Origin of the sequence: Paralcaligenes ureilyticus, from assembly GCF_004346225.1 — a bacterium.
GTDB lineage: Bacteria > Pseudomonadota > Gammaproteobacteria > Burkholderiales > Burkholderiaceae_B > Paralcaligenes > Paralcaligenes ureilyticus.
The window spans coordinates 1-108,222 of sequence record NZ_SMAJ01000015.1; the positions used below are offsets into that span (position 1 = coordinate 1).

The 108,222-nt window shown below is 57.8% G+C and carries 86 protein-coding genes; 41 read left to right on the forward strand and 45 right to left on the reverse strand.

Translation table 11 applies throughout. The annotated features are described in order from the left end of the window. Nucleotides 1-4,136, reverse strand: a 4,136-nt coding sequence (locus EDC26_RS15850; protein WP_132584405.1) for a beta strand repeat-containing protein, incomplete at its 3' end; no start/stop codon positions are given. A 336-nt stretch (nt 4,137-4,472) separates the two neighbouring features. On the opposite strand from EDC26_RS15850, the gene EDC26_RS15855 reads away from it, so the two are divergent. Continuing rightward, the gene (locus EDC26_RS15855) at nt 4,473-5,414 is read left to right on the forward strand and encodes a 3-hydroxyacyl-CoA dehydrogenase NAD-binding domain-containing protein (RefSeq protein WP_132584407.1); all 942 of its coding nucleotides are present in this window, start codon (nt 4,473-4,475) and stop codon (nt 5,412-5,414) included. Nucleotides 5,415-5,588: 174 nt separating this feature from the next. On the opposite strand, the gene phaR is transcribed toward EDC26_RS15855, so the two are convergent. The 5 genes from phaR to EDC26_RS15880 form a co-directional block, all read right to left on the reverse strand. Then, entirely contained in the window at nt 5,589-6,155 is a 567-nt protein-coding gene (phaR, locus tag EDC26_RS15860) for a polyhydroxyalkanoate synthesis repressor PhaR (protein WP_132584409.1), read from the reverse strand. 87 nt (nt 6,156-6,242) lie between these two features. After that, the gene (gene phbB / locus EDC26_RS15865; protein WP_132584411.1) at nt 6,243-6,980 is read right to left on the reverse strand and encodes an acetoacetyl-CoA reductase; all 738 of its coding nucleotides are present in this window, start codon (nt 6,978-6,980) and stop codon (nt 6,243-6,245) included. A 90-nt stretch (nt 6,981-7,070) separates the two neighbouring features. Further along, on the reverse strand, nt 7,071-8,705 hold the full coding sequence (gene phaC / locus EDC26_RS15870; RefSeq protein ID WP_132584413.1) for a class I poly(R)-hydroxyalkanoic acid synthase: 1,635 nt from the start codon (nt 8,703-8,705) through the stop codon (nt 7,071-7,073). 115 nt (nt 8,706-8,820) lie between these two features. After that, nucleotides 8,821-9,582 (reverse strand): peptidoglycan editing factor PgeF, encoded by a 762-nt coding sequence (gene pgeF, locus EDC26_RS15875; RefSeq protein ID WP_132584415.1) that lies wholly within the window; start codon nt 9,580-9,582, stop codon nt 8,821-8,823. Further along, nucleotides 9,570-10,532 (reverse strand): RluA family pseudouridine synthase, encoded by a 963-nt coding sequence (locus tag EDC26_RS15880; protein WP_132584417.1) that lies wholly within the window; start codon nt 10,530-10,532, stop codon nt 9,570-9,572. The genes pgeF and EDC26_RS15880 overlap by 13 nt, the downstream gene beginning before the upstream one ends. Nucleotides 10,533-10,630: 98 nt before the next feature. Between EDC26_RS15880 and EDC26_RS15885 the strand changes: the two genes are divergently transcribed. Then, nucleotides 10,631-11,428, forward strand: a complete 798-nt coding sequence (locus tag EDC26_RS15885; protein ID WP_132584565.1) for an outer membrane protein assembly factor BamD — start codon at nt 10,631-10,633, stop codon at nt 11,426-11,428. Between the two features lie 122 nt (nt 11,429-11,550). Here EDC26_RS15885 and yoaA read toward each other — a convergent pair whose 3' ends face one another. Continuing rightward, nucleotides 11,551-13,617, reverse strand: coding sequence for a DNA repair helicase YoaA (gene yoaA, locus EDC26_RS15890; RefSeq protein WP_132584419.1), 2,067 nt, complete (start codon nt 13,615-13,617; stop codon nt 11,551-11,553). A 112-nt stretch (nt 13,618-13,729) separates the two neighbouring features. Between yoaA and EDC26_RS15895 the strand changes: the two genes are divergently transcribed. Beyond that, nucleotides 13,730-16,099 carry a Tex family protein gene (locus EDC26_RS15895; RefSeq protein ID WP_132584421.1) on the forward strand — a complete coding sequence of 790 codons (2,370 nt, stop codon included), beginning with the start codon at nt 13,730-13,732 and terminating at the stop codon, nt 16,097-16,099. 21 nt (nt 16,100-16,120) lie between these two features. Here the strand turns inward: EDC26_RS15895 and EDC26_RS15900 are convergent, their stop codons facing one another. The 9 genes from EDC26_RS15900 to EDC26_RS15940 all read right to left on the reverse strand — a co-directional run bounded on the left by EDC26_RS15900 (nt 16,121) and on the right by EDC26_RS15940 (nt 26,064). Further along, complete coding sequence (locus EDC26_RS15900; RefSeq protein WP_132584423.1) at nt 16,121-17,623, reverse strand: aldehyde dehydrogenase; 1,503 nt, start codon at nt 17,621-17,623, stop codon at nt 16,121-16,123. Nucleotides 17,624-17,653: 30 nt separating this feature from the next. After that, complete coding sequence (locus EDC26_RS15905; protein ID WP_132584425.1) at nt 17,654-18,889, reverse strand: Zn-dependent hydrolase; 1,236 nt, start codon at nt 18,887-18,889, stop codon at nt 17,654-17,656. A 15-nt stretch (nt 18,890-18,904) separates the two neighbouring features. Then, the gene (locus EDC26_RS15910) at nt 18,905-20,623 is read right to left on the reverse strand and encodes a thiamine pyrophosphate-binding protein (RefSeq protein WP_132584427.1); all 1,719 of its coding nucleotides are present in this window, start codon (nt 20,621-20,623) and stop codon (nt 18,905-18,907) included. Between the two features lie 27 nt (nt 20,624-20,650). Continuing rightward, complete coding sequence (locus EDC26_RS15915; RefSeq protein WP_243700943.1) at nt 20,651-21,553, reverse strand: HpcH/HpaI aldolase/citrate lyase family protein; 903 nt, start codon at nt 21,551-21,553, stop codon at nt 20,651-20,653. Between the two features lie 101 nt (nt 21,554-21,654). Continuing rightward, nucleotides 21,655-22,938 carry a TRAP transporter large permease gene (locus tag EDC26_RS15920; protein WP_132584429.1) on the reverse strand — a complete coding sequence of 428 codons (1,284 nt, stop codon included), beginning with the start codon at nt 22,936-22,938 and terminating at the stop codon, nt 21,655-21,657. Beyond that, the gene (locus EDC26_RS15925) at nt 22,935-23,405 is read right to left on the reverse strand and encodes a TRAP transporter small permease (RefSeq protein ID WP_207915176.1); all 471 of its coding nucleotides are present in this window, start codon (nt 23,403-23,405) and stop codon (nt 22,935-22,937) included. The genes EDC26_RS15920 and EDC26_RS15925 overlap by 4 nt, the downstream gene beginning before the upstream one ends. A 6-nt stretch (nt 23,406-23,411) precedes the next feature. Further along, nucleotides 23,412-24,395, reverse strand: a complete 984-nt coding sequence (locus tag EDC26_RS15930) for a TRAP transporter substrate-binding protein (RefSeq protein WP_132584431.1) — start codon at nt 24,393-24,395, stop codon at nt 23,412-23,414. A 60-nt stretch (nt 24,396-24,455) separates the two neighbouring features. Continuing rightward, on the reverse strand, nt 24,456-25,244 hold the full coding sequence (locus EDC26_RS15935) for a cupin domain-containing protein (protein ID WP_132584433.1): 789 nt from the start codon (nt 25,242-25,244) through the stop codon (nt 24,456-24,458). Nucleotides 25,245-25,338: 94 nt separating this feature from the next. Beyond that, nucleotides 25,339-26,064 (reverse strand): FadR/GntR family transcriptional regulator, encoded by a 726-nt coding sequence (locus EDC26_RS15940; RefSeq protein WP_132584435.1) that lies wholly within the window; start codon nt 26,062-26,064, stop codon nt 25,339-25,341. A gap of 263 nt (nt 26,065-26,327) precedes the next feature. On the opposite strand from EDC26_RS15940, the gene EDC26_RS15945 reads away from it, so the two are divergent. The 9 genes from EDC26_RS15945 (at nt 26,328) to EDC26_RS15985 (ending at nt 34,593) form a co-directional block, all read left to right on the forward strand. Next, nucleotides 26,328-27,845: an ABC transporter substrate-binding protein gene (locus EDC26_RS15945; RefSeq protein ID WP_132584437.1), complete on the forward strand. Its 1,518-nt coding sequence runs from the start codon at nt 26,328-26,330 to the stop codon at nt 27,843-27,845. 4 nt (nt 27,846-27,849) lie between these two features. Then, nucleotides 27,850-28,767, forward strand: a complete 918-nt coding sequence (locus EDC26_RS15950; protein ID WP_132584439.1) for an ABC transporter permease — start codon at nt 27,850-27,852, stop codon at nt 28,765-28,767. 5 nt (nt 28,768-28,772) lie between these two features. Further along, the gene (locus tag EDC26_RS15955) at nt 28,773-29,624 is read left to right on the forward strand and encodes an ABC transporter permease (RefSeq protein WP_243700944.1); all 852 of its coding nucleotides are present in this window, start codon (nt 28,773-28,775) and stop codon (nt 29,622-29,624) included. A gap of 2 nt (nt 29,625-29,626) precedes the next feature. Continuing rightward, nucleotides 29,627-30,628, forward strand: a complete 1,002-nt coding sequence (locus EDC26_RS15960) for an ABC transporter ATP-binding protein (RefSeq protein ID WP_132584443.1) — start codon at nt 29,627-29,629, stop codon at nt 30,626-30,628. Then, nucleotides 30,625-31,410 (forward strand): ATP-binding cassette domain-containing protein, encoded by a 786-nt coding sequence (locus EDC26_RS15965; RefSeq protein WP_132584445.1) that lies wholly within the window; start codon nt 30,625-30,627, stop codon nt 31,408-31,410. The genes EDC26_RS15960 and EDC26_RS15965 overlap by 4 nt, the downstream gene beginning before the upstream one ends. Before the next feature lie 57 nt (nt 31,411-31,467). Then, the gene (locus EDC26_RS15970) at nt 31,468-32,448 is read left to right on the forward strand and encodes a dipeptidase (protein ID WP_132584447.1); all 981 of its coding nucleotides are present in this window, start codon (nt 31,468-31,470) and stop codon (nt 32,446-32,448) included. A 75-nt stretch (nt 32,449-32,523) separates the two neighbouring features. Continuing rightward, on the forward strand, nt 32,524-33,192 hold the full coding sequence (locus EDC26_RS15975) for an RraA family protein (RefSeq protein ID WP_132584449.1): 669 nt from the start codon (nt 32,524-32,526) through the stop codon (nt 33,190-33,192). A 78-nt stretch (nt 33,193-33,270) separates the two neighbouring features. Further along, on the forward strand, nt 33,271-33,555 hold the full coding sequence (locus tag EDC26_RS15980) for a cupin domain-containing protein (RefSeq protein ID WP_132584451.1): 285 nt from the start codon (nt 33,271-33,273) through the stop codon (nt 33,553-33,555). A 21-nt stretch (nt 33,556-33,576) separates the two neighbouring features. Further along, the gene (locus EDC26_RS15985) at nt 33,577-34,593 is read left to right on the forward strand and encodes a histone deacetylase family protein (RefSeq protein WP_132584453.1); all 1,017 of its coding nucleotides are present in this window, start codon (nt 33,577-33,579) and stop codon (nt 34,591-34,593) included. 26 nt (nt 34,594-34,619) lie between these two features. Here the strand turns inward: EDC26_RS15985 and pdxR are convergent, their stop codons facing one another. Next, complete coding sequence (gene pdxR / locus EDC26_RS15990) at nt 34,620-36,146, reverse strand: MocR-like pyridoxine biosynthesis transcription factor PdxR (RefSeq protein ID WP_132584455.1); 1,527 nt, start codon at nt 36,144-36,146, stop codon at nt 34,620-34,622. Between the two features lie 102 nt (nt 36,147-36,248). Between pdxR and gabT the strand changes: the two genes are divergently transcribed. From gabT to EDC26_RS16015, 5 genes are all read left to right on the forward strand, one after another. Continuing rightward, nucleotides 36,249-37,520: a 4-aminobutyrate--2-oxoglutarate transaminase gene (gene gabT / locus EDC26_RS15995; protein WP_132584457.1), complete on the forward strand. Its 1,272-nt coding sequence runs from the start codon at nt 36,249-36,251 to the stop codon at nt 37,518-37,520. Nucleotides 37,521-37,713: 193 nt separating this feature from the next. Then, nucleotides 37,714-38,817, forward strand: a complete 1,104-nt coding sequence (locus EDC26_RS16000) for an ABC transporter ATP-binding protein (RefSeq protein ID WP_132584459.1) — start codon at nt 37,714-37,716, stop codon at nt 38,815-38,817. A gap of 36 nt (nt 38,818-38,853) precedes the next feature. Continuing rightward, complete coding sequence (locus EDC26_RS16005) at nt 38,854-39,894, forward strand: ABC transporter substrate-binding protein (protein WP_132584461.1); 1,041 nt, start codon at nt 38,854-38,856, stop codon at nt 39,892-39,894. A gap of 106 nt (nt 39,895-40,000) precedes the next feature. Then, nucleotides 40,001-41,257 carry an ABC transporter permease gene (locus EDC26_RS16010; protein WP_132584463.1) on the forward strand — a complete coding sequence of 419 codons (1,257 nt, stop codon included), beginning with the start codon at nt 40,001-40,003 and terminating at the stop codon, nt 41,255-41,257. A 1-nt stretch (nt 41,258) separates the two neighbouring features. Beyond that, nucleotides 41,259-42,101, forward strand: a complete 843-nt coding sequence (locus EDC26_RS16015; protein WP_132584465.1) for an ABC transporter permease — start codon at nt 41,259-41,261, stop codon at nt 42,099-42,101. Nucleotides 42,102-42,420: 319 nt separating this feature from the next. Here EDC26_RS16015 and EDC26_RS16020 read toward each other — a convergent pair whose 3' ends face one another. From EDC26_RS16020 to EDC26_RS16055, 8 genes are all read right to left on the reverse strand, one after another. Further along, a complete protein-coding gene (locus EDC26_RS16020; protein WP_132584467.1) occupies nt 42,421-43,551 on the reverse strand; it encodes an ABC transporter ATP-binding protein in 1,131 nt (376 codons plus the stop codon). Further along, complete coding sequence (locus EDC26_RS16025; protein WP_132584469.1) at nt 43,541-45,112, reverse strand: ABC transporter permease; 1,572 nt, start codon at nt 45,110-45,112, stop codon at nt 43,541-43,543. Before EDC26_RS16025 ends, EDC26_RS16020 begins: the two co-directional genes overlap by 11 nt. Nucleotides 45,113-45,115: 3 nt before the next feature. Beyond that, complete coding sequence (locus EDC26_RS16030; protein WP_132584471.1) at nt 45,116-46,126, reverse strand: iron ABC transporter substrate-binding protein; 1,011 nt, start codon at nt 46,124-46,126, stop codon at nt 45,116-45,118. A gap of 457 nt (nt 46,127-46,583) precedes the next feature. Continuing rightward, nucleotides 46,584-47,930 (reverse strand): tryptophan--tRNA ligase, encoded by a 1,347-nt coding sequence (locus EDC26_RS16035; protein ID WP_132584473.1) that lies wholly within the window; start codon nt 47,928-47,930, stop codon nt 46,584-46,586. Nucleotides 47,931-48,000: 70 nt separating this feature from the next. Beyond that, nucleotides 48,001-49,092: a cell division protein ZapE gene (zapE, locus tag EDC26_RS16040; protein WP_132584475.1), complete on the reverse strand. Its 1,092-nt coding sequence runs from the start codon at nt 49,090-49,092 to the stop codon at nt 48,001-48,003. 54 nt (nt 49,093-49,146) lie between these two features. Beyond that, on the reverse strand, nt 49,147-50,574 hold the full coding sequence (lpdA, locus tag EDC26_RS16045) for a dihydrolipoyl dehydrogenase (RefSeq protein WP_132584477.1): 1,428 nt from the start codon (nt 50,572-50,574) through the stop codon (nt 49,147-49,149). Between the two features lie 192 nt (nt 50,575-50,766). After that, nucleotides 50,767-51,975 (reverse strand): 2-oxoglutarate dehydrogenase complex dihydrolipoyllysine-residue succinyltransferase, encoded by a 1,209-nt coding sequence (gene odhB, locus EDC26_RS16050; RefSeq protein ID WP_132584479.1) that lies wholly within the window; start codon nt 51,973-51,975, stop codon nt 50,767-50,769. Between the two features lie 31 nt (nt 51,976-52,006). After that, entirely contained in the window at nt 52,007-54,877 is a 2,871-nt protein-coding gene (locus tag EDC26_RS16055) for a 2-oxoglutarate dehydrogenase E1 component (protein WP_132584481.1), read from the reverse strand. A 339-nt stretch (nt 54,878-55,216) separates the two neighbouring features. On the opposite strand from EDC26_RS16055, the gene EDC26_RS16060 reads away from it, so the two are divergent. Beyond that, a complete protein-coding gene (locus EDC26_RS16060) occupies nt 55,217-57,514 on the forward strand; it encodes an NADP-dependent malic enzyme (RefSeq protein WP_132584483.1) in 2,298 nt (765 codons plus the stop codon). A gap of 159 nt (nt 57,515-57,673) precedes the next feature. Here EDC26_RS16060 and gltA read toward each other — a convergent pair whose 3' ends face one another. The 7 genes from gltA to EDC26_RS16095 all read right to left on the reverse strand — a co-directional run bounded on the left by gltA (nt 57,674) and on the right by EDC26_RS16095 (nt 63,447). Beyond that, nucleotides 57,674-58,978, reverse strand: coding sequence for a citrate synthase (gene gltA / locus EDC26_RS16065; RefSeq protein ID WP_132584485.1), 1,305 nt, complete (start codon nt 58,976-58,978; stop codon nt 57,674-57,676). A gap of 19 nt (nt 58,979-58,997) precedes the next feature. Continuing rightward, nucleotides 58,998-59,258 (reverse strand): FAD assembly factor SdhE, encoded by a 261-nt coding sequence (locus EDC26_RS16070; protein ID WP_132584487.1) that lies wholly within the window; start codon nt 59,256-59,258, stop codon nt 58,998-59,000. Between the two features lie 13 nt (nt 59,259-59,271). After that, the gene (locus EDC26_RS16075) at nt 59,272-59,988 is read right to left on the reverse strand and encodes a succinate dehydrogenase iron-sulfur subunit (protein WP_132584489.1); all 717 of its coding nucleotides are present in this window, start codon (nt 59,986-59,988) and stop codon (nt 59,272-59,274) included. A 13-nt stretch (nt 59,989-60,001) separates the two neighbouring features. Next, on the reverse strand, nt 60,002-61,780 hold the full coding sequence (gene sdhA, locus EDC26_RS16080; protein ID WP_132584491.1) for a succinate dehydrogenase flavoprotein subunit: 1,779 nt from the start codon (nt 61,778-61,780) through the stop codon (nt 60,002-60,004). A gap of 3 nt (nt 61,781-61,783) precedes the next feature. After that, entirely contained in the window at nt 61,784-62,167 is a 384-nt protein-coding gene (sdhD, locus tag EDC26_RS16085) for a succinate dehydrogenase, hydrophobic membrane anchor protein (protein WP_132584493.1), read from the reverse strand. Beyond that, nucleotides 62,167-62,580, reverse strand: coding sequence for a succinate dehydrogenase, cytochrome b556 subunit (gene sdhC, locus EDC26_RS16090; RefSeq protein ID WP_132584495.1), 414 nt, complete (start codon nt 62,578-62,580; stop codon nt 62,167-62,169). The genes sdhD and sdhC overlap by 1 nt, the downstream gene beginning before the upstream one ends. Before the next feature lie 96 nt (nt 62,581-62,676). Further along, nucleotides 62,677-63,447, reverse strand: coding sequence for a GntR family transcriptional regulator (locus EDC26_RS16095; RefSeq protein ID WP_132584497.1), 771 nt, complete (start codon nt 63,445-63,447; stop codon nt 62,677-62,679). Nucleotides 63,448-63,654: 207 nt separating this feature from the next. On the opposite strand from EDC26_RS16095, the gene EDC26_RS16100 reads away from it, so the two are divergent. The 5 genes from EDC26_RS16100 (at nt 63,655) to EDC26_RS16120 (ending at nt 68,746) form a co-directional block, all read left to right on the forward strand. Beyond that, nucleotides 63,655-64,644 carry a malate dehydrogenase gene (locus EDC26_RS16100; RefSeq protein ID WP_132584499.1) on the forward strand — a complete coding sequence of 330 codons (990 nt, stop codon included), beginning with the start codon at nt 63,655-63,657 and terminating at the stop codon, nt 64,642-64,644. 86 nt (nt 64,645-64,730) lie between these two features. After that, complete coding sequence (gene prpB, locus EDC26_RS16105; RefSeq protein ID WP_132584501.1) at nt 64,731-65,624, forward strand: methylisocitrate lyase; 894 nt, start codon at nt 64,731-64,733, stop codon at nt 65,622-65,624. A gap of 17 nt (nt 65,625-65,641) precedes the next feature. Continuing rightward, nucleotides 65,642-66,805, forward strand: coding sequence for a bifunctional 2-methylcitrate synthase/citrate synthase (prpC, locus tag EDC26_RS16110; protein ID WP_132584503.1), 1,164 nt, complete (start codon nt 65,642-65,644; stop codon nt 66,803-66,805). A 23-nt stretch (nt 66,806-66,828) separates the two neighbouring features. Beyond that, nucleotides 66,829-68,280: a bifunctional 2-methylcitrate dehydratase/aconitate hydratase gene (locus EDC26_RS16115; RefSeq protein ID WP_132584505.1), complete on the forward strand. Its 1,452-nt coding sequence runs from the start codon at nt 66,829-66,831 to the stop codon at nt 68,278-68,280. Nucleotides 68,281-68,470: 190 nt separating this feature from the next. Continuing rightward, on the forward strand, nt 68,471-68,746 hold the full coding sequence (locus EDC26_RS16120; RefSeq protein WP_132584507.1) for a GNAT family N-acetyltransferase: 276 nt from the start codon (nt 68,471-68,473) through the stop codon (nt 68,744-68,746). A gap of 56 nt (nt 68,747-68,802) precedes the next feature. Here EDC26_RS16120 and EDC26_RS16125 read toward each other — a convergent pair whose 3' ends face one another. Then, nucleotides 68,803-69,831 (reverse strand): Bug family tripartite tricarboxylate transporter substrate binding protein, encoded by a 1,029-nt coding sequence (locus tag EDC26_RS16125; protein ID WP_132584509.1) that lies wholly within the window; start codon nt 69,829-69,831, stop codon nt 68,803-68,805. Nucleotides 69,832-70,047: 216 nt separating this feature from the next. Here EDC26_RS16125 and EDC26_RS16130 point away from each other — a divergent pair, with 216 nt between their 5' ends. The 7 genes from EDC26_RS16130 (at nt 70,048) to efp (ending at nt 81,775) form a co-directional block, all read left to right on the forward strand. Further along, on the forward strand, nt 70,048-70,935 hold the full coding sequence (locus EDC26_RS16130; RefSeq protein WP_132584511.1) for a LysR family transcriptional regulator: 888 nt from the start codon (nt 70,048-70,050) through the stop codon (nt 70,933-70,935). A 74-nt stretch (nt 70,936-71,009) separates the two neighbouring features. Beyond that, a complete protein-coding gene (locus tag EDC26_RS16135) occupies nt 71,010-73,013 on the forward strand; it encodes an aconitase family protein (RefSeq protein ID WP_132584513.1) in 2,004 nt (667 codons plus the stop codon). Between the two features lie 95 nt (nt 73,014-73,108). Beyond that, entirely contained in the window at nt 73,109-75,694 is a 2,586-nt protein-coding gene (gene acnB / locus EDC26_RS16140) for a bifunctional aconitate hydratase 2/2-methylisocitrate dehydratase (protein WP_132584515.1), read from the forward strand. A 310-nt stretch (nt 75,695-76,004) separates the two neighbouring features. Next, complete coding sequence (acnA, locus tag EDC26_RS16145) at nt 76,005-78,710, forward strand: aconitate hydratase AcnA (protein ID WP_132584517.1); 2,706 nt, start codon at nt 76,005-76,007, stop codon at nt 78,708-78,710. Nucleotides 78,711-78,718: 8 nt separating this feature from the next. Next, nucleotides 78,719-79,930 (forward strand): DUF2863 family protein, encoded by a 1,212-nt coding sequence (locus EDC26_RS16150; RefSeq protein ID WP_132584519.1) that lies wholly within the window; start codon nt 78,719-78,721, stop codon nt 79,928-79,930. Between the two features lie 36 nt (nt 79,931-79,966). Further along, entirely contained in the window at nt 79,967-81,133 is a 1,167-nt protein-coding gene (earP, locus tag EDC26_RS16155; protein ID WP_243700945.1) for an elongation factor P maturation arginine rhamnosyltransferase EarP, read from the forward strand. Between the two features lie 84 nt (nt 81,134-81,217). Then, nucleotides 81,218-81,775: an elongation factor P gene (gene efp, locus EDC26_RS16160; protein ID WP_132584521.1), complete on the forward strand. Its 558-nt coding sequence runs from the start codon at nt 81,218-81,220 to the stop codon at nt 81,773-81,775. A gap of 8 nt (nt 81,776-81,783) precedes the next feature. Here efp and EDC26_RS16165 read toward each other — a convergent pair whose 3' ends face one another. Continuing rightward, nucleotides 81,784-82,251, reverse strand: a complete 468-nt coding sequence (locus tag EDC26_RS16165; RefSeq protein ID WP_132584523.1) for a DUF1178 family protein — start codon at nt 82,249-82,251, stop codon at nt 81,784-81,786. A 531-nt stretch (nt 82,252-82,782) separates the two neighbouring features. Here EDC26_RS16165 and EDC26_RS16170 point away from each other — a divergent pair. From EDC26_RS16170 to EDC26_RS16205, 8 genes are all read left to right on the forward strand, one after another. Beyond that, nucleotides 82,783-83,769: a Bug family tripartite tricarboxylate transporter substrate binding protein gene (locus EDC26_RS16170; RefSeq protein WP_132584525.1), complete on the forward strand. Its 987-nt coding sequence runs from the start codon at nt 82,783-82,785 to the stop codon at nt 83,767-83,769. 25 nt (nt 83,770-83,794) lie between these two features. Continuing rightward, the gene (locus EDC26_RS16175) at nt 83,795-84,481 is read left to right on the forward strand and encodes an RraA family protein (RefSeq protein WP_132584527.1); all 687 of its coding nucleotides are present in this window, start codon (nt 83,795-83,797) and stop codon (nt 84,479-84,481) included. Then, nucleotides 84,478-85,398 carry a hydroxyacid dehydrogenase gene (locus EDC26_RS16180; protein ID WP_207915178.1) on the forward strand — a complete coding sequence of 307 codons (921 nt, stop codon included), beginning with the start codon at nt 84,478-84,480 and terminating at the stop codon, nt 85,396-85,398. Before EDC26_RS16175 ends, EDC26_RS16180 begins: the two co-directional genes overlap by 4 nt. A 26-nt stretch (nt 85,399-85,424) precedes the next feature. Next, a complete protein-coding gene (locus tag EDC26_RS16185) occupies nt 85,425-86,339 on the forward strand; it encodes an SMP-30/gluconolactonase/LRE family protein (RefSeq protein ID WP_425012796.1) in 915 nt (304 codons plus the stop codon). A 67-nt stretch (nt 86,340-86,406) separates the two neighbouring features. Beyond that, nucleotides 86,407-87,192: an amidohydrolase family protein gene (locus EDC26_RS16190; protein WP_207915179.1), complete on the forward strand. Its 786-nt coding sequence runs from the start codon at nt 86,407-86,409 to the stop codon at nt 87,190-87,192. 24 nt (nt 87,193-87,216) lie between these two features. Continuing rightward, nucleotides 87,217-88,206, forward strand: a complete 990-nt coding sequence (locus EDC26_RS16195; RefSeq protein WP_132584531.1) for a Bug family tripartite tricarboxylate transporter substrate binding protein — start codon at nt 87,217-87,219, stop codon at nt 88,204-88,206. 75 nt (nt 88,207-88,281) lie between these two features. Further along, the gene (locus EDC26_RS16200) at nt 88,282-89,244 is read left to right on the forward strand and encodes a Bug family tripartite tricarboxylate transporter substrate binding protein (protein ID WP_132584533.1); all 963 of its coding nucleotides are present in this window, start codon (nt 88,282-88,284) and stop codon (nt 89,242-89,244) included. A gap of 56 nt (nt 89,245-89,300) precedes the next feature. Continuing rightward, complete coding sequence (locus EDC26_RS16205; RefSeq protein ID WP_132584535.1) at nt 89,301-90,347, forward strand: amidohydrolase family protein; 1,047 nt, start codon at nt 89,301-89,303, stop codon at nt 90,345-90,347. An 81-nt stretch (nt 90,348-90,428) separates the two neighbouring features. Here the strand turns inward: EDC26_RS16205 and EDC26_RS16210 are convergent, their stop codons facing one another. Beyond that, nucleotides 90,429-91,397 (reverse strand): Bug family tripartite tricarboxylate transporter substrate binding protein, encoded by a 969-nt coding sequence (locus EDC26_RS16210; RefSeq protein WP_132584537.1) that lies wholly within the window; start codon nt 91,395-91,397, stop codon nt 90,429-90,431. Nucleotides 91,398-91,517: 120 nt separating this feature from the next. Here EDC26_RS16210 and EDC26_RS16215 point away from each other — a divergent pair, with 120 nt between their 5' ends. Further along, a complete protein-coding gene (locus tag EDC26_RS16215; RefSeq protein ID WP_132584539.1) occupies nt 91,518-92,306 on the forward strand; it encodes an IclR family transcriptional regulator in 789 nt (262 codons plus the stop codon). 467 nt (nt 92,307-92,773) lie between these two features. Here the strand turns inward: EDC26_RS16215 and EDC26_RS16220 are convergent, their stop codons facing one another. From EDC26_RS16220 to EDC26_RS16250, 7 genes are read right to left on the reverse strand one after another with little or no spacing between them, the layout of a single operon-like run. Continuing rightward, nucleotides 92,774-94,495 carry an ABC transporter ATP-binding protein gene (locus EDC26_RS16220; protein ID WP_132584541.1) on the reverse strand — a complete coding sequence of 574 codons (1,722 nt, stop codon included), beginning with the start codon at nt 94,493-94,495 and terminating at the stop codon, nt 92,774-92,776. Continuing rightward, nucleotides 94,492-95,961, reverse strand: a complete 1,470-nt coding sequence (locus EDC26_RS16225; protein WP_132584543.1) for an ABC transporter permease — start codon at nt 95,959-95,961, stop codon at nt 94,492-94,494. Before EDC26_RS16225 ends, EDC26_RS16220 begins: the two co-directional genes overlap by 4 nt. A 3-nt stretch (nt 95,962-95,964) precedes the next feature. Continuing rightward, nucleotides 95,965-96,942, reverse strand: a complete 978-nt coding sequence (locus EDC26_RS16230) for an ABC transporter permease (RefSeq protein ID WP_132584545.1) — start codon at nt 96,940-96,942, stop codon at nt 95,965-95,967. Next, complete coding sequence (locus tag EDC26_RS16235) at nt 96,939-99,194, reverse strand: ABC transporter substrate-binding protein (protein ID WP_132584547.1); 2,256 nt, start codon at nt 99,192-99,194, stop codon at nt 96,939-96,941. Before EDC26_RS16235 ends, EDC26_RS16230 begins: the two co-directional genes overlap by 4 nt. Beyond that, nucleotides 99,170-99,805 carry a thermonuclease family protein gene (locus EDC26_RS16240; protein WP_132584549.1) on the reverse strand — a complete coding sequence of 212 codons (636 nt, stop codon included), beginning with the start codon at nt 99,803-99,805 and terminating at the stop codon, nt 99,170-99,172. The genes EDC26_RS16235 and EDC26_RS16240 overlap by 25 nt, the downstream gene beginning before the upstream one ends. A 13-nt stretch (nt 99,806-99,818) precedes the next feature. Then, nucleotides 99,819-101,459 carry an isovaleryl-CoA dehydrogenase gene (locus EDC26_RS16245; protein ID WP_132584551.1) on the reverse strand — a complete coding sequence of 547 codons (1,641 nt, stop codon included), beginning with the start codon at nt 101,457-101,459 and terminating at the stop codon, nt 99,819-99,821. Between the two features lie 29 nt (nt 101,460-101,488). Continuing rightward, nucleotides 101,489-102,490 carry a magnesium and cobalt transport protein CorA gene (locus EDC26_RS16250; RefSeq protein ID WP_425012801.1) on the reverse strand — a complete coding sequence of 334 codons (1,002 nt, stop codon included), beginning with the start codon at nt 102,488-102,490 and terminating at the stop codon, nt 101,489-101,491. A 340-nt stretch (nt 102,491-102,830) separates the two neighbouring features. Between EDC26_RS16250 and EDC26_RS16255 the strand changes: the two genes are divergently transcribed. After that, nucleotides 102,831-103,205, forward strand: coding sequence for a DUF423 domain-containing protein (locus tag EDC26_RS16255; RefSeq protein WP_132584555.1), 375 nt, complete (start codon nt 102,831-102,833; stop codon nt 103,203-103,205). 12 nt (nt 103,206-103,217) lie between these two features. Here the strand turns inward: EDC26_RS16255 and EDC26_RS16260 are convergent, their stop codons facing one another. The 3 genes from EDC26_RS16260 to EDC26_RS16270 all read right to left on the reverse strand — a co-directional run bounded on the left by EDC26_RS16260 (nt 103,218) and on the right by EDC26_RS16270 (nt 107,096). Continuing rightward, entirely contained in the window at nt 103,218-104,354 is a 1,137-nt protein-coding gene (locus EDC26_RS16260; protein ID WP_132584557.1) for a CaiB/BaiF CoA transferase family protein, read from the reverse strand. A gap of 5 nt (nt 104,355-104,359) precedes the next feature. Continuing rightward, nucleotides 104,360-105,340, reverse strand: coding sequence for a Bug family tripartite tricarboxylate transporter substrate binding protein (locus EDC26_RS16265; RefSeq protein WP_132584559.1), 981 nt, complete (start codon nt 105,338-105,340; stop codon nt 104,360-104,362). Between the two features lie 61 nt (nt 105,341-105,401). Next, nucleotides 105,402-107,096 (reverse strand): acyl-CoA dehydrogenase family protein, encoded by a 1,695-nt coding sequence (locus tag EDC26_RS16270; protein WP_132584561.1) that lies wholly within the window; start codon nt 107,094-107,096, stop codon nt 105,402-105,404. A gap of 109 nt (nt 107,097-107,205) precedes the next feature. On the opposite strand from EDC26_RS16270, the gene EDC26_RS16275 reads away from it, so the two are divergent. Further along, nucleotides 107,206-108,093 (forward strand): LysR family transcriptional regulator, encoded by an 888-nt coding sequence (locus EDC26_RS16275; protein WP_132584563.1) that lies wholly within the window; start codon nt 107,206-107,208, stop codon nt 108,091-108,093. Nucleotides 108,094-108,222 lie beyond the last annotated feature (129 nt).

The window sequence follows — 108,222 nt, forward strand, 5'->3', positions numbered from 1 at the left end:
TTGGTGAGCGTCAACGCACCCGTACCGGCATTGAAGCTGGTCGCACCCGCTCCCGCTGCCTGCGTGATCGCACCCGTTTGCGTAATCCCTGTGCCACTCACCGTGAGGGTGCCGCTACCCACCGAAGACGTGCCCAGCAACAGCGCGTTGGCGCCATTCGATAGCGCAACGTCGTTGGCCCCACTATTGCTCAGACTCACCGCCCCGGTAAAGGTATTGCCCGCGTTGGTCAGCGTAATGGCGCCAGCTCCCGCGGTGATGCTGCTCGTGCCCGTTACCGTTAGCGCACCTGCCTGCGTGATGGCATTGTTATTGCTCGTGGCGGTCAAGACGCCACCTACCGTGCCACCGCCCAGATTCAACGCACCCGTGCTGGTCGCGGTCAACGCCCCCGTGGACAACGTGCCTAGTGTGAGCGCATTCGCATCCGTGATCTGCGTCGTGCCACCCGTCAGACTCACGGCGCCTCTGAAATCGTTGCCCGTATTGGTGAGCGTCAACGCACCCGTACTGGCATTGAAGCTGGCCGCACCCGTTCCCGCCGTCTGTGTGATTGCACCCGTTTGCGTAATCCCTGTGCCGCTCACCGTGAGGGTGCCGCTACCCACCGAAGACGTGCCCAGCAACAGCGCGTTGGCGCCGTTAGACAAGGCCACCGCATTGGCCCCACTATTGCTCAGGCTCACCGCGCCGGTAAAGGTATTGCCCGCGTTGGTCAGTGTAATGGCGCCAGCTCCCGCGGTGAAACTGCTCGTGCCCGTTACCGTTAGCGCGCCCGCCTGCGTGATGGCATTGTTATTGCTCGTGGCGGTCAAGACGCCACCTACCGTGCCACCGCCCAGATTCAACGCACCCGTGCTGGTTGCGGTCAATGCTCCCGTAGCCAGCGTGCCTAGCGTGAGCGCATTCGCATCCGTGATCTGCGTCGTGCCACCCGTCAGACTCACGGCGCCTCTGAAATCGTTGCCCGTATTGGTGAGCGTCAACGCACCCGTACTGGCATTGAAGCTGGCCGCACCCGCTCCCGCTGCCTGCGTGATCGCACCCGTTTGCGTAATCCCTGTGCCACTCACCGTGAGGGCGCCACTACCCACCGAGGACGTGCCCAGCGACAGCGCGTTGGCGCCATTCGATAGCGCAACGTCGTTGGCCCCACTATTGCTCAGACTCACCACGCCGGTAAAGGTATTGCCCACGTTGGTCAGCGTAATGGCGCCAGCTCCCGCGGTGAAACTGGCCGCACCGGCTCCCGCTGCCTGCGTGATCGCACCCGTTTGCGTAATCCCTTTGCCGCTCACCGCGAGGGTGCCGCTACCCACCGAAGACGTGCCCAGCAACAAGGCGTTGCCACCATTAGCCAGGCCTACATTGTTAGCCCCACTATTGGTCAGACTCACCGCGCCGGTAAAAGTATTGCCCGTGCTGGTCAGCGTAATGGCGCCAGCTCCCGCGGTGATGCTGCTCGTGCCCGTTACCGTTAGCGCGCCTGCCTGCGTGATGGCATTGTTATTGCTCGTCGCGACAAGGTTGCCTGTCACCGCTCCCTTGCCCAGATTCAACGCACCCGTGCTGGTCGCGGTCAACGCTCCCGTAGCCAGCGTGCCTAGCGTGAGCGCATTCGCATCCGTGATCTGCGTCGTGCCACCCGTCAGACTCACGGCGCCTCCGAAATCGTTGCCCGTATTGGTGAGCGTCAACGCACCCGTACTGGCATTGAAGCTGGTCGCACCCGCTCCCGCTGCCTGCGTGATCGCACCCGTTTGCGTAATCCCTGTGCCACTCACCGTGAGGGTGCCGCTACCCACCGAAGACGTGCCCAGCAACAGCGCGTTGGCGCCGTTAGACAAGGCCACCGCATTGGCCCCGCTATTGCTCAGGCTCACCGCGCCGGTAAAGGTATTGCCCGCGTTGGTCAGTGTAATGGCGCCAGCTCCCGCGGTGATGCCGCTCGTGCCCGTTACCGTTAGCGCACCTGCCTGCGTGATGGCATTGTTATTGCTCGTCGCGACAAGGTTGCCTGTCACCGCTCCCTTGCCCAGATTCAACGCACCCGTGCTGGTTGCGGTCAACGCCCCCGTGGCCAGCGTGCCTAGCGTGAGCGCATTCGCATCGGTGATCTGCGTCGTGCCACCCGTCAGACTCACGGCGCCTCCGAAATCGTTGCCCGTATTGGTGAGCGTAATGGAGCCGGTTCCCGCTGTGATGCTGCTCGTACCCGTGCCCGTTACCGTCAATGCGCCCGCCTGCGTGATGGCATTGTTAGTGCTCGTGGCGGTCAAGACGCCACCTACCGTGCCACCGCCCAGATTCAACGCACCCGTGCTGGTCGCGGTCAACGCTCCCGTAGCCAGCGTGCCTAGCGTGAGCGCATTCGCATCGGTGATCTTCGTCACGCCGCCCGTGAGGTCAACTGTGCCGGTAAAGTCGTTACCCGCGTTGGTCAGCGTAACGGCGTTGCCGCCCGCATTGATACTGCCTGCGCCAGCCATAATGCTGCCCGCTGTCTGTTTGATCGCGCCGCCCGCGCCTGTCGCGGTCAAGGTCAAGCCACCGCCACCCAACGCTATATTATCGGCAAGATTAATCTGATTGCCGGCGATCAGCGTCAGATTCAACACGCCTGAGTTCGTGCCCGAAATCGCTTTATTTATATTGATATCACGAGCCGCGCTAAAGCTCAGGCTGCTCGTGCCGGTTTGAGTGTATGCAAGCGGTGTAAGCAGGCTGATGTCGCCGCTTTGAGTGCCGCCAGCGCCGGTGCTAAGCGTCACGTTGGCGCCGTTGGTAAGCGCGGTAGTGATCAGGTCCACCCCCAGGGACGCCGTATTGCCTGTTGCCGCAAAGGGGTTGGCGGTATTGATGTTGGTCGCGCCGTTGCCCGCCACAATGCTTATGTTGTAAGGATCGATCAGCCAAGTGCCGGCAGCGCCAGCCGCCGCGGCCACCGTGGGCGCCTGGTCGATCGTCAGGCCGCCGTGACTGGACGTTTCGACCCAGCCGCCTGCGCCGCCGGCCGCCCCCCCACGGGCGGAAAGGCCTCCTGCCACCACTGTATTGTCATCCGACCAGACCACCACCTTGCCGCCATCGCCACGTGAGGTCGCGTCGGCATTAACGGCAGCACCGGCGGCAATATACGTGCGCTCGGCGCGCTGCAAACCTTCGCCGCCGTGTTCACCGCCGCCAATGCGAACCTGACCTCCACCCTGGGCGCCCGAAGCGTCTATGCGGGCAAGCCCGGTCACCAGCACGTCGCGATCCGACAGCAGATGCACGCTGCCTCCATGCACACCCGACACGTCGATTGTGCCGCTGTGGGAGACATCGCCACCGCTAGCCACCAAACGGACCACACCACCTTCGGTACTGACACTATTGGCCTGAATCACTCCGCTGTTGTTCACCACACTGGCCAACAGGCTATCTTTGGCTGCGGCGTTCATCAGCACCTGGCCGTCCTGGGCCCGGATCAGTTGCCTGTTTTCAGCCAAGGCATCCACGGCGCTCTGATCAACCTGCATGGACAGCAAGCGGTTATCGTTAAAGGTCAGCGTCACGGCTTTGCCTGCACCCAACGCCACGCTGCCGGCTGGGGCGTTGATCGTCCCCTGGTTGGATACCTGGCGGCCCAGCAAGGCCACATACGCGCCGGGCGCCGCGGTAATCGTGCCCTTGTTGACAATGGCGCCCGCCGCATCGCCGCTAAAGTGTCGCGTGGCCTGTGCCAGGTCGGCGTCGCTGACATTTAGCGTCGAGGCCACCAGGCCACCCACATTAACCTGGGCGCCCGTGCCAAACACAATGCCGTTGGGATTAATTAAAAACACCTGGCCATTGGCGTCAAGGCGACCCAGTATCTGACTGGCGCTGGAATCCGCAATCCGGTTCACCGCGATGGCCGCCGTATTGGGCTGCACGAAATTGACGGTGTCGTGGGCGCCAACATTAAAGGTTTGCCAATTGACAGCCAAATTCTGGCTGGCCTGCCTGATCGTAGTGGTGCTGGCGGCTTGACTAATGACGCCTGAGCCCGCCGTGATCTGACCACCCGCAGGGCCGCCTGCCCATGCTGTTAGCGGCACCCACAACAAGGTGCCGACGCACGATAAACCATTTAGCCACGCCATTGAGGCCATTCTCAGCCTCCCGCATCAGGCTTTCATTCTACAAACCAAATGAATAGGGTCAAAAAACTGTCTTGTTCTTTCGATTAAAGGCCAAAATGCAATTTACAATCACTTTGTGCAATTTTTGAATCATAAAATTCTGTCGTCGCAAACTGCCGTGTGCTCGTCATCAATAACAATACCATTAACCTTACATTATGGTAACTATTATTTCAAATGGTTATTTATAGGGGTTTCCCCGCCAAATGTACTGTGCAATTCCACTGGTAAATCTGCTATGCACTTTATCAGCTACGCTTGCGTTATGGCACCCACAAGGGGTGCCGCTACACCGGACACATGGTCATGAATGAATCCGTAACAACTATTGCTGTCGTCGGTTGCGGCGTCATTGGGGCCAGTTGGGCCGCGTATTTTCTGGCCAAGGGGTTTTCGGTCGCCGCGACCGACCCGGGCGACCACGCCGAACACAATTTGCAAAAATGGGTGCGCGCCTTCTGGCCAACCCTGGAACAGCAAGGTTTGTCGGATGGCGCATCGCTCGACAATCTGAGCTTTCATCAAAACGTGGCCGACACAGTAAGGCACGCCCAGTTCATACAGGAAAACGGACCGGAACGGCTCGATATAAAACGCCGCCTGATCGCCGACATTGAAGCCGCCGCCCCATCCGGCACCCTCATCGCCAGCAGTTCATCGGGATTACTGATCAGCGACATACAAAGCGCCGCCCAATTCCCCGAACGAATCGTACTGGGGCACCCTTTTAACCCCCCGCATCTGATTCCCCTCGTCGAAGTATTGGGTGGGAAGCTCACCTCGCAAGATAATGTTCAACGCGCCATTGAGTTTTATCGTTCAATCGGCAAGAAACCCATCCACATCCGGCAGGAAATAAAAGGCCATGTTGCCAACCGCTTGCAGGCAGCGCTATGGAAGGAAGCGTTCTATCTTGTCAACAACGATGTGATTTCGGTAGCCGACCTGGATACGGCAATTTCTTTCGGACCCGGACTGCGTTGGGCATTGCTTGGCCCATTCCTGAACCTGCATCTTTCGGGCGGCGAAGGCGGCATTGAACATGCGCTGGAGCACCTGGGGCCACCGATCGAAGACTGGTGGGCCGACTTGGGGCAGGTAACGCTTTCGGCCGATACCAACAAGAAGATAATTGATGGCGTTAAACACGAACTGGCGCCCTACGACGAAATCAGAATGCGCCAGCAACGCGACGCCGTGCTGCTGACGCTGATGCAATTGAAGAAAGATTCCGATCAGCTGCCTTGATTGCATTTCTTGCATTGATGGCACCCACAAGGGGTGCCGCTACAAAAACGTATCCATCAGTAATGTAGTGGCAGCCCTTGTGGCTGCCATTTCGACGAACAAGACGCTCTTGCATAGATGACAGGCACAAGGCCTGTCGCTACATCGTGTTTACGGCAGTCGCAAAGCACGCAACTATTTCTTCTGATCGCTGCCTGTGTTGGGCTTGAACGGGAAGGCCGAAAACATGGATCGGGATTGATCCTGCATCTGGTCCTGCATTTGCGCAAACAGATTCTTGCTCTGGTCAATATAGCTGTTCATCATGTTTTGCAGCACCGGGGTCTGGACATTCATGAACTGAGCCCAGGCTTCGGGACCAAGCTGATTACTGTACAAACCTTTGGACTGCTCGGCCATGCGGTTTTGAATATCCATGAAGGTCTGGATATTTTTCTCCAGAAAGGCACCCATCACACCCTGCATGGCGTGACCATAGAAACGAATGATTTGCGATAGGGCCGTGGACGAAAACATGGGGACGCCATCGCCCGCTTCTTCTTCAAGAATGATCTGCAGCAATATGCTGCGCGTCAGGTCTTCACCCGCCTTCGCATCGACGACTTGAAACGTCTGATTATCAAGCACCAACTGTTTAACATCAGACAGGGTAATGTAGGCGCTGGTCTGCGTATCGTATAAACGGCGATTAGGGTATTTTTTAATCAGGCGAATTGCTGGGGGTGATGAAGTTTGCGTCATGACATTAGCCGGGTGCGTGAAAGGTTCAGGACACTGTATCCGGCCATATGTCGCCAGATACAGTGTGCCGCATATTCCAAGAATACATCAGCCCATGTGCAAACCGCCATTTATCGAAAAATCGGCACCCGTCGCAAACCCGGCATCGTCGGAGGCCAGCCAAGCCACCATGGACCCCATTTCCTGGGGCGTACCCAGGCGTTTGACGGGGATGGTGGCCACAATTTTTTCCAGCACTTCGGGCCGTATCGCCCGGACCATATCGGTACCGATGTAGCCCGGCGAGATGGTATTGACGGTAATGCCTTTGCTGGCCACCTCTTGAGCCAGCGCCATGGTAAACCCGTGTATGCCTGCCTTGGCCGTGGAATAATTGGTCTGACCGAACTGACCCTTCTGACCGTTGACCGAGCTGATATTGATAATACGCCCCCACTGCTGTTCAACCATGCCCTCCATGACTTGCTTGGTGACGTTAAAAAGACTATTCAAATTGGTATCGATAACCGCGCGCCAATCTTCCTGGCTCATTTTGCGAAATAGCCCATCGCGGGTGATCCCGGCATTGTTGACCAGCACCTGGACGTTGCCCAGATCTTTTTTCACACGGTCGAATGCCTCAACGGTGGACGCCCAATCCGCCACATTTCCCACCGAGGCATGAAACGTGTACCCAAGCGCAGCCTGCTCGTCGAGCCACTGCTTGAAATTACGGCTCGGCCCGCAACCGGCCACTACGGTATAGCCTTCTTTGGCTAAACGCTGGCATATCGAAGTTCCAATACCGCCCATTCCACCCGTCACATATGCCAATTTTCCACTCATTTCAGTCTCCTCTGTACTGGAATCGTTCCAGATATCTGCTGCATCCATGTGGCGCCCCGCCGCGAGCGCCGCCTGCACCTGCTGTTCGACCTAGGCCGCACGAACCTTCACATAGCGCCCCGGCGCCTCCTCGATAGGCATATAACGGGCGTTGCCCAGTTTGGACTTGCGCCGTACCTGGCTACCGGAATGCAAAGCCAGCCAGTTCGCCCAGTCGGGCCACCAGCTACCCGCATGCTGGCTCGCACCGCCGAGCCATGCCTCGGGGTCGCCGGGAATATCGGTATGCTGATAATCGTTTTCGTAGGCCCAATAATGGCGGCGTTTCTTGGCCGGCGGATTGATGACGCCCGCAATATGGCCCGACGCGCCCAGCACAAAGCGTATGGACCCGCGCAAGATGCGAGTCGAGGCATAGGCGGCGGGCCAGGGCACGATATGGTCTTCACGCGAACCATACACATACGCCGGCATCTTCAAGCTTTGCAGGTCAAGCGCATGGCCGTCGACCTTGACCCGGCCGGGCTTCTTGAGGTTATTTTCCAGGTAAGTATTGCGGAAATACCAGGTAAAAAAAGGCCCAGGCAGATTGGTGCCGTCGGAATTCCAGAACAGTAAATCGAAAGGCGGCGGCGCCAGGCCTTTCAGGTAATTGCTGACCACATAATTCCAGACCAGCTCGTTGGGGCGTAAAAATGCAAAGGTAGTGCCCAGCTCACGCGCCGACATCAGGCCGGATCGCCCGATCTGGCGCTCTCGCGTCTGGGCATGCGCCTCATCGACGAATACGTCGAGCACCCCCGTATCGTCAAAATCGAGCAGCGTAGTCAGCAAAGTAAGCGCGCTGACCGGCTCTTGCCCTTTGGCGTGCGCCAACGCCAAGGCCGAGGCCAGCAAGGTGCCCCCAACGCAAAAACCCAGCGCGTTGATCTGTTTTTGCCCGGAAATGGCGCACGCAACGTCAAGCGCCGTCAACACCCCTTCTTGCAGGTAGTCGTCCCAGGTGGCCGAGTCGACACCATCGGTATCGGAGGCCAATGGGTTGCGCCAGGACACCAGCATTACCGTAAACCCTTGTTCGGTCGCATACCGCACAAACGAATTTTCGGGTTGCAAATCGAGTATGTAGAATTTATTGATGCACGGAGGAACAATCACCAAAGGCTTTTGATAAACGGACGGGGTGACTGGCGAATACTGAATGAGCTGAAACAGCCGGTTCTCGAAAACGACCGCGCCCGGTGTGATGCCTACGTTTTTGCCAAGTTCGAATTTGGATTCATCGGTTTGCGACAAACGGCCCTTGCGCAGGTCGCAGACAAGATTCTCCAGCCCCAGGCGAAACGACTCGCCGCGGCTTTCAATCAAGGCCTGCTGGGCCTCGGGGTTGGTCGCCAGAAAATTGGAGGGTGCCAGCGCATCGACCCATTGCATGACGGAAAAACGCAGCCGGTTGCGCACCGGCTCGGTGGCCTGCGCCGCCTCGACCATCTGCTGCATCGCTCGCGCCGACAGGAGATAGGCATGAGCCAGCAACAAGGAGCCGGGGTTGGATGACCACGCCTCATTGCTAAAACGGCGATCGTGCGTACTGCCCAGCATACCTTGTTGCGCCTGAGTGCTTAGCCGCAGCCATTCACGTGAAAATTCGGCTTGAATTTCAGCCAGCTTGTCCGATGCCACGATCACCGGGACGGGCCGTTCAGATGAAGTTGATGCTCTCATCTTGGACACCTTACGCAATTACGTTTCTTTCAATGAATCTTGGATTGCATTTAGGTGCCTGTCAATCAGGGTAAGTCGCTAGAGCGCTGCGGCCCAATCACCGGCGCACTGCCCTTTATTTACCCGTTAACCACGCCACAGTAACCATCCGTCCCGAATCGGGCCTGCGCCGATAGGAGAAAAAACGCTCCGGCTCGCCGTAGGTGCAGCAGCCGCTCAGCTCGACTCGAGCCACCCCCGCCGCCTGCAAGCGATGCCGGGCGAGGCCGGGCAAATCGGCCAGCCATTTCTTATCCGCGGCCCTGGGCGCAAAAAAGACGCCGGTACGGGAATCACGGCCCACAAATGCCTCATACACGTCGGCGCCGACCTCAAAATGCGGCTGACTGATGCCCGGCCCGACCCAGGCTTGCCATTGTGCATCGCCGTCCACCTTGGCCTGCAGTCGGCTCAAGGTTTGCTCGAGCACGCCCTCGGCCAGGCCGCGCCATCCGGCATGCGCGACCCCCACCGTACGCCCCTGGACATCGGCGATCACCACCGGCAAACAATCCGCCGTCATGATCGCCAGAACCCGGCCCGGCGCCGAAGTAACCGACGCATCGGCCGCAAGCGTCTCGCCCTCCCGATCGGCATCGGCAACCTGAACACCGTGAACCTGATTCAGCCAGAAGGGCTCGGCGGGCACCTCGGCACGCAGACGGCGCCGATTTTCCAGCACATGGGCGCTATCGTCCTGCGTGCGGCGGCCCAAATTCATGCTGGCGTACGGCCCGGTACTGACCCCGCCGGCACGCACGGTGCAAAAATAGCGCACACCGCGCCAGGCAGACCCCGTCACACTGGGCAATGCAGGGCTTTCTGTCATGTTTGCCATGTAATATTTTCCAGAACTCGAAGAAAATCATCGGCCAGCGGCGCCTCGAACGACACGCGCTCTTCAGTGGCAAAGTCATTGAAGCTCAAGGCCTGCGCATGCAGCAATTGCCGCGTGGCGCCGGCGATCAGCTTGCCGCCGTACAAAACATCACCCACCAGCGCATGATGCAGGCTCATCATGTGTACGCGAATCTGATGAGTACGCCCGGTTTCCAGCCGGCAAACCACCTCGGTCACAACCTGACCGGCCTCGGTCTGGCCGATCCGCCTGGGCTCGAAATGCGTAATCGCCTGTTTGGGCGCTATGGGGCGCTCGACCGCCATGCGCACCGGCACCCGGGGGTCGCGCCCTATGGCCAGCGTTACCGTTGCAGCCTTGACCACATTGCCATGCACCAGCGCCACATACTCGCGCTTGACCGTGCGCTCCTGCATCTGCCGGATCAAATGCGTCTGGGCCTTCTCGTGACGAGCCACCACCAGCAGGCCCGAGGTGTCTTTGTCCAGCCGGTGCACAATGCCCGCTCGCGCCACCAGCTTCAACTCCGGAAAACGATAGAGCAAACCGTTGAGCAAGGTGCCATGCCAGTTACCCGCGCCGGGATGCGTCACCAGGCCCGCCGGCTTGTTGACCACAAGCCAGTCGGGGCTTTGGGCCACGACCTGGAAATCGACGGGTTCAGGCGAGAACGCCAGCGATTCCGGAGGCAACTGCTCCCAAACGCGCAGTTTGTCACCCGGGCCGACGCTCTGCTTGACGCGCCCGGGATGGCCATTGACCAGCACATGGCCTTCCTCGATCCATACCTGCAAACGGCTGCGCGAATGCTCCGGGATCAGCATAGCCAGCACCTTGTCGAGCCGCTCGGGGCTGGCCTTCAGGGGTAGATCGAACTCGATGGGATCACCGGCGATGGAACTTTCTTTAGCGATATCTGTGTCAGGCATGGCGACAAATCATATAATCAGCCTGCAATGCTAACACCAAGGACATTTTTGTGACTCGTCTAGACCACGATTTATTCCGCTTTTTCAGCCCGAAACGCATGACACGCGGGACTCTTGTGCTTATTGCGGTGGCGCTTATCGCAGGCTGCAGCGCGTTCAAACCAGAGGTCGATAAAACGGCAGGCTGGAGTGCGGACCGCCTGTACAAGGATGCCCATTCGGAAATGAGCGATTCGAACTGGAAAGATGCCCGCACCCGGCTCGAGGCCGTCGAGTCTCGCTACCCGTTCGGGATTTACGCCCAGCAAGCCCTGGTCGACCTTGCCTACGTTAATTGGAAAGACGACGACCCTGAACAGGCATTGGCGGCCATCAGCCGCTTTCAGCAACAGTATCCGAACCACCCGGGTACGGATTACATGCTGTATCTGAAAGGGCTGGTCACGTTCACCCCGCCCAGTGCTGCATTCAGCAATATCACGCGCCAGGACCCGAGCGAGCGGGATCCCAAAGGCCTGCGCCAATCGTACGAATCGTTCAATGATCTGATCAAGCGCTACCCTAAAAGCCGCTACACCGAAGACGCCAAAAAACGCGTCACATGGCTGGTCAGCACCATCGCCGAAAACGAAACCCACGTCGCTCAGTATTACTACGAACGCGGCGCCTATGTTGCAGCAATCAATCGTGCACAAAAAGTCATCACCGACTTCCAGGGCGTAGCCATTGCCGAAAAAGCGCTCTACATCATGGTTTTAAGCTATGACAAGCTAGGCATGACGCAAGCGCGCGACGACGTCAAACGCGTGCTGGACAAAAATTTCCCCAACAGCAAATACTACAAGCAGGGTTTGGACAAACCGGTCAATAACTGGAACCCGATCAACTGGCTCTGACGCGAGCGGGGGTGCCTTGAGGGGGAATGGCAGCCACAAGGGCTGCCGCTACATAATTCACGGATACATTTTTGTAGCGGCACCCCTTGTGGGTGCCATTCACACCCCGGCAACACCCACATTTACAAAATGGCCGCGCCCGTTGCCGGTGCAGGATCGGCATCCGGAGCAGCATTTGCGCAAGATTGCCCACCCTGCTTCTTTTCATAAAAGGCCAATACCTCGGCCTGCTCGCGCGTACGTGAAAAGGGCGGCAAGCCGCGCCAGAGCAACTTGCCATACGGCTTTTCCACCAGGCGCGTATCGCCTACCATCAAGACCCCCCAGTCCTGCTCCGAGCGGATCAGGCGCCCTGCTCCCTGCTTTAATGCAATGGCCGCTTCAGGCACCTGATATTCCATAAACGGGTTACCGCCCTGTTCGCGGCAGCGCGCCAGGCGTGCTTCGAGCACAGGATCGTCGGGCGGGGCGAACGGCAGCTTGTCAATCGCCACCAGCGTCAGGGCATCGCCCGGCACGTCTATCCCTTCCCAGAAGCTGGCGCTACCGACCAGCACTGCATTTTTCCCGGCACGAAAACGCTCCAGCAAAAGCCGGCGCGAGGTCTCGCCCTGGCGCAACAACAGCCTGTCTATGCCACTGTCCTCGAACTGGTCCTGCAAGAGATCGGCAATGCGATCCACCGAACGCAGGGTGGTGCACAAAACCAGTACCCCGCCGGTTGAAGCCTTGATCAAAGGCAATAATGCATCAACAAATTTTTCGGTAAATGCCGGATGGCTGGGCAAAGGCAGGGCCTTTGGAACGTACAGAACACCCTGCCGGGCGTAATCAAAGGGCGACTCCCAGCTCAAAGTGCGAGCGTCCTGCAACCCGAGCTGCTGCACGAAATGCGTAAAATCGCCATTCACCGACAACGTTGCCGAGGTCAGTATCCAGGCCTGGTCCTCCTTGCGGCAACGCGAAAAAATCCGTGCCACCGACAGCGGCGCCTGATGCAGACGCATATGATGCAGGCTCTGCTCCACCCAGCGCACCGCGCCGCCCTCATCACCTTCTCCGCTATCCGGGTCGGGATGCAATGCGTTATGGCCCTGCCGATCGGGCTGGCTCCAGTGATACAGCCGCGCGCGAATAGCCAGGCACGAATTGGCGGCCGCCTCCAGATCGGGATGCTTCTCGGTCACGACATTCAACAGTTTCGAGCACTGATCCAGCACCTGCAGCAACTCGTCTAAAGCGCGGTCGAACGCCTCGGGCTCGGGAATGGCGTCGAAAGTGGCCTTGCGCCCCGGCAATTTATCAATGGGGCCGGCCGCCAGGCGCAGCTCGCGCGCCGCGCTCTCGAGTTTCTTGCCGATTTCGCTCCAGTTGGTGGACTCGCGTGCATAAGCCAGGCCCGCCGCCTCGATGGCGCGTGCCAAGTCCAGTAGTTGATGCGAGGACACGCTGGAACCCAGGAAACGGGTGGCGACATCGGGCAATTGATGCGCCTCGTCAAAAACCACCGTATTCACGGCAGGCAGCAAATCGGTAATCCCTTCTTCACGCAAGGCCAGGTCGGCCATGAACAAGGCGTGATTAACAACCACCAGATCGGCATCTTGCGCGTAACGCCTGGCCTTCATGACAAAACAATCGCGCACATGGGGGCAATCTTGCCCCAGACAGTTTTCACGCGTGGACGTCACGCGATTCCAGATGTCGGCCTCTTCGGGCACCTGCGCCAGATCGGATTTATCGCCGGTCTTGGATTGCTGGGCAAACACCTGAATGTGGCGCAACTGAGCCATTTCGGCGCGGGACTTCAAGGCGCGTTCGTCGCCCGCCAGGCGCTCAAGATGATAGTGACAAACGTAGTTGCCGCGGCCTTTGAGCAGCGCAATGGTAATCGGCAGGGACAGCGCCTCGCGCAGCTTGGGTAAATCGCGGCGGAACAGCTGATCCTGCAAGGTTCGCGTGCCGGTGGACACCAATACCTTGGCGCCGCTTAAAAAAGCGGGCGCCAGATAGGCCCAGGTCTTGCCCGTGCCCGTGCCCGCCTCGGCCACCAGCGTACCGTGGTTCTGTATGGCGCTTTCGATGGCCTGGGCCAGCTCCAGCTGGGCCGGGCGCGGACGATAGTCGGGCACGACCGCCGCGAAGGGGCCATCCTGGGCAAAAATATCGGAAAGCTCTTGTAAAAACATCGAAAATTACAATTCTTAATGGATTCAAGCGTGATGATACGCGGGTATTACACGTGGCTACGTCGGTGTGTGGCAAAATGCCCCGCTTGATCGACGATTTATAGATAGCCTCATGACTGATACTTCCATTTCCACAGCGGCGATCGCCTCCGGCCGCGATCCTCAACGAATCATCGCACTCCTGGCTCACGAACTCAATGTGCGGGTTTCGCAAGTGGCCGCCACCGTGGAGTTGCTCGATGGCGGCGCCACCGTGCCCTTCGTTGCCCGTTACCGCAAAGAGGCGACCGGCGGGTTGGACGACACGGTGCTGCGCACCCTCGAAGTACGGCTGCTTTACATCCGCGAACTTGAAGAACGCCGTTGCGCGGTGCTGGAATCGATCGCGCAACAAGGCAAACTAACCGCCCCCCTGCAGCAGGCCATTACCGAGGCCGATACCAAACAGCGGCTGGAAGATTTATATGCGCCGTATAAACCGAAACGCCGCACACGTGCTCAAATCGCCCGCGAAGCCGGCCTGGCCCCGCTGGCCCAGGCCATTGTCGAGGAAACGGCCTGCGACCCTGCCGCACTGGCCCAGAGCTATATAAATCCCGCTGCGGCGATCAACGATATCAAGGCCGCACTGGACGGGGCACGCGACATACTGGCCGAACAATATGCCGAAGACGCCGATCTGCTGGCCGACCTGCGCGCACATCTTTGGAACACCGGCCTGCTTTATTCCAAGGTCGCTACGGGCCGCGAAGGCGACGGCGCCAACTTTCGCGACTGGTTCGATTTTAGCGAACCGCTGCGCAGCCTGCCCTCGCATCGCATCCTGGCCATGCTGCGCGGCCGCCAGCAAGGTGTGCTGGATTTGCGCCTGGGCCTCACCCCTGATCTCGAATCGCAAACCCCGCATCCCTGTGTGCTGCGGATTGCCCGATTCTTGAACATCGGCGCACAATTCGACGCCGACGCGTCGCCACGCTCGCGATGGCTAGGCGAGGTCTGCCGCTGGAGCTGGCGCGTCAAGCTATTGACAACCTTCGAATCCGAACTGATCGGCCGCCTGCGCGAAAGCGCCGAACAAGAGGCCATACGCGTCTTTGCGGCCAATCTGAAAGACCTGCTGCTGGCCGCGCCGGCCGGCCCCAAGTCGGTCATGGGCCTGGATCCCGGCATACGCACAGGCTGCAAGGTTGCCCTGATCGACCCCACCGGCCGCGTGCTCGATACAGCCACCATCTACCCTTTCGAACCCCGCCGCGATCGCGAAGGTTCGATCAAGACCCTGGCGGCGCTGATCGCCAAACACAAGATAGAGTTGATCGCCATCGGCAACGGCACCGCATCGCGTGAAAGCGAAAAGCTGGTCGCCGACATGGTCGAAAAATTTCCCGCGCTATCACCCACAAGCGTGGTGGTGTCGGAGGCCGGCGCATCGGTCTACTCGGCCTCGGAGCTCGCCGCGCATGAATTCCCCGACCTGGATGTGACCCTGCGCGGCGCGGTGTCCATTGCGCGCCGCCTGCAGGATCCCTTGGCCGAGCTGGTAAAAATTGAACCCAAGGCCATCGGCGTCGGGCAATACCAGCACGATGTCAACCAGCGCGAACTCGCACGCTCGCTCGATGCCGTCATCGAAGACTGCGTGAATGCCGTAGGGGTCGACGTCAATACCGCCTCGGCCCCTCTGCTGGCGCGCGTTTCGGGGCTCAACGCGACACTGGCGAAAAACATCGTCAGTTGGCGCGACGAAAATGGCGCCTTTGCCAATCGCAAAATGCTGCTCAAGGTAGCGCGATTTGGCGACAAATCTTTCGAACAAGCAGCAGGTTTCTTGCGCATCCGCAATGGCGAAAACCCTCTGGATGCTTCATCCGTACATCCCGAAGCCTATCCCCTCGTGGAACGCATCCTGAAAAAACTCAATACCGAAGCGCCCCAGATCATGGGCCGCCAGGGTGCTTTGAAAGGGGTGTCGCCCTCGGAATTCATCGACGAACGCTTTGGCTTGCCTACCATCAAGGACATCTTCACGGAGCTTGAAAAACCGGGCCGCGATCCGCGTCCGGAATTCAAGACGGCGCATTTCAAGGAAGGGGTCAACACCCTGAACGATCTGCACGTGGGAATGGTTCTGGAAGGAGTTGTGAGCAACGTTGCCAACTTCGGCGCCTTTGTGGATATTGGCGTACACCAGGATGGCCTGGTGCATATCTCGGCGCTGGCCGAAAAATTCGTCAAGGATCCCCGCGATGTGGTGCGGGTGGGCCAAACCGTGCAAGTCAAAGTGCAGGAAGTGGACATCGCGCGCAAGCGCATTGCCCTCACCATGCGGCTTAACGACGACGCGGGTCCCGCGCGGCGCGCAACCGAGCCACGCCAGGGGCCTGGCTCTGCCGGGGCACGGCGCGCAGCACCGAGCAGCCGTACGCCCGAACCAAGCGCTCAAGGCGCCATGGCCGCCGCTTTTGCAAAACTAAAGAAGTGACAAAGCCCACCGATACGACGATCAGGAACTTCCCAAACTGAACCAGGTCGTCTTCAAATCGCTGTATTTATCCAGTGCGTGCAGGGATTTATCGCGCCCAAAGCCCGATTGCTTCACCCCACCAAATGGGACGGTAATATCGCCATCGAAATAGCAATTGACCCAAACCAGGCCCGCCCGAAGTTGCCGCGACATACGGTGCGCACGGCCTAGATTGGCAGTCCACACGCCAGACCCCAGGCCGTATGGAGAATCGTTGGCCAAGGCGATGGCCTGGGCCTCGGTATTGAATTTTTGCGCGGCAAGAACCGGCCCGAAAATTTCTTCGCTGACAATGGACAGGTTTTGGCGATCGCAATCGAAGATGGTCGGCTCAATGAAATACCCTCCGGTATCGAAGTGCACTTGCTGGCCGCCCAAACGTAATTGCGCCCCTTGACGAATACCGTCCTCAATATAGGACAGCACCTTGCGCATTTGCCGTTCATCGACCATGGCGCCCATGTTCGATTTGGGGTCCAAAGGGTTTCCGGGATGCATCCTGCGCGCGCATGCCGTCACTTTATTCATGAAAACGTCGTAGATGCTCTCCTGCACATACAGACGCGACCCTGCAATGCACACCTCGCCCTGGTTGGAAAAAATGCCAATCGCAACGGCCTGCGCTGCCTTGTCCAGGTCAGGACAATCCTCGAACACAATATGCGGCGATTTTCCGCCACATTCGAGCCAGATTCGTTTCAGGTTCGACTGGCCCGAATATTCCATAAAGCGCTTGCCTGTGGCCGTTGATCCAGTAAACGAGATGCAATCCACATCAGCATGCAATCCCAGGGCCTTGCCGGCCACGGCACCCATCCCGGGCACCACATTGAACACGCCATCGGGTATGTCGGCCTGTGCCGCCAGCGCCGCCAGCCTAAGGGCGCTTAGCGATGATTGCTCAGCAGGCTTTAAAATGACGCTATTGCCTACGGCCAGCGCCGCAGCGGCCTTCCAGGCCCCTATCATGAGCGGATAATTCCACGGCACTACGGCTGCGACAACGCCCACCGGCTCACGTGTAATCGTAGCCAGCACATCGGCGCCGGTCGGCGCAATCTCATCGTACTGTTTATCAATGGCTTCGGCGTACCAGGCAAAACAGTTGGCCGTCTCGGGCAAATCGTAAAGCAGCGCATCGCCTATGGGCTTGCCCATATCAAGGGTTTCCAGCAGCGCCAGCTCTTCACGATGTTGCTCGATCAGCCCCGCTAAATTCAATAAACGCTTTTTGCGATCCCGGGGATGCATGCGCGACCAGAGCCCCGAGTCGAAAGAAGTTCGCGCAGCAGCGACAGCCAGATCAATGTCCTCTTGTTGACATGCCGCCACGTCCGCCAGCTTGACGCCCATGGCTGGATTGATCGATTCGAAGGTCGCACCATTTTTGGCATCGACGAATTCGCCGTTGATAAATGCCTGTTGCCCGATATCAAGTGTGGCGGCCTTGTTTTGCCAATACGTTAAATCATGCAGGTCCATAGTCTTCTTTATAGATTTCGTTGAGGCAAGTTAGCAAGAGCGCGCCAGCATAACGGCCAGCAATACGTTGCAGCCGGCTTCCAGATGTTCGGGTTTGGCATCCTCTATTTCGTTGTGGCTGATCCCGTCCTTGCACGGAACGAATATCATCGCCGTCGGCGCTATCGAAGCGATATACACGGCATCGTGGCCAGCGCCGGTCGGAATATCCCGATGCGGCAGTTTCGCCTGTTCGGCCGCAGCGCGGACCATGCCAACCAGCGAGGCATCGAACGGCGTGGGCGGAAAATACTGAACATCCTTGAGGTCCACTCGTACGCCGTGCTGACCCTGCACTTGAGCGCAGGCCTGCCGCAAAGACGCATCCATCTCGGACAAGGAAGCGGCATCCTGATGCCGCAAATCGACCGTAAAACTGACCCGTCCGGGAATCACATTGCGTGAGCCCGGATGCACCTGCACCACGCCCACCGTGCCGCGGCCGTCGGGCTGATGGTCATTGGCGATATTGATCACGGCCTGCATCAAATGGGTGGCTGCAAACAGAGCATCCCGGCGCAGCGGCATGGGGGTTGGCCCCGCGTGCATCTCCATCCCATCGACCGTTACGTCATACCAGCGCAAACCCAGCGAGCCGGTCACCACGCCAATCACTTTGTCTTCGTTTTCAAGAATGGGGCCCTGTTCAATATGCGCTTCGAAGTAGGCCCCGATCGGCCGGCCGCCCACGGGCGCCGCGCCGGCGTAACCAATGGCCTGCAGCTCATCACGCACTCGTTTGCCGTCGGCATCGCATGCGTCGAGCGCGGTGTCCAGTGAAAACTTGCCGGCAAACACGCCCGAACCCATCATGACCGGCACAAACCGGGTGCCCTCTTCATTGGTCCAGACTGCCAGTTCCAGAGGAGCCTCGGTCGTCACGCCATGATCCTGCAAGGTGCGCATGACCTCCAGGCCCGCCAACACGCCAAAGCAGCCATCGAACTTCCCGCCGGTGGGTTGCGTGTCAAGATGGCTGCCCGTCATGACCGGTGCAAGCGCATTGTTGCGCCCCGCGCGCCGGCCAAAAATATTGCCCACTTGATCAACCGTAATCGTCAGACCCGCCTGCTTCATCCAGCCCACGACCAGATCGCGCCCCTGGCCATCAAGCGGCGACAAGGCCAGGCGGCAATTACCGCCTTTTTTCGTCGCGCCGATTCGCGCCAGGTCCATTAAGGAATCCCACAGACGCTGGCCATTGATAGACAAAGAATTATTTTCCATTACCACCCCCAGACATTAAAGTTGGTTGAGTTCCGAGGCCTGTCGCGCCAAGGCGTCCCGGCGAATCTGGGTCAGCGTCGAGCCCGGCGCTATGCCATCGGAGTCATAACGGATCTCCAGCAATGCAGGCAGATTTTCTTTCTCTGCAAATTGACGCGCACGTTCAAAGGCTGGCGCAAATTCCGCATTGTCGGCCACCACCTCGCCGTAGCCGTGATAGGCCTGCACAATCTGCGTAAATTCCGGGTTGTCAAAGCCCAGGGCGATGGTTCGGCCTGGAAATTCACGCTCCTGATGGGCGCGAATCGTCCCCCAGATCCCATTGTTAAAGACCAGAATAATGATTCCAAGCCGATGCTGCATGGCAACGCCCAACTCTTGAAGATTCATCTGGAAACAACCGTCGCCCGCATAGCAAACAACCGTGCGCTCACGATTATCGAGCTTGGCGGCGATAGCCGCAGGCAAGCCGTACCCCATAGCCCCGACCGCCGGGGCAAGACTGGTTCCAAGCCCCGCAAACTGCCGATAGCGATGCGGATAGAGCGCGTAATTGCCGGCCCCGACCGTCACGCAAGCATCGGCAGGCAAATGGACATTCACATGGGCCGCCGCCACGTCCAGGCTCATGGAGCCAGGCGATGGCAAGGGTTTCAGACTGTCAAGGTATTGGCGATGGCCTGTCTGCGTCGCAGAGGCCCATCGGGGTGGTTGACGCGGCTTGAGGTCGGCTGCCGCTTGTGCAAAACCAACCGGATCGGCAGTAATAGCCTGGGTTGGCAAAAACACTCGCCCAAGCTCGTTCGCGTCGGGGTAAACATGAATCAGCTTCTGCTTTGGCTGCGGGCTCTGGACAACGGAGTAGCCTTCGGTGCTCGCCTCGCCAAGCCGTGTGCAAACAGCCAGCAAGACATCGGCGTCGCACACGCGTGCACGCAATTCTTCAGTCATGCTCCAACCCACATGACCAACAAAATTCGGGTGATGCTGGTCGAAGCATTCGAGGCGGCGCCATGCCACACCCACCGGCAAACTGAAACGTTCGGCGAATTTCTGCAAGTCGGCCGCCGCCGCGGGCGTCCAGCCGCTACCTCCGACTATCATGAGCGGCCGCTCGGCGGCCTCGATCAGGGCACGCATCCGCTCCATATCCTGGACGCTTGGCGAGCTGTGCGCCCGGCAATATCGCGGCATGTCGGGCACCGCAGCGGTGCCCCACAGTACATCCTCGGGCAAGGCCAGCACCACCGGCCCCGGCCGGCCGCTGGTGGCAACCGTAAAGGCGCGCGCTATATATTCGGGGATCCGATCGGTGCGATCGATCTGCGCAACCCATTTTGTCATAGGCCCGAACATCTGGCGATAATCGATTTCCTGAAACGCCTCGCGCTCATAAAAATCGTTGCCCACCTGACCGACAAATAAAATCATGGGCGTCGAGTCCTGAAAAGCGGTATGCACGCCTATGCTGGCATTGCACGCCCCCGGCCCGCGCGTAACAAAGCAAATACCCGGCTCACCGCTAAGCTTGCCCGTGGCTTCAGCCATATATGCGGCCCCGCCCTCTTGCCGGCAAACAACGGCCTGTATCGTATCCTGATGATCGTACAGAGCGTCAATGCAGGGCAGATAGCTTTCGCCCGGCACAAGAAATACTCGTTTGACTCCATGTGCGCACAGTTGTTGAATGAGAATTTGGCCGCCATTGCGGTCAATGGGTGTTGTTGCAGTCATCTTGCCCTCATACTGACTTTATTTGAATTACCGTAGCGCATCGTTGAACTTTAAAAATTCTGAATGTCGCGCCAACAAGCGTCGTGCATTGTTGCAGCATGGCGCGTCGATCCAGGACTCGATATTGTCAACATCTGCCCTTGATTGCGCTTCATATGCTGCGATGAGCTGATGAGCCTCCTGGACGTCAAGGTCGGAAGGCGTAAACGAACGATTGACGACTGCGACGTGCTCAGGAAACACGACGCACTTGGCCTTGAATCCCAAGCGCCGGGCTACTGTCAGGTCTAACCGCAGTGCGCCGCTGGCCCGAAAGGTAAAAGGACAATCAATGGCCACGCACCCGGCTGCAACACACTCCAGCAAAAAGCGGCTCCGGGCATACTGAAGCTCGATACCGTCCACACCACGCTCCGACCCCAGATTAGCCGCCAGGTCTTCTGCAGCGAGCAAACAGGCGTTGACCCGGGAACTGGCGCGCAAGATGGAACCCAGCGACAACAGTCCTGCAGCAGATTCGATGGTGGGCACAATCTCTGTCGCACCAGGAGCCAATCCGTGCAGGGTCTCCAGCCGTGAAATTTCCATATCCAGCGCCAGAATGTGTTCCGGCGTTTCCACATGGGGCAAGAACACGACATGCGGCTTGCCAGGCATGATCTGCGCCAGATCAACGCGTCCATCCTCGTCCAATTTGTTGATCCGCACCGCACCCACCACCGCACTCTCTCGGCATTCTTGCAACAAGTCTACAATCCGCCGCCGCGCCTCTGGACGGTCGCCCATCAGGGTGAACTCCTCCAGATCGGCAACGACGACATCCGCCCCGGCGGCAATAGCCGCCCGCTGTTTGTTTTCATCCATACCCGGGACAAACATCCAGCTTCGCCGTAATGAGAGCGGGCGGCGCAAGCTGTTTTCCATACTCATTTCAGATCCTTATATCCTGTCCAGAGAATATCCTGGCAACCGTATCGTTCGATACACCGTTTTAATGCGCAGACTCGACCTACCCGCGCCGGCGCGCACACTCAATTCATATGCCGAGGCAAAAACAGCACAAGCTCAGGTACGAACGTCAACAGCAACAAAACCGAAATCATCGCCATCAGCATAAAAACCAGTGGCTTGAACGACTGCGCCATACTGATGCCGCCTATGCGGCAGGCAGCCATCAAATCAACACCCAATGGCGGTGTGTTCGCTCCGATCGCGAGATTGATCGTCAGGATTATTCCGAAATGAACCGGATCGATGCCGTAATGATGAATGATCGGCATGACGACAGGAGCAACAATGATGATGATTGCGATAGACTCCATAAAGGTGCCTAAAATCAGCAAACCAGCGGTTAGCAATAACAACACCGCCGTTCTGCTGCTGGTCCATTGTGTCAATAAATGCGCCAACTGCTGCGGCACCTGTTCGGCTATCAATATCCATGCGAACAAGCCTGCCGCCCCAATAATCAACAAAATCGACGCACTTACTTCCGAGGTGTCGCGCAGGCACTTCCAGATGGTGCGCCAGCTAAGCTGGCGATATACAAAAAACCCCACGAACAAGGCATAGACTATCGCACTGGCCGCCGCTTCGGTCGCCGTAAATATGCCAAACCGGATCCCGCCAATAATAAGCACTGGAACGAGCAAAGCCGGTAAAGCATCTTTCAATGCAACAAGAAAAACCTGGCGATTAAACGGCACGCCGCCAGCCCAGCCCTGCTTTCGAGATTGCCAGAGCACTACAACAATCAGGCCCAAACCCAGCAAAATACCTGGAACCACACCGCCTAAAAACAGCTTTCCTACTGACGTATTGGTGGTTGTGCCATACACAATCATGACGATGCTGGGAGGAATCACCACACCCAGGGAGCCGGCGCAACCCAGCAAAGCACAACTGAAACCCTTGTCGTAGCCGCTACGATACATAGCAGGCAGCAACACACTGCCGATGGCAACCACATCAGCCACCCCGGAACCTGACAAGGCGCCAAACAGCATGCTGGCCAGAACCGCGACGACCGCAAGACCCCCTTTGATATCGCCCACCGCCGCCGAGCACAGGTGAATGATTTTCTTGGTCAGACCGGCGCTGTTCATTAATTGTGCCGCCAGCAAAAACAAGGGGATCGCCAGCAGAGTGAAACTGTCCATGCCGGACACAATCTGCTGGGCCGCCACCATTAGCGGCGCCACATCGAAGATCAGCAAATAAGCGACGGAAGACAGAATAAGGCCAAAGGCAATCGGGATATCAAGCAGTACCGTTGCGGCAAACATCGCCAATAGAGAAATTACACCTACACTCATTTTGATTCCTTGGCTTCCAGTAATTGCCCCAGATGCACCATAATCAGCGCCACACATCCCACCGGCACGGACAAATAAAGAACAGCCGCAGGAATCTGCAACGCTGTAGTGGTTTGCTCCATCGTTACCTGCGCAAGCCCCCAACCCGCCCTGGCTAACAGGACGAAGATGACAAGCAACAACACATTGGCGAATCGGTCAATGTAGCCACGGTAACGCGCGCTGTGCACCATCAGTGGCAATAAGCCCGCCGACAACTGAGTGCGCCGGTAACTGCAAACGACGCTGCCCAAAAAAGCCGACCACACCAGCACCAATTGAGGTAACTCCTCGCCCCAGTACGGAGGTGCTCCCATCACAAAACGCATGAAAATGGTGACCGTAACCAGAATCGCCAACACGGCGCAGCCTACTGCCGCCATCGCCTCGAAGGCGATGGCCAATCTTCGATTGAAGGATTCAATCATGGCTCATTAATCCTGATATTTTTTAACAAGCCCCATCATGTCGGCGCCAAACACCGGCTCATATTTTTTCCAGACCGGTTCCACCGCCTTGATAAACGCGGCCTTATCGACCGTGTTGACGATCATGCCTTTCTCTTTCAGCTTGGCAATGTAATCATCATCGCTATCTTGGACCATCTTGCGTTGCGCATCGCGCCATTTGGCAGCCGCCGTGGTTACCACAGCCTTGTCAGCATCGGAAATCTTGTTCCATACCGGCTTGGAGACGATCAGGCACGCTGCGCCCCAAATATGGCCCGTCAGCGACAGGTGCTTCTGTACCTCAAAGAACGATGAGGTATAAATCACCGATAGCGGATTTTCCTGAGCATCGAACACCCCCTGCTGCAAGGCCGAATACAGCTCCCCAAAAGCCAGAGGTGCCGGACTGGCGCCAAGAGCGGTAAATGTATCAAGCCGGACTTTGTCGGGTGCAACACGAATCTTCAGCCCTTTAAGATCGGCGGGCTCTTTAATGGCCCGCCGGTTATTCGTAACATGCCGGTATCCGAGCTCCCACCATGACAGAATCACCATGTTTTTGGTGGCCGCAATTTTAGCCAAAGCAGCACCCAGTTCACCATCCAGTGCGCGATAAGCTGTTTGGGGAGTGGGCCAGGCGTAGGGCAGATCGATAACGCCAAATTTAGGGCTGAACTGCTGCAAGGAGCTGGAACCGATTATGCCCGCATCCACAGCCCCGATTTGCATCCCTTCCAACATGGTTTTCTCGCTGCCCAGCTGGCTACTGGGGAACAACACGAAATTGACGCGGCCTGCCGTCTTGTCCTTTACCTCATCGGCAAACCCTTTGGCGGCGACGTTCCAGCTATGTGACGGCGCCAACACGTCGCCCAGCTTTATATCCAACGCCCAAACGGAGCTAGCCGACAATAAGGAAGCACACAAGGCAACTTTCGAAACACGGCCAAGTAATTTGAAAAAATTCATGAAATATCCCCTCTGATTTAACTTCTTGGTTTGATGTAAAAACGGTCTGTCAAGCTCTTATCATTGGCCTCGCCGTTCCTTGAGCCGTTGTGCCTTCATCAACGGGCACTCGTCACAATAGGATGTGACGACTATCCATTCGTCATTTCCTGTCGCTTGTGCCGGATGCTTTACTGCAGGAGGTACGGCAAGGGCCGAGCCAGCGTGCAAATCATAGTGTTCGCCATTGGCAACCAATTGAGCATTGCCATGCAGCGTCAGTGCCATCTCGCCCCCCGGATGTGTATGCGCTACGCTCCTGGCGCCGGGCCTGCCGTGCACTACGGCAAATTTCATATAACGGCTGCCTACCGTGGATGGCGAAAACAACACCCTTCGCTCAAATCCATATAAATATTCGGGCACAATCTTATCCACTTGACGTACCAATGGAACCTCTGCATTGGGCCGCCTGCCATTGAGCCGGTCTTGCGTGATCTGGGCTTGCATCAGCGGGCATTCGTCGCAACTGGCCCTAATGGCCACCCATTGGACATCACCACTTATTTTTACCTTTTGCGCAACCTCTGCCGGCACTACGATCGCGGAGTCGATCGGTAAGGCATATTGCTGGCCGGCGGCGACAACCACCGCCTTTCCTTGCAGGGTCAAAGTCATTTGATCGCCGGGCAAGCCCTGCAAGTCACTTTCGGATCCTGGCTCGCCATACACCAATACAAACTTCATGTAATGACTCCCCACTGTCGTGGGAGAGAACAACACTCGATAATCAAAACCCTGGTCATGCGCCAAGGGCACCGCGTCAACCTTACGCAACAACGGGAAATCTACTCGCTGTACCGATTGCATTGTCTCTACATCCTTTTTAGCGATGGCACACAGGCTGTAATGGTTTCAATGCTCCCGCCTCGAGCGAAGAGCACTGCTCGTTAATCTTCTGTTTTCAAATAGCGGAATCACTCGCGAAGTCTTCCCGCAAACGACGTATGATTCCCGTTAAATGTGCGCGCAATGCCTGCCGCGCCCGGGCCGGGTCGCGGTTTTTAATCGCTTGAAGAACAACGTCATGCTCGCGATCTGCGACCTGCCACACCTTGTGTGTCACAAAATGCTGCTCCAACCGGCTGAACATGGCGCTGTTCTCACGAAGATCCCACAAGGTCATTTCCGCGGCCACCAATGCCACATTGCCGCTACCCTCGGCAATGGCCATATGAAATGCGCGGTCCTGCTGGCCCGGCGATTGGGCTTGCTGGGTCGTTCGGGCAGCCGCTTCAATGATTGCAATTTGCGACCCTGATGCGTTTTTCGCTGCCAGCGCCGCACATTCCGGCTCGACCAAAAGCCGCGCCTGCAAAAGCTCGAACGGCCCTACATCGTTATAAATCTGAAGACTTGCCGGTTTAGCCTTGCCTTGATCTTGAGCATCGTCCCGCGAGGGTGCAACAAAAACCCCGGTCCCGACACGAACCTCAACGTAGCCTTCAATTTCCAGCGCGATCAAGGCCTCCCGCACGGACGGACGGCTGACCTGCAGTATTTTTGCAAGCTCACGCTCAGCCGGCAGACGCTCCCCGGGAATAAATTCGCCCGCATGGATTTTCTCGGCAATCTGATCGGCGATCATGCGGTACAAACGCGTGACGCTTACGGGCTGAAATCCGGTCATAAAATAATTTTCCATCATCTACTGGTCGAGTGGTAAGGCCACGATACAGATATCAATTTTCATTGTCAAGGTTTTAATGAGAAAGTTGGTTCGAAGCCATGCATACGGCCTCACCATACATATACAGGCCTAGTATCGCTGCATCGTCTTTTCATAATATCTTGACAAGAAAAGACGATGCCTATATTGTGGCCTTACCACTCGACCATCAGGCTATTATAATTGACGTGCCCCGCGGGGCGACAACACTATCAGGAGCAGACATGTTTCAACGAGCGATAAAAACAGTATTCCCAAAATTAATGCTGGCCGCCGTCATTGCGGCCAGTTGCGGTAGCGCCTTGGCCAACAAAGCCGACGACACATTGAATGTCGCCTTCGATGCAGCTCCCGCCACGCTCGACGGTTACAAGGAATCGGATCGCCCAGGCCTGTCTTTGGTGCGCCTCTTGTATACGGGCCTGATTCAGAAGGATCAGAAGACCGGAAAATTCGAACCTGCACTGGCATCGAGCTTCAAGTTCATTGACGACAAGACGATGGAATTCACGCTGCGCCCCAACGTCAAGTTCCACGATGGATCGACGCTAACCGTGGATGACGTCATATACACGCTGAATCTGGTTTCGTCCAAAGCATACAACGCACGCTACCAGAATACGGTGAGCTGGATCGCGGGCGCCGACAAACTGTCGGACAACACTTTCCGCATTCGCATGAAAACGCCTTTTCCATTGGCGCTCGAAATGCTCTCCGAAAACCTGCCCATTTACCCCAAGGCCTACTATGAAGGCGATGTATCGAAAATGGGTATCAAACCCGTCGGCACAGGTCCGTATCGCCTCGCGAGCAGTCAGCCCGGCAGCCGCTACGTTTTTGAGCGCTTTGCCGACTACTTCGGCAAAAAGCCGGCCATTAACCGCATCGTCGTTCACATTCTTCCCGATTCGAACACCCAATACGCGGAGCTAATGGGCGGCAGCCTGGACTGGATCTGGCGCTTGCCGCCCGACGCCGCCAAGCGCCTGGCGACCAAGAAAAACGTAGTGGTTAAAAGTGAAAGCATTCTGCGCATCCGGTACATCGATATCAACCCCGCATACCAGGACGGCAAATCGCCGCTAGCCAATCTTAAGGTCCGTCAGGCAATGAATCATGCCATTGACCGCGAAGCCATACGCAAGGCTCTGGTGGGCGGGGCATCCAAAGTAATCAATACAGCTTGCAACCCGCTGCAGTTCGGTTGCTCGACAGATGTGCAGTCTTACAGCTATGACCCAAAGAAAGCCAAAGAATTATTGACCGAAGCGGGCTATGCCAAAGGTTTCTCCATTGACCTGGTCGTGGCCACCCCCCCACGCTCCATTTTCGAAGCGATAGCGGCTAATCTCGCCACCGTCGGCATCAAAGCCAACTTGATCGAGCAACAATATGGAACCGCCGTGTCCGCGTGGCGTGAGGGCCGCGTGCCATTGATGACGGCCACGTGGGGCTCTTACGGCATTGCCGACGTCGCCCTGTCGACCAGCAATTTCTTCAACGGCGGCGCGGATGATCTGGTCAAAAACCCGCAAGTGGCTCAACTGCTGAAATCTGCCGACACCTCGATCGATCGGGACTTTCGCGCCAAACAATATGCCGCCGCACTAAAGATTATCGCGGCGCAGGCTTATTGGGTGCCTCTGTGGAACCTGTCATTGAATTCAGCCCAATCCTCTTCCTTGAATTTCGATATCGACTCGGACGAGTTCCCGCGCTTCTACAAGGCCAGCTGGAAGTAATTTTATGAGTTACTACATCGCCCGCAGGCTGTTCGTATCGGCACTGCTGGTCGTATTCGTATCCATCATCAGCTTTACGCTGATATTCGCACCAGGCGATCCCTCCGCACGGCTTGCCGGCGAAGGGAGCGCGGCCGATACGGCTCATCTGATGGCTCAATATGGCTTTGACAAACCCATCGTTGTGCAATACCTGAAATGGCTCAACGGCATTGTTCACGGCAACTTTGGCGATAGCCTGTACTTTCACCGCCCGGTCAGTGAACTGTTGTTGCAGCACTTTCCGATAACAGCGCAACTGGGCGGGATGTCGATGTTGCTGGCCGTACTGATTGCGTTACCGCTTGGCATTGCTGCCGCCTGCTGGAAGGGATCGCTGGTCGACAGATTTGCGCTCATGCTGGCCTCGTTTGGCCAGGCCATGCCGCCTTTTTGTCTTGCTTTTTTACTCATTATTTTTTTCAGCGTACAAAACAACTGGCTGCCCGCCTCGGGCTTCGAGACCTGGCGCCATTATCTGATGCCAACCACCGTGCTGGCAATATTTGCCACCCCCGCGCTGATCCGGGTCATGAAATCGGAGATGGACGCGGTGCTGCGCTCGGACTACATCCGCACGGCGCGCGCCATGGGCTTGGGATCGGGCCAGGTGGTGCTGAAATATGCGCAGCGCAATGCCTTGCGCCCCGTGGTATCGCTGGCCGCGGCACAAATGGGCACGCTGCTGGCAGGCTCGGTGATCGTAGAGACGGTTTTTGCCATCAACGGCGCGGGGCAACTGGCCTGGATATCCATACTGCGCGGCGACTTTCCCACCATTCAGGCATTGATCCTGGTGTTCTCCCTCCTTTATATTTTATTAACGCTGCTCGCCGACTTGGTTAATGGTTGGCTCGACCCACGCGTGCGCACGGCAAAGTGATGACCATGCAAATCGAAACCCGCGCCAAACCTGCCAAGCCGACAGTCTCTTCAGAAGGCAAGATTTTTCTATTCATTCTATTGTTGGTCGTGGCGACCAGTTTCATCGGCCCTTTGCTGCTGCACTCGGATCCTTATACACAAAACCTGTTGGCGCGACTGCAAGAACCTGTATGGTCCGATGGCGGCACGTGGTCTCACTTGTTGGGCACCGACCAACTGGGACGCGATGTGCTGGCCAGGCTGCTGTATGGCATTCGCGTATCGGCACTGATCGGCATCACTGCAGCGATGATGGGCGGCGTAATCGGCACGGCTCTGGGTCTGACCGCCGGTTATTTTGGCGGCACCACAGATCGGATCATTTCGTTCTTTATTACCGCGCGACTGTCGCTACCCATCATACTGGTAGCGCTGGCCGTCGTGGCGCTGTTTGGCGCGTCAATGACGCTCATGGTGCTGGTGCTGGGCCTTCTGCTGTGGGATCGTTACGCCCTGGTCGCCCGGGCCGTGACGGCCGGATTGCGCCAAGCCGAATTCGTCACCGCCTCGCGTATCCAGGGCTGTTCTCACCTGCAGATCATGTGGCATGACATTTTGCCCAACCTGTTCGGCACCATCGTGATCATAGGCACTATCGAAGCGGCCATGGCAATCACGCTCGAAGCTTCTTTGTCGTTTCTTGGGCTGGGCGTGCCTCCACCCATCCCCTCATTGGGCCTGATGATCGCCGAAGGTAAGGAACATCTGCTCTTTCAGCCATCACTGGTCGTCATCCCCAGCGTGGTGCTGTTTCTGCTCGTGCTGTGCGTCAACCGCTGCGGCGAAGCATTGCGCGCCATTCAGGCAAAGGACTAACCATGAAAGACGAGCACGCTCTATTGCACGTGGAGGGTCTGAGCATCGACATCGATACGGGTGGGGCAAGCAAAAAAGTGGTGAGCGATGTCTCGTTCACGCTGGAAGCCGGGAAAACCCTGTGCATCGTCGGCGAGTCGGGCTGCGGCAAATCGCTGACAGCGTTGTCCATCCTGGACTTGCTGCCGGTTGCAGCAAAACGCCGTGTAAAGTCGTTGAATTTCGGCAATACCGCGCTGGAGCAACTGGGCGCGCATGAGCTGGCGAGCATACGAGGCGCACGCATCGCGATGATCTTTCAAGATCCGATGACCTCGCTCAATCCGGTATTTACGGTAGGCACGCAGTTAACCGACGTACTGCGCAGGCACAAGCCAGTCAGCCGGCGCGAAGCCATGGAGCGAGCCAGCTACCTCCTGGAGCGCGTAGGAATCGCCAATCCGGGAATCCGCTTGCGGCAATATCCATTTGAACTCTCGGGGGGGCTGCGCCAGCGGGTAATGATTGCCATGGCACTCATGTGCGGCCCAGAACTGTTGATTGCCGATGAGCCGACCACCGCGTTAGACGTTACGGTACAAGCCGAGTTGCTAGAGCTGCTTAAGGATATCCAGAACGAATTCAAGCTGGGTTTGATTTTCATTTCACACGATCTGGGCCTGGTTTCCAAGATCGCAGACGAGGTGATCGTAATGTATGCGGGCCAAATCGTCGAATCCGGACGCGCGAACGATGTGCTGCGCAATCCCCTGCACCCATACACCGAATTGTTGCTGCGCTGCGTGCCTCGCCCCGGCGCCTCCGTGCCCAAAAGCGCCTTGATGTCCATCGCCGGCTCGGTGCCATCGCTGGACGCCGAGATCCTGGGCTGTGCCTTTTACGACCGCTGCCCGGTACACGACGACGCCTGCCGTCAACCATTACGGCAGGCGGGGGATGGGACGCACGGCTATTTGTGTATCAAACCCGGCGCCATGCGCCGCTCCGTTGAGGCACAGCCATGACCATCCAATCCAGCAATAGCCTGGCCTTGGCCGGCGTGTCGTTTTCCTACGGCAAGGCGGGGCTGCTTACCCGCCAGGCGCCACAGCAAGTATTGCATTCGATCGATCTGCGCATCACCTCGGGAACCACGACCGGGCTGGTGGGCGAATCAGGCAGCGGAAAATCCACCATCGCCAAATTATTGCTCGGCCTGGCCACACCCTCCAGTGGCCATGTGTTGCTCAATGACAAACCACTCAATGCACTGTCGCGTCTGGATCTGGCCAAGACCCTGCAAATGGTGTTCCAGGATCCCTATTCGTCCCTCAATCCTCGCATTACCATCATCGAAATATTGACCGCGCCATTGCGCGTGCACGGTGTGGGCGACACCGCGTCGCGCCGAAAAGGGGCGCTTCGAATGATGGAAGCGGTAGGGCTGACGCCCGAATTTGCGCAGCGCTACCCCAAGGAACTATCGGGTGGCCAACGACAACGGGTGGCCATCGCGCGAGCGCTCATGCTGCAACCCAAGATTATTATCTGCGACGAGCCCACCTCGGCGCTGGACGTATCGGTGCAATCGCAAATTCTCAACCTGCTGCTCGACTTGCAGCGGGAGTTCAATCTGGGCTACCTATTCATCAGCCACAACCTGGCAGTCGTGCAGCATATTTCCGACGATATCGTGGTGCTGCAGGCCGGCCGGGTTGTCGAGCGAGGTGAGGCACAAGCCGTGTATTTCAAGCCCGTTCATGCCTATACCCGGCAACTGATTAGCGCGGCGCTAACACCGCCCTGATGTCAGACCCGATACCAGCTTTCCTTTTTACCTAAACCTTGACGCGACGAGAAAAACGTGACTACCTTGCATGAAGATTCCCTGGTCATAGACGGCTTGATCGTGGCCAACTGGACCCGCCCTGTTTTCGAAGACATGCGCCGCGCCGGCCTGAGCGCCGCCAATTGCACCGTATCGGTATGGGAAGGGTTTCAGGATACCGTCGACAACATTGCGCGCATGAAAGCTCAAATTCGCGACAACTCCGATCTGCTGACATTAGTGCGCACCACGCATGACATTACGCTTGCCCGGCAAGCGGGAAAAACCGGCATTGTGCTGGGGTTTCAAAACGCGCAGGCGTTTGAAGACAACCTGGGATACATCGATGCGTTCTGGGATATGGGCGTGCGGGTGGTCCAATTGACCTACAACACACAGAACCTGCTGGGCACGGGTTGCTATGAACGTGACGGCGGCCTGTCGGGCTTCGGCCACGAAGCGGTTGCAGAAATGAATCGCGTGGGCATGCTGATCGATCTGTCGCACGTTGGCGCGGTGACCGCGCGTGAAACGATTACCGCATCCAGACAGCCCGTTTGCTACTCCCATTGCCTGCCCTCGGGCTTGAAGGCGCACCCCCGCAACAAAAGTGATGAAGATCTCCGGTTTATTGCCGAACACGGAGGTTTCATCGGAATCACCATGTTTCCGCCCTTTATGCGGGCTGGCGCCAACGCAACGGTGGACGACTACGTCGCCGCCATCGGCTATGTCATCAACCTGGCCGGTGAAGACAATGTGGGCATCGGCACCGACTTTACCCAAGGTCACGATGCGGCATTCTTTGACTGGATTACGCTGGATAAAGGCCGCCATCGCAGGCTGACGAACCACAGCGCCGAAACGACAATAACCTCGCCCGCCGGGCTATCGACGATCGGCGAGCTGCCTAATCTGACCATCGCCATGGAGCGTGCGGGATGGCGGGAATCGCGCGTGCGCAAGGTGTTAGGCCAGAACTGGATGGATCTGTTTGGCAGGGTGTGGCGCGGCTGAAAGGCCCGCCCGCACTGATGCAGCCCTTCCTCACACATAGCGACTTGCTTCCCCGTCAAACAGAGAACCCTGATTATGTATACCTTGAAACCACTGCCGCCTCAGATTGAACCTTCGCGCTTGAATCTGCTGGCTCGGGCCGAGCCGGCCACCATAGGACACTTTCTGCATACAGGTTTCATGGACCCGGAAATCCGGGCGCTGTTCTCGCAAAAACGCATTGCAGGCACAGCCGTAACGATACGCTGTCCCGGATTGGATGGAACGATAATGCACTATGCCATGGGGCAGGCTCGTCGTGGCGATATCCTGGTCATCGATCGTTGTGGAGATCATCGGCACGCCGCTCTGGGCGGCGCCCTCGCTTACGCTGCGCGTGCCGCCGGCATTGCCGGAATCATCGTTGACGGGATGGTGACCGATATCGGCGAACTGCGCCAACTTGGCATGCCGGTCTGGGCGCGCGGATTATCGGCCATCACAATCAAACTGCTTGAGCTAAGTGGCGATTTCTGCTGCCCCATCGCTTGCGGCGGCTTGGCCGTTAATCCGGGCGACGCCATTTTGGCCGACGAGAATGGCATTCTGGTTTTGCCGCCGTCTTCGATCGAATCCTCGGCCAACAAGGCCATCAAGCTTCAAGCCGACGAAAAAAACATCCTGGCTCGCATTGACGCGGGCGAGAAGTACCCCGACATCTTCGGGACAACGGCAATCATCAACAGCCACCTGGCGCCGGAATAAGGACGGACGTATAAACTGGCATCCCGATGAAGTACCCGCGGCGTGACCGCTCCGGAACCCTTTCCTTATAGAGCCGCTATGAACAGACCCCAAGCCATACCCACCGTGCAGATCGACAACGAAAACGTCAAAGTCACCCAGTGGCGTTTTCCTCCCAATGCCGAAACGGGCTGGCATCGCCATGAAATGAACTACGTGGTCGTGCCGCAAACCACCGGCCCCCTGCTTCTGGAGACCCCGCAAGGCGAAGCCACAAGCCAACTGACTACAGGCGTGCCGTACTACCGGCCGGTCGGCGTTGAGCACAATGTCGTCAACCCGGGATGTAGCGATTTTATTTTTATTGAGATCGAGCTGAAATAGCCCACTGTCAGGAACCCGTCAATGGAAACCTTTTTTCACCCCGAACAACTGCTGCATCATCCAAAAACCTATTTTTCCCGCGGCCAAATGCGTGTGCCGCAAGAAATCCCGGAAAGAGCGACGCGGCTACTGCAGGCAATAAACCAGCTGGGGTTCCAGGTAGAGCAACCCATCGATTATGGAATGAAACCGCTGCTTGGCGTCCATGGCATTGCCTACCTGCGCTTTCTGGAAGCCGCGCACCGCCGCTGGAAAGAAATGCCGCCCGACTGGGGTGATGAGGTCATGTCCAATATATTCGTGCGCGAACCCAACGCGCTGCGCGGGATTCTGGCCGAAGCGGCCCGTTACTTGGCCGACGGCAGTTGCCCCGTGGGCGAGTCGACGTGGCGTTCGGCTTACTGGTCGGCCCAAAGCGCTGTGGCCGGAGCTCATGCCCTGCTCGATGGCAAGGAAAAGGCCTATTCATTGTGCCGCCCTCCCGGCCACCACGCGCGGCATGCCGCCGCTGGGGGATTTTGCTACCTGAACAATGCGGCCATTGCCGCACAAGTATTGCGTGAGAAATTCGGGCGCGTTGTCGTGCTGGACACCGACATGCATCACGGGCAGGGCATTCAAGAAATATTCTATGAACGCGACGACATTTTCTATATCTCGATCCATGGCGACCCCACCAATTTCTATCCAGCAGTCAGCGGGTTCGAAAACGAACGAGGCACCGGAAAAGGCGATGGCTACAATCTGAACCTACCCATGCCTCACGGCTCCAGTGAGGCGGTCTTCTTCGATCGTCTGAGTGAATCGATCACGGCCATCCGTGGATTCGCGCCCGACGCACTTGTGCTGGCGCTCGGGTTTGATATCTATAAAGACGATCCTCAGTCTCTGGTGGCGGTATCGGGCGAGGGATTTCAACGGCTGGGACGCGCCATCAAAAACCTTGAACTGCCAACCCTGGTCGTGCAGGAAGGCGGCTACCACCTCGAAACCCTGGACCGCAATCTAACTCATTTTTTTGACGGGCTTCTTGAGTAACGCTGGCGGTATCACCCACGGCGACCCTAGCTATTTTGTAGCGGCACCCCTTGTGGGTGCCATCCGTCCAGTTGCGTATCAATGACCCCAGCCAGAACATCAAAGGCCGGATCAATCTCAGGCATCGGCACGGCGGCATAGCCCATCAACAGGCCTTTTTTCTCACCGCCAGGCTTCATATAATAATTGCTCAACGGCCGTACCACCACGCCTTGCTCAATGGCTTCACGCGTGACCCGGCGATCGTCGACACGGTCGGGCAAGGCCAGCACCAGATGCAGGCCCGCGTGTTCGCCCACAATATCAAGCCTGTCGCCGTAGCGTCTGGTAATGGCTGCAATCAAACCGAGGCGGCGCTCGGCATAAAGATTGCGCACCCTCCTGATATGCGAAGTCAGATGCCCTTCGCGCAGAAACTCCGCCAGAACCGACTGGGTAATCAGTTGGCCCTCGCGATACAGTTCAGCCACAGCTCCTGCGAAAGCCATTGCCAGATCGTCGGGGACCACCAGAAAGCCGACTCTCAGGCCCGGGAACAAAGTCTTGCTAAAACTGCCCGCATAAAACACCAGGCCGGCGTCATCAAGCCCCTGCAGCGAAGGCAGCGGCCGACGGCCAAAGCGAAATTCGCTGTCGTAATCATCTTCAATAATCCAGCAGCCGTTTTGCCGGGCATACTCCAGCAGCATGCGGCGCCGCGCCAGACTCATCACCATGCCCAGCGGATACTGATGGGAAGGCGTGACCACAATCAGTTTCGGCGGCGAGGCCAGCTCTTGCGCGGTCGGACACATCCCCTCCTGATCGACGCTGATCGGGACCGCCTTCAAGCCCGATGACAGCACCAGGTTGCGCACCCCCCAATACGAAGGTTCTTCGATCCACACCACATCGCCAATCTGGCAAAGCAAACGAGTGGCGACATCGACCGCCTGATGTATGCCCGTGGTAATGACGACCTGCCGTGCCGTACTGTTTACCGAGCGCACACTGCCCAGGTATTCGGAGACCGCGTGCCGCAAAGGCTCGTAGCCGCCCGCCGGCGCGTAACTCATCAACTGCGCAGCGCCGTGGCGCCACTGTTTGTTCTGTATGCGCAGCCATGCTTTGAACGGGAATTCCGCCACATCGGGTATGCCCGGCATAAAGGCACCCATCTGCCGATTTGAAAAACCCACGTGGTCGATCAGATCCTGGCCTCGAGGAGAAAGGCCGCTGCGCGGACATGGCGCCGACGCTTGTCCATCGCCGCGCCTCTTATCGGACGAACCTTCAATCCGATCCGGGCTCAAATCCTCTACATAAGTACCGCGCCCGCTCGCCGCATTGGCATAGCCCTCGATCACCAGTTGTTCGTATACCTGGATGACGGTATTGCGCGCAATGGCCAAATCGCCAGCCAGAATACGCGACGATGGCAAGCGCGTCCCCGCCTCCAGGTGGCCATCGAGAATGGCGCGGGAAATCAGCTGATAAAGTTGCCGATAAACCGGCCCGCCGGCGCCAATATCCAGACGCTGCAGCAGCCAGTCGGCAAGCGTGAACGAACTCAAATTGGCTCCATAAAAATTGCAATAATGGCTCTGGATTGTAGACCATAGTCTCGTTATAGTAGCTGGATTCAGCCAATACGATCACCCGCGAGACCTCTAGACATGAACACGCAAAATAAATCCTGGCAGGACAGAAAGTCGTCCTCCATCCCGAACGGCATAGGCATCATGTGTGATTTTTACACGGAACGCGCGCTGAACGCCGAAATCTGGGACGTCGAGGGGCGCCGCTACATCGATTTTGCCGCGGGAATTGCGGTAGCCAATACGGGACATTGCCACCCCAAGATCGTCGCGGCCATCACCGAGCAGCTGGGAAGATTCACTCACACGGCCTTCCAGGTATCGCCTTATTCGTCGTACGTTGAACTGGCCGAAAAAATCAACCAGTCAACGCCCGGCCAGCACAAAAAGAAAACCGCCTTTTTCACCACCGGCGCCGAAGCCGTGGAAAATGCCGTCAAGATTGCCCGGGCCGCAACGGGCCGTACCGGCGTTATCGCCTTTTCCGGGGCCTTTCACGGGCGCACTTTCATGGGCATGGCGCTCACCGGCAAAGTAGCGCCTTACAAGCTGGGATTCGGCCCCTTCCCGGGCGACGTCTATCACGCCCCTTTCCCCAACGCACTGCATGGCGTCAGCACGCAAGACTCGCTCGATGCCATCGCTGCTCTGTTTAAAGCCGATATCGATCCGAAGCGGGTAGCGGCCATTATCGTGGAACCGGTGCAGGGCGAAGGCGGGTTCAACGTGGCGCCCTTCGACTTCCTCAAGGGCCTGCGCGCCTTGTGCGACCAGCATGGCATTTTGCTTATCGCCGACGAAGTTCAGACCGGCTTTGCCCGCACCGGAAAAATGTTCGCCATGGAGCATTCCGGCGTTGTCCCCGATCTGATGACCATGGCCAAAAGCCTGGCAGGCGGCATGCCGCTGTCCGGAGTTTGCGGCCGTGCGGAAATCATGGACGCGCCCGTCCCGGGCGCGCTGGGCGGTACCTACGCCGGCAATCCCCTGGCGCTGGCTGCCGCGCTGGCGGTGCAAGACATTATTGCAAGCGAAAAACTGGTCGAACGCGCCAACGTCACAGGCAAGAAACTGCGCAACGCCCTGGAGGCCCTGAAAGCCACCACCCCGGAAATCGCCGACATTCGCGGCCTGGGTGCCATGATTGCCATGGAATTCAAGCACCCCGATTCGGGCAAGCCTAATCCTGAGTTTGCCAGCCAAGTGCAAAAAAAGGCTCTCAAAAACGGGCTGATTCTGCTAACGTGTGGAGTGTACGGAAACGTCATCCGTTTCTTGTTTCCACTCACCATTCCCGATTCGGTTCTCGACGAAGGTCTGGCTATTCTTGCCGATGCCGTCCGGGCGTAAACGCAGCAGGAGTTTGAAAAATGAGGCGATGGCACCCACAAGGGGTGCCGCTACATGAATCACGGGCTGGTAACGTAGGGGCAGCCCTTGTGGCTGCCACGACCGTCGAGAATCCAGACGGCACCTACAGGCTGCGCAGGCACGTTCGTGTAGATTGGTTTTTTAACTTAACGTCAGCGGGTGAAAAATAATTTTGGCTCACGCACACGTAGAACCACTGGTCAGTTTCAAGGGCGTTCAAAAGTCCTACGACGGCGCAAATCTGGTCGTCAAGAATCTGGACCTGGACATTCACCAAGGCGAGTTCCTCTCTTTGCTCGGGCCTTCAGGTTCTGGCAAGACGACCTGTCTAATGATGCTGGCCGGCTTCGAATTCCCCACCAGCGGCGACATTTTCCTGGATCAGCAGCGCCTGAACAATGTGCCCCCGCACAAGCGCAATATAGGCATGGTTTTCCAGAACTATGCCTTGTTCCCGCACATGACGGTTGAAAAAAACCTGGAATACCCGCTACGCGTACGCAAGATCGCGCCGGCGCAGCGCGCCCAGCGTATTGCCGATGCTCTGGCCATGGTGCAGATGAGCGCCTTTTCCAAGCGCTACCCTGCGCAATTGTCCGGCGGACAGCAGCAACGCATCGCCCTGGCCCGCGCCCTGGTGTTCGACCCCAAGCTGGTGCTGATGGACGAGCCCCTGGGCGCGCTGGACAAGCAGTTGCGCGAACATATGCAGCTGGAACTCAAGGCCCTGCACAAAAAACTGGGCATTACCTTCGTGTATGTCACTCACGATCAAAGCGAAGCGCTGACCATGTCCGACCGCGTCGCCGTGTTCGATCAGGGCATCATCCAACAGATATCGTCGGTCAATACGCTGTACGAGTCGCCCTGCAACCGATTTGTGGCCGGGTTTGTCGGCGACTGCAACCAATATCAAGGCGTGGTCCAGTCCAACGGCGGCGAAAACTGTGTCGTTCGCCTCACCCCGGACATTGCGCTCACCGGCATCAACGTCAATCACGTACAGGCCGGCGCACCCTGCGTTCTGACCATGCGGCCCGAACGCTTGCGCGTCGTCGACTCCCTCACCGCTCACGACAGCAATGTGTTCAAGGCGCATGCGCTCGATTCGGTCTATTTCGGCGACCACGTGCGGCTGCGTTGCAGCATCCCCGAAGCGCCCACTTTTTTCGTCAAGCTACCGCTTGGCGACAGCAGTTCCATCCAATCCCTGACGCATGGCGGCGACGTTCTGCTTCACGTTCCGCCCGAATACGTCCGGGTATTTAGTCCCTAACCCCCTCCTTCATCTTAAATAATTACGGAGACAACCATGAAGATTCATTTAGCACTTTGCACCCTCAGCCTGGCCACCGCGGCCCTGGCGGCCGGATCGGCACAGGCCCGCGACCTGACCGTCGTGAATTTCGGCGGCGCCAATGGCGATGCGCAGACAGCGGCGTTCATCCAGCCGATGGAAAAAGAAACAGGCAAAAAGATTATCGCCGTGGCCTACAACGGCGAACAGGCCAAGGTCAAGGCCATGGTCGAAACCAAAAACGTCGTCTGGGACGCGGTTGAAGTCGAAACCGGCGATCTGGGCCGTGGCTGCCAGGAAGGTCTGTACGAAAAACTCGACTGGTCCAAAATCGGCAACAAGTCCGACTACGTCCCCGAGGCCGTGCGCGAATGTGGCGTCGGAACCTTCGTCTGGTCGACAGTGCTGGCCTACAACGCCAAAACATTGAAAACAGCCCCGACCAGTTGGGCCGATTTCTGGGACGTAAAAAAATTCCCGGGTAAACGCGGTATGCGCAAAGGCGCCCACTACAATCTGGAATTCGCTCTGATGGCCGACGGTGTCGCCCCCAAAGATGTCTACAAGGTGTTGGCCACCCCCGAGGGTGTCGATCGTGCCTTCAAGAAGCTGGACCAGCTAAAACCCAATATCCAGTGGTGGGAAGCCGGCGCGCAGCCTCCGCAGATGCTGGCGGCAGGCGACGTCGTCATGTCCACAGCCTATAACGGCCGTATCGACGCGGCACAACGCGAAGGCCAGCCGCTGAAAAACGTGTGGAACGGAAGTATTTACGACTTGGACTATTGGGTGATTCCGACAGGCTCGCCCAACAAGGCCGAAGCTGAGAAATACATCAAGTTCGCCACCTCGACCGGCCCTCAGGTCGCGTACGCCCAGCACATCGCTTATGGGCCAGTCAACAAGGCGGCCATTACCAAGCTCAGCCCGAAAATACTGGCCGACCTGCCTAACTCGCCAGCGAACGCCAAGAGCGCCTTGTTCTCCGACAATACGTTCTGGACCGATCACGGCGAAGAGCTAGATCAACGCTTTACGGCCTGGGCTGCTCGCTAATATCCGCTCGCGCGTGGTTCTTGCGCAATAACCGCGCAAGCCACCTGCAACAGGCGCCTGTGTCGACAGCCACACCGACACAGGCGCCTCATCAACAGACCACACCATGACCGCAACGATCACCGATCACGACGCCCACGCCATCCGGCGTGCCATGCGCACTGGCGAACGCCAGCGGAAATGGCGCGCGTTTTTTCTGGTGGCGCCTCTCGCCTTATTTTTACTGATTATTTTTGTGATCCCGATCGGCTCGCTTTTTCAACGCGCCGTCGAAAACCCTGAAGTCATCGCCACCTTGCCAAAAACACTGGCCAGCCTGAAAGGCTGGGACGGCAAAACCATTCCCGCCGACGCCGCGTACGCGGCGCTGGCTGCAGACCTGACTCACTCCAAGGGTTCAAGCGCCGCTGGCGGCTTGGCCCGACGGCTGAACTACGAAATCCCGGGCTACCGTTCGCTGGTATTCAAAACCATACGCCACATGCCGCTGACCGCGCCTGACGGCAAGGCGCTGACCGACGCCGAAATCCGCGACCAACTCGTCGCCATTGATAAAAGCTGGTCGCAAGTTCCATTCTGGCAGGCTATCGCCAGTAACGACACCGCATACTCGCCCTACTACCTGCTGGCCTCGCTCGACCTGAAACAAAACGCCCAGGGCCAGGTCGTCAGAGCGCCGGCGGGCACCTCGGCATTCCTGGATATTTTCGGGCGCACTTTTCTCATCAGCGCCATTGTGACAGTGCTGACCCTGATCCTGGGTTTTCCGCTAGCCTATTGGATTACGTCTTTGTCCAAGCGCCGCGCCAACCTGGCCATTATCTGCATATTGATTCCTTTCTGGACCTCCGTGCTGGTTCGGATCGCCGCCTGGATTGTGCTGCTGCAGCGCGAAGGCCTGGTCAACAAGGCGCTGATGAATATGGGCATTACCGATGCCCCGCTCGCCTTGCTGTTCAATCGCGTCGGCGTCTACATCGCCATGACGCACATACTGTTGCCTTTCATGATATTGCCGCTCTACAGCGTGATGCAGTCGGTACCCAATACCTACCAGCGCGCAGCCATTTCCTTGGGCAGCCATCCCTTTGCCGCCTTCTGGCGCGTGTATGTGCCGCAAACCTATCCGGGCATCGGAGCAGGCACCCTGCTGGTATTCATCATTGCCATCGGCTACTACATTACGCCCGCCTTGCTGGGCGGCGCCAGCGACCAGATGATCAGCTATTACGTCGCTTACTTTACCAATCAAACCATCAACTGGGGCATGGCCAGCGCGCTGGGATTCTTATTGCTGCTGGGCACACTGCTGCTGTATTCGCTATACCGCCGGCTATCGGGCCGGGAACTGGGGCTGGGCTAGCATGGAAAAGATTCGTACCGCAAAATTCCCGCCCTATGTGTCCATGGTGGAGCGTCTGTGGCATTACAGCCATCGGGCCATTTGCCTGCTCGTGCTGGTTTTCCTGGTATCGCCCATTCTGGCGATCATACCGCTGTCCTTTAGCAACAGCTCGCTGCTGCTCTATCCCATCCACACATTTTCCTTCAAGTGGTATATCGCGCTTTTTCATTCCGACGACTGGATTCGCGCCACCAAAAACAGCTTTATCGTGGCGCCATCGGCCACCGTCATCGCCACGGTATTGGGCACCTTGGCCGCCGCCGGCCTGCACCGCATCGAATTCCGCGGCAAGGGCCTCCTGATGGCTGTCCTGATCTCGCCCATGATCGTTCCGCTGGTGGTGGTGGGTGTAGGCATCTACCTGTTTTTTGCACCCTACGGCTTGACCGACAGCTATCTCGGGCTGATCCTGGCGCACGCGGCACTGGGCGCCCCTTTTGTCCTGACCACCGTCACCGCGACCTTGCAGGGATTCAATGAAAACCTGGTGCGGGCCAGCTACAGCCTGGGCGCCAACCCGCTGCAGACTTTCTTTGGCATTACGCTGCCCATTATTGCGCCCGGCGTCATCGCCGGCGCGCTGTTCGCCTTTGCAACGTCTTTCGATGAAATCGTCGTCACCCTGTTCCTGGCCGGCCCCGAACAAACCACGCTGCCGCGCCAGATGTTTACCGGCATACGCGAAAACATAAGCCCCATCATCGCCGCCGTCGCCACCATACTGATTATTTTCTCCACCACCTTGCTGCTCACCCTGGAATGGCTGCGCGGGCGCGCCCAGGCCAAAACGGTCGCGCCATAGGAAGACGAAGAGCTTCTGTGCGCGGGACTTTGGTTGGTGGCGGCCACAAGGGGTGGCGCTACAAAAAGGCACCTGTCGTTCATGTAGCGGCAGCCCTTGTGGCTGCCATTCTCAACAGTCTAGCGTCGTGGCCAGTCAAGGTGGGGCGGGCGATTCGGGCTCGCCGCGCGCGGGAAGTCATGGCGCAGCCATGACCGTGACCGTCAGAGCCCGATCCGCCTTGACCGGCCACGATGCGGGGCTAGAAGGTTCTATAACCAAGATAGGGTAATGTAAAAAGAATGCCACGTGCAGCGAATGCCACCCACAAGGGGTGGCGCTACAGGGTGGCACCACGTGGGTCGTAAAGCACTCCAGTCCCCACGATCCGCACATCCACCTTGTCGCCCACCTGATATTCGAGCGGGTAGTGGGCTCTCACCAAAAACTCCACCGGAAGTGCGCCGACACCCGTCGGCTCCAGCACAATTCGCAAACTGAAATACTGACCATGAAACGCAACTTCCGCCACTCGCGCCGCCGCCCCCTGCCCTGGGGCCACCAAGCGCAATTGCTCCGGCCGCAGCATCACACGCACCGAATCTCCCGTGCAGCGATGAATGGCTGCCGCCGAATGACCCGAAGCGCCAGCGAGCTCTCCCGGATTATGTCTGTTGGCAGCCGGCACCATCCCCAGCGCAGTACGCACGCCGTTATCCACCACCACGCCATCAAGCAAAATAACGCCGCCCACCAATTCCGCGGTTTGCACATCGACCGGCCGACGGTAAACATGCACCGGATCGTCAAACTGCACGATATGCCCATCGCGCATCACCGCCACGCGATCCGACGAGATGAACGCCTCGCGCTGGTCATGCGTCACCAGCAATACCGTGGCCCCAATACGTCGCAGCAACGTCATTACGTCCTGACAAATGGAACTGCGCAAATTGGCGTCCAGCGCATTGAACGGCTCGTCCAGCAAAATCATGCGCGGCTCGGGGGCCAATGCGCGCGCCAGCGCCACACGCTGCTGCTGGCCCCCCGACAATTGATGCGGCATATGGGCGCGCAGCTCGGCAACCCCGGTCAGCTCCAGCATGCGATCAATCGCCTGGCTGCGCCCCGGCCCCTTGCCCACCCCAAACGCCACATTGTCGTAAACATTAAGATGAGGAAATAAAGCGCCCTCTTGCGGCACGTAGCCGATATGGCGCTTTTCGGCCGCCACAAAAACACGCCCATTGGCGACCACCTGCCGGGCCACGCTTATCTGCCCGCTATCGGGTCGGTCGAACCCCGCGATCAAACGCAGCAAGGTCGTTTTACCGCAGCCGGACTGGCCGAGCAAAGAGACCACCTGCCCCGGCTCCACCACGAAATCGATCTCACACAGCACCTTTTTCAGGCCGTACGACTTTTCGACCTGTTCTACCTGCAAGGTGGTCAGACTTAAGCTACTGAGCATCGAAATAAACCGTTTTACGTAAGATATGCACGGGTATGCCAGAGATGAGAATCAGCACCGCCGCATACGGCGCGGCGGCCGCGAATGCGGCGTTGTTGGTGGCCGACCACACTTGCATCGACAAGGTGTCGACGCCAATCGGCGCCAGGATAAGGGTCGCCGTCAACTCTTTCATGAGCTGCAAAAACACCAGCGCCCCAGCCGCCGCCACGCCCGGGGCGATGCAAGGCAAGGTAATTTTACAGAAAACCGACCACGAGCCATGGCCCAGCGCATGCCCCACATCCTCAATACCGGCAGGCAGTTGCTCGAGTGCCGCACGTATGGACACCTGCGCCAAAGGCAGATACAGCACCACGTAGGCCAGCAGTATCAGCAGCCAGGTCTGATACGCCCAGGACACATAACTGATTGAAAAAAAAGCCAGTGACAAGGCAATGACCAGTCCGGGCAGCGCGTGGGCCGCATAAGGGATCCGATCCAGCCATATCCCCAAACGCGCCCGGTGCCGAATCGCCGCCAGCACCACCGGTATGGCGCACAGCACGGTGCACAGGGCTCCCAACAAAGAAAGGGATAGGGAATCCCAAGCCGAGGCGGCAAGAGCGCCCCAATCAACTCCTGCCGAGGTGCCATGCGTGAGCCAATAAGCCAGCATACCCAGGGGCACCAGCAAGCCCAGGATCGCCACCGCTGCGAAAACGGCCAAAACCGGCCACTGCCAGCGGCCCAGAGACAGCACCACCGTTGCACGCCGCGTGCCACGGCCCACACGGGCCAGTTGCGTGCGGCCACGCATACGCAGCTCGACAAGGATAATCGGCAGGCACAAGAGCAACAGCACGAAGGCCAGCAAGGCAGCCGAGGCGTTGCTGAATTCCAGCTCGTACTCTTCGAAGATAGCGGTGGTAAAGGTCTGATAACGCAATAGCGCCAAAGCGCCGAATTCGGCCAGCATGTGCAGGCTGACCAGCAAGGCGCCGCCACCTAAAGCGGGCTTCAATTGCGGCAGCACGACCCCTCGAAACGTCTGCCAGCGATTGCGCCCCAACGACTGGCTGACCTCTTCCAGGGCCGGGTCCAGGCCTTTCAACGCAGCGGCCACCGGCAAATACACCAGTGGATACGTGGCCAACGAAAGGATCAGCACCGCGCCGCCGAAACCCTCGAAAATCGAACTGATGGACACCCAGGTATAGCTGCTGACAAAGGCCGGGATACACAAGGGCAAACTGGCAAGCACCGACCAGACCGGGCGGCCCGCCAGGTTCGTGCGTTCGATGCACCACGCCGCGCCCGCGCCCAGAAACACCGCAATGGCCGTCACTGTCACCATCAACGCAATGGTATTGAACAGCAACTGCGCGACCCGTTCGCGCCACAGCAATGCGATGCTGCGCTCCAGGCCGACCTGCGCGGCACGCCAGATGACGTAAAGAAAAGGCAAACAGACCGCGACGAGAACCAGCGCCACGATCACGGAATGCCAAAACGGAGGCAGCCAGACCGGCCGCCTCACGCTACCGCGCCGCCACAGTGACGCAAGAACACCGGAAGGCATTATTTAGCTCAATCCCGCCTCGCGAATCAGTTCGGTGGCTTCGTGCGCATCGCCCAGATCGGCCGCCGACACATCGGGCGGGTCCAGTTCGCTAAATGGCTTCAAATCAAACGGCGATTTGATACTCGGATTCAGAGGGTACTCGGCCACATCATTGACAATGACCTGCTGCCCCTGCGGGCTGGCAAGGAAGGCCACGAATTTCTGTGCAAGCGCCTGTTTCTTGCTGGATTTCAAAATACCGATGCCCGCGGCCGTGACCAAAGCGCCGGCATCTTTATGGCCTACATAATCCAAGGCGGAGGCCATGTTCTTCGCTCCTTTTTCCTTGGCGAGCGCATACCAGTAGTAGTTGTTGATCAGCGCTACATCAACCTCGCCGCGCTCCACCCCGTTGAGTGCCGCCGCATTCTTGTTATAGGCCTTGCCATATTTCTTCAGGCCTTTTAGCCACTCCAGTGCGGCATCGCGCCCTTTGAGCTTGACGATGGCCACGATCTGCTGCTGAAACGCGCCGCTGGTTGGCACAAAACCCACCTTGCCGGCCCATTTCTGGCTTGCGTAATTCAATACCGAAGGTTCCAGATCGCCCGGTTTGAGCTTGGCCTTGTTATAGGCCACTACCCGCACGCGCGCCGAAGTGGCCAGCCAGTCGCCGTCCTTGGCGTGATAATTACCCGGCAGCAATGCCAACGTCTTGGCGTCGATAGGGGCCAGCAAGCCTTTTTCAGCCAAAGCCGCCAGGGGCGGGGTTTCTTCCGAATAGAAGAGATCCGCAGGCGACTTGTTTCCTTCTTCGGCAATCAGGTTTGCCAGTTGCGAACTGGAGCCGTTACGCAATTCGATCTTCACACCCGTGGCCTTTTCGAACGCCTGGGCGGCGCCGTTTGCCGTGACTTTGTGCTGACCGTTATAAATCAGCAAGGTCTCGGCGTGCGAGACTTGGACCGAGAGTACTGTGGCGACGGCAAACATCGCGGCGACCCGTAATTTACCGAACAGAGGATGCTTCATGGGTAGTTCATTTCCTATGAGTGAAGATGCGAATCATTATTGTTTATTATTCCATCTCTACCGTATGGCGTCAAACGCAAAACAAGTACGCTCGGTCAGTGGCAACCGGACACGCGCCTTTACATGGCAGCCACAAGGGCTGCCGCTACGAAAACAGACGGGCTGCCGCTACATAAGCGATGAGTACGTTTGTAGCGGCAGCCCTTGTGGCTGCCATTTTCAACGATATAGCGCCATGGGTGGTTAAGGTGAGGCGCGGGAAGTCCTGGCGCAGCCAGGACCGGGCACGTCGGAGCCCGACTTGCCTTAACCACCCATGGCGCGGGACTAGGATATTCTAGGCAAGATACATCAATGCGAAAGGATGAATGCCACCCACAAGGGGTGGCGCTACAAACAAGGGATGCCATTTACGCAAGCCAGCAGTATCAGCAACCAGATTTGATACGTGCAATGGCTACTTGACGCCCTGATCCTCCTCCATTTCGCGCAACGCGATGCGCAACTGCGGCAGGGAGCTTACCGGGCAACGGCCTACCACCTGACCGGCCACATTAAAAGTAGCCACGCCATCGTGCTCGACCAGAATGTCGTCCAGCACGGCCGATCGCAGGCTTTGAATGGCCTGGCCAGCCGCCTGCGGATGGGTGAACGGTTCGGACTGGAGTAGCTCGCTTGCATCGGCGCCCAGCAGCCGGAAACGGAATTGGCCTGTTTCGTCGCGAAAACTCACAAAACGCGCGCGCTTGCCGCCCGTTTTTTGTTTCACTATGTTTGACGCCGCTACCTGCGCCGGCTGGCGCAAGCCTACGGCCTCACGCAGCTGCGACATAAACACCGACGATAATTTACGTGCCTTTACTGCACCCGCCTGCAAGATATCTTCAATACGATCAGGCCGCGCCATGAGCTCGGCATACTGCGCACGCATGGGCGCCAGGTCTTGCTCAATGCGCTTGTACAGCAATTCCTTCGCCTCGCCCCAGCCCAGTCCCTGCTCCAGGTCAAGTCTGAACCGTGCCGATTCTTCATGCGTAGCAAAGGCGCGATACAGCGTATACAAATGCGAGCCCTCGGCGTCTTTGGGCTGGCCAGGCTGGCGCGAATCGGTCACGATGCGCATGACGGCAGCGCGCATGGCGCCTGCCCCCCCTTCAAACAGAGGAATCGTATTGTCGTAGCTTTTGGACATTTTGCGCCCATCGAGCCCCGGCAAGGTTGCGACCTCTTCTTCGATCTGCACCTCGGGTAATACAAAATAATCCTTGCCCCGGCCATACAGGTGATTAAAGCGTTGCGCAATGTCGCGCGTCATTTCCAGGTGCTGGATCTGATCGCGGCCGACCGGTACCTTGTTCGCATTGAACATCAATATGTCCGCAGCCATCAGCACGGGATACGAGAATAAGCCCATGGTGATTCCGTCATCGGGATCAAGCTGCTTGAGCTGATTCTGATCGACCGAGGCTTTGTACGCGTGTGCGCGATTCATCAAACCTTTGGGCGTGACGCAGGTGAGCATCCAGCACAATTCCGGAATTTCCGGAATATCGGACTGACGATAAAACGTGACCTTATCGGTATCCAGGCCTGCGGCGATCCACGTGGCGGCAATCTCCAGGCGCGAACGCGCGATGCGCTGCGGATCGTCGCATTTGATCAGGGCGTGGTAGTCGGCCATAAAATAAAAGGCATCGACCCCCGCTTGAGCGCTGGCACGGATCGACGGGCGAATCGCCCCCGCGTAATTCCCCAGATGCGGAGTTCCAGAGGTGGTAATGCCGGTCAATACACGGGTATTCATGAGCCTAGGTCTGAAGAAAGAATGGATGGGACAAACAGGCGCCGGCCCAAAACCGGCAAGCTGCCAGAGATCACAGAAGCACGGCTTCCCGGCGTTCTGACTCAATATATTCAAGCGACTGCATTTCCATGATACGGGAAACCGTACGCTGGAATTCGTTGGCCAAAGCTCCGTGGGTATAGAGCTCATCGGGCGCGCATTCAGCCGATATGATCATCTGGACTTTATGATCATAAAGCACATCGACAAGCCAGGTGAATCGCCGCGCTTCCGAGGCGTAGCGCGGCCCCATGCAAGGCACATCCGACAGCATGATGGTGTGAAAGCGGCTGGCCAGATCCATATAGTCGATCTGCGAGCGCGGGCCGCCGCACAGGGTGGCGAAATCAAACCACACTACGCTGCCGCTCAGGGCAATGGCCTTGATCTGGCGGCCTTCAATCGTCAGCACCGGATCCTGCGGCGCCGTGTCCGACAAGCGGTCAAACGCCGCACGCAACTCGATTCGGGTCGACTCGGTGATGGGCGACATGTACATGCGCAACTGCGCCAGCGTACGTCGGCGATAGTCCACGCCCGTATCGACGTTGAGCACATCCATGCGATCCTGGATCAGTTTGATCGCCGGCAAAATCCGGTCGCGTTGCAAGCCATCGGGGTACAGGGTGGACGGCTCGTAGTTGGAAGTCATGACAAACGAGGTGCCCAGCTCGAACAACTTAAGCAGCAGGCGGTAAAGAATCATGGCGTCGGCGATGTCGGACACATGAAACTCATCGAAGCAAATCAGGCGATAACGGCGAGCCACGCGCCGCGCCACTTCGTCCAGCGGATTCTCCTGGCCCTTGACCTCTTGCAATTCGCGATGCACGCCGCGCATGAATTCATGAAAATGCAAACGGATCTTGCGCTTGACGGGCACCGTCAGGTAAAACGCATCCATCAAAAAGCTTTTTCCCCGGCCGACTCCGCCCCACAGGTACACGCCACGCGGAACCTCGGGCCGGGCAAAGATTTTTTTCAGTCGGGTTGAGCGCGCCTGCTTGAAATCCAGCCATTCGTCGAAATAGCGCTGCAAGCGATCGACAGCAGCCGATTGGGCCGCATCGGACTCATAGCCGCGCTCGACCAGCACCTGCCGATAATATTCGCGCACGTTCATTTCAGATAAACCCACGCGAAACTGACAAAATACACGGTCCGGTCAAAATTGAAATTAGAAATTCAAGGCACGCTTGTCAACCGCCAGAGCCGCTTCCTTGAGCGCCTCGGACAAGGTTGGATGAGCATGGCAAACCCGGCCGATATCTTCGGCCGCGCCGCGGAATTCCATCACCATCACCGCCTCGGCAATCAGCTCCGAGGCCATGGGCCCAATGATATGCACACCCAGCACCTCGTCGGTTTTGGCATCGGCCAGCACCTTCACAAAGCCGGTCGTGTCGCCCAGAGCGCGAGCGCGGCCATTGGCCAGGAACGGGAAACTCCCTGCCTTGTATTCGCGGCTTTCGGTTTTCAGCTGCTGCTCGGTTTTACCGACCCAGGCGATTTCAGGGGAGGTATAAATCACCCACGGAATGGTGCCGAAATTGACATGGCCATGCTGGCCGGCAATACGTTCGGCAACCGCCACGCCCTCTTCTTCAGCCTTGTGCGCCAGCATGGGGCCGCGCACCACATCGCCCACCGCCCACACATTGGGCAGATTGGTTTTGCAATCTTCGTCCACCACCACGAAACCGCGATCATCGAGCTTCAGGCCAACCGTGTCCACGCCCAGCCCTTCGGTGTGCGGCACCCGGCCAATCGAGACAATGAGCTTGTCGACCACCAGCTTCTGCTCGGCACCCGCCGCGTCGGTATAGGCGATCGAAAGGCTCTTGGCACTGACCTTGACCTCGCCAATCTTGACGCCCGTCTGGATCACCAGATTCTGTTTGGCAAAAGCCTTTTGTGCTTCTTTGGCGACCTGCTGATCGGCCGCAGCCAAAAAGTCGGGCATCGCCTCCAGAATGGTGACCTCGGCACCCAAACGACGCCAGACGCTGCCCAATTCCAGGCCGACCACACCCGCGCCAATCACACCCAGTTTTTTAGGAACCGCCGGAATACGCAAGGCGCCATCATTGGACAACACCTGCTTTTCATCGAAGGGCAGGCCCGGCAAGGCACGCGGCGCAGAACCGGTGGCCACCACCACATGACGAGCCACCAGGTCTTCGTCGGAAGCGCCGGAAACTTTAATCGACCAGCCGCCATCCACCTGCGACACAAACGAACCCATGCCATGGAAAAACGTGATCTTGTTCTTTTTAAACAGATACAAAATGCCATCGTTGTTCTGCTTGACGACATTGCTCTTGCGTCCGATCAGCGTGTCGAGCTTGAGCGCAACGTCTTTGACGTCGATGCCGTGTTCGGCCAAATGGTGATTGACCTGCTCGTAATGTTCGGACGATTGCAGCAAAGCCTTGGACGGAATGCAGCCTACATTGGTGCAAGTGCCGCCTGGCGCAGGCTTGCCGTCGCTCGTGCTCCAGGCATCGATGCACGCAACAGTCAGCCCCAGCTGCGCCGCGCGTATGGCGGCAATATACCCGCCAGGCCCCGCGCCAATAACGACCACGTCAAATTGTTTAGCCATATTTTTGCTCGATAAGATGATGAATAACGCAAAGCCGCGCGCGCTATATTTTGGAAAGGGGCTGCGCCCGGCTGTCTGTCAGACAGGGGTGCTACAACTTCGCACAAAGCCCTGACAGTGTATGCGAGCGGTATATTCTCATGCAACGAATACACCGCTCATGGCGCAGACATGAATCGGCACCCTGCAACCTCATACGTCCAGCAACAGGCGTTGGGGATCTTCGAGCGCCTCTTTCATGGCCACCAGGGCAAGAACGGCCTCGCGGCCATCGATAAGCCGGTGATCATAGGAAAGCGCCAGGTAATTCATGGGTCGGATAACGATCTGGCCGTTTTCAACCACCGCGCGATCCTTGGTGGCGTGAACACCCAGAATGGCCGCCTGCGGCGGGTTGATAATGGGAGTGGACAACATCGATCCAAACACCCCGCCGTTCGAAATCGAGAACGTGCCGCCGGTCAGGTCTTCAAGAGTGATTTTGCCATCGCGCGCACGAACGCCAAAATCGGCAATCTGCTTCTCGATGTCGGCAATCGACATCTGATCGGCGTTGCGCAAAATAGGCACCACCAGGCCGCGAGGGCTACCCACCGCAATACCGATATCGAAATAGCCGTGATAAATAATGTCTTTGCCATCGACCGAGGCATTGACCACGGGATACTTCTTTAACGCGGCAACCACGGCCTTGACAAAGAACGACATGAAACCCAGCTTTACACCATGCTCTTTTTCGAACTTTTCTTTGTACTTGTTGCGCAGGTCGATCACGCCTTGCATGTTCACTTCGTTGAACGTGGTGAGGATGGCGTTTTCAGATTGCGACTGCAACAGGCGCTCGGCCACGCGGGCGCGCAGGCGGCTCATGGGTACACGTTGTTCGGGGCGGCCATCGAGCGACAAGGTGGCAGGAGCCACCGGCGCGGCGGCAGGCTTGACGGCAGCCGTGGCACTGGCCTGCAACGCGTCTCCCTTGGTGATGCGCCCGCCTCGTCCTGAACCTTCGACCGAAGCCGGATCAACCCCCTTGTCGGCCAGAATCTTTGCAGCCGCAGGCGAAGCGATGGACGACGCTGCCGGGACGGCCGTTGCAGGCGCGGCCACCTGGGCGGCCGGAGCCGCGGCAGCCGCCTGCGCCGCTGGCGCAGCCGCTTTGGCAGAGCTATCGATACGCGCCAGGACCTCGCCCGAGCTTACAGTGCTGCCATCGCCCTTGACGATTTCGCTGAGCACACCCGAAGCGGGCGCCGGAACTTCAAGCACCACTTTATCGGTTTCGACTTCGATCAGAATTTCATCTTCAGTCACAGCCTCACCGGGCTGCTTTTTCCAGTTCAGCAAAGTGGCTTCGGAAACCGATTCGGAAAGCTGGGGGACGAGAACGTCTGTGATAGCCATAATTTTTTAATCCGTTATTTAGAAATATTCATTACTTGGTCAGCATATAACCCTTGAACTTGGCTGCAAGCGCAGCCTCGATCAAGGCCTTTTGCTGTTCCTGGTGCTTGGCCAGATAACCCACGGCCGGGGATCCTGAAGCCACGCGCCCTGCGTATCCGAGCCGTTGGCCTTCGGCCATGTTTTCGTACAGATGATGCTGAACATAAAACCACGCCCCCTGATTCTGCGGCTCATCCTGAACCCAGACGACCTCGCGGGCGGCAGAGTACTTTTGCAATTCGGCCTGGAACGCTTTATGCGCAAAGGGGTACAACTGCTCGACACGCAAAATGGCTACGTCGCTGCGGCTGCCTTCGGTACGTGCATGCACCAGGTCGTAATACACTTTCCCCGAGCACACCAGCACGCGTTTGACGTCGGCCGCGACAATGTTTTCGTCCTGCTCGCCGATGACCGGCAGGAAATGGCTGGTCGCCAGATCGGACAGCGGCGAGGTGGCGTCTTTGTTGCGCAGCAAAGACTTGGGCGTAAAGATAACCAGCGGCTTGCGGAACGGCCGGATCATCTGGCGGCGCAATACGTGGAAAATCTGGGCGCTGTTGGTCGGCTGGACGACTTGAATGTTATTGTCTGCGCACAACTGCAGGAAGCGCTCGATACGCGCGGACGAATGCTCGGGGCCCTGGCCTTCGTAGCCATGGGGCAGCATCAGTGTCAGGCCGCACTGACGGCCCCACTTCGCTTCGCCCGAAGTAATGAACTGGTCTATCACCACCTGTGCGCCGTTGACGAAATCGCCGAACTGGGCTTCCCAGATGGTCAGGGTGTGCGGGTCGGCCGAGGCATAGCCGTATTCGAACCCCAGCACGGCCTCTTCGGACAGGACGGAATCGATAACGGTAAACGGCGCCTGGCTGTCCGATACGTTCTGAAGAGGAATGTACGTGCCGTCGTCCCAGCGTTCGCGTTTCTGGTCGTGCAACACGGCATGACGATGCGAGAACGTGCCACGCCCGGAATCCTGCCCGGTAATCCGCACGCCGTATCCCGACGAAACCAGGGTCGCGAAGGCCAGATGCTCGCCCATGCCCCAATCCAGCTTGTGCTCGCCACGGGCCATGAGCCGGCGGTCGTTGAGCATTTTGCTGACCAGGGGATGCACGGTAAAATTCTCGGGAACGGCCGTGATGCGTTCGCCGATGCGGGTCAGCTCGGCCACCGGAATGCCCGTGTCGGCCTGGTCTGTCCATTTGGCGCCCAGAAAAGCCGACCAGTCGGTCGCATACTTGTTCTTGAAGTCGGTCAACACCGGCTCGATGGAGCGCTGGCCGTCTTCAAGCAGCTGGCGGTAGTCTTTAACAAGCTGATCGGGTTCGCCCTCGGCCAGCACGCCCTGGGCCACCAGTTTGTCGGCATACACCTTGCGGGTGCCCGGATGCTTGCCGATGCTTTTGTACATAAGGGGCTGCGTGAGCGATGGCGTGTCTTGTTCGTTGTGCCCCAACTTACGGAAGCACACGATATCGACCACGACATCGTGATGAAACTGCAGGCGATAATCGAGCGCCAGCTGCGTCACATACACGACCGCTTCGGGATCGTCGCCATTCACGTGAAAAACCGGCGCTTCGATCATTTTGACGACATCGGTGCAATACAGCGTGGAACGCGTATCGCGCGGATCGGAGGTCGTAAAGCCGATCTGGTTATTGATGACGATATGCAGGGTGCCGCCGGTGCCATAGCCGCGGGTCTGCGCCAGATTGAGCGTTTCCATGACCACGCCCTGCCCTGCAAAGGCGGCATCGCCGTGTACCAGAACCGGCAAAACCTCGTTGCCCTCTTCATCGCCGCGGCGATCCTGGCGGGCGCGCACGCTGCCTTCGACGACCGGGTTGACGATCTCCAGATGCGATGGGTTGAACGCCAGCGACAAATGCACCGGGCCGCCACGTGTGGAAAGGTCGCTGGAAAAGCCGTTGTGGTATTTGACGTCGCCATCGGTCAGGCCTTCGGTGTGCTTGCCCTCGAACTCGGCAAACAGATCACCGGGCATCTTGCCCATGATATTGACCAGCATGTTCAGGCGGCCCCGATGCGCCATGCCCACAACCAGTTCCTGCACGCCATTTTCGCCGGCATGGTTGACGACCTCGTCCATGGACGCGATGAAGCTCTCGCCCCCCTCGAGGGAAAAGCGCTTCTGCCCCACGTACTTGGTATGCAGGAAGCGCTCCAGGCCTTCTGCTTCGGTCAATTGCCGCAATATGTAGCGCTTGCGCTCGGTGGAATACGCCGGCACGCCGATGGTGGACTCCAGACGTTCCTGGATCCAGCGCTTGGCAGCCTGGTCGGAGATGTGCATGAACTCGGCGCCCACGCTACGGCAATAAGTGTCGCGCAACGCCTTTAGCAGGTTGCGCATGGTCATGGTGTCGGCTTTGGTGAAATACGAATTGCTCGCCGCATACACCTGATCGAGATCGGATTCGGTCAGACCATAAAAACTGGGGTCCAATTCGGGGATGACCGGGCGATCGTGGCGCTTGAGCGGATCGAGCTCGGCAAACCGGGCTCCCAGAGAGCGATAAGCGGCAATCAGCGACTGTACGTAAACCTGTTTGCCCGCCACAGCCAGATCGGGCTCCTGGGCACGGGCCACAAAGGCATTGGCGCGGGCACGCTGGGCAAAGGACTCGACAATGGGCGCATGAGCCTGATCCCGCGTGGCTTCTCGACCGTCGGAGGCTGGCAGATGCTGGAGCTGATCGAAGTAATCGCGCCACTGGTCGGCAACCGACCCGGGGTTGTCCAGATAGGACTCGTAGAGTTCCTCTACATAAGGTGCGTTACTGCCGAAAAGGTATGAATTGGATTGAAGTTCTATTTCCGATGACATAAATGCGCTTCACCTATCCGAGTGTCTGACTCGTTATGATGCAGGGAAAAACCTTCCGCGACACGGCCAGACCGGTTAGCGGATAGCAGGGCAGAAGGCAACGTACGACGCCTTAATAAGCCGTATTCGATACAGTATAGCCCTCGGACCCGCAGAAAGTAAGCACGGGAGGTGCAAACCCGCCCAAATACGATCCCGACGTTGGCATTAACAAACACCCGGGCTATCGGGGGCCATGCGGGCGGCCGATATTGCATTGCAAAACCACGCGCCTGAAAACTCTGCTGAAATACGCACTTGTCTATCAATTCGCAGCATGCCACCCGGAGTACTCCCATCATGGACACCAACGCCGATCTCACCAAACTGGCCCTCGACTATCACGCCTACCCTACTCCCGGCAAGATTTCGGTTACGCCCACCAAAACCCTGGCCAATCAGGACGATCTGTCGCTGGCCTACACGCCCGGCGTAGCCATCGCATGCATGGCCATCCACGCCGACGGCAACCCCGCAGCGGCCAAATACACCTCGCGCTCCAACCTGGTGGGCGTTGTCACCAACGGGACGGCGGTGCTGGGTCTGGGTAATATCGGCCCGCTGGCGGCCAAACCGGTCATGGAAGGCAAAGCCTGTTTATTTAAAAAATTTGCCGGCATCGACGTCTTCGATATCGAGCTGGCCGAAACAGACCCCGACAAGCTGGTCGACATCATCGCCGCGCTCGAACCCACACTGGGCGGCATCAACCTCGAGGACATCAAGGCGCCGGAATGCTTTTACATCGAGAAAAAGCTGCGCGAGCGCATGAAAATCCCGGTGTTTCACGACGACCAGCACGGCACGGCGATTATTTCGTCGGCCGCCATTCTCAACGGCCTGAAAGTGCTCGACAAGAAAATCGGCCAGATCAAGCTGGTCTGCTCGGGCGCCGGCGCCGCGGCCATTGCCTGCCTGGATCTGCTGGTTCATCTTGGCGTACAGCGCTCCAACATCTACGTGGCGGACTCGCGCGGCGTCATCTGGGCTGGCCGCGACCCCAGCATGGAACCGAACAAAGCCCGCTACGCCCAGGCCACCGATGCACGCACCCTGGCCGATGTGTGTCGCGACGCCGATGTTTTCCTGGGGTGCTCCACGGCCGGCGTGCTGACGGCCGATATGGTCAAAAGCATGGGTCCGCGGCCGTTTATCCTGGCCCTGGCCAACCCCGAGCCCGAGATACGCCCTGAAATCGCCAAGGCGGCACGGCCCGACTGCATTATTGCCACAGGCCGCTCCGACTACCCCAATCAGGTCAATAATGTGCTGTGCTTCCCTTTCATTTTCAGGGGTGCCCTGGACGCGGGCGCCTCGCGCATTACCGACGAGATGAAGCTGGCCTGCGTCAAGGCCATCGCCGAACTGGCCCAGGCCGAACAAAACGATGAAGTGGCCAATGCCTACGCCGGCCAGGAACTGTCGTTCGGCCCGGACTACATTATCCCCAAGCCATTCGATCCGCGCCTGATCGTAAAAATTGCGCCTGCTGTGGCGCAGGCGGCGGCCGACTCGGGCGTGGCGGCGCGCCCCATTGAAGACATGGAGGCATACCGGCAGAAACTCATGAGCCTGGTGTATCACACCGGCCAATTGATGCGGCCGCTCTTCATGCAGGCCAAAACCGCCCCCAAGCGGGTTCTATATGCCGATGGCGAAGATGAGCGCGTATTGCGGGCGGTACAAACCGTGGTTGATGAAAACATTGCCCACCCCACGCTGATAGGCCGTCCCGCTGTCATCAATATGCGGATCGAAAAATTCGGCCTGAGGCTGAAAGCCGGTGACAACATCGAAATCGTCAATCCCGAGTCCGATGAGCGGTTCAACGAAACCTGGACAGCCTACTACAAGCTTATGGGCCGCGAAGGAGTGACCCCCGAAATCGCCAAGGCCATGGTCCGCAAGCACAATTCGCTGATTGGCGTCATGCTGCTTACACGCGGCGACGGCGACGCGCTGTTGTGCGGCATTGCCAGCCGTTTCGACAATCAGCTGAAATACGTACAGGAAGTGATCGGCCTGAAGCCCGGCGCCCAAACCTTCGCGGCCATGAATGTATTGATGCTGCCCGAACAGACTCTGTTCATTTGCGACACGCACGTCAACGAAAACCCCAGCGCAGAACAGATCGCAGACATGACGATACTGGCCGCCGAAGAGATTCTGCGCTTCGGGGTGACGCCCAAGATAGCGCTGCTGTCGCATTCAAATTTCGGCAGCCGGCCCACCGAGTCGTCGCGCAAAATGGCGCGGGCGCGGCAATTGATCAACGAACGGGCGCCCCATCTGGAAGTAGACGGAGAAATGCACGCCGATTCCGCCCTGTCTGAAAAGATCCGCCTGCAGGCCTACCCCGACTCCCGTCTCAAAGGCCCCGCCAATTTGCTGATCATGCCTAACCTGGATACGGGCAACATCACCTACAACATGCTGAAGATGACGGGCAGCAACGGCGTGGCCATGGGGCCGGTGCTGCTGGGTGCCGCGCGCCCCGTACACGTGCTGACCACCAGCGCCACCGTGCGCCGCATCGTCAACATGACCGCGCTGGCCGTCGTCGACGCGCAACAAGAGGCCGGCCAGGTTCGTCTGTAAAAGCAGCCCTTGTAGCGGCAGCCCTTGTAGCGGCAGCCCTTGTAGCGGCAGCCCTTGTGGCTGCCATCGGCGCTACAAGGGACGTGGCAGTCGAAGATACAAAAATGGCACCCACAAGGGGTGCCGCTACACACAAGGGGCGCTACAACCGCCCGCCGATTAACGGCGCTTGGCCACGTCGCGTACCGCCGAGCCGGTGTACAACTGGCGCGGGCGGCCGATCTTGTAGTCGGGATCGGACAGCATTTCGTTCCATTGGGCAATCCAGCCCACCGTACGCGCCAGAGCAAAAATGGCGGTGAACAACGAAGTAGGAATACCAATGGCGCGCTGCACGATGCCGGAATAGAAATCGACATTGGGGTACAACTTGCGCTCGACGAAGTAAGGATCTTCAAGGGCGATGCGTTCAAGTTCCATGGCCAGCTTGAACAGGGGGTCCTTCTCCAGGCCCAGCGCCGCCAACACTTCCTTGCAAGTCTGTTGCATCAGCTTGGCGCGCGGGTCGTAGTTTTTATAAACGCGATGGCCAAAGCCCATCAAACGCACACCCGACGTTTTGTCCTTGACCTGCTGCATGAACTCGCCCACTTTCTCGACGCCGCCGTTGGCCTGCAGGTGTTCGAGCATTTGCAGGCAGGCTTCGTTGGCACCGCCGTGGGCGGGGCCCCACAGGCAAGCCACCCCGGCGGCAATCGCGGCAAAAGGATTGGTACCCGACGAACCGCACAGCCGCACCGTCGAGGTCGATGCGTTTTGCTCGTGGTCGGCGTGCAGGATGAAAATCCGGTCCAGCGCGCGCTCGACGACCTCATTGACCTGATAGTCTTCGCACGGATTGGCGAACATCATGCGTACAAAATTGCCGGTATACGACAGATTGTTCTGCGGATAGATGGAAGGCTGGCCCTGCGAAAACTTGTACGCCATCGCCACCAGCGTAGGCATTTTGGCGATCAGCCGAATTGCCGATACCTCACGATGACGCGGATTGGTGATGTCGGTGGAATCGTGATAGAACGCCGCCATGGCGCCCACCAGACCGGTCAGCACCGCCATGGGGTGCGCATCGCGGCGAAAGCCGCGCAGGAAGAAATGCAATTGTTCATGCACCATGGTGTGATGCGTAACCAGCGAGTCGAATTCTGTCTTCTGGGCTGCATTGGGCAAATCGCCGTTCAGGATGAGATAGCTGACATCCATGAAGTCGCAATTGGTAGCGAGCTGATCGATGGGGTAGCCGCGATACAGCAGTTGCCCCTTGTCGCCGTCAATGAACGTGATGGCCGATTCGCACGCGGCCGTAGCCATAAAGCCCGGGTCGTAAGTAAACATGCCCGTCTGACCGTACAGCTTGCGGATATCGATAACATCGGGGCCCACAGTACCCTGATAAACGGGGAAATCAATCGGCGCACTGCCGTCGGAAAACGATAATGTGGCTTTTTTGTCTGACAGATGCATTACTTTATTCCTTAAAAATTTACAGCTCTCGCATTTGCGCCACCAATCGACGAATTGCCACCGTATCGTACGGCCCGTCAAGCTCGGTGCGAGCCAGCAGGACATCCAGCAATTCGTTGTCGCCCATCTCAAACAAGGCCGTCAGCGCAGAAACGTCGGTATCGGTCAACTGGGTTTCGTAGTGATCCAGAAACCGGGTAAGGATCAGGTCGTTTTCCAACAACCCACGGCGCGCCCGCCAACGCAGACGGGCGCGTTCCAGCTCGGATAAGGTACTCATGCTTATGTAAGCCCTAGACAGCGCGTCGGACCAGCATTTCCTTGATTTTCCCTATGGCATGCGAGGGGTTCAATCCCTTGGGGCAAACGTCCACGCAATTCATGATGGTATGGCAGCGGAACAGACGATACGGGTCTTCAAGATTATCCAGCCGGTCGCTGGTCGCTTCGTCGCGGCTGTCGACAATAAAGCGATAAGCTTGCAGCAAGCCAGCGGGACCCACGAACTTGTCGGGATTCCACCAGAAAGACGGGCATGCCGTCGAACAGCAGGCGCACAAAATACATTCGTACAGGCCATTGAGCTCTTCGCGCGCTTCAGGTGTTTGCAGACGCTCTTTTTCAGGAGGCGGCTGGTCGTTGATCAGATAAGGCTTGATCGAATGGTACTGGTTGAAAAAATCGGTCATGTCGACGACCAGGTCGCGCACCACCGGCAAGCCGGGCAAAGGCCGCAGCACAATGGGTTCTTTCAGGTCGAGCAGGTTGGTAATACAGGCCAGACCATTCTTGCCATTGATATTCATGGCGTCGGACCCGCACACGCCTTCACGGCACGACCGGCGCAATGTCAGGCTGTCGTCGACGTCGTTTTTAATGCGCAGTATGGCATCGAGCAACATTTTGTCGGTGGGCTGCAGCTCGACCTCGAGCTTTTGCATGTAGGGGCGCTCGTCCTTGTCGGGATCATAGCGATAAATTTCAAACTTAACGATACGTTTTTGAGTCATTTCAATATCCTGCTTAGAACGTCCGCGGTTTGGGCGGGAAGCTGCCTACCGTCAACGGCGTCATTTGCACCGGTTTGTACTCAAGTCGGCGGCCTTCGGAATACCATAAGGTGTGACGCAACCAGTTCACGTCATCGCGTTCGGGGTAGTTGCTTAGAGAATGAGCGCCACGGCTTTCGAAACGATTGGCCGCCGACTTGGTGGTGGCCAGCGCCACCTCTATCATGTTAGTCAGTTCAAGCGCTTCGACGCGGGCCGTATTGAACACCCGAGACTTATCGGCATACGAAATATTATTCACCTGCTGGGCGATGTTCTCGATTTGCGTGACGCCTTCGTTGAGCAAATCGAGCGAGCGGAATACGCCGCAGTGATGTTGCATGGAAACACGAATGGCATTGGCCACATCCGCCACTTTTTCGCCCGACTTGCGAGACTCGAGCTTGTTGACCCGATCGACGGAATAATCGATGGCCGATTCGGGAATGGGCTGGTGCGCGTGCTTGCGCTCGGGGTGCGAATTGACAATGTGATTGCCCGCCGCGCGGCCGAATACAACCAGGTCGAGCAAGGAATTGGTGCCCAGGCGATTGGCCCCGTGCACCGAAACCGCCGCGCATTCGCCAATGGCATACAAGCCATTGACGACTTTATTTTCACTATTCTGAGTGGTAACCACCTGACCGTACAGGTTGGCGGGAATACCCCCCATTTGATAGTGTATGGTCGGCACAACCGGGATCGGCTCCTTGATGGGGTCGACGTTGGCGAACTTGATGGCGATTTCGCGAATCGACGGCAGGCGCTTTTGGATAGTCTCGGCGCCCAGATGATCGAGCTTGAGCAGCACGTAACTGCCATCCGTACCACAGCCCCGCCCTTCCTTGATTTCCTGATCCATCGAACGCGATACGAAGTCGCGCGGCGCCAGGTCTTTAAGGGTAGGCGCATAACGCTCCATGAAGCGCTCGCCATCTTTATTCAGCAAGATTCCGCCTTCGCCGCGCACACCTTCGGTAATGAGTACGCCGGCGCCGGCCACCCCGGTGGGGTGAAACTGCCAGAATTCCAGATCCTGCAAGGGCAAGCCTGCGCGCGCCGCCATGCCCAGGCCGTCGCCGGTATTGATGTAGGCATTGGTCGAAGCCGCCCAGATGCGGCCGGCGCCGCCGGTAGCCAGCACCGTGGTTTTGGCTTCCAGCACGTAAATATCGCCGGTTTCCATTTCAAGCGCGGTCACGCCCAGCACGTCACCCGCTTCATTGCGCAGCAGATCGAGCGCCATCCACTCGACAAAGAATTGGGTACGGGCCGCCACATTGCGCTGATACAGCGTATGCAATAAAGCGTGTCCGGTACGGTCGGCCGCCGCACAGGCGCGCTGCACCGGCTTTTCACCGAAGTTGGCCGTGTGACCACCGAACGGACGCTGATAAATCGTGCCGTTGGGGTTGCGGTCGAAAGGCATGCCGAAGTGTTCCAGCTCGTACACGGCATTGGGTGCTTCGCGGCACATGAACTCGATGGCATCCTGGTCGCCGAGCCAGTCGGAACCCTTGATGGTGTCGTACATATGCCAATACCAGCTGTCTTCGCTCATGTTGGACAGCGACGCACTGATACCGCCCTGAGCAGCCACCGTATGCGAACGGGTGGGAAACACTTTGGACAATACCGCTACGGACAAGCCCGCCTGCGCCAGTTGCAAAGAGCAACGCATGCCGGCCCCGCCGGCGCCCACCACCACCACATCGAACTGACGGCGAGGTAGGGAATTTTTGACAGCAGCCACGGCTTATAGACTCCAGAGAATTTTTGCAAAAAAGATGACCGATCCTGCCAGCCACAGCACGGTGAGCACTTCCAGCAGCAAGCGCACGCCGGTAGGCTTGGCATAGTCCATCCAGATATCGCGCACACCTATCCAGGCATGCCAGGCAAGCGACAGAAAAGCCAGCGTTGCCAGCAACTGCCCAAGCGGTATGCCTATGAAATGAAAGGTGAACAGATGGCGCCAGCCATTGAAATCAAGGCTGGACGTGAAAACGGCTCCGATGAGGAGGATCAGGGTGTAAACAGCCATGATGATGGCCGTCATGCGCTGAATCAGGAAATCCCGTGAGCCGTAATGCGCGCCCACCACCAGGCGCCGGGTACCGATACGTTCTTGCGTCGCCATTACCACGCTCCAAACAATTTAAGGCCAAAGACCAACGTGAGCGCCAGGCTGACGCCGAACACGATGCCCGCGCTTTTTTGGGCGCTGACTTTATCGACACCGATGTGCAAATCGATGGTCAGATAACGAATACCGGCACAGAAATGATGCAGATAGCCCCAAATCAATACCAGCAGGACCAACTTGCACAGCGGGTGGGCCGTATAGGCCTGCATGGAAGCAAACGATTCGGGCGATGAGACGCTCAACGCAAAGAGCGGCAGTATCACCAAAGGCAGGCTTAAGAATAACAAGGCGCCGCTGACGCGATGAAAGATTGACGATTTACCGGCAGGGGGCAGTCGATAACTCAGGATTTGAGAAATACCGATATTACGAAACTGCGGACGCGGCTTTGAAGCTGAACCGGACATGATGGCCTCGAAGTTATAACAAGCTATTTTTGATAAAGCACTAGGGGTATTTTCGCCTATTTACGCTAGTCGCATCAAATCGGCGAAAAACTCGTTCTAATTCAAACTGTTTCTATAATGAAACCGTTCTGTAACATATAACCCACGGCGCAGTTCCATGGGGCGGTCTCCGTAGGTGTAAGACACCCGCTCAACTTGCAGCAGAGGGTCGGCGGCCTTTATTTTCAACAATTGCGCCTGTTCCGCTGTGGCGGCAACTGCCTTGATTTTTTCGTCGGCGCGCACCATGCTCACGCCAAATTCGGATTCGAACAAGCCGTACAGCGGCCCCCGGTAACGCGCCAGCGATTCGGCCGTCAGGCCGCGAAACACCGAGCCGGGCAGCCAGATATCGTCAAGAATGGTGGGCGTCAGGTCAAACGACAGCAAACGGCGCAAGTTGACGACCATATCGGCTGCGCGCACGTCCAGCAAACGGGCCACGTCGACGGGTGCCTTGACCCGCCGGCAGTCCAGAATCTGGCTGCCTGAAACTGGAGGTTTGCCGTCATCGGCGGCCAGCCGCAGAAAGCGGTAGCGCACCTTGGCCTCGCTGTGAGTGGCGACAAACGTGCCCTTGCCTTGCCGGCGCAACAGAAGGTTCTCGGCCGCGAGGTCGTCGATGGCCTTGCGCACCGTGCCCTGGCTGACTTGAAAGCGCGCCGCCAGCTCGAATTCGCTGGGTATAGCCTCGCCTGGCTTCCATTCGCCTCGATCCAGGCTTTGCACCAATAGCCCTTTGATCTGCTGATACAGCGGGCTAAAGGCCGCACTGCCGGCAGTACGATCGGCGTCGGAGGCGCGATCCAGGGAAGGGGTGTCAGACATAACGCAGGCGGGAAGAATCACGAAAAGTTTGCAACGTTTTCCATTGTCGCACGCCGGCGCTTTCGTGTCGAATACTCTTGTGTCTTATATAAGATATAAGATGGTTGACGTTAACGTCAATTTCGACTACTCTTTTTCGCATTGCAAAGGAATTAAACTGTCGGGTGATGTTCATTCACCTAACCTGTTATCTATCGGAGATTTTTCATGTCCAAACCCGCCATGCGTGTCGCCGTCACGGGCGCAGCCGGCCAAATTGGTTACGCCCTTCTATTCCGTATTGCCTCGGGCGAAATGCTCGGCAAAGATCAACCCGTCATCCTGCAATTGCTCGAAATTCCCGACGAAAAAGCGCAAAAAGCGCTCAAGGGCGTCATGATGGAACTTGACGACTGCGCTTTCCCCTTGCTGGCCGGCATGAGCGCGCACAGCGACGCTCGCCAGGCATTCAAAGATGTCGATGTGGCCCTGCTGGTAGGCGCGCGCCCTCGCGGCCCCGGCATGGAACGCAAGGACCTGTTGCACGTCAACGCGCAAATCTTTACGGCGCAGGGCAAGGCGCTCAATGACGTTGCCAGCCGCAACGTTAAAGTACTGGTGGTGGGCAACCCGGCCAACACCAATGCCTACATCGCCATGAAATCGGCGCCCGACCTGCCGGCGAAGAACTTCACCGCCATGCTGCGCCTGGATCATAACCGCGCGCTCTCGCAACTGGCGGCCAAATCGGGCAAGCCGGTCGCCGACATCGAACGCCTCGTCGTCTGGGGCAACCACTCTCCCACCATGTACCCCGATTTCCGTTTCGCGACGGTGGGGGGCAAAAGCCTGACCCAGCTCATCAACGACGACAAGTGGAACCGCGAGGTCTTCATTCCCACCGTAGGCAAACGCGGCGGCGCCATTATCGAAGCGCGCGGCCTGTCCTCGGCGGCATCGGCCGCCAATGCCGCCATCGACCACGTGCACGATTGGGTATTGGGCACTCACGGCAAGTGGGTCACCATGGGCATTCCCTCCAATGGTTCTTACGGCATACCCAAAGACATCATCTACGGCGTGCCGGTGACCACCGTCAACGGCGAGTACACGCGTGTGGACGATCTGGAGATCGACGCCTTTTCGCGCGAGCGCATGGATTTCACCCTGAAAGAATTGCTCGAAGAACGCGACGGCGTGCAAGACCTGCTTAAGTAAGCTGCCGGACAAAGGCCCACCCATGGGCCTTTGTTTTGATTCCTGAAGTACCCGTTTGCAAAAGCTCTACCCATCCGGAGATTCCCATGACCCGACCCGCCTCCCCGGGCGCCTTGTTCCGCCAGGCGCTGAAAGATGAACAACCGCTGCAAATCATGGGGGCGATCAACGCCAACCATGCTCTGCTGGCCAAGCGCGCAGGCTATCGCGCCATTTATCTTTCTGGCGGCGGCGTCGCGGCCGGATCACTGGGCCTGCCCGATCTGGGCATCAATACACTTGACGATGTCCTGACCGATATACGCCGCATCACCGATGTCTGCGATGTGCCGCTGGCCGTCGACATCGATACAGGCTTTGGCCCATCGGCGTTCAACATCGCCCGCACCATCAAAAGCCTGATCAAATTCGGCGCCGCGGCCTGCCATATCGAAGACCAGGTCGGCGCCAAGCGCTGCGGCCACCGGCCCGGCAAGGAAATCGTCTCTACATCGGAAATGGCCGATCGCGTCAAAGCGGCGGTCGATGCCCGCACCGATTCGGATTTTTTCATTATCGCGCGCACCGACGCCATCGCGGTCGATGGCGTTGACGCGGCGCTGGACCGCGCCCAGGCCTGCGTGGCGGCCGGCGCCGATGCCATATTCGCCGAGGCGTCGTACGATCTAGCCACCTACCAACGATTTTCCAGTGCACTGAATGTACCGATTCTGGCCAACATTACCGAGTTCGGCCAAACCCCCTTGTTCAGCGTGCCGGAGCTGGCCGGCGCCGGCGTGGCCATGGTGCTCTATCCCTTGTCGGCCTTTCGCGCCATGAACAAAGCGGCAGAAACGGTTTACCAGACAATACGCCGCGACGGCCACCAGAAAAACGTCATCAATTTAATGCAGACTCGCGACGAGCTTTACGACCGTATCGACTATCACACGTATGAGTCCAAGCTCGACGCGCTTTTCGCACAAGGCAAATCCAAATAATTTTCGGGAGCGCAGACATGGCAAGCACAGCACCAAAGACCAACCCGGGCTTCAAGCCCAAAAAATCCGTGGCGCTATCGGGTATTGTGGCGGGCAATACCGCCCTGTGCACGGTCGGGCGCAGCGGCAACGACCTGCACTATCGAGGCTACAACATCCTGGACATTGCGGAAACCTGCGAATTCGAAGAAATCGCCCATCTGCTGATCCACGGCAAACTGCCTACCAAGGCGGAACTGGCCGCCTACAAGAAGAAACTGCATGGCCTGCGCGGCTTGCCCGCCGCTTTGCAAACTGCACTCGAGTCGCTTCCCGCGGCCAGCCACCCCATGGATGTGATGCGCACGGCCGTGTCGGTGCTGGGCTGCGTGTTGCCCGAAAAAGACGACCATAACCTGCCCGACGCACGCGACATTGCCGATCGTCTGATGGCCAATCTGGGCTCGGCCCTGCTTTATTGGTACCACTACAGTCACAACGGCCGCATCATCGACGTTCAGACCGACGACGACAGCATAGGCGGCCATTTCCTGCACCTGCTGCATGGCACCGTGCCCAGCGACGACTGGGTGCGCGCCATGCACACCTCGCTGATTCTGTACGCAGAGCACGAATTCAACGCGTCGACCTTTACCAGCCGGGTGATTGCCGGCACGGGCTCAGACATGTACTCGGCCATAGCCGGCGGGATCGGCGCGTTGCGCGGCCCCAAGCATGGCGGCGCGAACGAAGTCGCCTTCGAAATACAGAAACGCTACGATACGCCCGCCCAGGCCGACGCCGACATTCGCCGCCGGGTCGAAAACAAAGAAGTCATCATAGGCTTCGGCCATCCCGTGTACACCGTGTCCGACCCGCGCAATCAGGTCATCAAGGAAGTCGCTCGCAAGCTGTCGAAAAAATCGCAGAACATGAATATGTTCAATATCGCGGCGCGTCTGGAAACCACCATGTGGGACATCAAGAAAATGTTCCCCAATCTGGATTGGTTCTCGGCCGTGTCCTATCACATGATGGGCGTGCCCACCGCCATGTTCACGCCGCTGTTCGTGATCGCACGCACGGCCGGCTGGTCGGCCCATATCATCGAACAACGCATCGACAACAAGATCATCCGCCCCACCGCCAACTATGTCGGCCCGGAAGATCAAAAATTCGTTCCACTCGATAAACGCAAATAAATTCAGCTACCCGGGAAAACTTTATGTCCTCGCCTATTTCCAACATTCGACCCACACCGGATCAGGTGCTGGTCGATATCGTCGATTACGTTCTCAATTACCAGATCAAAAGCGAACTGGCGTACGAAACGGCCCGCAACTGCCTGATCGATACGTTGGGCTGCGGCCTGGAGGCGCTGGAATATCCCGCCTGCAAAAAACTGATGGGGCCGATCGTTCCGGGCACCGTTGTGCCCAACGGCGCCAAAGTGCCGGGCACCCAATTCCAGCTCGATCCCGTACAGGCGGCCTTCAACATCGGCGCCATGATCCGCTGGCTCGACTTCAACGACACCTGGCTGGCGGCCGAATGGGGTCATCCGTCGGATAATCTGGGGGGCATTCTGGCCACGGCCGACTGGCTGTCGCGCAATGCCGTGGCCATGGGCAAAGCACCCCTGCTCATGCGCGATGTCCTTACGGGATTGATCAAGGCGCACGAAATCCAGGGCTGCATCGCACTGGAAAACTCCTTTAACAAGGTCGGGCTCGATCACGTCGTACTGGTTAAAGTAGCGTCTACGGCAGTGGTCTCGCAAATGCTCGGCCTGACCCGCGACGAAACCATCAACGCCGTATCGCTGGCCTGGGTCGATGGCCAAAGCCTGCGCACCTATCGTCACGCCCCCAACACCGGCAGCCGTAAAAGCTGGGCGGCGGGCGACGCCACCAGCCGCGCGGTTCGTCTGGCGCTGATCGCCAAAACCGGCGAAATGGGCTACCCATCGGTTTTGTCGGCCAAAACCTGGGGATTCTACGATGTCCTGTTCAAAGGCCAGCCCTTCAAGTTCCAGCGTCCCTACGGCAGTTACGTCATGGAAAACGTGCTCTTCAAAATTTCCTTCCCGGCCGAATTCCATTCGCAGACCGCCGTCGAATGCGCCATGGACCTTCATCGGGAGCTGAAGAAGGCCGGCAAAAGCGATGCGGACATCAAACACATCACCATCCGCACCCACGAAGCCTGCATCCGCATCATCGACAAAAAAGGGCCCCTCAACAATCCGGCCGACCGCGACCACTGCATCCAGTACATGGTGGCCATCCCCGTGATCTTTGGCCGCCTGACGGCCGGCGACTACGAAGACTCGGTCGCGTCCGACCCGCGTATCGATGCCCTGCGCAGCAAAATCGAATGCGTCGAAGATCCGGCCTTTACCCAGGATTATCACAATCCTGAAAAACGTTCGATTGCCAACGCCCTGACCGTCGAATTCAACGATGGCAGCAAGCTGGCCGAGATCGTCTGCGAATATCCGATCGGCCACAAGCGCCGCCGCAAAGACGGCATACCCCTGTTGGAAGAGAAGTTCCGCACCAACCTGGCGCGCCAGTTCCCGGCCAAACAGCAAGAACGCATCCTGACTGTTTCGCTGAACCAGAAGGCGCTTGAAGCCATGCCCGTGCACGAATACGTGGATATGTATGTGATTTGATGGCGCCCGTAGGGGCGCCACGGCAGATAGGCCAGGCCGGTGCGGATTGCTGGACGGGTGGCACCCACAAGGGGTGCCGCTACAAAAACGTGCTGGCCGCTAGTGTAGCGGCAGCCCTTGCGGCTGCCATTTTGAATCATCCCGACGGCAGCCCTTGCGACTGCCAATTCGGGCTCAAAGGACGCACAATATGGCTCGCGCCATCACTCATAACGCAGAACAGCATCAGTTCGAATGGGTCGAAGACGGGACCTTGTGCGTCCTTGTCTACACCTTGGAGGCCGATGTGATGACGATTTCCTATACCGGGGTTCCCGAAGTGGTTGGCGCCCGCGGCATTGCCGCGGAGCTTACCCAATTCGCACTAGGCACCGCTCGGGCCAAAGGCTGGAAGGTGCGCCCCGTGTGCAGTTACGCCGCAGCTTATGTGCGGCGCCATTCCGAATATCAGGAATTGGTTGTGTAGCGGCAGCCCTTGTGAGTGCCAAAAATGTCCGCAACGTTTGCGATCCACCACCCGCGCTATCGAGCCGCTTGCTTGTTCGCGCGCGCATCCGTCCTGGCTTGTCCATCGTTACGCGCCAAGCCCGGATTTCCCATCAGTTCCTGAGTCGAAGCCATCTCGCTTTTCAATGTCGTCAGAAACTCCTGGGGAGAAGTGCCGCTGGGATTAAATCCTTGAACCGCAAATTGTGCTTTGACTTTTTTCAGGCCTATAACCTGATGAACCTTGGCTTGCAATAATTTTGTTATGGAAGCCGGCAACCCCGCTGGCCCGATCAAGCCTATCCAGGGCACATAATGGTAGCCGGCAACCCCCGATTCATTCAAAGTGGGTACATTGGGCAAAGACGGCAGGCGTTCCAGCGTGCTCACCGCCAACGCTCGAATAGTCCCCGCCTTGATCTGCGCCTCGGCGGTAGAAATGGCCAGAAATGCAGTCTGCACCTGTCCCGACATCAGATCCGTCGTCAAGGCATTGCCGCCGCGATACGGAATATGCATCAGTTTGATATGTGCCTTTTTTTCCAACATCAAGCCGGCAATGTCCAGCGCGCTGCCCGGGCCGGATGAGCCAAAATTGATGGCACCCGGCTTGGCCTTGGCGGCTGCGAGCAAATCGCGCAGGGTACGAAACGGAGAGCTTTTTGGTACTGTCAGTACGACTGGCACCGTGCCAATAATAGTGACGGGCGTAATATCCTTGATCGTGTCGTAGGGCAGGCTGACATGAGCGCTAGGATTGATCGCATGATTGGAAGACACCAGGCCCAGCGTATAACCATCCGCCTTCGACGCCACAATGTCGCGGGTTCCCGGAATTCCCGCCGCGCCCGCCTTGTTCTCAACCACGATAGATTGTTTCAGAGCCGCGCCCAGATCGGGGCCGATGGCCCTGGCGACCAGATCCAAACCGGATCCTGGCGCACTCGTTACGATCAGGCGAATGGGATGATCGGGGTAAGAGCCAGCCGCCATGCCCGGCACAACGATCACGGCGCAACCCAGGGTCAAAAGGCATGTCGCCAACAATCGAAAATTTGATTTCATTTTTTCTCTCAATGATGAGTCCAGCCATTAAAACCACCTGCCTGCATAAGCCTGGCTGCAAGCGTTTCTCGACAACTGCGTTCGATTCTAGGTGCCGGCTGCCGAATTCCGTAGAGTTAATTCGTGATGCCCCATATCTCCAATGACGATGCCGATCCACGCCCGCGCTAAACTACATTTCCTTAACGCCCCATATCCTCGATCAGTGCAAATACCATGGCTCGCCGCATAGATCCTTATAGCCTCCGCCTTTTCGTCACGACTGCAGCCGAAGGATCCATCGCGCGTGCGGCAGCCAAAGAAAACATTGCACCCTCTGCCCTAAGCCGCCGCATCGCCGATCTGGAGCACGCGTTCGACGTCAAACTGCTGGTGCGATCTCCCAAGGGAATAGAACTGACCCATGCCGGTGTCGTCGTATGCGAACGGGGCCGGCAATTTGACAAAGACCTGCAAACCCTGGCGCGTGATGTGCTTGAACTCGATGGTCAGGTCGGCGGCGTGGTCCGGTTATTTGCCAACATGTCGTCAATGATCGGCTTTTTGCCCGAACGTCTGAAGGCCTTCAGCGCCTTGCACCCTTCTGTGCGGATAGCGCTCTCGGAGCGCGATACAAGCGACGTCGTGCGCGCCTGCCTGGACGATGAAACAGACGTCGGAGTGTGCGTCAAAACCGATTCGTCTGCCGGACTGGAATGTTGGCCATTTGCTCTTGACCCGCTTATTGTCGTTCTGCCCAACAGGCATCCTTTAAGCCGGGAAGACAGGCTCGGCTTTGCAACCGCAATGGACTACCCGCTGATCCGGGTCCATCCGGGAGGAGCGCTGGACAATCTCCTCGGCGCCAATGCTGCCAAAATCGGCAAGCAATTCAAGCCTGCGGTCGTTGTCAGCAGCTTCGATATTGCCTGCCGCATGATCGAAGTCGGCCTGGGAATCGCAGTTATGCCGCAAAGCGCCGCCACAGCCTACGCCGGCTCGCGCAAGTTTGTACGGCGGCCGCTGGCCGAAACCTGGGCGGCCCGTGAACTATGCATTTACGCCCTGAGGAAATCACCCCGCCATCGCGCCGTTCAAGAACTGATTGAAGCGCTCAGAGGCTAGTCGTCGCTATTTGCGATGGCCCCTTCCCTATCTAAACACTTGTTCGTCCCGCCAGTACACGACACAATCCAATCATGACCCTGCCTGACCAAAACCTGGCGCCATTCGGACGCATCCTGTTCCTGTCCTCGAACCCTGCCAACATCAGGGCTCAACTCGACGGGCGCAATCTGAGCCTGTCCGGCGCCTGCCCACTGCGCGACGACATCTCCACCGACGAGATCACGCCCATGCCTGTTCTGGCAAACTACGACGAAAGGCTCGGCCGCTACCCCTACACCGGCGTACAAGCCAACGGCGAAACACTTATCGCACCCGATGCCGTCATCAATGGACGATTCACCGTGACCGTCGGCGGCAAACGCTATGGCAAGGGATCGTCGCGCGAACACAGTCCCGTCGCCGAAAAACGGGCCGGCATTCGGCTGGTCATTGCCAAGGGTTTCGAACGACTTTACCGGCAAAACGCCGATAATATAGGCCTCTTCACGTCCACCGATTTCGGCCTGATTGAACGCATCCAGCGTGGCGAAGCCATTTCGCTGCGGGAGCTGACCAAAGACCGCGATACGCTGGCGGCGACTATCCTGGCCAGCGGGGGGTTGCTGGGCTTTGGCCGCGAACACATGGCGAGCATCGCCAGCGCCGGCCAAACCACCAGTCGGCAACCGCAAACCCTATTCGAAAAAATCATTGCCCGCCACTTGTTGGAAGCCGACTGCGCAGGGCGGCGCAACGCACCCGGCGACGGGGCCTTCGTACGAGCCGACTGGCGCTTCATACACGAGTATTACACCGGCATGTGCGCACACATGCTGCATTCAACTTTCGGCAAGCCTATCACTCTGTATGACAAGGAATCCATTGTTGCATTCGAAGACCATACCTCCTATGTAGAAACCAGCTTTGCACATCTGTCGCGCGGGCTGGTGCCCAATATCCTGCGCATGTGCCAGGCGCATCGCGATTTTGTCGCCGACTACGGTCTGCGCTCACACCGCACCTTGACCGAAGCCGAAGCGGCCAGCGACAACGGTGGCAATGCGGCCGGCATATCACACGCCATGATGAGCGAACACTATGCCCTGCCCGGCCAGGTTGTAGTCGGCACGGATTCTCACACTCCGCATAGCGGGGCGCTGGGCTGCGCGGCATTCGGTGTCGGCACCACCGACATGGCCAATGCCTTTGTCACCGGCGCAGTCCGCATGACCCTGCCCGAATCGCTGCTGGTCAGGCTCGACGGCAGGCTTCCCCCTGGCGTCACGGCCAAAGATATTGTTCTGGAGCTACTGGCCCGGCCCGAAATTCGCGACGGCCTGGGCATCGGCAAGGTTTTTGAATTCACCGGACCGTCAGTGGATACTCTCTCGACCGACGAGCGGGCTACCTTGACCAACATGACGGCGGAGCTTGGCGGCCTGACGGGCATCGTGGCTCCCGACCAGGAAACCGTCCGCTTTCTGCGGGAACGCCGCGGCGTCGAATTCGCCCTTGAAGAATGGATGCACAGCGACCCCGATGCTCACTATGCCGCCACCCTGCACATCGACTGCGCGCAGCTCTCGCCCATGGTGGCCCGCCCTGGCGACCCGGGCCACGGCGTTTCAATCAAGGATTTGCAGGAACGCGTAATAATCGGCATCGCTTACGGAGGATCCTGCACCGCAGGCAAGCGTGCAGACTTCGATCATTACCATGCCGTGCTGGCCTGGGGGCTGGAGCACGGCCTGCGCGTACCCTCCTCGGTCACGCTTTACCTGCAATACGGCACGACCGCCGTCAGGGACTACTGCGTGGCGCGCGGCTACGATCGCGTATTCAACGCCGTAGGGGCACACATGCTGGAGCCCTCTTGCGGGGCTTGCGCCAACTGCGGCCCCGGTTCATCGACCCAAGCGGACCAAGTCACCGTCAGCGCCATCAACCGCAATTTCCCCGGCCGATCCGGCCCCGGAAAAGTCTGGCTGGCCAGCCCGCCTACCGTCGCGGCCAGCGCCCTGGCGGGAGAATTGATTTCGTTTGAAGAGTTGCAGAGACGAACAGCCGTCATATTTTCGCCACACTCTATTTCTTAAGTCTTATATAAGATATAAGACATTTGCCTGATTGCGTGCTTCCTCTTACAATTCGGGGGTCAGCTTTCCCACCCCTTAATCGAAGGGCACGCACCATGCTAAATACGTACCGTCAACATGTGGCCGAGCGCGCAGCGCTTGGCACTGTCCCCCTGCCGCTATCGGCACAACAAACCGCAGACCTGATCGAATTGCTTAAAAACCCGCCCGCTGGCGAGGCCGATTTTTTGCTTGATCTGATTACACACCGAGTTCCTGCGGGCGTAGACGATGCGGCCAAGGTCAAGGCGTCTTATCTGGCCGCGGTGGCGCTGGGAAAAGAAACCTGCCCCCTGATCGACCGCAAACACGCAACCAAGCTGCTGGGCACGATGCTGGGGGGCTACAACATAAGCCCTCTCATTGGGCTGCTGGATAACGCCGACCTGGCCCCTGTCGCGGCCGACGCACTGAAAAACAGCTTGCTGGTATTCGACGCTTTCCACGACGTGCAGGAAAAGGCCGAAAAAGGCAATCAGTACGCCAAGGCGATTCTGCAAAGCTGGGCCGATGCCGAATGGTTCACCAGCCGCCCCGAAGTTCCGCAAAGCCTGACACTGACCGTGTTCAAGGTCAACGGCGAAACCAATACCGACGACTTGTCTCCCGCACCCGATGCATGGAGCCGCCCCGACATCCCTCTGCATGCGCTGGCCATGCTGAAGAACCCGCGTCCCGGCATCGAGCCTGATGAACCGGGTAAAGTCGGCCCCATGAAATTCATTGAACGCCTGAAGGAAAAAGGCCACCTGGTGGCCTATGTCGGCGACGTGGTCGGCACCGGTTCCTCGCGCAAGTCTGCAACGAACTCGGTCCTTTGGCTGACGGGCGAAGACATCCCCTTTGTACCCAACAAGCGCTTTGGCGGCGTCTGTCTGGGTAGCAAGATTGCCCCGATTTTCTATAACACCATGGAAGACTCCGGCGCCTTGCCCATCGAGCTGGACGTATCCAAGATGGAAATGGGCGACGTGATCGAGCTGCGCCCCTACGAGGGTCGTGCGCTTAAAGACGGCAAAGTCATTGCACAGTTCGAACTCAAGTCCGACGTGCTGCTCGACGAAGTGCGCGCCGGCGGCCGCATTCCACTGATCATCGGTCGAGGCCTGACGGCCAAGGCACGGGCCGCGCTGGGCCTGCCCGCCACCACCCTGTTTCGCCTGCCGCACAATCCGGCCGACTCGGGCAAGGGCTACACCCTGGCGCAAAAAATCGTGGGTCGGGCCTGCGGCCTGCCCGAAGGCACTGGCATCCGTCCCGGAACCTATTGCGAGCCCAAGATGACCTCGGTCGGCAGCCAGGACACGACCGGCCCCATGACACGCGACGAGCTCAAAGACTTGGCCTGCCTGGGCTTCTCGGCCGACCTGGTGATGCAATCGTTCTGCCACACGGCGGCCTATCCCAAACCTGTCGACGTCAAAACCCATCACGAACTGCCCGCGTTCATGAGCACTCGCGGCGGCGTATCGCTGCGCCCGGGCGACGGCATCATCCACTCCTGGTTGAACCGCATGTTGCTGCCCGACACCGTGGGCACCGGCGGCGACTCGCATACGCGCTTCCCCATCGGCATCAGCTTTCCGGCCGGCTCGGGCCTGGTGGCCTTTGCCGCGGCCACCGGCGTGATGCCTCTGGACATGCCTGAATCCGTTCTGGTGCGCTTCAAAGGCAAGCTGCAGCCGGGCGTCACATTGCGCGATCTGGTCAACGCCATTCCGCTTTATGCCATCAAGCAGGGCCTGCTTACGGTTGAAACCAAGGGCAAGAAGAATATTTTCTCGGGCCGCATCCTGGAAATCGAAGGCCTGCCCAATCTGAAGATCGAACAGGCTTTCGAGCTGTCGGACGCATCAGCCGAGCGCTCGGCCGCCGGTTGCACCGTGCGCCTGGGCAAAGAGCCCATCATCGAATACATCAACAGCAACATCACCTTGCTGAAATGGATGATTGCCAACGGCTACGAAGACGAGCGCACGCTGGGCCGCCGCATCAAGGCCATGCAGGCGTGGCTGGCCAACCCGCAACTGATCGAGCCCGACGCCGACGCGCAATACGCGGCCGTGATAAATATCGACCTGGCCGAAGTGCATGAGCCCATTCTGGCCTGCCCCAACGATCCCGATGACGTCAAAACGTTGTCCGATGTCGCCGGCACGCATATCGATGAAGTATTCATAGGCAGCTGCATGACCAATATCGGGCACTTCCGCGCAGCCTCCAAGCTGCTTGAAGGCAAACGCGATATCCCCGTCAAGCTGTGGGTTGCCCCGCCCACCAAAATGGACCAGAAACAGCTCACCGAAGAAGGTCACTACGGCGTTCTGGGGAGTGCCGGCGCACGCATGGAAATGCCGGGATGCTCGCTGTGCATGGGCAACCAGGCGCAGGTGCGCGAAGGCGCCACCGTCATGTCGACCAGCACGCGCAATTTCCCCAACCGTCTGGGCAAGAACGCCAATGTGTTCCTGGGTTCGGCCGAACTGGCTGCGATTTGTTCACGACTGGGCAGAATCCCCACCAAGGCCGAGTACATGGCCGATATGGGCGTCCTGAACCAGGATAGCGATCAAATCTACCGTTACATGAACTTCGATCAGATCGAAGACTTCAAGGAAATCGCCGACGCGGTTAGTGTCTAGGGATCGCTAAACACGACAATGGCACCCACAAGGGGTGCCGCTACAAATAACATGCCCGTGAATCATGTAGTGGCACCCCTCGTGGGTGCCATTTTTTAATCATATCAGGCAATTATCACTCCCAGGACTACCCAGCCAAAACGCCTCTCCAGTTGGAAAAAACCGGCTCTGCAAAATTTTGGCAATCAGGCCTAAAATGGTGTGATCGCCGGCAGCGATCCTGTGGTCTCAATTGATATGCTACTGTCTCTTCAGAATCCCGCCGCCCCACTCAGGTTCATGCTAACGTCATCCTTCCACGGAGCTCACTATGTTGCACAATACCTTTAATAGCTTGCAAAAATTCAAGGTGGGGCGCAAGACGGCCCAGTTCTATTCACTGGCGGCGTTGGGCAAAAATCTGGGGGTGGACGTCCACCGTTTGCCGGTGTCGATCCGTATTGTGCTCGAATCGGTGCTGCGCAACTGCGATGGCAAAAAGGTCACCGAACAGCACGTCAAACAACTGGCCAACTGGAAACCCAACGCCAAACGCGACGAGGAAATCCCGTTTGTCGTGGCGCGGGTCATATTGCAGGACTTTACCGGCGTACCGTTGCTGGCCGATATCGCCGCCATGCGCTCGGTGGCCGCCCGAATGGGCAAAGATCCCAAGCGCATCGAGCCCATGGTGCCGGTCGACCTGGTCGTCGACCATTCGGTCATGGTCGATTATTTCGGCACCAAAAGCGCCCTGGGCCTGAACATGAAACGCGAGTTCGAGCGCAACCAGGAACGCTACCAATTCCTGAAATGGGGCATGCAGGCCTTCGATACCTTTGGCGTAGTACCCCCGGGCTTCGGGATCGTGCACCAGGTCAACCTGGAATACCTGGCGCGCGGCGTGCATTACAACGCCAAAGACAACGTGTACTACCCCGACACACTGGTGGGCACCGATAGCCATACCACCATGATCAACGGCATAGGCGTGGTGGGTTGGGGCGTGGGAGGCATCGAGGCCGAAGCCGGGATGCTCGGCCAGCCCGTGTACATACTGACTCCCGATGTGGTGGGGGTGGAACTCAAAGGTGAATTGCGCGGGGGCGTAACCGCCACCGATCTGGTGCTCACTATTACCGAAATGCTTCGCGCGGCCAAGGTCGTAGGCAGCTTCGTCGAATTCTGCGGCTCCGGAACCTCCAGCCTGTCCGTGACCGACCGGGCGACTATCGGCAATATGTCTCCCGAGTATGGCGCCACCATGGGCTTTTTCCCGGTGGACGATCGCACCATCGAGTACTTCAAGGGAACGGGCCGAACCAAAGACGAGGTCGACGCCCTGAAAGCCTATTTCACGGCTCAGGGCCTGTACGGCGTGCCCGACGCCAAAGACATTGCCTATACCCGGGTCCTGACTCTGGATTTATCCACCGTCACACCCTCGCTGGCGGGACCCAAGCGCCCCCAGGACCGAATCGAAGTTGGCAAGGTCAAAAGCACGTTCACCGATCTGTACTCTAAAAAAGCGGCTGAAAACGGCTTTAGCCAGCCGCCTGAAAAGCTCAACCAGGTCTTTACGACCAGCGCCGGCACCAAAATCAAGAATGGCGACATCGTCATCGCGGCCATCACGTCATGCACCAACACGTCCAACCCCAGCGTCATGCTGGCGGCCGGCTTGCTGGCCAAGAAGGCCGTCGAAGCCGGGCTTAAAATCCCCAGTTATGTCAAGACGTCGTTGGCTCCCGGATCGCGGGTCGTCACCGAATACCTCACCAAAACGGGCCTGTTGCCCTACCTGGAAAAGCTCGGGTTCGACGTAGCGGCCTACGGCTGCACAACCTGTATTGGCAACTCGGGCGATCTGACGCCCGACATGAACGAAGCCATTATTCAAAATAACCTGGTCTGTTCCGCCGTACTCTCGGGCAACCGCAATTTCGAAGCGCGCATCCACCCCAACGTCAAAGCCAACTTCCTTTCATCGCCGCCGCTGGTCGTGGCTTATGCGCTGGCGGGTACCATGCTGCGCGATCTCATGACCGAGCCCGTGGGTAAAGGCAAGCACGGCGATGTGTGGCTGGGCGATATCTGGCCCACCAACGCCGAAGTGCAGGCCCTGCTTGGCCAGGCCATGAATCCTGCCGCCTTCCAGGCCAACTACAGCCAGATCAAAACCAATCCCGGCAAGCTCTGGAAAGAGATCAACGGCGTCGACGGCAATGTATACAACTGGCCTGAGTCCACCTACATTGCCGAACCTCCCTTCTTCGAGGGCTTCGGCATGAAACCCACGCCCATGCCGGCCGTGAACGGCGCGCGCGTACTGGCGATCTTCGGCGATTCAGTCACCACCGACCATATTTCACCCGCCGGATCCATCAAGGAAAGCTCGCCAGCCGGCGTGTGGCTCAAACAAAACGGTGTGGCCAAGCAAGACTTCAACAGCTATGGGTCGCGGCGCGGCAACCACGAGGTCATGATGCGCGGCACCTTCGCCAACGTCCGCATTAAAAACCTGATGATTCCAGTCAATGCCGATGGCAGCCGATTCGAAGGTGGTGAAACGCTGTATCAACCCACTGCCGAACGTCTGTCCATTTACGATGCCGCCATGAAATACGTGGCCGCGGGCGTATCCACTGTCATTTTCGGCGGCGAAGAATACGGCACCGGGTCATCGCGCGACTGGGCGGCCAAGGGCACGCAGCTGCTGGGCGTCAAGGCCGTCATCGCACGCAGCTTCGAACGCATACATCGAAGCAATCTGGTGGGCATGGGCGTGTTGCCGCTGCAATTCAAGGGCCAGGACAACACCGATTCTCTGGGCATTACCGGCCGCGAAACATTCGACATCTCGGGCATCGAACAAGGCATCAAACCGCAGCAGGACGTCACCCTTACCATTCATCGCCCCGACGGATCGCGCCAGGACGTCAAGGTGCTGCTACGTATCGATACCTCTACCGAGGTCGATTACTACCAGCACGGCGGCATCCTGCCTTACGTATTGCGCGACCTGCTGGCCGCCTGACCTCGCACATGCCACGTACCCCCGCCACCCCCCATGCCCCGCGCCAGTCTCGCGACGTTCAGCTCCTTGTTGCGCTGGCGGGGTCGCTGGCTTCGTCCGGATGCCGCCTGGAAGATGTCTACTGGGAAAACCTGCTGGCTGCGCATATCAACAAACTGCTGCAGGGCCGCAAGAACAAGGCCATCGAAACGGCGCTTGAACATCTGGTCGAGCAAAATCTGAATGCCTACGAAATTCTCGTCGAGCAATCCGAAACGCTGTCAGAGTCCACTCAACTGACCGTCGACGGTGTCGAATACGACGTGCTTCTATTCTCGGCCCCGATCGTGGCCTGGACACGTTATCAGTTGCCCGAGGGCCGTTTGGGCAAAGCTGTGCAGCAGGCCATCGACAAACAGTTGCGCACCCATATCGTGGCCGGCGACGCACGGTTGGCGCTGGTCCCGCAACTGGTCTGTTTTGATCAAATGCCGCAATCCTTCCAGGAAACCTGGGCATGGACCCGGCACCTGGGCATGGCTGCCATCAACGCGGGACCAGACTCGCCTCTGATCAAGGCCGCGGCCGACTCGCAAGGCATGCTGGCCGATGCACGCTTCATTGTCGGCGCCATCGTGGTGCCCAAGGGTGGAGCGCTATTTCGTTGGCAATCGCCCGAGGCGGGCCATGCGGCAACGCGCGAGCAATGCTTTGCCAACTGGTCCCATGACAATGCCCAAACCCTGGCTACGTTATTTACAGGGTGCAATTTCGAGCATCTTGCGCCCGACGCCTATTACATCAGCAATCGTGAAGCGGATCGCCATCTGCGCCCCCTGGCGCTGAAGGCGTCGGTCACTTGGCTGCAAACGGTAGCCGCCATACCGGCCGGCGACCTGCGCGCCGCCGTTGTCGGCTGCGGCGACGGCCTGGTCGAAGAATACCGGATCGGCTTTAGCACCCGGCACAACAATGACGTGATCTACGGGTGCATCTGGCCTATTCTGAGCAAGGACGAAGCAGCCGCCGAAAGTACCGATGGTGCGCAAGCCGAGATCCCCGACGATATCGCCGCGCTCATCAAGGAGCTGGGCATAAATGACACGCGACGCCTGCCGGGCCTTTACCCGGCCGAGTTCTGCGACGACTGCGGCGCGCCCTACTTCCCCAGTCCGCTAGGCGAGATGATGCACCCTGAGCTTCCCGAAGAAATCGATACGAATCCGGTTCATTTTCATTAATGTAGCGCCGCCCCTTTGTAGCGCCACCCCTTGTGGGTGGCGATTTCCAACCTCGACCACCACGCCCCCATAAACTCCAACCTTCCTGCCCCCCCGCTCAGCTTCGACATCTTTTGCCGGGTCGTCGACAATTTTGGCGATATCGGCGTCTGCTGGCGCCTCGCGCGGCAATTGGCGGATATGCCCAGCGGCCACCGCGTGCGCCTGTGGGTCGACGACCTGCACAGCTTCGCCAAAATCGAAACGCACGTCGACCCGACGCAAGATCGGCAAATCGTTCGGCGCATCGACCTGGTGCACTGGACTGTCGAGCCGCCCGACCTGCAACCCCACGAAATCGTAATCGAAGCCTTCGCCTGTGACCCGCCCAAGGGCTTTATCCAGCGCATGACCGCAGAACGTAGCGTCTGGATCAACCTTGAATATCTCAGCGCCGAACCCTGGGTCGAAGGCTGCCATGCCCTTGCCTCCATACATGCCAGCGGCTTGCGCAAAAGCTTTTTTTTCCCCGGATTTACGATACGAACCGGCGGCCTATTGCGCGAACCGAAACTGATCAAAACCCGCGACCACTGGCTGTCCGAGCCGGGCAATGCAAACACCCTGCGGCAAGCCCTGCACCTGCCTGGCGACCTGTCCCAGAGCCTGCAACAGGGCTGTCGACAGGTATTTCTGTTCTGCTACCCCAGCGCGCCTGCATTGGGTCTGCTGCAAGGCCTCGCACGCAATTCCATGCCCTCGGTCGTACTCGTGCCGGCCGGTGTCTACCCACGGCTTGTCATGCACCAAACACCCCATGTACGCGTCCACGAAATCCCCTTCGTGGACCAGACCGCCTTCGACCACCTGTTATGGAGCAGCGACCTGAATTGCGTGCGAGGTGAAGATTCGCTCATCCGCGCAATGTGGGCGGGTAAGCCGTTCTTGTGGCAAATCTATCGGCAAAACGAAGACGCTCATCTGACCAAATTGCAGGCATGGCTTGCACAAACCTCATTTTCACCTGCCGTCCATGCCCTGATGCAGGCATGGAACACAGGCACAGACGCCGAATTCGGCGAACGGATCAGCCAGATAATGAGCCCGCCCGCATGGCGCCAATGGCAGCACGACACGCATTCATGGACAGAAAAAATGGCCCGGCAACCCGATATGGCGAGCTCTTTGCTGGAGCTTTGCGTGAAAATGCTCCAAACAGGTTAAAATGCTGAGTTTTGTAGAAAATTGTGCTCCGAACCGGCAGTTTCACCATCTGGCGGAGCAAATCACCCCGGAGCTTTTTTAAACATGAAAACCGCACAAGAACTGCGCGTTGGCAACGTTGTCATGGTGGGCAGCGACGCCCAGATCATCCTGAAGGCCGAATACAACAAATCGGGCCGTAACTCTGCCGTTGTAAAACTGAAATTCAAAAACCTCCTCACCGGGTCGGGCAGCGAACTGGTGTACAAGGCCGATGAGAAGTTCGATATCGTTGTTCTGGACCGCAAAGAATGCACCTATTCGTACTTTGCCGATCCCATGTATGTCTTTATGGACGAAGAATACAATCAGCACGAAATCGAAGTCGAAAGCATGGGCGACGCCCTGAACTACCTTGAAGAAGGCATGAAAGTCGAAGTCGTGTTCTACGGCGAACGGGCTCTTTCGGTTGATCTGCCCACCATCGTTGTGCGCGAAATCATCTATACCGAACCCGCCGTGCGCGGCGACACCTCGGGCAAAGTGCTCAAGCCCGCCAAAATCAACACCGGCATGGATCTTAACGTACCGCTGTTTTGCGCAATTGGCGACAAAATCGAAATCGACACGCGCACCGGAGAATACCGCAGCCGCGTCATGTAAAAGCTTGTTTACTGCAGGCGATCATCATCCAGATAATCAGGAATAGGCATTACGACAATGCCGTCCTGAGCCAGCGATTCGCGCTCCTGCGCCGTGGCAGTGCCGCGGATGGCGCGCTCTTCAATGACACCCTCGTGCATGCGGCGGGCTTCTTCGGAAAACTGCTCACCGACGTTTTCAGTGCTGCGCACAATCTGACGCAGATGGCGCAGAATCTCGCCCTGCAGTTGCATCAATTGCGAGCTGGCCGGTGCCGCAACCGCTGTTTTATCAGTCTTTTCAGGGGCTTGCGGCTCGCGTGCATGGCCCACATTAATGCGAGGCGCCGACAATTTCTTGCCGACCTTGCTGCTGCCGCACACCGGACACGCCAACAGGCCACGAGCCTGCTGCGATTCGTAGCCATCGGCCGAGCCGAACCAGCCTTCAAAAATATGGCCGGATTCACACTGAAGATCGAAAACTTTTAATGTCATGGGAACACTATGGGGGCGTTTGGCCTTAAAACAAGATTGTATCCTCTGATTCCATTCTAAACCGACCGTACACTTTTATTGACGACGCCCCAAAGGGTGCCGCTGCGAAAACGTTGCGGTGGATCATGTCAAAAACGTAGCAGCGAATCATGTAGCGGCAGCCCTTGTGGCTGCCATCGGTGTTCCGTTCTATCAATACCACGACGGTTAGCAACGATTTTGGCAGCCACAAGGGCTGCCGCTACATGAGACGGTCATACAAACATCAACCACACGAGCGGCGTGGGCAGTTGGCAAAGCCAGGATCGGACGAGGCGAGCACCACCCTGCCTGGGCCGTCACCCCCGTGCCCAAAGAACGAAAAAGCCAATCACTCGCTCCCATTCCAAACACCAGCATCTGTTTTAGCCTTTGCCCATAATTTCATCTAATGAAATCATGATGCGACAGATGGAATATGTCGCTATTATGCGCACAATCGCTTCCTTCATTAGCGCTTACAAAAACCGGACCCTCAAATCAGGAGAAGACATGAAACTGCTGGCTAAATTAGTGTACGGCCTGACTATTGCCTTGATTTCATCCACAGCGGCAACCGCGGCAACCACCCGAAACTATCCCGATCACGCCATCAAACTGATCGTTCCGTTTCCCCCCGGAGGTGGTACGGATTTGATTGCCCGCGACCTGGCCAAGACGCTCGCACAGCAGAGCGGGTGGACTATCATCGTGGAAAATCGTGCGGGCGCCGGCGGCGATATTGGCATCGCCGCCGCGGCTAAAGCAAGCCCGGATGGCTACACATGGGTGCTTGGGCAAACCAGCAACCTGGCCATCAACCCCACATTGCACTCGAACCTTCCCTACGACCCATTCAAGAGCTTCATCCCGATCAGCCTGGTGGCGGATTCTGCCCTAGTCATGGTGGCTCCCGGCAATGCCAAGTACAGCACCGTGCCGGAATTCGTCAAAGCAGTGAACGAAGGAGCGCCCGACAGCATGAATTTCGGGCTGCCGGGCATAGGCACGGTTGCGCAGCTGACCACTGTCCTGTTCGAACACACCGCCCAGATCAAGATCACCAACGTTCCCTATAAAGGCGCATCGGACGGATTGCCAGCGCTGATGGGTAATCAGATCCAGGCCTATATGTCTTCAATTCCCACCCTGCTGGGCTCGATAAAAGCCGGTCAGATCAAGGCCCTGGGCGTAACGTCGAAAAGCCGCGCCAGCGTGCTGCCCGATGTACCCACAATTGATGAGTCAGGCTACAAGGGTTTCAACGCCACGACCTGGTTCGGCATTCTCGTTCCCGCCAATACACCCAAAGACATCACTGTCACCTTGAATGCCGCCATCAACAAAGCGGTCAAGAATCCCGACTTCATCAAGCGCATGAGCATGCAAGGCGCGACCACCCTGGGCGGAACCTCGGAAGACTTTACAAACAGGCTGCGTACCGATTACGACATGTGGGCCGACGTCATCAAGAAAGCACATATCACCCTTGCACATTAATTCAAATACCCCGGAAACACGAACCATGAAAACGCTACCCTATATCCGTAAAGACATCGAACGCGTCGCCCCTGATCTCGTCAAGAAAGCCAGCCGGTTTCAAGCCGCCATCCTGGCCGATGTGGGAGGCCGCCGTGGCACGCTGGGAGGGCAAATAAAGCCTTTGCACCCTTCCATGAAAGTGGCCGGTCCCGCATTCACCGTCGAAGTCCGGCCCGGCGACAACCTGATGTTTCATGCTGCCCTGGCGATGGCCCAGCCCGGCGATGTCATCGTCGTCGAGGGGAAAGGCGATCTTTCGGCCGCATTGTGCGGCACGATTATGGTCACCCAGGCACAGGCCTCTGGCCTGGCCGGCTTTGTGGTGGACGCGGCAACCCGGGACTCGGAAGAAATCGTTGCGGGCAGCTTCCCGGTATTTTCCGCCGGCACCAATCCCAATGGGCCGACCAAAGCCCTGGGCGGGCGCGTGAACTGGCCCGTGACACTGGCCGGAACGACAGTCAACCCGGGCGACCTGATTGTCGGCGATGCCGATGGCGTGGTCGTCGTTCCCCGGGAAAACGTGGAAGAGATCCTGGTCCTAGCCCAGAAAAAAGTCGATGCCGAGGCCACGCGGATTGCCGCCATAAAGAGTGGTGACCTAGGCGCGTCATGGTTGCAACAAACCTTGGTGCAGGCGGGCGTGATAAAGGAAGGCGAAGTACTATGAGCGTGGCAAAACGCGCAGTTCTGGTGACTGCGGCCGATCTTGCCCCTGAAGCGCTTCATCTGCTGAAAGATTTCGAGATAGTCTTTACCGGATTGGCGCCCCAGGAAGAAGATATCCTGGCCTTGATAAAACGGCATGACCCCGCCGGCATCATAGTTCGGTACGGGAAAATCACCTCCGGGATCATTCAAGCCGCACCATCCCTGAAAGTGATTTCCAAGCATGGCAGCGGTATCGATACCATTGACGTATCGGCCGCGCAGGCCAAAGGTATTGCCGTGTGCGCCGCCACCGGAGTCAATGCATCCGCTGTGGCGGAACATGCCATTGCCTTGATCCTGGCCTGCGCAAAATCCGTTACCAGAATGAATCTGCGGATGCATGCCGGATACTGGGACAAAGCCAGCCATAAAAGCATGGAACTGGCTGGACGCACCCTGGGCCTGATTGGACTGGGTGCCATTGGCGGCCGCGTGGCGCAAATTGCCCATGCCATGGGCATGCACGTCATCGGCCGCGACCCTTACGCAAAAAAAATTCCCGACTCTGTAAAAGAGGTCAGCCTGGATGAAATCTGGCACGACTCCGATATCATTTCCCTGCATTGCCCATTGACCGATGACAACAAGAATCTGGTGAATCAGGACACGCTGGATCGAAGTAAACCCGGCGTCATTATCGTCAACACCGCTCGCGGTGGTCTGATCGATGAAGGCGCTCTCCTGAGCGCGGTACAAAGCGGCCATGTCTTCGCCGCGGGGCTTGACAGCTTTCAGCAGGAACCTCCTCCGGCCGATCACCCTTTCCTGGGCGAGGAAAATATCCTGTTGAGCCCGCATATCGGCGGAGTCACCCGGGACGCCTACGTGAACATGGGGTTGGCCGCCGTACGCAACCTGCTCAGCCATCTGAACTAGCGCACGACATAACAGAGGAGATAGCCGTGCTTCTACGATCCAATATTGAAATAAAGGACGCCGAGGTCTATAGCTCGATGCCTGAGCATTTCCGGCGAACGGGAGTCGCATCGGAGTGGGCCCATGCCAATCGCGGCGGTGTGCCCGTTGACTCATTCCTTGAAGGCCCGGTCTTTGACGCCGACGGGAATCTATACGTGACCGATATTCCATTCGGGCGAATATTCAGGATATCACCCAACAAGGAATGGAGCCTGGTCGTCGAATACGATGGCGAGCCTAACGGCATGAAATTCCTGGGCCAGAACGAGCTGATCATCGCCGACTATAAAAATGGCTTGATGAAACTGGATCTGCGCAGCAAAGAAGTCGAGCCCTATTTGCTCCGCCGCAATACCGAGCGATTCAAGGGCGTCAACGATCTGATCTTCGACTCGAAAAAGAATCTGTACTTCACCGACCAGGGCCAATCGGGCATGCACGACCCAAGCGGCCGGGTATATCGGCTTTGCCCCGACGGCCAACTCGACCTGCTGATCGGCAATATACCCAGCCCCAATGGAATCGCCCTCAGTCCGGACGAGAAAGTCCTGTACATCGCCGTGACCAGGGGAAATTGCATATGGCGCGCGCCATTGATGGCGGACGGCAGCGTTGCCAAGGTTGGCCAATTTTTCACGTCGTACGGGCCAAGCGGGCCGGATGGCCTGGCCGTCGACCAGGACGGCCATCTGATCATCGCTAATCCGGGTCTAGGGTATGTGTGGGTTTTGAACGAACTCGCCGAACCCACTGAAGTCTGGCGCAGCCCGCTAGGGAAATCATTGACCAATATCGCGTTCGGCGGGTCCGGACGGAAAACGCTGTATTGCACCGAGTCGGTCAGCGGATCGATATTAACCATACCAATGTGGCAACCGGGGTTGAAACTTGCCGTCTGACATTCCCTATACCTCTGGAATCTCTTTACCGAGAACTGCCATCCCGGAAGGCTCGTGCGACTGCCATATGCATCTTTACAGTCGTCATTATCCTACTGTAGCGGGTGCACGACTGAACCCTCCCGATGCGTCAATAGACGATTACAGGAAACTACAGCATCGCCTTGGAACGGATCGGGCAGTCATTGTTACTCCATCTACCTATGGTACTAACAATCAGCCCATTCTCGATGGATTGGCGATATTGGGCAATAGCGGGCGCGGTATCGCGGTAGTAGATCCGTCAATATCAATGAACCACCTGGAGGACCTGCATAACTCAGGAGTCCGTGGGGTTCGCCTCAACCTGTCGCTGGGTGTGACAAGTTCCATCGATATGCTGGAATTGCTGGCTGAAAAGATCGGGCATTTGGGATGGCATATCCAGATCCTGATGCCATCCCGCCAACTTGTCCAGAACAGACAACGTTTGCGAGCGCTCCGTGTACCTCTGGTATTTGACCATATGGGGCGAATCGATCCCGACCATCTCAGCGACAACGAAGCTCATAAAGCCATCCTGGACCTGATCGTTGCCGGCAAAGCCTGGGTAAAGCTGTCTGGCACTTATATTTTGAGCCATCGCGGCCCGCCCTCCTATTCAGACATGAGGGAGTTAGTTCGCACTTATACCCAAATTGGCCCCGGCCGGCTTGTTTGGGGTAGCGATTGGCCCCATGCCTCGGCAACGGCCGGCTTCCAGCCGATTCCCGACGATGCACACTTGCTTGACCTGATCGCCGACTGGGTGAACGACGATCAGATATTTCAACAGATCCTGGTTAAGAACCCCGCGAATCTATACCAATTCTAAATATATTTCTTCAAAGGAAATCCGATGAATCTATTGGTCAAAAACATTGCGAGAATAATCTTCGTTGGCACCGCCTTTATTTCCGCGACGACAGCTATGGCCGAGAGCACATGGCCCGAAGGCGAGCCCATTAACTATGTCGTTCCCTATCCTCCCGGGGGAACAACCGATATTCTGGGTAGAAATATTGCAAAACTGCTGGGCGATAGCCTGGGCGCCAACATTATTGTTGAAAACAAAGCCGGCGCAACCGGGACTATCGGCTCAGGATATGTAGCTCGTGCGAAACCAGATGGATATACGATGCTGGGTACTTCCATCGGCCCTCAATCCATAGTTCCTCATTTTTTTCACAAGCTGCCTTACGACCCCGACAAGGGGTTTGAGCCTGTCATCCTCGTGGGCACAATTCCGCATGTTCTAGTCGTCAACGCCAATTCGCCCTATAAAACCTTGGCCCAATTGATTGCGGCAGGCAAAGCCGACCCCAAGGCTTTATCTTATGCGTCTGGCGGGGCGGGTACGGTTCTCCATATGCAGGGGGAATTGTTAAAGCTGAAAACAGGCATCAGCGCAATTCACATTCCTTATAAAGGAGATACACCGGCCATACAGGGTGTCATGGGCGGGCAAGTGACATTCATGTTTGCGCCTATAGCTGCCGCATTCCCCCAGATCCAGGCAGGCAGGTTGCGGGCTCTTGCCGTCACCTCGTCGGAAAGGCTGGGCAATCTGAAAGACATACCCACCATGAAAGAAGTTGGAGTTTCCGATTTTGTGGTCGAGCAATGGCAAGGTATTTATGTGCCCGCCGGGACTCCTAAAAACATCGTCATGCATTTGAATCGCGCAATCAATGACATATTGAAAACTCCAAAGATGATCGATCTTGCCGACACGTTGAAAATTACGCTGGCGGGCGGCACACCAGAAGATTTAGGCAATCGGCAACGGAACGATTTCGAGCAATGGGGAAAACTCATTGCCGCCGCCAAGATCCATCTCAACAATTAAGCAGCACCCTCAAGCAACACAGCTTCGCTGTCGAAAAATGACAGCGATCCACCTCAGAACCAAAACACAGGAGATATGTTTGTGAAGAAGTTATTAATCAGCACTCTTTTTGCCGCCGCAATTCTGCCCTCGCTGGCATCCGCTGCCTACCCGGACAGGGCCATCAGCATTGTCGTACCCTACGCACCGGGCGGAACGGCAGATGCCCTGGCGCGAGTCATTGCACTGAACCTGGGCAAGAAACTGAACCAAAGCATTGTGGTCGAAAACAAGTCGGGGGCCAGCGGCATGATAGGCGAAGCCTACGTGGCCCGCGCCAAAGGCGATGGCTACACCCTTCTTTACGACGCAACGCCTCTATCCATTAATCCTTTTCTGCACAAACTACGCTTCAATCCGAAAACGGATCTAGCGCCTCTGACTCTGGTATCGGTCACCCCCAACATCCTGGTGGTTCCAAAAAGCTCCAAGCTCAACAATCTTGCCGATGTCGTCAAGGCTGCCAAAGCCGAGCCGGGCCGGCTGACCTTCACCTCGGGCGGTACGGGCACAGTCCAATACATGGCCGGAGAGCTTTTCAATCAGGGTTTTGGCCTCAAGATGCTGCATGTTCCGTTTAAGAGCGGCGGGCCGGCAATCATGGCTACCGTCGCCGGACAGGTAAATATGATGTTCACCAACATCGCATCCACTCTTGCCTTGGTAAAAAACGGGCAATTGAAAGCCTTGGCCATCACATCGCCCAAGCGCAACCCGCTGCTGCCTGATGTACCTACCATTGCCGAATCCGGCATTGATGGCTATAAAGTCTACGAATGGAATGGCATGTTCGCCCCCAAGGGAACACCCAAAGAAATTGTCGACTTGCTTCAAAAGAGTATCAAAGATGTGCTCAAACAACCCGATGTCAAGGCGAAATTCGATTCGCTTGGCGCAGATATCGTTGCCTCCACTCCCGAAGGTTTCAAACAGTATCTGAGTTCGGAATCCGAAAAATGGGGGAAAGTGGTGAAGAACGCGGGTATCGTAAAGCAATGACGCTTTGTCTCTGAACTTTCGTGAACAGGAGCCGGGCCGCAGCCCGGCTTTTTACTATGCAAGAAAACCCAGACATTAAAATTTCACCGCACGGGCAAATCAGAACCGATTGGCTCGATAAACGCCGCGAAGACATCATCTGGCCAGACCTTCCCATCATCGACCCGCATCACCATCTTTGGGACAGGCCGGGGTCCAAATACCTATTTGACGAACTGCGCGAAGACATCACTTCCGGCCACAATATCGTCGGCACCCTATTTGTCCAGTGCCGCAGCATGTATAAAGAAACTGGAAATGATCATTACAAACCGGTGGGCGAAGTCGAGTTTGCCAACGGCATAGCCGCCCGGTTTGCAAGCGGGCTCTATGGAAAACAACGAGGATGCGCCGGCATCGTGGGCTGTGCCGACCTGACGCTGGGCCATGACATACAACCGATCCTCGAGAGTCTGATTGCCGCGGGCGGCATGCGTTTGAAAGGCATACGCAACTCCACCGCGTGGCATGAGCACGAAGCCGTGCGCAGCAATCCCATATTGCCGCCTAAAAATCTTCTGATTGACCCCCGGTTCTCCGAAGGGGTGGGTCATCTTGAAAAATATGGACTCAGGCTTGATGTCTGGGCTTATCACACACAATTGCCGCTACTGCACGATTTGGCGAAAGCCCACGCCAATGTCCACATTATCATCAATCACCTGGGCGGCCCTTTGGGTGTGGGGCCCTACACAAATCGTAAAAAGGAAGTTTTCCAGACGTGGCAAAGCGAAATGCGCAGGCTCGCCGGCCTGCCCAATACTTCCGTAAAACTGGGCGGCTTCGGCTTGATGGTCATGGGGCATCAATATCACAAACTGGAGACTCCCCCCTCATCCGATCTGCTTGCCGCCGAATGGCGCCCCTATGTTGAAACACTGATAGAAATGTTTGGCACGAAGCGATGCATGTACGAAAGCAACTTTCCTGTCGATAAAGGGATGTTCTCGTATCACGTACTATGGAATGCATTCAAGAAATTGAGTCAGGCTTGTTCACAGGATGAAATTGCCGATTTGTTCCATGAAACCGCCAGACGCATTTATGATCTGGACCTGTCCTGAATACGCGGGAAGGTTCCGGGAATCTTCAATGCCCAATGGCCAACAACGCATACTTCGGCCATCTAGCGTGTAGCAACGGCCTCAGTTTTTAAGCCCAAGTCTCTTTGCCAATTCAGTATAGGTCGCGACTTCGGTTTTTATTTCAGAAGCGAAATCAAATCCGCACGTTGCGTCGGGCTCGAGGCCAAGGGCTTTCAGCCTTTTCTGCGCATCTGGATCTGCCTGAAACGCTTTGACGTAGTCCGTCAGAACCGAGAGGGCATTTTGCGGTGTCCCGACAGGAGCCAGTAAGCCATACCATGCGTCAGCAGAATAGCCTTTTATTCCTTCCTCCTCAAACGTCGGAACCTTGGGCAAGGACTGTAAGCGTCGGCTGGAGGCAACCGCCAGTATTTTTATCCTGCCGGAACCAACCTGCGAAAGCACGGAAGCCAGTGTTGCGAACGACATGTCCACTTGCCCGCCCATCAAGGCATTGATCGCAGGAGCGGCACCGTTGTAGGGAATGTGATTGAAATGAACACCAGCCATTTTTTCGAACAAAGCCGTAGCAAAGTCCCCGGAACTTCCGACACCCGCCGACGCGGCCGAGAACTTTCCGGGACTCTTTCTTACGTGCTCCAGAAATTCATTCAGACTGGCAACGGGAAACGACGGCCCCACCACCAGCACCGTTGGGCTTTTGGCAAAAGTGCAAATCGGCGTAAAGGATTTTTCGACATCGAACTTTATTCGACTCCCATACAAGGCCGGAATCATCGTATAGTTGGTGGCCGCTCCTAACAAGGTATAGCCGTCGGGCCTTGCCTGGCTAACATATTGGGTGGCAATTATCGAGTTTGCGCCGGGTTTATTTTCAACGATAAAGTTCTTGCCGGTTCGGGCACCTGCAAAATTCGCAAAAGCGCGGATCACTACATCGGTGGGACCTCCGGCGCTGAATCCAACCACAATATTTACCGGCTTTGCGGGATATGTCGCCGCTTTGGCGTGTGTGACGACAGCCATGGTCAGTATCGACAGCGCCAAGCCATAAATTATTTTCTTCATTTTCCATTCCTTGGGAATATACGATTTTTGTGACGCGAACGTGGCAACACGACCGCCTTTCTGTTTTTTCGTGATTGACTATAAAATCAAATTTCGCACAATACAACTGAGTTTCTTCTGATGAAATCCAATGTGTTAAACAAAACGGAGCCCGCCTTGAAATCCACGCCTAACCACAAGCCGGATGCAACGGGTGTCATTGCTGTCACAAGAGCCATCAGCCTGCTTGAGTCATTTGGCGTTCAAGACGAATACCTGTCGTTGGCCGAACTAAGCCGACGCAGTGGATTACACAAAACCACCGTGCTGCGTATAGCGCGAACACTCGCCACCCATCAGTATCTGGTCTACAGAGACGATGGCGCATGGCGCCTGGGGCCGGCGGCGGGCTGGCTAGGCGCCCGATACCAGGCCTCTTTCGATGTCACGGCATCGGTTGAGCCCGTGCTGCAGGAGCTGTCGAAACTGTCCGGCGAGAGCTCGACTTTCTTTGTACGCGAAGGCAATACACGAACCTGTTTGTATCGGGTGGAAGGACCGCAGGCAATCCGCTTCCATATTCGGGTAGGGCAAGTCCTGCCTCTGGAGAAAGGCTCGCCTGGCAAGGTGATACTTGCCTTTACCGGCACTCCAGGATCCGAATTCGATGGCATCAGGCGCAAGGGCTATTACATTTCCATAGGAGAACGCGACGCCGATGTAGCCAGCGTTTCAGCCCCCGTATATGGGGTGAACTGGCAACTGCTCGGCGCCATCAGCATCTCCGGCCCGGCTAGCCGATTGACAAAAAAGAAACTCGAAGCGTTTGTAGAAACGCTTGTCGGCAAAGCCAATCAATTATCCATCACTCTAGGGGGAAAAAGAGGAGCCAACTTGTCAGGGCTGAAGGAAAGCCGCTGGCATCCTTGACCAAAACGTGAGGCGAAGAATAAAGGCCACGCTTGATCAGCGACCGTCATGTCATCCAAAACCATCAACGATCACGCCAATCAAAATCAATGACGATCTCACAAACATCAACCACACGAGTGTCGTGGTCGGTTAAGGTGGGGCGGGCGACTCGGACACGCCGCGCGCAGGGCCGGCTTCGGGGATGCAAGGCGTGCGCTGTGTGAGCGAGACGCTTGCGAATAGCCCAGTGGGCTATTCGCCTCGCGAGTTCGCACGCCGCCCCGAAGCCGGTCCTGCGCGCGGGAAGTCATGGCGCAGCCATGACCGTGCCCGTCAGAGCCCGATCCACCTTGGCCGGCCACGACGCGGGGCTAGAAGGTTTTAATGCGGAGCTAGAAGGTTTTAAGCAAGAAAGGATTGATACAAAAAAATGCCACCTACAGCGAATGCCACCCACAAGGGGTGGCGCTACAAGGCTGCCGGAATCATAAACGCGGCACAGCAGCCAACAAACGCCTGGTCTGGGCATGTTGGGGCGCACCGAGTACCGATTCCGTGTCCCCGGTTTCAACAATCTTGCCCTCATGCATCACCGCAATCCGATGCGACAGATATTCAACGACCCCAAAATTATGGGTAATGAACAAGTAGGCAATGCCATACTCCCGCTGCAAATCGTTCAATAACTCAAGAATCTGGGCCTGCACCGACACATCCAGTGCCGAGGTAGGCTCATCGCACACCAACACGGCCGGCTCCACCGCCAAAGCGCGAGCGATGGCTATCCGTTGCCGCTGCCCGCCCGAAAACTCGTGCGGATAGCGATCCAGAGTGTTCTTGGGCAAACCCACCCGGTCGAGCAGGCTGCGCACGCTTGCAATGCGAGCGGGCCCAGTCCGATCGGGTCTCAAGGCGGCAACGCCCTCATCGAGTATCTCGCCCACCCGCATACGCGGATCAAGCGAGGAATAAGGGTCCTGGAACACAATCTGTATCTTCCGACGCAAGCGCCTAAGGCGGCCGCCACGGGCCGACAGGAGCGCCGCGCCATCCAGGCTGGCATGGCCCCCGACCCGCGCATCCTTGTCCAGCAGGCGCAGCAATGCCTTGGCCGTTGTGGTTTTACCGCAGCCCGACTCCCCCAGCAAAGCCAGCGTTTCACCGGCGCACAGTTCAAACGACACGCCGTCGACGATCTGCGTCGATCCGGTCACGCGATGCAGCATGCCGCTGCGTATGGGATACCGCACAGACAGATGATCGACACGCAGAATCGGCGTTCCAGCCCCCAACGCCATTGCCGCCGCATGCGCCGACGGCTCACGCGGCGGCTCCGAACGCCCCAGGCCGCCGGCGGTCAGCGACTGGCCGCGTTTCGCAAGATTCGGGACGGCCGCCAGCAACTCCAGCGCATAGGGATGCCTGGGCGCTGCAAAAAATCCGGCAACATCCCGCGTCTCGACAATTTCCCCGGCACGCATCAGCGCCACATAATCGGCCACGTTTTTGACAACAGCCAGGTCGTGGGTGATAAGCAAAATAGCCATGCCCAATTCACGCTGGATGTCGGCCAGCAAATCCAGAATCTGCGCCTGCACCGTCACATCCAGCGCCGTGGTGGGTTCGTCGGCAATCAACAGGCTGGGTTCGGCAGCCAGCGCCATGGCAATCATGACCCGCTGTTTCTGCCCTCCCGAAAACTGGAATGGATAATCGTTAAAACGGCGCTCGGGCTCAGGAATGCCCACACGGGCAAGCCACCATTGCGCCCGCTTGGTGGCCGCCGCGCCACGGTACGAGGTGTGGGCCGCCAGCGTCTCGACAATTTGCTGGCCTATCGTCAGCACCGGGTTCAGGCTGGTTGCGGGCTCTTGAAAGATGATGCCTATTTGTCCGCCACGCACCGCCCTCATGTGCGCCTCGGGCAGGCGGTTCAAATCCTCCCCGCCCAGCCGGATTTCCCCGGCGGTGATCTGTCCGGCCTCGGGCAATAAGCGCAGCAAAGCCAGGGCGGTCATGCTCTTGCCGCAACCCGACTCGCCCACCAGAGCAAAGGTTTGCCCACGCTCGACAGCCAATTGCAAAGACTTGACGGCGTCGAACAGACCAGCGTCGCTCGCCACCTGCACCGACAGGCCACGCACCGACAGGACCGTCCGGCGCGCGTTGTCTGGGCTATTCGAAGCACCGATCGCCTCGGCCGTCATGACGCTTTCTCCTTGGCCAGGCTTTTCACCTGCGCCGCAGCGCGGCGCCGCAAATACGCAGGACTGAACTTGCGCACGCGTGGATCGAAAGCGTCCTGCACGGCATCGGCAAAGATATTCGCGGCAAGAACCAGCGCCAGCAAAAACATAAAGGCTGTCAGCAGATTCCACCAGATCATGGGATCGCGCGACATCTCAAGACGCGCCGAATCGATCATGGTGCCAAACGACGGGGTATTGGGGTCGACCCCTATACCCAGGTAAGACAGGACCGCCTCATACAACACCAGGCTGGAAAATTCCAGCACCATGGTAATGAGCACGATATGCATGACATTGGGTAGCAAATGCCTGCGCATGATGCGCCAGTGCGACACACCAAACGCGCGCGCCGCCTGCACATAGTCAAGCTCGCGCAACTTCAGCGTTTCGGCGCGCAGCAAACGGCACAACCCCGCCCACCCGGTCAGCCCCAGAATCAGGCACAACAGAAACAGACGCAGATCGGCGCGCGCCGCCACCGTGGTAAAGAGGTTCGGGTTGTTGTCGATATACACCTGCATCATCAACACACAGGCCGCAATCAGCAACACACCCGGAATCGACGTAAGTGTGGTGTAGATATACTGAATGACATCGTCGACCCGGCCTTTGAAGTAGCCTGCCGAAATGCCAAAAATCAAGGCCGGCGGCAACATGGTGATGGTGGTGAGCGTGCCAATGATTAGCGCAGTGCGTACGCTTTTGAGCGCTTGCCGCAATACATCGTTGCCGGTGCGGTCCGTGCCCAGGACATGGTAGTTGGTGGCGAGCGCCGCCGCCGCACACACAACCAGCATCAGCACGCAAAACGTCAGCCACATGGCGCGCCACGGCACACCGGACTCCGAACGCCACCACCCGCCCCAGGCGAGCCTGTTCGTGTCAGCCCGCATTCGATGCGCCAAAGTCAGCAACAAGGCCGAGCCCGCCGCGCACGCCGCAGCCGCCAGCAAGCCGAACAACAAACGCCGCATGATATCCCTGCCGCTGTCGGCATCCTTGCTCAAACCCAGGCCGACATTTTGCAAACGCGGATAGTCGCGTACAGGCTTGCCGTGGACAATTTCATTTTCTTTGGTGAATTGCCGCAAGGCCAAAGGCGCGGAGTAGGTTTTTTCAGGCTTGTCCAACCGGGTCAAAGCCAGCACATCGTCGAGCACCGAACGCAGGGACTGTGCGTAAACGACCGCCGCGGATCCCGGCTTGGCGGGCAGTTGGGGGCGATAGTGCATGGAATCGAGCAACCCCACCAGCACGAACGCGCCCAGCACCACGGCCGCGCACATCGCCGAAGAGCTGCGCGACACACTGGCCCAGGTCGCCCGCAACGCCGGCGAGCGCGCCACCCTGAAGGCGTAAAGCAACAGGACCAGCAGCAGGCTGAAAACAAAAATATCGGTCCAGAGGAAAACGATCTTGGGCATGGGCTACTCGAACCGGATCCGGGGATCGGCCAGCGTATAGGAGACATCGGCCAGGATCAGGCCCACGATATACAGCGCCGAACCTAGAAAGACCATCGCCCGGACGATCGAAAAGTCCTGGGCGTTGATCGCATCGATGGTGTAGCTGCCCAGGCCCGGAATGCCGAAAAACGATTCCGAAATCAGGCTGCCCATGAATAGCAGAGGGATCGCCGATACGGTTCCCGTAAGGATGGGCAACATGCCATTGCGCAGCACGTGCCGAAACAGCACGATATGCTCCGACAAGCCTTTGGCGCGCGCTGTACGCACATAGTCTTTACTCATTTCCTCCAGAAAAAGCGTCCGATAAAACCGCGCTTCGCCTCCCATGCGCGACAAAATGCCCACCAACACAGGCAACACCAGGAACCGGGCGCTGTCCCATCCTCCCGCAAAGCCCGAATAAGGCACCCAGCGCAAGATCTTGGCAAATAACCACTGGCCGGCGATGATATAAAACAGCCCGGAAATCGATAACAGGAGAACGCATACCACCACCCCCGAAAAATCCAGCGGCGTGCCCTTGAAGAACACCAGCAACAAGGCAAAGACAATACACACAAACAGGCCCAGCACAAAAGTCGGCAAGGCCAAGGCCAAGCTGGGGCCCATGCGCTCTACGATCTGGTGCCCGATATCGCGGCCTTCGTCGGAGAAGCCGAAATCGAAACGCAGCAAAGGCACCGAACGGGCATAGAAGATGGTATCGGTCCATTGCGCCGCGCCGCTAGCCTGCGAATTGAAAAACAAGGGTTTGTCGTAACCCCGTTCGACTTTCCACTTGTCGATTGAAGTCTGGCTGACCCGTTGCCCGCCTATAGCCAGGCGCGCCATGTCGTCGGGCGTGTTGACGGCAAAAAACAGCGCAAAGGTCAGCAGGTTGACGCCTATCAACACCAGCACGCCATAGAGCAGGCGGCGCACAATATAGTTCATCATGGCCGCGGGGCTCCTGTGTGGTCCGACGCAAGCGCTGTGGCGCGTTCTCGCCGGCGTATCACCCGCCACGCGGGATACAGGCCCAGCACCAGCAGACCTGCGATCAACCACAATGGCCACCAGACCGGTGGATTCCAGAGCAAGATGCTCTTTTCACGGGACACCGGGTCAATCTTGTAATACTGCAAGGTATTGCGCACCATCTGCGTCGGCTTGGCGTTGCCTACCCAAGACTGATAAGCCGCTCCGGATTTTGGAAAAAAACCAAACATCCAGGGCGCATCGGCCTGGACAATGGCCACCATGCGATGCACGATCTGCTCTTTTTGCGGACCGTCATCAAGAAATCGCATCTGCCCAAACAGATGATCGAATTCAGGGTTGTGATAATTGGCCGCGTTTTCGCCGCCCGTCGAGACCTTGGCGTTGGGGCCATAAAGCAGGAACAGGAAATTTTCCGCATCCGGATAGTCCGCGACCCAGCCCCACATAAACATTTGCGTGCTGCCTCGACGCATTTTGTCTTGAAAGCGGTTGTAGTCGGTCGCGCGCACCTCCAGCTGGATATTCAAGGCGCTTAACTGGCGCCGCATCCAATCCTGCGTCGCATCCGAGCCCATGCCGGCAGCCGAATCAAAATGCAGAATCAGCGGTGCGCCCGTTTTGGCATTGCGTCCATCGGGATAGCCGGCCTCAGCCAGCAACCGCTTGGCCGTGTCCAGAGATTTGCGCACGGGCCGGTTTCCCGTCAAATCGTAAACATAAGGGTCGATGCCCAAAGGTGGCGCCTGATAACCCGGAATGCCGGGAGGAACAGGACCATACGCCACCTGCGCCTGGTCATTCTGAAAAATCGAAACGTACTGTTCCCAGTTGAAGGCAATACTGATCGCACGCCGCAACTTGCGGTTTTTCTCCTGCTGCTCGGGCGTATCGCCCTGCCCCACGACCGGATCGAGCCAATTGAAACCAAAGTAATAAATCTGCGCTTCGGTCGACTCCGGCAATTGAATGCCATGACTCTTGTACAGCGAGGCTTTTTCAGCGGAGTCGCCGGCCGCCACCCGCATGGCTACGCCGATCCCGCTGCCATCGACCTGCGGCACATCGTAGTAGCCCTGAAGGAATTTGCCCATCAGCGGCACACTTTCTTTTTCCATCGTGAACACGATCTTGTCGATAAATGGCGTAGGCTTGCCGCAATCGGCCAGCAGGCCCGCCGCACGATCGGCCGCCTCGCCTTCGCAGGGGTAAGGCTCCCCCCGGAAGTTCGGATTTCTGGACAATACGTGGCGCCGGTTCTGAATGGATTCGGTCAACATATAGGGCCCGGTACCCACCGGCCAGGTGTTGAGCGACAAATTGTGCTCGGCCATACCTGGCTGCTGATAAAAACGATCCGCCTCCCAGGGCACGGGCGCCGTAAAAGTCATGGCCAGCCAATACTTGAACTGCGGATACTTGCCGACGACCTTGATGCGCAAAGTATGCGCATCAAGGGCCTGCACACCGTCAAAACCGAATTGCCGCAAATCAAGCCAAGGCAAGGCAGCGCCCGCCGCACGCGTGGCGCGCAAGGCCTTGTCACGTGCTTTAAGCTGCTCGCCATACGCACGCATCCCGACAACATGTTCGGCCATGACCGCATAAATGGGCGACACCACACGCGGGCTGGCCAGGCGGCGAAACGCGTAGACGTAATCGTCGGCGGTTAATTCACGCGTGCCGGTTTCTTTGAAGTCGCCAATTGAAAACCGATGCTCGAGCGCCCCGGCGGCCAGCGGCCAATAGCGGTACTGGCCCGAAGGCTCGCGTGCAAACGCCGGGTGCGGCGCAAACAGAATGCCCGGCTTGATATGAATGTCGTAGACACTGACGGCAATTGATGCCCCCGGAGCCTGCTCGGGCAAACGCTGACCCGCTTTATCCAGATAAAACGGCTGCGCAACAGCGACCGCTGCTCGCGGCGCCAGCTTATAAGGCCGCACCAGGTATTCATAGCCATACAAAGGCTCATAAATGGAATAGGTAAACGGCGTTTCATCGGTCGAGTAGGAGCTGGCCGGATCCAGGTACTTCGGTGAACGCTGGGAAAATGCCGTATATAAAGTATTGCTTTGTTCCGCGCCTTGCGCGTACGGACTGTTGACGGGGCTGCGCGTACAGGCGGCCAGCAGCAACACACAGGCCAGACTGGCCAGCCCGCCGCCGTAGCGCCGCCGCGCGTTCAACACTGCGCCTTTTTCCAGCATTGATAGCGCCACACCCAGGGCTGGACCGGGTTGGGATCCTGCCACAGACCCACCCGGGCCTGTCGCGCATGCGCTTCGAGTTCGGGAATCCTGGCGTCGCGCATGTACTTGCCGCGACCTTGCATATTGGCCCAGGCCATGCCGGCGGCAACCTGCTTCTGGTTGGCTGTGGTGCCGTCGCCCAAAGGCACGTCGCACACACTGCGCTCGTACTGATCATGCTCAAAACAGGCAAGGCTGAGTGTCTTCCCGGCAATCAGGCCGGCCAGCGCCTTTTTCGACGCCTGGGCCATGGGTTGACCGGGCTGCTGCCGATCGTGAGTCGTTTCGGGCGCATCGATGCTTGCCAGGCGAATGCGTTCCTGGCGGCCATCGACCAGTAGCGTAAAGGTGTCGCCATCGGCCACACGCACCACTTTTCCGGTTAGCGTATAGGCCCCTTCGTGCACCTGCTGGCCAGCAGGGCGCGCCGTCGCGCGCGGCTGCAAAAGATTGAGGGTTCCCAGCCCGGCCAGAATCAAGGCTCCAAGCAGAGTCAGCACTTGCGAATGCCGGCTGGCCAGCAATCGCCCTCCCAGCGTGCGCAGCAACATCGTTAAAAAACGACCCATATCACCCTTTACATTACTGACGCCAGGCGCGATCGAACAAGCCCGCAGGCAGGGCTCCCAAGCCCGAAACCCCAAATACGCGACCGCCCCGGCCGCCAAAGCGCGTTTGTATGAATAAATCGGCCATCGCCTGGGGCGCATGGCGGCGCAACAGATTCGCCTGAACCAAAAGCACCAGTTCCTGCGCCACATAGCGGCCAGCCGATTCAATTCCCGCTTGCGCGCCGGAGAGCAATGATAGCAAGCTATTGGCGCTGTCGGCCAGCAATGGCTCGCCGGCGCTGTCGCGTACCAGAGAGGCAAGAAGGGCCTGCGCCAGATCGGGCTTGCTTTTCAGGGCACGCAGGACATCCAGGCACATGACATTGCCCGAGCCTTCCCAAATGGAATTCACCGGCGCCTCGCGATACAGGCGCGGCATGGGCCCCTCTTCGATATAGCCGTTGCCGCCCCACACCTCCATGCCTTCTGCCGCGGCTTCGATGGCCCGCTTGCATATCCAGAATTTGGCGGCCGGCGTCAGAATACGCCGGTACGCCCAATCCAGCGGCTCGTCGCTGGCGTCGTAAGCACGCGCCAGCCGCATCGCCAGCACCGTCGCCGCCTCGCTCTCCACGACCAGATCAAGCAGTACGGATCGCATCAAATCCTGTTCGATCAAGGCGCGGCCAAACGCACGGCGATGGCGGGCATGATGCAAGGCCTGCACCACAGCCTGCCGCAGCAGGGCAGCGCTGCCCAGCACGCAATCCAGGCGCGTGCAGGACGCCATCTCGATCAGGGTTGCAATGCCGCGCCCTTCCTCGCCCACCAAAATGGCGCGGGCGTCGTTGAACTCCACCTCGGCGCTGGCATTGGACCGGTTTCCCATTTTGTTCTTCAGGCGCTGTATCTGTACCGGATTTTTACTGCCATCGTCGCGCCAACGCGGCACATAAAAACACGAAAGCCGGTCTTCATGACGAGCCAGAACCAGGTGCGCGTCGGACGTGGGCGAGGAAAAAAACCACTTGTGGCCAAGCAGAGAATACTCTGCTCCCCTGCCGCCAGCGCCCACAGGAGTAGCTTGCGTGGTGTTGCTGCGCAAATCCGAGCCGCCCTGTTTTTCGGTCATGCCCATGCCTATCATCATGCCGGCCTTATCGGCCACAGGCAGGTCGCGCTCATCGTATTGCAAGGAATACAACCTGGAGGACAAGGTATCGAACAGGGGTTCCTTGGACAGCACCGGAATCGCCGCCGACGTCATGGTGACAGGGCACAACGAGCCCGCCTCGATTTGCCCATGAAGCAAATACGCCGCGGCTCGCGCCGCCTGTGCGCCGGGTTTGGGATCGGCCCAGGCGCTGGCATGCATGCCCTGCAAAAATGCCATGCGCATGAAGCGGTGCCAGTCAGGATGGAAGTGGACACGATCGACGCGATGGCCGCAGCGGTCGAAGGCTTCGAGCTCGGGAGCGCAACGATTGGCCTCGTGCGCCCATTGCCGGGTTTGCATCAGGCCCAGCCGCGCCCCATAGGCCGCGAGCGACGCGTGGCGCCACTGCGCCCCCTCGCGCTGCACCGCTTCCTGCAAGGCCGGATCGCTCAAATACAGGTTGTAATCGCCAAGCTCGGGGACCTGATTCGTTACTTCATGAGTCGTATAGACCAAGGCGCCACCTCGCCAATGAAGATCCAGCCTTAGAGCCACCGGGTCTTTTTGAATTTCCAGTAAAGAAACCCGCACAACGCCGCTGTCACAGCCAGCACCAGCGGATAACCGTAAGGCCAGGACAGCTCGGGCATGTCTTTGAAGTTCATGCCGTAAATCCCTGCTATCGCTGTGGGCACCGCCAGAATGGCCGCCCAGGCCGCCAATTTCTTGGTAATGTCTGTTTGCTGGGACTGCCCTATCATTAGACTCGCCTCGAATGCGAAAGCCAAGGCCTCCCTAAGGCTGTTGATGAGCTCATCGACCCGTTGCACCCGGTCGGCGACTTCGCCAAAGTAGCCGCGGCAATTCTCATCGATATGGCGTGTCTCGACACGGGCGAGGCGCCGGCAAATTTCGACCAGCGGTGAAATCGCCACGTGAATACGCAACAAATCGCGGCGCTGCCGGTATAAACGGCGCACGTCATTGTCGTGAAATCCGCGCAACAGGAATTTTTGTTCAACCACCTCAATGCCTGACTCGAGCCGGCTGGCCGCCGTCACATACCGGTCTACCAGCAAGTCCAGCAATGCCGAGGCGATATAGTCGCTGCCCCGGTCCAGAAATTCGGGCGAACTTTCGAGATGGGTGCGCAAGTCCCGATGCGAAGCCATCGCGCCGCGACGCACGGTAAGCAAAAACCCGCGGCCAATCAGAAGCTGGGTTTCGCCAAAAGCCGGCTTCATATGCTCGACTTCGACCGTCACCGCGACCACCTGGGTCAATTCGGCATACTCAATGATTTTCGGGCGCCGATGGACCTCGTTGATCTCTTCAATGGCCTTGTGCGAAAAGCCCAGTTCGACGCCAATTTCCTGCACCAGAGCCGGTGATGGATCCTTCAAGCCGATCCACAGCAAATTCTTTTGCGGGTCGATATAGCTCTTGATCTGCTCGACCGAAACATCCAGAGGCGGGTGGCCCTTGCGGTACACAACCGACGCAACCACCGAGTTGGCCTGCGAGCCGGAGGGTTCGTCGGTCGACACTCGGGCCGCACTGGAATCCGCAGTGGGGTCATTCCGGGGCGGAGGTAGATTCGTATCGGGCATAACGGCATCGCTCGGCATAGGATGGCAACCTTCCAATCGGGTTTTGTAGCGGCACCCCTTGTGGGTGCCATCAATGCTCAACAGATCACTCTGGCAAAAACCACATGATCAATCGTCCGATGATATCACCAAGGCGCCGCCTCAACCCCGGCCCGGTTATACACTAGTAGCCGGAATTTGCATTGTCCCGCAATCCCGGACGTATCTCGTTACGACGCTGGGTCGGACCGACCTCGAACCACCACCGAATCACCATTTTCCACCCGGAGCCCATCGCATGACTGACCGCCAACTCATTATCGTCGCCGCCCTCACCTTGCTGGCAGGCGTTGCGGCCGGCGCCTTCGGAGCGCACGCCCTCAAACGCATCGTCACTCCCGATATGCTGTCGGTCTGGCACACCGCCGTGTTGTATCAACTGGTCCACGGCCTCGCCCTCTTGATGATGGCGTCCCTCGGAGCCCGCTTCGGCTCGCCACTGATGAGCAACGCCGCAATCGTCATGTTTGCCGGCATTATTCTGTTCAGCGGCAGCCTGTACCTGCTGGTGTTTACCGGCGAAAAATGGTTGGGCGCGATTACGCCCATAGGCGGGCTGGCCTTTATCGCCGCCTGGGCCATGGTTGCCCTGGCCGCATACCGGGCCAACTAAGCCTATGGCTGATCACACGGCGCCAAACTCTTCATTGTGCTGGCCAAACGCGGGGGGTAAACGTCTTAGCGTCGCGGGAGTGCGTGAAAGCTTGATCGGGGACGCAATCGCCCGATAAGATCCTTCTTCAATCACCATGCCTCGATGATGCGTGTGGGGATGATTCAAAAGCTCACCCGCATTGAGGACAGGAGCGGCGGGAACCCCGGTTTCCAGCAGTGTCTGGGCCAGATCGGCGGCAACATGCCCTTTAAGAAGATCCGTCAACAGGGCACGAAGGATCTGCCTGTTCTTCAAACGATCCGCATTGGACGCAAACCGTTCGTCCCGCGCCAGCCACGGGGCTTCCAGTACCTTGCCCAAGAGCTCGAATTGACGATTATTGCCCACGGCAAGAAATATTTCGCCATCGCGGGTCGGAAACGAATCGTAGGGCGCAATGTTGGGATGTGCATTTCCGGTGCGCTGCGGAATATCTCCACTCAAGAAATAATTGGCAGCATGCGGATGCAGCAGGGAAATGGCGCAATCAAACAAGGTAATGTCCAAAAACTGACCCTTGCCGCTTCTATTGCGTTCATTGATCGCCAATAAAATGGCCAGCGCTGCATTCAAGCCCGTTACCATATCGACGACCGGCAAGCCCACGCGTGTCGGTGCTCCGTCTGCATTGCCGTTCACGCTCATCAAGCCGCAAAGAGCCTGGGCGCACGCGTCATAGCCGGGCAACCCTCCCAGAGGGCCGTCGGCGCCAAAGCCGCTGATGCGACAGTGAACCAAACGTGGAAACTCATCGGCCAGGCTCTTCGAATCAAGACCCCATTTTTCCAGCGTGCCCGGCTTGAAATTTTCCACGAGAACATCGGCATCCTTTAGCAAGGTTCTCAGGAATGCCTGGCCCTGCGGAAGCGAAAGGTCCAGCGACAAGCCGTATTTATTACGATTTACGCCTAAAAAATAGGAAGCCGTACCATCCAGGAACGGTGGCCCCCAGCCACGGGTTTCATCTCCGGCAGGCGGCTCGATCTTGATGACATCGGCGCCATGATCACCCAAAATCTGGGTGCAATACGGCCCGCCCAAGACACGCGACAGGTCAACCACTTTGCAGCCCGATAAAGCGCCGGCGCCGGTTTGATTCATTTGCATTGCGATCAATCCAGAGAAATATGGGCGCTATGAACCAGCTCGGCCCATTTGGGAACCTGTTTATCAATGAATGTCGCCAGGCCATGGGGCGTCCTGTCATCGGCCTCCACGATTCCCTGGCTGGCCAGGGTGCTTTTGACATCAGGATCCGACATGGCCTGAACAAAGGCCTGGTTCAACTTCGTGACGACGGGTTCGGGCGTGCCCTTGGGAGCGACAATGCCAAAAAACACACTCACGTCATAACCTTTCAAACCTTCTTCGCTAAGCGTGGGCAAGTCCGGCAACGCCGCCGAACGCTCTGCGCTCGCCAGGCCGATCGCACGCAAAGTGCCGTTTTTGACATGCGGCAGTGCCGTCAGGATGTCGGTGAATGACATCGTCACCTGGCCGCCCAACAAGTCATTCAATGCCGGCCCCGTTCCCTTGTACGGAATATGCAAAATATGAGTGCCCGCCATTTGGTTGAACAAAACGCCGGCCAGGTGCGACGAAGCACCGTTACCCGAGGAGGCAAAAGTGAGCTTATCCGGATTCTGCTTGGCATAAGCGATCAGTTCCTGCAGATTCTTGGCGGGAACCTTGGGATTCAAAACGAGAATATTCGGCAAATGGCCTATGCGGATGATAGGCGTAAAACTGGTTCGCGGGTCGTAGCGCAAATTTTTGTACAAACTGATATTAATGGCCAACGGCCCGGACGTGCCGAACAAGAGCGTATAGCCATCCGCCTTTGCGTGCGCCACATAGTCGGATCCGATATTGCCGCCTGCTCCGGCTTTGTTTTCAACAATGACACTCTGCCCCAGAGGCTTGCTCAACCCTTGCGCCAGCCTGCGCGCCAAAGCATCGGTAGGCCCGCCGGGGGGAAACGGCACAATCAATTTAATGGGTTGAGACGGGAAGCTGTCAGCCGCCACGGCAGGCGCCAAGCCGTATAGCGCCCCGGCTCCCAACAACAAGAAGGAAAATAATTTGTTCAACATGATGTCTCCAATCCTTTTATAGTCAAGAAAATGCTTCATCGATAAAACTTGCATGCGGCCATCAACGCGCCGGCTTCAAAATCGCCAGATAGTCGTCCGGGCTATTTTCTGCGGTACAGGGATCCCGCGCGGCGAGCCTGTGCAACAGCACCAGGTTCGCCAAATCATTACGCGTTCGCATTTCGCCATGCCGGGATTCCCACCGCATGGCGGCCATCGACACCACGTTGTACAAGGCAGACGCCACCTGTCGCGCCAGATCGGAGCGCCCGTTCAGAGCCGCTTGTTCCGCCAGTTCAAAGGTCTTTTCCAGACTTGCATTTTGTAAGGAGGACAAAGGTTCGGGACAGGCAAGCCCCTCATCCAGCAACTCGGCCACGAGCCCTCGAAGCGCCGCGAGCGCATCGTTCTTCTGTATGGCTCGCAACACGTCGAGAGCCACAATATTGCTCGTGCCTTCCCATATTGAGCCCAGATGAGCATCCCGCACCAGGCGCGGTTCGACCCATTCTTCGATATAGCCGCAGCCGCCGCGAACTTCCATGCCGTCTGCAGTCACTTTCCTGGCATCGCGGCACGCCCGAAATTTGATCAAAGGCGTCATGATGCGAACCAGCGTTTTGGCTTGCATGTCACCCTGATCCGCGCGCCCCAAGGCGCGCGCGGTCTGGAACACGAAAGAACGGGCCTGCTCGGTGAGCAAAGTCATCTTGAGCAATTGCTTCTGCATCAGGGGCATGTCGATCAAGCGTTTACCGAAGGCCCGTCGATTTTCGGCCACATACATGGCCTCGCTGAGCGCCCGGCGCATCAGGCCGGCGGCGCGCATCCCATTGGAAAGGCGTGAATTGTTGACCATATCCGCCATTTGCTGGAAGCCCCGCCCCCTCTCTCCGACCAGCCAGGCAAAAGCCCCCTCAAGCCGGATCTCGCCGCTGGCCATGGAGCGCGTCCCCAGCTTGTCCTTCAAGCGCAGAATACGGTAGTGATTGTGTTCACCGCCGGGAAGATCTCTGGGCAGCAAAAACAACGAAACGCCCCCGAGCCCATCCTTCGCTTCACTGCGTGCCAGCACCATGGCAAAACCGGCGTCGGGATTCGAACAAAACCATTTATCGCCAGACAAACGCCAACGGCCGTCCGGCTGCAATTCCGCCTGAGTCTGCGTGGCGCCGATATCGGAACCGGCCGCCAGCTCGGTCATGAACATGGCGCCCTGACGCAACTCATCGAAGTCCAGCGCAGTCACCTGCGGCAGCACCTTTTCCACCAAATCAGGTTCGCCATATTTTCTGAGGGTACGAGCGAGCGAGTCCGTCATGCTGACCGGACAGCACAGGCCGAACTCGGCCTGCACGAACAAATAGGTCAAGGCATATTTAGCGGCGCCGGGCATCGGCGCCCCCCAACCTAAAACCCCTGGCCTATGCGACATGGCAGCCAGGCCAAATCGCTCATAGGCCATTTTTTCAAGCTGGACATAGGCGGGATGCTTCAAAATGACCGACTCGTCCAGACCTGAACGGCTTCTCATTGATAATTCGGGCGGGTGCTTGTCGGCGACAGCGGCCAGTTCATCGAGCGTGGAGCCGGCCAAACGCCCCAACTCTTCAAAGTGAGGCAATAAATGAGCACACAAATCGCTTGGCAGGTATTTTTCAAGCATCGGCCTGGCGTACGGATCAACCTGAAACAGATTGATTCCCCGGGAATCCGGGATATTCGGCAGCAGCGCTTCTACAGAAGGTTCACGCATCACAATGAGCCACTAAAAAATAAAGTAGCTCAAATCTTAGAGTTCAGTATTAATATAGACAAATACTGTATTTATTCAAATTAATACAAAAAAAGTATGGATTATGGATATGGATCTGGACCCTCGCCTATTGCGGTACTTTGTAGCCGTCGCCGAAGAACTCAACTTCAGTCGCGCCGCCCATCGCCTGCATATTTCGCAACCGCCCCTGAGCTACGCCATCAAGCAGCTCGAAAGCGCCATCCAGGCGCAATTGCTGGTGCGTACCAGCCGTCACGTAGAGCTCACTGCAGCCGGCCGGGCCCTGTATAACGAGTCTCTTTTTCTATTGCGGAAAAACGCCGATGTCCAAAAGCTGATCCAGCGCATCGACGCCGGCCTGCACGGGCAAATTAAAATCGGTTTCGTGGGGTCCATGCTGTATCGGCGCCTGTCCGAAGTCATAACTTTGTTTCAACAACACTATCCTGATATTGAACATGTGCTGCTCGAACTGAATTCCGCCGAGCAAATTGAATTGATCGAACACGGCGGGCTGGACATCGGTTTTATCCATGCCAACCCAGTGCCTTCCGCCATTTCCCGGCTGGATCTGGTGTCCGAGTCTTTCTCCATCTGTCTGCCCGACACCCATCCTCTGGCCGACGAAGCCTATCTGGATTTGAACGAACTCGCGCAAGACGATTTCATTTTTTTTTCACGATCTTTTTCGCCCAGCTACTACGAAACCTTGTTATCCATGTGCCTTCAGGCAGGCTTCTTTCCCAAGGTAAAAAACGAAGCGCGGCATTGGCTAAGCGTCGCCTCGCTCGTCTCACAAGGCATGGGGGTGTCCATCGTTCCAGAATGCCTCTCGCGCAGCGGCCTTTCGGGCATTCGATTTCTGCCCTTCGAGCACGAGCAAAAATCGATCTGCAGCTTGATCTGGTCTGAACTGCCTCCATCGCAGATCAAAGAAAAGCATATCAAGCTGGTTCGCAACGTATATGGCTGCTAGAGCACTTTTGGTCAAACGGTATACGGCATGGGACGTATTGGTATTTGAAGACGCCGTCTATGGGGGCCGGGGCGGGGCCGGCACGGCGTGCTTGATCCGGATCTGCCTCGTCCAGGCGGGCGTCGGGCC

Excerpts from the sequence above, each read along its gene's own strand:
- EDC26_RS15855 (WP_132584407.1), top strand. The coding sequence starts at position 4,473 with ATGAATGAATCCGTAACAACTATTGCTGTCGTCGGTTGCGGCGTCATT.
- phaR (WP_132584409.1), bottom strand. The coding sequence starts at position 6,155 with ATGACGCAAACTTCATCACCCCCAGCAATTCGCCTGATTAAAAAATAC.
- phbB (WP_132584411.1), bottom strand. The coding sequence starts at position 6,980 with ATGAGTGGAAAATTGGCATATGTGACGGGTGGAATGGGCGGTATTGGA.
- phaC (WP_132584413.1), bottom strand. The coding sequence starts at position 8,705 with ATGAGAGCATCAACTTCATCTGAACGGCCCGTCCCGGTGATCGTGGCA.
- pgeF (WP_132584415.1), bottom strand. The coding sequence starts at position 9,582 with ATGGCAAACATGACAGAAAGCCCTGCATTGCCCAGTGTGACGGGGTCT.
- EDC26_RS15880 (WP_132584417.1), bottom strand. The coding sequence starts at position 10,532 with ATGCCTGACACAGATATCGCTAAAGAAAGTTCCATCGCCGGTGATCCC.
- EDC26_RS15885 (WP_132584565.1), top strand. The coding sequence starts at position 10,631 with ATGACACGCGGGACTCTTGTGCTTATTGCGGTGGCGCTTATCGCAGGC.
- yoaA (WP_132584419.1), bottom strand. The coding sequence starts at position 13,617 with ATGTTTTTACAAGAGCTTTCCGATATTTTTGCCCAGGATGGCCCCTTC.
- EDC26_RS15895 (WP_132584421.1), top strand. The coding sequence starts at position 13,730 with ATGACTGATACTTCCATTTCCACAGCGGCGATCGCCTCCGGCCGCGAT.
- EDC26_RS15900 (WP_132584423.1), bottom strand. The coding sequence starts at position 17,623 with ATGGACCTGCATGATTTAACGTATTGGCAAAACAAGGCCGCCACACTT.
- EDC26_RS15905 (WP_132584425.1), bottom strand. The coding sequence starts at position 18,889 with ATGGAAAATAATTCTTTGTCTATCAATGGCCAGCGTCTGTGGGATTCC.
- EDC26_RS15910 (WP_132584427.1), bottom strand. The coding sequence starts at position 20,623 with ATGACTGCAACAACACCCATTGACCGCAATGGCGGCCAAATTCTCATT.
- EDC26_RS15915 (WP_243700943.1), bottom strand. The coding sequence starts at position 21,553 with ATGAGTATGGAAAACAGCTTGCGCCGCCCGCTCTCATTACGGCGAAGC.
- EDC26_RS15920 (WP_132584429.1), bottom strand. The coding sequence starts at position 22,938 with ATGAGTGTAGGTGTAATTTCTCTATTGGCGATGTTTGCCGCAACGGTA.
- EDC26_RS15925 (WP_207915176.1), bottom strand. The coding sequence starts at position 23,405 with ATGATTGAATCCTTCAATCGAAGATTGGCCATCGCCTTCGAGGCGATG.
- EDC26_RS15930 (WP_132584431.1), bottom strand. The coding sequence starts at position 24,395 with ATGAATTTTTTCAAATTACTTGGCCGTGTTTCGAAAGTTGCCTTGTGT.
- EDC26_RS15935 (WP_132584433.1), bottom strand. The coding sequence starts at position 25,244 with ATGCAATCGGTACAGCGAGTAGATTTCCCGTTGTTGCGTAAGGTTGAC.
- EDC26_RS15940 (WP_132584435.1), bottom strand. The coding sequence starts at position 26,064 with ATGACCGGATTTCAGCCCGTAAGCGTCACGCGTTTGTACCGCATGATC.
- EDC26_RS15945 (WP_132584437.1), top strand. The coding sequence starts at position 26,328 with ATGTTTCAACGAGCGATAAAAACAGTATTCCCAAAATTAATGCTGGCC.
- EDC26_RS15950 (WP_132584439.1), top strand. The coding sequence starts at position 27,850 with ATGAGTTACTACATCGCCCGCAGGCTGTTCGTATCGGCACTGCTGGTC.
- EDC26_RS15955 (WP_243700944.1), top strand. The coding sequence starts at position 28,773 with ATGCAAATCGAAACCCGCGCCAAACCTGCCAAGCCGACAGTCTCTTCA.
- EDC26_RS15960 (WP_132584443.1), top strand. The coding sequence starts at position 29,627 with ATGAAAGACGAGCACGCTCTATTGCACGTGGAGGGTCTGAGCATCGAC.
- EDC26_RS15965 (WP_132584445.1), top strand. The coding sequence starts at position 30,625 with ATGACCATCCAATCCAGCAATAGCCTGGCCTTGGCCGGCGTGTCGTTT.
- EDC26_RS15975 (WP_132584449.1), top strand. The coding sequence starts at position 32,524 with ATGTATACCTTGAAACCACTGCCGCCTCAGATTGAACCTTCGCGCTTG.
- EDC26_RS15980 (WP_132584451.1), top strand. The coding sequence starts at position 33,271 with ATGAACAGACCCCAAGCCATACCCACCGTGCAGATCGACAACGAAAAC.
- EDC26_RS15985 (WP_132584453.1), top strand. The coding sequence starts at position 33,577 with ATGGAAACCTTTTTTCACCCCGAACAACTGCTGCATCATCCAAAAACC.
- gabT (WP_132584457.1), top strand. The coding sequence starts at position 36,249 with ATGAACACGCAAAATAAATCCTGGCAGGACAGAAAGTCGTCCTCCATC.
- EDC26_RS16005 (WP_132584461.1), top strand. The coding sequence starts at position 38,854 with ATGAAGATTCATTTAGCACTTTGCACCCTCAGCCTGGCCACCGCGGCC.
- EDC26_RS16010 (WP_132584463.1), top strand. The coding sequence starts at position 40,001 with ATGACCGCAACGATCACCGATCACGACGCCCACGCCATCCGGCGTGCC.
- EDC26_RS16015 (WP_132584465.1), top strand. The coding sequence starts at position 41,259 with ATGGAAAAGATTCGTACCGCAAAATTCCCGCCCTATGTGTCCATGGTG.
- EDC26_RS16020 (WP_132584467.1), bottom strand. The coding sequence starts at position 43,551 with ATGCTCAGTAGCTTAAGTCTGACCACCTTGCAGGTAGAACAGGTCGAA.
- EDC26_RS16025 (WP_132584469.1), bottom strand. The coding sequence starts at position 45,112 with ATGCCTTCCGGTGTTCTTGCGTCACTGTGGCGGCGCGGTAGCGTGAGG.
- EDC26_RS16030 (WP_132584471.1), bottom strand. The coding sequence starts at position 46,126 with ATGAAGCATCCTCTGTTCGGTAAATTACGGGTCGCCGCGATGTTTGCC.
- EDC26_RS16035 (WP_132584473.1), bottom strand. The coding sequence starts at position 47,930 with ATGAATACCCGTGTATTGACCGGCATTACCACCTCTGGAACTCCGCAT.
- zapE (WP_132584475.1), bottom strand. The coding sequence starts at position 49,092 with ATGAACGTGCGCGAATATTATCGGCAGGTGCTGGTCGAGCGCGGCTAT.
- lpdA (WP_132584477.1), bottom strand. The coding sequence starts at position 50,574 with ATGGCTAAACAATTTGACGTGGTCGTTATTGGCGCGGGGCCTGGCGGG.
- odhB (WP_132584479.1), bottom strand. The coding sequence starts at position 51,975 with ATGGCTATCACAGACGTTCTCGTCCCCCAGCTTTCCGAATCGGTTTCC.
- EDC26_RS16055 (WP_132584481.1), bottom strand. The coding sequence starts at position 54,877 with ATGTCATCGGAAATAGAACTTCAATCCAATTCATACCTTTTCGGCAGT.
- EDC26_RS16060 (WP_132584483.1), top strand. The coding sequence starts at position 55,217 with ATGGACACCAACGCCGATCTCACCAAACTGGCCCTCGACTATCACGCC.
- gltA (WP_132584485.1), bottom strand. The coding sequence starts at position 58,978 with ATGCATCTGTCAGACAAAAAAGCCACATTATCGTTTTCCGACGGCAGT.
- EDC26_RS16070 (WP_132584487.1), bottom strand. The coding sequence starts at position 59,258 with ATGAGTACCTTATCCGAGCTGGAACGCGCCCGTCTGCGTTGGCGGGCG.
- EDC26_RS16075 (WP_132584489.1), bottom strand. The coding sequence starts at position 59,988 with ATGACTCAAAAACGTATCGTTAAGTTTGAAATTTATCGCTATGATCCC.
- sdhD (WP_132584493.1), bottom strand. The coding sequence starts at position 62,167 with ATGGCGACGCAAGAACGTATCGGTACCCGGCGCCTGGTGGTGGGCGCG.
- sdhC (WP_132584495.1), bottom strand. The coding sequence starts at position 62,580 with ATGTCCGGTTCAGCTTCAAAGCCGCGTCCGCAGTTTCGTAATATCGGT.
- EDC26_RS16095 (WP_132584497.1), bottom strand. The coding sequence starts at position 63,447 with ATGTCTGACACCCCTTCCCTGGATCGCGCCTCCGACGCCGATCGTACT.
- EDC26_RS16100 (WP_132584499.1), top strand. The coding sequence starts at position 63,655 with ATGTCCAAACCCGCCATGCGTGTCGCCGTCACGGGCGCAGCCGGCCAA.
- prpB (WP_132584501.1), top strand. The coding sequence starts at position 64,731 with ATGACCCGACCCGCCTCCCCGGGCGCCTTGTTCCGCCAGGCGCTGAAA.
- prpC (WP_132584503.1), top strand. The coding sequence starts at position 65,642 with ATGGCAAGCACAGCACCAAAGACCAACCCGGGCTTCAAGCCCAAAAAA.
- EDC26_RS16115 (WP_132584505.1), top strand. The coding sequence starts at position 66,829 with ATGTCCTCGCCTATTTCCAACATTCGACCCACACCGGATCAGGTGCTG.
- EDC26_RS16120 (WP_132584507.1), top strand. The coding sequence starts at position 68,471 with ATGGCTCGCGCCATCACTCATAACGCAGAACAGCATCAGTTCGAATGG.
- EDC26_RS16125 (WP_132584509.1), bottom strand. The coding sequence starts at position 69,831 with ATGAAATCAAATTTTCGATTGTTGGCGACATGCCTTTTGACCCTGGGT.
- EDC26_RS16130 (WP_132584511.1), top strand. The coding sequence starts at position 70,048 with ATGGCTCGCCGCATAGATCCTTATAGCCTCCGCCTTTTCGTCACGACT.
- EDC26_RS16135 (WP_132584513.1), top strand. The coding sequence starts at position 71,010 with ATGACCCTGCCTGACCAAAACCTGGCGCCATTCGGACGCATCCTGTTC.
- acnB (WP_132584515.1), top strand. The coding sequence starts at position 73,109 with ATGCTAAATACGTACCGTCAACATGTGGCCGAGCGCGCAGCGCTTGGC.
- acnA (WP_132584517.1), top strand. The coding sequence starts at position 76,005 with ATGTTGCACAATACCTTTAATAGCTTGCAAAAATTCAAGGTGGGGCGC.
- EDC26_RS16150 (WP_132584519.1), top strand. The coding sequence starts at position 78,719 with ATGCCACGTACCCCCGCCACCCCCCATGCCCCGCGCCAGTCTCGCGAC.
- efp (WP_132584521.1), top strand. The coding sequence starts at position 81,218 with ATGAAAACCGCACAAGAACTGCGCGTTGGCAACGTTGTCATGGTGGGC.
- EDC26_RS16165 (WP_132584523.1), bottom strand. The coding sequence starts at position 82,251 with ATGACATTAAAAGTTTTCGATCTTCAGTGTGAATCCGGCCATATTTTT.
- EDC26_RS16170 (WP_132584525.1), top strand. The coding sequence starts at position 82,783 with ATGAAACTGCTGGCTAAATTAGTGTACGGCCTGACTATTGCCTTGATT.
- EDC26_RS16175 (WP_132584527.1), top strand. The coding sequence starts at position 83,795 with ATGAAAACGCTACCCTATATCCGTAAAGACATCGAACGCGTCGCCCCT.
- EDC26_RS16180 (WP_207915178.1), top strand. The coding sequence starts at position 84,478 with ATGAGCGTGGCAAAACGCGCAGTTCTGGTGACTGCGGCCGATCTTGCC.
- EDC26_RS16190 (WP_207915179.1), top strand. The coding sequence starts at position 86,407 with ATGCATCTTTACAGTCGTCATTATCCTACTGTAGCGGGTGCACGACTG.
- EDC26_RS16195 (WP_132584531.1), top strand. The coding sequence starts at position 87,217 with ATGAATCTATTGGTCAAAAACATTGCGAGAATAATCTTCGTTGGCACC.
- EDC26_RS16200 (WP_132584533.1), top strand. The coding sequence starts at position 88,282 with ATGTTTGTGAAGAAGTTATTAATCAGCACTCTTTTTGCCGCCGCAATT.
- EDC26_RS16205 (WP_132584535.1), top strand. The coding sequence starts at position 89,301 with ATGCAAGAAAACCCAGACATTAAAATTTCACCGCACGGGCAAATCAGA.
- EDC26_RS16210 (WP_132584537.1), bottom strand. The coding sequence starts at position 91,397 with ATGAAGAAAATAATTTATGGCTTGGCGCTGTCGATACTGACCATGGCT.
- EDC26_RS16215 (WP_132584539.1), top strand. The coding sequence starts at position 91,518 with ATGAAATCCAATGTGTTAAACAAAACGGAGCCCGCCTTGAAATCCACG.
- EDC26_RS16220 (WP_132584541.1), bottom strand. The coding sequence starts at position 94,495 with ATGACGGCCGAGGCGATCGGTGCTTCGAATAGCCCAGACAACGCGCGC.
- EDC26_RS16225 (WP_132584543.1), bottom strand. The coding sequence starts at position 95,961 with ATGCCCAAGATCGTTTTCCTCTGGACCGATATTTTTGTTTTCAGCCTG.
- EDC26_RS16230 (WP_132584545.1), bottom strand. The coding sequence starts at position 96,942 with ATGATGAACTATATTGTGCGCCGCCTGCTCTATGGCGTGCTGGTGTTG.
- EDC26_RS16235 (WP_132584547.1), bottom strand. The coding sequence starts at position 99,194 with ATGCTGGAAAAAGGCGCAGTGTTGAACGCGCGGCGGCGCTACGGCGGC.
- EDC26_RS16240 (WP_132584549.1), bottom strand. The coding sequence starts at position 99,805 with ATGGGTCGTTTTTTAACGATGTTGCTGCGCACGCTGGGAGGGCGATTG.
- EDC26_RS16255 (WP_132584555.1), top strand. The coding sequence starts at position 102,831 with ATGACTGACCGCCAACTCATTATCGTCGCCGCCCTCACCTTGCTGGCA.
- EDC26_RS16260 (WP_132584557.1), bottom strand. The coding sequence starts at position 104,354 with ATGCAAATGAATCAAACCGGCGCCGGCGCTTTATCGGGCTGCAAAGTG.
- EDC26_RS16265 (WP_132584559.1), bottom strand. The coding sequence starts at position 105,340 with ATGTTGAACAAATTATTTTCCTTCTTGTTGTTGGGAGCCGGGGCGCTA.
- EDC26_RS16270 (WP_132584561.1), bottom strand. The coding sequence starts at position 107,096 with ATGCGTGAACCTTCTGTAGAAGCGCTGCTGCCGAATATCCCGGATTCC.
- EDC26_RS16275 (WP_132584563.1), top strand. The coding sequence starts at position 107,206 with ATGGATCTGGACCCTCGCCTATTGCGGTACTTTGTAGCCGTCGCCGAA.